Consider the following 110,871-nt stretch of genomic DNA (forward strand, 5'->3'; position numbering starts at 1 on the left):
CAAGGGCGGCGGAGCCGGGCGCCGCGGGTCGCGACCATTAGGTAGTCGCGATCGCAAGGGCGGCGGAGCCGGGCGCCGCGGGTCGCGACCATTAGGTAGTCGCGATCGCAAGGGCGGCGGAGCCGGGCGCCGCGGCCATTAGGTAGGTCGAACTATCAGCCAGCCGTGTGGCTCGACAACGACGGTATCCACGAGATCTTCGGGGGGTGCCGCGGATCCAGCGATCACCTGGGCACGTGCGGTACCCAGTTTGGATAGCGGCAGCCGCAGCGGCTTGTCGTCGATGTTGAGTACGACGAGCAGCGACTCATCGCCGTGCCGGGTCCGATATACGTAGTGGCGGTTTTCCAGCCGCACTGCTGTGGTTGACGCCTTGTGCAGCCAGGGATGGCGGCGACGCAGGCCGATCAGATGCTGATGTAGCGCCCAGATCTGCGCACTCGCATCATCCAAAGGTATTGGGGGAGAGCTGAACTCGGGACGCACGGCGTCATCTCCACCGACACGTTCCTCTTTGATGCCGCGAAAGCCGAACTCGTCACCGGCATAGACGCTGGGTACGCCACCTATCGTCAGCAAAATCACCAAGGCGTGTGCCAGGTGCTCGGTCTGCTCGATTCGGCTGGCAATTCGGGTGACGTCATGGTTGCCGACGAAGGTCAGCGGCGCGAATGTTTCGACGAATGCGTTGTGGCGTTGCAACGCCCAGTCGAGTTCGAAGAAGTTGCCGTCGTTGAGGCTGCTCCAGGTGGCCTTCCAGAGCTCGTACTGGGTGGCCGAGTCAAACCGCGCGACATCGACCTCCGCCGCATAGTCGCCGTGAATGAGCTCGCCGACGAACCAGGCGTCCGGATGGCGTTCCCGGACCCTGGGCAACACCGACGCCCAGAATTTCTGCGGCACAGCATAAGCCGCGTCCAGCCGCCATCCGTCGGCGCCACGGTCCAGCCAGTGCGTCAGCACGTCAACTACGTAGTCGACGACCTCGGGGTTGCCGTGGTTCAGGCCGATCAGCTCCGAGTGACCCTCAAAGTCACCGCCGCTGAACCAATTTCGGTCGCGCGAAAAATCCTGCCCGACGTGGTTGAACACCCCGTCGAGCAAGACGCGAAGACCCCGGGAATGCGCCTGGGCGACAAAGTAGTCGAAGTCGTCCTGGTCCCCGAGTCGGGGGTCGACACGGTAGTGGTCGGTGGTGTCGTAGCCGTGTGTGCGCGATGCGAAGATCGGGCCCAGCGCGACGCCGGATGCGCCCAGAGCGATGGCGTGATCGAACCAGTCGACGACCCGGCACAGGCGGTGTTCCCCTGGGCCCGGCGGACTTTCGGCAGGGAATGCCCCGACGAAGCCCAGGGGATAGACCTGCCACCAGATCGCGTGTTCGATCCAGGAGGGCTCGGTCACACCGAGGCCAGTGCCTCTGCCGTACTGATCGCTTGGGCCACACCGGAAACGATAGCCGCCACCTTCAACGACTCGAGAATTGCTTCTCGGCCCACACCGGTTTCCCGCAGGGTGTGTTCGTGCGCGACCATGCAGTGCGAACACCCGTTGATCGACGACACGGCGAAACTCCACAGCTCGAAGTTTTTTTTGTCCACACCGGGATTGGCGATGATGTTCATCCGAAGCCCGGCCCGCAAATCGTCGTATTTGCCATCCAGGAACCCTCGACCACGGTAGAACACGTTGTTCATCCCCATGATCGATGCGGCCCCCAGGGCGGCGTTGTACGCCTCGGCCGACAGGTTGTCCGCCGCCTCGGCACCAATCTCGGCCAGCACCTGAGAGTTCCGCGTCGCCGCGGCACAGGCGAGCAAGGTGCCCCACAGTTGCTCCTCGTTCAGCAACGTGGTGCGGGTGATCGAGCCGAGGTTGAGCTTGAGGTCCTTGGCGTACTCGGGCAGTGCGTTCTTGAGATTCTCGACAGTCATGTTCGTCTCCTGATCGGGCCTGTTGTTAGGCGGAAGCTTTGAGCAGCTCGCCGGCGTCGATCGTCGGGTCACCCTTGCGCCAGTTGCAGGCGCACAACTCGTCGGATTGCAAGGCGTCCAAGACCCGTAACACCTCATCGACGTTACGCCCCACGGATCCGGCCGTCGCGGAGACGAATTGGATCTCGTTGTGGGGGTCGACGATGAACGTCACGCGGTCGGCGACGCCGTCGGCATTGAGCACACCGGCCGCCACGGCGAGCTCCCGCTTGATGTCAGACAGCATCGGGAACGGCAGCGTCTTGAGTTCCTCGTGCTGGGCACGCCACTGGAAGTGGACGAACTCGCTGTCGATCGAGACGCCCAGCACCTGCGCGTCGCGGTCCTCGAACTCGTCGTTCAGCTTGCCGAACGCTGCGATCTCGGTGGGGCACACGAAGGTGAAGTCCTTGGGCCAGAAGAACACTACGCGCCATTTGCCCGGATGGTCGTCGCTGGAGATGGTGGTGAAGTAGTCTCCTGGTTGCTGCGCGTTGACCTGCGACAGATCCCCGCCGATCAGGGCGGTCACACGGTACGCGGGAAATTGTTGGCCGATGGTCAGCAGAGACATCTCACTCCTCGTTTACTCATTATCTGGACTCATTCAAGATTGGTCGACGCTCACACCATGCTGCCGCTCTACAGGCATGAAGTAAAGGTGATTTATCGCACTATATTCATCGGTATGACCGATAAGACTTTTCAGCCCACCCTTGCCGGGCTAAGGGCGTTTGCCGCGGTGGCTACCAAGGGGCATTTCGGTAGCGCCGCAACAAATCTGGGAGTGAGTCAGTCGACTTTGTCGCAGGCCCTCTCGGCCCTCGAATCGGGCCTGGGCACCAACCTGGTGGAGCGGTCGACCCGGCATGTGCGCGTGACACCCGAGGGCGCTCAGTTACTGCCGCTCGCTCAAGCGGTGGTCGACGCGGCGGAGGCTTTCGTCGGCGCCACGGCCGGGAAGTTTGATCCCCTGCAGGGCATCATCCGGCTCGGCCTGATCCCGACCGTGGCCCCCTATGTGCTGCCAACCCTGTTGACCGGTGTCGGTCGGCGCCTACCCACACTCACGGTGCGGGTGGTCGAGGACCAGACCCAACGTCTGCTGGCGGTATTGCGGGAAGGCGCATTGGACGCGGCACTGATCGCATTGCCCGCCGACACCAAAGGGGTCACCGAGATTCCCATCTATGAGGAGGATTTCGTCCTGGCGCTGCCGCCGGGCCATCCGCTGTCGGGCAAGCGCCGAGTGCCTACAACCATGCTGGCGCAATTGCCGCTGTTGTTGCTCGACGACGGTCACTGCTTACGCGATCAGGCCCTGGACGTCTGCCGGCAGGCCGGCGCGCGGGCCGAAGTCGCCGACACCCGCGCCGCCTCGTTGACGACCGCAATTCAATGCGTTTCCGGCGGGTTGGGGGCGACGCTGATACCGGAGAGCGCGGTGGCCGTCGAGGCGGCGCGCAGCACGGTCGGTCTCGCGCGGTTCGCCACACCACGCCCCAACCGTCGGATAGGTCTGGTATTCCGTTCGTCCGCTGGCCGCGACCAGTCGTACCGGCAGCTCGCGGCGATCATCGGCGAACTGCTCTCCGAAACGCTGCCGATACGGCTGCTGGTGAAATAGACCCATGGAAAAAGTGATCGCCCTGTTGCGGCGGGCGGAGTCTGACGACGACTGGTGCGACCGCCTACGAGGTCCGGTCGCGGAGGAACTGTTGACGCTGGGCGTTCCCGGCCTGTCGGTCAATGTCCGCGACAGCTTGGTGCGCGACTCGATGATGACGCTGACGACACTCGATCCGCCGGTCGTAGCGGTGGTGAGCTTCTGGACCCAGCAGTGCTACGGCGAGCAGGCGGCGGCCGCGCTGGCTCTGCTGGCCGGCGAATCCGACCAGCTCGCCGCCTACCTGGTCACCGAGTCGGTTCCGCTGCCCGGTCCGGAGTTCCGAAGCGGTGCTCGCACAGAGGGTTTCGCCAATATCGCGCTATTGCGCCGGCCGGCCGAGCTCGACCAGGCGACCTGGCTTGATCGTTGGCAACTCAACCACACATCGGTGGCCATCGAGACTCAATCGACGTTCGGCTACACCCAGAACTGGGTGGTGCGCGCGTTGACTCCGGACGCACCGGGAATTGCCGCCATCGTCGAAGAGTTGTTCCCGCTGGAAGCGGTGTCCGATCTCAAAGCCTTCTTCGGTGCCGCCGACGATGCCGACCTACAGCACCGGGTGGGCGCAATGGTGGCCAGCACTTCTGCCTTCGGCGCCAACGAGAATATCGACACGGTGCCGACCAGCCGGTATGTCATCAAGAGGCCCTTCAGGGATTGAGGTAATGCGATGACGACACTCGATGACGCAGTGGCACTGGCGGCCTCCGAAAGTGGCCTGGCGGTGGTCTCCACGGTTCGCGCCGATACCACCGTGCAGGCTTCGCTGGTGAATGTCGGCCTGCTGCCGCACCCGGCCGGGGGAGTACCCGTCCTGGGATTCACCACCTACGGCAAGGTCAAGCTCGCCAACCTCAGGGCCCGGCCCCAGCTGGCCATCACGTTTCGCAACGGCTGGCAGTGGGCCACCGTGGAAGGCCGCGCCGAGCTGGCCGGCCCCGATGACGCCCCGACCTGGTTGTCCGGTAGCGATCAACTGAGGCTGCTGCTGCGCGAGGTCTTCACCGCGGCGGGCGGCACCCACGACGATTGGGATGAATACGATCAGGTGATGGCCCACGAGCGGCGCGCGGTAGTGCTGATCGAGCCGACCCGCGTCTACAGCAACCGTTAGTTACGCTGCAGCGGTGACGCTGCTGATCAATGATGAAAACCGCGTGCGCACCCTGACGCTGAACCGTCCCGAGGCGCTGAACGCATTCAACGAAGCCCTCTACGACGCCACAGCGCAGGCACTGTTGGACGCCGCCGGGGACCCAGAGGTAGCCGTCGTCCTGCTGACCGGCGCGGGTCGCGGATTCAGCGCCGGCACCGATCTCGGCGAGATGCAGGCCCGCATCACCGATCCGGATTTTCAAGAGGGCAAGTACGGATTCCGCGGCCTGATCGAAGTGCTCAGTGCGTTTCCCAAGCCGTTGATCTGCGCCGTCAACGGCGTCGGGCTGGGCATTGGCGCCACCATTCTGGGCTATGCCGACCTGGCTTTCATGTCATCGACGGCACGGCTGAAATGCCCGTTCACCAGTTTGGGGGTCGCGCCGGAGGCAGCGTCGTCTTATCTGCTGCCGCAGCTGGTCGGGCGGCAGAACGCCGCCTGGATGCTGATGTCCTCGGAGTGGGTTGACGCCGCCGAGGCGTTACGCATGGGGTTGGTCTGGCGGGTCTGCGAACCGGAGGAGCTGCTGTCCGAGGCCCGTCGGCACGCCGATGTTCTGGCCTCACGGCCGATCTCGAGTCTGATGGCGGTCAAGCACACCATGATCGAGCCGTTGCGCGCCGAGATCGCCGCGGCGACAGCTCGAGAGAACGCTCACTTCGCCGAGTTGATGGGCGCGCAAGCCAATGCGGCAGCGCTGGCGGATTTCAGCAATCGCGCGCGATGAAACCGGATCGCTGCTACTCCTGATGGCGGCGACCCGCAGCGCCCGGCTCCGCCGCGCTTGCGATCGCCGCTAGGCAGACGGGCTGAGTTGCGCTCGCTCCGCGCGAGAGGCGGCAATGATGGCGCGGATAGTCCGGCGGCAGCGTCCGCAATCGCCGCCGGCACCACAGGCCGCAGCAATTTCTTTGGAAGTCGACGCACCACGCGCAACGGCGTCACACACCGTCTGATTGGTGGCTCCGACGCACAGGCATACGTACATCAGCGAACCTCAATCAGCCGCTTGCGCACGGGCCCCATATTAGTGGAGTCTAACCTAAGTAGGTTAGCGGAGTCTAACCTAAGTCAAAGACACGCTGCCGGGAACTGACGTCACTGGGACGCGCCGACGGCGCAAGTAAGGCTGAGCTCAGTCGCCTTTGCTGCACTAGATTTAGACCTGGCACGCAAAAGTGCTGCTTAACCCGCATGGCGCGCTCCAGCCCAGCCCGCCTGCGGTCCGACGTGACAGCCTTCACCGTAGGAGTGATCATGCAAGGTGATCCGGACGTTCTGCGCCTGCTCAACGAGCAGCTGACCAGCGAACTGACCGCTATCAATCAATATTTTCTGCATTCGAAGATGCAGGACAACTGGGGATTCACCGAGCTGGCTTCGCACACTCGCGCGGAGTCGTTCGATGAGATGCGTCACGCCGAGGCGATCACCGACCGCATCCTGTTGCTGGACGGTCTGCCGAATTACCAGCGCATCTTCTCGTTGCGCATCGGTCAGACCCTGCGGGAGCAGTTTGAGGCCGACCTGGCCATCGAATACGAGGTGTTGGAACGCCTCAAGCCGGGCATCATCATGTGCCGGGAGAAGCTGGACAGCACCAGCGCCACGCTGCTCGAGGGGATCGTGGCCGACGAGGAAAACCACGTCGACTACCTCGAAACTCAACTCGAGCTGATGGACAAACTGGGCGAGGAGCTCTACTCGGCGCAGTGCGTCTCGCGCCCGCCCAGCTGACAGGAGGCTTGCCCGCCCATATGACAAGCCCGCGCGCAGCGGTCGCTGCACCCGCTCCGACCGCTGACCCGGCGCCCAGCAGCACGCTGATCACCCCGCAACGGCGCAACTTCATCTTCGTCGCGATCATGCTGGGGATGCTGCTCGCGGCGCTGGATCAAACCATCGTCGCGACCGCGCTGCCGACCATCGTCGCCGATCTGGGCGACGCCGGCCGTCAATCGTGGGTGGTCACCAGCTACCTGCTGGCCTCGACGATTGTCACCGCGCTGGTCGGCAAGCTCGGTGATCTGTTCGGTCGCAAGCGGGTATTTCAGGTCGCCGTGTTGTTCTTCGTCGCGGGGTCGGTGCTGTGCGGGCTGGCGCAATCGATGACCATGCTGGTCGGCGCCCGAGCCCTGCAGGGAATCGGCGGCGGCGCCATCACCGTCACCGCCAGCGCGCTGATCGGTGAGGTTGTTCCGCTGCGCGAGCGGGGTCGCTATCAGGGGATTCTGGGCGCGGTCTTCGGCGTCACAACGGTGGTCGGTCCGCTGCTCGGCGGCTACTTCACCGACTATCTGACCTGGCGGTGGGCGTTCTGGATCAACATCCCGGTGTCGGTGGTGGTGTTCTGTGTGGCCGCCGCGGCGATCCCCGCACTGGGCTCGGCCATCAAACCGGTGGTCGACTACGCCGGCATCGTGTTCATCGGCCTCAGTGCGTCCGGCCTGACGTTGGCGACAAGTTGGGGCGGCACCGTCTACCCGTGGCTGTCGCCGACGATCATCGGTCTGTTCGTCGGCGCCGCGGTTGCTCTGGGTGCGTTCGTATGGGTGGAAAGGCGCGCCGCTCAACCGATCCTGCCGATCCGACTGTTCGCCAGCCCGGTGTTCACCGTGTGCTGTGTGCTGTCATTCGTCGTGGGCTTCGCAATGCTCGGCGCTATGACCTTCCTGCCGACCTTCATGCAGTACGTCAACGGGGTTTCGGCGACCACCTCGGGACTGCGCACATTGCCGATGGTGCTCGGCATGTTGGTCACCTCGACCGGCAGTGGCAGCGTGGTTGGCCGGACCGGTCGCTACAAGGTCTTTCCGGTCGTGGGAACGGCGCTGATGACGATCGCGTTCCTGCTGATGTCTCACATGGACGGCTCGACCTCCACACTGTTGCAATCGGCTTACCTACTCATCCTGGGCGCGGGAATCGGCCTGTCCATGCAGGTGCTGGTGCTGATCGTGCAGAACACCTCGAATTTCGAGGACCTGGGTGTGGCGACCTCCGGCGTCAGTTTCTTCCGCACCATCGGCAGCTCTTTCGGTGCGGCGATATTCGGCTCGCTGTTCGCCAATTTCCTCAATTCGAGACTGGCGTCGGCGCTGGCGGCGACCGGCGCATCCCGCGAGGCGGTGAGCTCGCCCGGCGCATTGCACCGGCAATCCGCCGCGGTCGCCGAACCGATCGTGCACGCCTACGCCGAGTCGCTCTCGCAGGTCTTCCTGTGCGCGGCCCCGGTCGCGGCCCTCGGTTTCGTGCTGTCCCTGTTTTTGCGCGAAGTGCCGCTGCGCGACATCCATAACAGCGCGGTCGACCTTGGTGACGGGTTCGGCATGCCGACGACCGATACGCCCGAACAATTGCTGGAAAACGCGATCGCTCGCATGCTGCGCGCCGAGCCTGGCGTGCGGCTGCGCAGCATCGCAATGCGGCCCGACTGTCAGCTCGACGTCGCCGGGCTCTGGGCGGTGTTGCGGGTCAACCGCTACGGGCAGTTCTTCGGCACCGCGCGGCTCACCGATATCGGCGACAACCTGCAGATCCCGTTCGAGCTGCTGGAACCCACCTTTGCCCGCCTCGCAGCCACCGGCTACGTGGTGCGCGACGGCGACCGATTGTGGCTCACACCGGCCGGTTCCGCGCAGGTCGACTACGTGTATTCGCTGCTGCTGCAGTGGATCAGCGACAAGTTGTCCCGGTCGGCGGGGTTCGCCAGCCGTCCGGATCACCGTGCCATCGAAGCGGCTCTCGGCAGAGTTGCTTATCGCGTGATCGCCCAACGAGATTGGTTCGACAGCGACGCTCCGACGGCGGCTATTGCCAGTCGTTGATCTCAGTCGGATACCGAGGTCGGATTCCAGCTGCCGGGCAGCATCGGCATTCTGGGGGCGCTGCCGAACTCGTCGCCGGCCAATGTGGTCAGCCCCGCGGCCTCGGCGGCATCCTGGGCCGCTTCGTCACGCAGCGTGCCGGTGAAGCCCATCCGTCGCGCGCCGTGGTCGGAGGCCGGGGTCTGCGAAGCAGCCCAATCCGGATCGACGCCGACGTTCATATCCATGAATTCATCGCCGTGGTCACGCGCCTTCGCCTTCTTACGCCGACGAGCGCGGGCCGCCTCGCGCGCGGACGCAGCCGCCGCGGCAGCGGCGGCGTCGGGTGCCTGCGCCTGCCGTTTCGCACCGGCCCTGGCCTTCGCGCCGATTCCGGAACCAAACCCGATTCCCGGCGGCGCCGCGACGTAGGGCGGCGAAAAACCCGCCCCGCCAGGTGCTGCCGGCGCTGACGGCGGGGGGGATGGCGGCGGCGCGCCGCCCGGGGGATTGGGCGCGGGCGCAGGCGCCGAGGCTGCCGGGGCCGGCGCGGCCGCGGACGACAGACCTGCCAGCGGCAGGGCCGCCGGGGGCGGCGGTGGTGGCAACGCCGGCGCCAGCACAGGTTGTGGCACGCTGGCCAAGCCGGCCAATCCGGCAAGGCCACCCAAGCCGGCCAGCGGGGCCGCCGCCACGGGGAGCGCAGCGGCCAATGCCAGCGGCTGGCTCGTCAAGGTGAAGGCTTCGGCCAAGTGCAGCGGAAAGTCGAACAATTCGAGGCTGATCAGGTACTGGACCGCCAGCACCGGGTTGGTCTGCAAATAGACGAAGAACTGCTGGAAATCTTCGGTGAGTTCCAGGGACCGGACGACCCAGAACGAGATCATCGTCGGATCGGTGTAGTCGTCGTATTCGAGCCCGTTGACCGTGCCCTCCAACGGGTTCCAGTTGTAGCCGAAGTTACGCAGGATATTGGCGATGAAGTCGTCCAGCGCGTTGTCGACCAAGGGATCGTGGGCGATGGTGTCGTTTCCGATGCCGAACTGTTCGAGGATTGCGTCGAGCTGCGGGTTGTTGATCCAGTTCTCGAAAGCGGTAAACGGGTTGAGCTGCGGGTTGCTGATGAAGTCCTGGTAGGACTGCAGCAGGTTCTGCAGGAACTGCTCGATCTGCTGCAGGAACCCCGGTACCGGGTTGGTGCCTTCGGCGGGATTGGCGGAGACCTCGGATCTCAGGATCTGGGGCGGCGGGTCGGATTGCGGCGCGGCGGCCACAGCGGCGTCCGAAACCGCTTGGTACCCGACCATCGTGCTGGCAGCCTGGACCCACATGCGGGCGTAATCGGCCTCGTTGACCGCGATGGGGATGGTGTTGATACCGAAGAAGTTCGTCGCTGCCAAAGTCCCGTGGGTGACGTGGTTGGCGGCCAATTCGCCCAGCGTCGGCATCGCAGCAAGCGCCGTCGTATACGCGGCGGCAACCGTCTGCTGACTCGCGGCCATCTCCGCGCTGATCGCACTGTTCTGCATTAGCCACGCCAGATACGGCTGGTGGGCGGCCACGTACTCGCCGGCGGTCGGCCCCTCCCAGGAGCCGCCTTGCACAGCGCCCAACAACGCGATCAGTTCATCGGCTGCGGCCTCGTATTCCGCACCCAGCGATGTCCAAGCCGCGGCCGCCGACAACATCGGGCCCAGGCCGGGCCCGCTACTCAGCAATGCCGAATGCACCTCGGGCGGCGACGCCATCCAAATCGGCGCCGCACCAATGGACAGGGCGCCTGACGACCCCACCAGCAACACTCCACCCCGTCCCACATTGGTACTGCCTAGTTGTTGAATATGATTTTCATTTGCATCAGGTTAAGGCCGGAGGGAGCCTCGGCTCAAGCCCCCGAACCTGGCAATCTCCTGGCAGAATCCGGGGCCGTATCGCCCCTGCTACGCGCGGATCACGCGGGCGTACCATCACGCCATGAGCCGAATCGGAACTTTCGCTGACGACGATGTCGCAGGTTGGGTGCTGAAATCTCCTGAACTTGGCGGCGCGATGGCCAATTTCAGCCGGGCTGTCTACACCAAAAACAAGCTGCCGCTACGCACCCGAGAGATTGCCCGGGCGGTGATCGCCAACAACAACGAGTGCACCGTCTGCGCCAACACGCGCGACGCCGACGGGCCCGCTGCGGGCGTCGACGAGGAGCTTTACGACCACGCCGCCGAGTGGCGCACCTGGCCCGGGTACAGCGAGCAGGAACGACTCGCGGCCGAGTTTGCGCACCGGTTTTCGACCGAGCACACCGTGCTGCGCGACGACGAAGACTTCTGGAACCGGGCCAACGAACACTTCTCCGAGGAGTTGCTCGCCGACCTGGCTATTTCCTGCGCGCTGTGGGTTGGCATGGGACGGGTGCTGCGGACCCTGGACATCGGTCAGGCGTGCGTGCTGACCTTGCCAAGCCGGGTCTGAACAGGTGGCCACTTAGTGGCCAGCGTGGCCACTCCGCTCGCCGCCGCGGCCATCGCACAACTCGAAGCTGAAGGCGTCGACACCGTCATCGGCACAGTGGTCAATCCAGCCGGTCTGACCAACGCCAAAACAGTGCCGATACGCCGAACCAATACGTTCGCCGAACCCGGGCTCGGTGCAAGCCCGTCCTGGCACGCTTTCGCCATCGACCAGACCGGCATCGCGTTCACCGACGACGTCGGCGTGGTCGGTGATCAGCGGTTGCGCATCGACCTGGCCGACCTGCGCATCATCGGCGACGGCCTGGCGTGGGCACCCGCCGGGTTCTTCGCGCAGGACGGCGCACCAGTCCCGGTGTGCAGTCGCGGAACACTGCGCCGCGTGGAGGCCGCACTTGCCGAAGCCGGCCTCACCGCCGCCGTCGGCCATGAGGTCGAGTTCCTGCTGGTCGATGCCGACGGCGGCCGGTTGCCGTCGACGCTGTGGGCTCAGTACGGCCTTGCCGGAATCCTCGAATACGAAGCGTTCGTCCGAGAGGTCAACGCCGGCGCGGCGTCGGCGGGTGTGGCGGTGGAGCAGTTCCATCCCGAGTACGGGGCCAATCAATTCGAGATCTCACTGGCGCCGCTATCGCCGGTGGCCGCGGCCGACCAATTGGTGCTGCTGCGCATCATCATCGGCCGTGCCGCCCGGCGCCAAGGGTTGCGCGTCAGCCTGTCCCCGGTACCCTTCGCCAATAGCGTGGGATCGGGTGCCCACCAACACTTCTCGCTGACAATGACCGATGGGACGGCGACGAAGCCGCTGTTCTCCGGCGGCACCGGCCCCGGCGGCATGACCGCCGCCGGACAGTCTGCGGTCGCCGGCGTACTGCGTGGACTGCCAGAGGCGCAGGGCGTTCTGTGCGGATCGATCGTGTCTGGTCTGCGGATGCGCCCGGGCAACTGGGCCGGCGCCTACGCCTGCTGGGGTGTCGAGAACCGCGAGGCGGCAGTGCGATTCATCAAGTCCGGCCCCGGCAGCAGTGCGACGAGCGGCAACGCCGAGGTCAAGATCGTCGACCCGTCGGCAAATCCGTACCTCGCGTCGGCGGCGATTCTGGGCCTGGCGCTTGACGGAATCCGCAACTCGGCAACCCTGCCGGCGGAAACCACGATCGACCCTGCGAAACTGTCCGAGACGGACCGGGCCGCCGCCGACATCCGGCTACTCTCCGAGAAGCAAACAGAAGTTATTGCTGCACTGGATAATTCAGTACTGATGCGCAGAATTCTGGGCGATACGCTGGTCGATCTGGTGGTCGCGGTCCGGCAAATGGAGCACGACCGATACGGGGACCTCACCGCGGAACAACTTGCGGACAAATTTCGGATGGCCTGGAGCGTATGAATAATCTGGCGCAGCACATCCGCGACGTGGCATTGATCGACCAGCACGTGCATGGCTGCTGGCGGACCGCCGGGGACAGAAGGCGATTCGAGAACGCGCTCAACGAAGCCAATACCCGACCACTTGCCGACTTCGACTCCGGCTTCGACTCACAACTGGGCTTCGCCGTCCGCAACCACTGCGCCTCCGCTTTGGGACTACCCAGACATGTTGAATCACAGCAATATTGGGAGAAACGAAGCCAGCTGAGCGAAAGCGAACTGGCTCGGCTGTTTCTACCCGCAGCCGGGGTCAGCAATTGGCTGGTGGACACCGGTATCGGAGTAGACGTGACGAGCGCGGCCGAGCTGGGCGAACTGTCCGGTCGGCGCGCGTACGAGATCTTGCGCCTCGAGCAGGTGGCCGAAGAGGCCGCGCAATCCACCGGCGACTACGCGTCAGCATTCGAAGAGATCCTGCACCGCAGGGGAGCTGCGGCGGTAGGCACCAAATCCATACTGGCGTACCGGGGCGGGTTCGACGGTGACCTCAGCGAACCGTCGGAGGGCGAAGTCAGCGAGGCAGCACAGCGCTGGCGCGATGCGGGTGGCGTGCGGTGCAGTGACCGGGTACTGCTGCGGTTCGGCTTGCACCAGGCACTGCGACTGGGCAAACCTCTGCAATTCCACGTCGGCTTCGGCGACCGGGATTGCGATCTGCACAAAACCAATCCGCTACTGCTGCTGGATTTTCTGCGCAGATCCGGCGATACGCCGATTGTGCTGCTGCACTGTTATCCCTACGAACGCGAAGCCGGTTACCTGGCTCAAGCGTTCAACAACGTTTACCTCGATGGTGGGTTGACCGTGACCCATCTGGGAGCGCGGGCGCCCGCGTTCATCGCCCGAATCCTCGAACTGGCGCCCTTCCGCAAAATTCTGTATTCGTCCGACGGCTTCGGACCGGCCGAATTGCATTTTCTCGGTTCTGCCTTGTGGCGCAATGGGATTCGACGGGTGTTGGACGGTTTCGTGACCGACGGCGATTGGAGCGAGGCCGACGCAATCCGGGTGGTTGACCTCATCGCCCACAACAACGCCGCCCGCATTTACCGGCTGGCCAGCGGCGACCTTCGCGGTCCGATCACTTCAGCGGGATGAAGCGGCGCAGTTTGCCGCTGGATTGGTGACGTGTCAGGCTGTCCGCCAAGCTGATCCGGATCGTCGGCTGCGACAGGCCGTGCTTGCGCAGTGCCGCGGTCAGCGCCGCGGCGAGGGTGGTGACGTCGGGCGAACCCACAACCAGGATGTCGGCGCCGTTGACGGTTTGGGCAACCTGGTACTCCGAGATCTGCGGATCGGTGCCAAGGACGTGCCGGAATGCGATGGGTGGTACCGCCACTGTGCCGTAAAGGAAATCGTCATCGCGGCGGCCGCCGATATCGGCAACGCGGGCGAAGGAACTACCGCGCGCGCAGGCGCCCGGCAGGGGCACCACTTGATCGCCGAGGTCGTAGCGGATGAACGGAAAGGTGCGGTTGGCCAGTCCGGTGGCAAGCGTTCGCACTGCCGGCTCGTCGGGACCGACGGGTGTTCCATCGGCATCGACGCGTTCGAGGACAACCTCGTCCTCGCACACGTGCAGTCCTGCACCCCTCCCACAGCCGACGGCCTGCACACCGATTTCGGTTGAGCCCCAAAGATTGTGAATCACCGGCTGCCAGGCCTGGGTGATCGCCGCCCGGTCCTCGTCGAGCAACGGCTCGGAGTTGGTACTCACCCGCACCGGCGCGATGTTCAGGTCACCACCGATCGACGCGCGCGCTAATCGCCCGATCACGGTGGGGTAGCCCACCAGATGCGTGGGACCCGCGGCGGCAACCGCCGCCAGCACCTCCTCGAAGGGTGCTCCGGCGGCGATGACCAGGGTCTGCATGCCGGGGGCGGTCGGCACATCGAACAACGGGGTACTCGCGTGTGGGGGAACGGCCGCGGATAGCACGGCCAACCGGGTCGCCTCCGAAGGTGGGACCGCGCTGCGCTCGTCGCGCGCCTGCGTTCGCCAGGCCAGGCAGGCCGCCGAGATGTAGAAGTCCCAATCCCAGACGTACACGCCCCGCACGCCACTGGAGCCACCCGAGCTGAAGAACTGCTGGTCACCTGTATAGGAAAACCATTGCTGCTCAGCGAGAATTCGTTCGGCGCGGGCACGACCGAGGCCGGGTGTGGTGACGACGTCGTCCCAGTGGTGCTGGGCGTCGTGTTTGGTCATCATCGGCAGCGACGCAAGATCGGCGACGGTGGCTCGCGACGGGTCCAACCCGCGCAGTCGGAGGGCGTGGAAGGGAGAGCGCTCCTTGGCGTAGGCCAGCAATGCCCGCAAGCGATCGGTTTGATACTGCTCGATCTGGCGTCGCGACCAGTCCAACCGGGCGACGTGATCCTGCAAGCCGGCCCGCACCGCGCTCAGATGAGCCGCCCGCATCGCCTCGTAGGCCGCCCGCGACATCAGCAGCGGACTAGACCAAGGCGCTCGCGTCGTAGATCCAGGAAGTATCGCCGCCGACGAGCTTCTCGAAATGCTGCGGCGGCGCGAACGCGATGAGGCTGTTCATATCCCAATAGTCTTTCCAGACACTAATTTTTCCGTTCACCACTTTGTGAACTGTCACGAATCTCAGCGTGCCGCTCTCGCCGGTCTGGAACCTCCAGGTCTCGGAGTGCTCGTAGCTGACGTCAGATCCGTTAGACAGCAGCACCCCGTCATGATTCTCGTAGCCCGCCAATTCCTCGAGGCCGATCTTGAGTCGCGTCACGATGTCCTCGGGACCACGCGCCGAAACCGCGGGGACGGGCATGTCGACGTAGAGGCAGTCATCGGACAGGACGGACTTGACGGCGTCCCAATCCCGCCGCGAAAGCGCCTGCCACATTCCAACTACGACGTCTTCGGCGGGGACTGGAGAAGCGTCTGTCATAGCGGTCAATTAACTCGGCTGCCGCACCGCTGTCAACCACAGCGCCGCGGCGCGTACTCGCGTGCAGGATGGACCTATGACCGGACTGCACCATTACATCGCCGAAGAGATTGCCACCGATCATTGCGATGGTCTGCTGACCAGGCGGGAAGCCATCCGCCGGCTTGCGCTTCTTGGCCTGGGCAGTGCCGCGGCTTCGGCCCTGCTAGCTGCCTGCGCACAGCCGAAGGAATCTACGCCGGCGGCGAGCACGCCGGCCCAAAACACAGCCCAGCCACCTGGAATGGCCGGTGCGCTGACTACGTCACCGATCACCTGGCCGGGGCCGCAAGGTGAGCTGCAAGGCGCGTGGTCTCGTGCGGCGACCTCTAAAGGCGGCGTGCTGGTCATCCATGAGAACAAGGGTCTGACCGATTGGGCGCGGTCGGTGGCCGGACGTCTTGCCGGAGCGGGATATTCGGCGCTGGCCATCGACTTGCTATCGGAGAAGGGCGGAACCGGGGCATTTCCGGATCCGGCGCAAGCCACCGCCGCGCTGGCCGGCATTCCGGCCGAACAGTTCGTCCGGGACCTGAACTCCGGTGTCGGACAACTACGTCAGTTTCTGCCGGGTGCGAAGATCGCGGTGATTGGTTTCTGCTTCGGGGGTGGGTTGGTGTGGCAGTTGCTGGCCTCCGGCGCGCCGGACGTCTCGGCCGCAATTCCGTTCTACGGGCCGTTGCCCGAGAACCCCGATTTCACCGCAGCCAAAGCCGCCGTACTGGGAATCTATGGTGCCCTCGACGCCCGGGTTACCGGATCGGAGCCGGCGGCCAAGGCCGCGCTCGATCGCGCCGGCCTGGTCCATGATCTGGTTGTCGAACCGGATGCCGACCATGCCTTCTTCAATGACACCGGCCCGCGGTACAACGCGGTCGCGGCAAACGATGCATGGCAACGAACGCTGGACTGGCTAGGCCGCTATCTGCACTGATTCCCGCAGTACGATCTGGCGGTGCAGGTCAAAACAGCAGGTGCGGTCGTCGGCGCTCTCGGTGTCGTGTTCGGCGACATCGGTACCAGTCCGATCTACACCATCCAGACCGTTTTCAACCCCGACGACCCACACCCGGTGCCGATCAGCTCCGACAACGTGTACGGCGTCGTTTCGCTGATCTTCTGGTCGGTCATGATCATCGTGACGCTGACCTACGTGTCCCTCGTCATGCGGGCCGACAACCACGGCGAGGGCGGCATCATGGCGCTCATCACGCTGCTGGGGAAGGGCAAGCGACGTCGCACCGCCATGACGCTGAGCGCCCTCGGCATCTTCGGCGCCGCGCTGTTCTTCGGCGACAGCATGATCACCCCGGCCATCTCGGTGCTGTCGGCCATCGAAGGCGTCAAAGTCATACAGCCGGAGCTGAATTCGTGGATCGTACCGATCACCGCGGTGATCATCGTGGTGCTGTTCTCCGTGCAGCGGCACGGCACCGGCGCGGTCGGACGGCTATTCGGGCCGGTGATGATCGCGTGGTTCACCGCGATCGGCGCGTGCGGAGTGCTCGGCATCGCCCACCATCCGGAGATCCTCAAGGCGCTGTCACCGGTGTATGCCGCCAAATTCATCGTCGGGCATTTTCACATCGCGTTCTTCTCCCTCGCCGCAATCGTGCTCTCGGTGACCGGCGCCGAAGCGTTGTACGCCGATATGGGCCACTTCGGTCGTAAAGCGATCACCTCGGGCTGGTTATTGCTCGTCCTGCCGGGATGCACCTTGAGCTACCTGGGCCAGGGGGCGCTGTTGCTCGGCGACCCGAGCACCTCGAGCGCACCCTTCTTTCTGCTCATTCCCGACTGGGCGCGGCTCCCGATGGTGCTACTGGCCACTGCGGCGACGGTGATCGCTTCGCAGGCCGTGATCACCGGGGCGTTCTCCGTCGCCTCGCAGGCCGCGCAACTCGGCTATCTCCCGAGATTGCGGATAGCCCATACGTCCGAATCGACTATCGGGCAGATCTACGTGCCGTGGATCAACGGCCTACTGCTGTTGTCAGTGCTCACCCTGGTTTTTGCGTTCCGCAGTTCGGCGGCTTTGGCCTTCGCCTTCGGCATGGCGGTCACGGGAACCATCACCATCACGACTTCACTGTTTCTGTACATCGCCCGCACCAGGTGGGGAGCGCCGCTGTGGCTGGTCATCATCGGTGGCGGCATTCTGCTGTCGGTTGACCTGATGTTCTTGGCGGCCAATCTGACCAAGTTGGTGCACGGGGCGTGGCTGCCGCTGCTCATCGCATTGATCGCGTTCACTGTGATGACCACCTGGCAGCGTGGGCGTGAAATCGTCACCCGCACCAGAGAAAAGGCCGAAGGGTCGTTGCAGGAATTCGTCGAAAGCCTGCACACTCATGAGCGGCCGGTCACCCGGGTTCCGGGGACGGCGATATTCCTCAACCGCGGAAAGGATTCCGCACCGCTGGCGCTGCGGGCCAACGTCGAACACAACCGGGTGCTTCAAGAGCACGTGGTGGTCATGGCGATCGTCACGCTGCCGGTGCCGCGCGTTCCTGATGCTGGTCGAAACGAAGTGGATGCACTCGGATACGCCGACGACGGGATAGTTCACGTGACGTCCTACTTCGGCTACATGGAAACCCCGAAGATCCGCGACGCGCTGAGTCTGCTCGGTCCGGACGAGACGGAGGGACCGATCGTCCTGGACGAAGCTTCCTACTTCCTGTCCAAACTCGAACTGGTCATCGGCTCGGAGCCGACGATGCCGAAGTGGCGCAAGCGCTTGTTCATTGCGACCTCGTACAGCACAGCTGACGCGGCGGCTTACTTCGGGCTGCCCTCCGAACGCACCGTCGTCATGGGTTCGCGTATTGAGGTTTGACGCCCGCCATCGAGCGCGTGCCAAGGGTCACCGGTAGCTTCGCCCAGCCACGCAACACCCGCGTGCTGCGCCGACTTCCCGCGCCCGCTGCCCGCACGTCGGGGAAGCGTTCGAAGAACGTACGCAACCCGACCTCGCCCTCGGCGCGGGCAAGCGCAGCCCCCAGGCAGAAGTGGCGTCCGGTGGAGAAGGCGAGATGCTTTCCCGCATTTGGGCGTTCGACGTCGAAGCGATGTGGGTCAGGGAATACCGCCGGGTCGCGATTGGCGGCTGCCAGATAGATCACCACCAGTTCGCCCTGTTTGATCGGCACACCCGCGACCTCGACATCGTTGCCGGCCACCCGCGCGGTGAGCTGCACCGGCGAGTCAAGCCGCAGGATCTCCTCGACCGCGTTGGGCCACAACTCTGGACGTGCCCGCAACTTCTCCAGCTGTTCGGGGTGGTCCAGCAGCATGCGAATACCGTTGCTCAACAGGTTCACCGTGGTTTCGAAGCCGGCAACGAGCACCAGCCCGGCGACCGCCTGCAGTTCGGTCTCGTTGAGATAGCTTTCCGCACCACCGCTTTCGGCCGTCCGGATGAGTTGACTCATCAAGTCGTCACCCGGCGCGCGGCGCAACTGCCGCAGATGATCGACCAACCAGGCGTTGAAGCCGGCGAGCCCGCGCTGCACCCGCCGATACTCCTGCCACGGCAACCCGACATCCAGACTCGGAGCGACCAACTCACCGAACTCGAGGACACGCCGCCGGTCATAGTCCGGCACACCCAGGATCTCGCTGATGACGGTGATCGGCAGTTGTGCGCAGTACCGTCCGACGACGTCGACCGAGCCCGGGCTCTCGGCGAGTTCATCCAACAAGCGGATCGCCGTCTGCTCCACCCGGTCGCGCAGGGCGGTGACCGCCCGTGCGGTGAATACCGCCGAAACCGTCTTGCGATAGCGGGTGTGATCCGGTGGTTCGACGGCCAGCAACGACGGCGGCCGCACCGGATGCAGCCGATTGTCGCGGGTGCGTCGCTCCAGACGACGCAACGGGCCCGGCAAATTCTCGCCGAACGACGTGACGTGAAAGTCGTCCGAGCGCAGCACTTTGTGGGCGAGTCGATGGTCGACGGTCATGTAGCTCGCCCGGCTGCGCACCAACGGGCCGTGCGGTCGCACTTCGTCGTAGAAAGGCACCGGATTGGCAACCACCGTTGGGTCCGCCATCAACCGGGCCTGGAAATCACCGCGCCGAAGGCCGACCTGGGCAAGCCCGCGGATCACTCCGTGCATCGCGAACCAGTGCAGCTTTTCTTTCAACCCTGTTTCTTCCACCGCAACCAGCGTATGCGTCCTGCTCCCAAAGCGGCTTGCCTAGCAGTCAGCGCTGATCTTGAAGTCGCTCGTCACGACCTTGTCGGGGTTGCGGCTGTTGATCCCCGAAGCGCTGCCGGTGATGGTGTAGCTGGTCCTGGCCATGTCCACGCGCGCGTCCCCCACGCCGCCCGCGTAGTAGCTACCGGTGAAGCCGTTGATGTTGCGGATCTTCACGAACTGCGGAATCGCCCGGTCGCCGCTGAGCAGCACCACCGCCTGAATCTGGCCGTCCTTGTCGCGGATGTCGATGGTGCGATAAGAATCGATCTGGCTGCACGCGGGCGGACGCACGGCATGAGCACTGCCGTCGATGGCCACATGCGCGGCCGCACGCGGCACTGTCTCGCCCGACCCACACGCGGTGGCGGTGGTGACGACGGTCAGGGCAATTCCTGCCACTGCGACCAACCGGTTCTGCACTAGCCACCTCCGCATCGAGTTCACGCAGAAAACATTATGGCCGCTTAGGGTCCATCATGGGCAAGGCTTTGACGATGCCTCTTCTGACGAGTTCCGGGCTGAAGCCCTTGATGCGGTCGATCCAGCGAATGCTGTCAGGCACGTACCAGTGCAGACGCTTCGGATGCTGGTAGGCCCGCCACGCCACCTCGGCGACGCTGGAAGCCGGCATCAGCCGAAACATGCCGCGCTTGGGCGCCGCAGCGCGCAACTCCTCCCGGGTGACCCTGACCGGGGCGTCTGCGGATTCCGAGTCGGACTCCGCGCCGGAATGCTGCGGCGTCGAGGTGAGGATGGCGGTGTCGATCAGCCCGGGTAGCACGTCGGCGACCCGGACACCGTGCCGCTGCCATTCCACGCTCAGCGCTTCCGTCAGCCCTTTGACCGCGTGCTTGGTCGCTGAGTACACCGCGATGCGGGGCATACCGTAGGTGCCCGACGAGGATGAGGTGGAGAACATCAGGCTGCCCGGCGCCTTCTTCAGGTAGGGGAGTGCCCCGTAGGCGCCCGCCAGCACCGCCTTGAAGTTCACGTCAACCACCCGCATCGCGGCCTCGAACGGCACGTCCTCGAACCAGCCGCCCTCGCCGATGCCGGCGTTGTTCCACATCATGTCGAGCCCGCCGCCTGCATTGCCGGCGCAGAAATCCGCCAGCGCCGCATCCAGCGCGGTCTTATCTGTCACGTCGACGACTCGCGTCCACAGCCCGGCACCCAATTCCAAACTGAGTGCCGCGAGACCATCGTCATTGCGGTCGATAGCGCCGACGCGCCAGCCCTTGCCGTGGAACAGCTTTACGCCTTCCCGGCCCATCCCGCTGCCCGCACCGGTGATGAATATCGTCTTCATCGATCTGATCTCCGCTCAGCCCCTCAGCCTGCTTCGACCACATCTTTGATGCGATGCAGCGTCTTCGTCATATCTCGTATATTTCGCCGTCTACGTAGGAAGCCTCCAAACACCAGGTAGATGTTGTTCAACGGGGACGGGGCGAGCCGAAACGACTCGGTCACGTCCGTGCCTTCTCCGGCGGGCGCGAACTGGTAGTGCCAGTTGTTCACCGTCCGGTCGCCGATCAGTACAGCAAACCCGAACTCGCGACCGGGCTCGCATGCCGTCACTTCACAGGTGGTCCAGTAGACCGGCCCGATCTCGTTGCGCCGGACGTGCCCGCGGAATCGAGCGCCCAACTCTGGGCCAGTAGCTTCACCGAGCCACTCGGCCTCGAAAGTCTCTGGTGAGAACTTTCCGGTATTTCGAATATCGGCGACCAATTCCCAAATCTTGTCCGCCGGTGCTGCCATATGAACTGTTGCCGAACCCTCCATAAGAGGATCAAAACACGCCGGGTGTAACGAAACCACCCCGGCCGGCGATATTCACTGTTTGGGGGTAAGTGCTCCGATGATCTGAGTGATGGTCGAAGTCAGCGACGGGGTCTGCTGGGGGCCGGTCGTGGTGCCGGGCGACATGCCTCCGGCCTTGGAGCATTTCGGCCACGCCTTCGGTCCCTGACCCGCCAGTACTTTGTTCGCAATCGCGATTTGTTGCTGCTTAGAGGCTTTTGCGGGGTTTCCGACGCCGCCGTATTCCTCCCAGGTGGCTTGCTTGAACTGCAGTCCGCCAAAGGCGCCGTTGCCGGTGTTGGCGGCCCAGTTGCCGCCGGTCTCGCACTCCGCGACGGCGTCCCAGTTCATGGCGTCGGCTGCTGCCGCGCCGGTCGAGAACGACATGCCGGCCGCCATGAAACCGGCCGCTACCACAGTCTTGATGAGGGGCTTTGCGATGTTGATCATGCCGAGCTTTTCGCGGGCCGTGTTCAAAGCGTTACCCGCCGGAGAAAATTATGAGATCGGTTATCTACCTCTTTGAGATTGGCGCAAACCCGGTTGCCGAGGCTGCCCCGGGCCGGCTATCCGACTTGGCAGTACGACCGGATCGCGGTCGTCAGGGCGTGTTGATAGAGGTCGTCGAGCTGACGGGCCCGTATCACTGTGGCCTTTGCCACAGAGAGTTCCGCGGCACACGACGGCCCGTGCAGCAAACTCCAATGAAGTGTGATCTGAGACAAAATCTTATTGTTCAGGGTGTCGATCGCCGCTCGCGAGGCCGCCAGATCCTCCTGCGCAGGCGGCACGCCGGCCGGGTTGAGCTTCCATTGAGCGAACCGGGTGTACTCGATGGCTTCGGTGGCGTTGATCTGGTCACTGAAGACGCTGACCACGTAATCCGGGTCGATGTGTGCCGCAGCGGCGTCGTCACGCAACGCCACGAACTCCCGCTCGACGCGGGCCGGGTCCTCGATGTCGCCGTGCGTACCCCACTTGAAGGCGGCAACCGGCTCGGCGATCTGTAGCCGCTCAGCGAGGGCGTCCACCAGTTCGACGAGTGGACCTCCGCTGTCAGCGCGCGCATGCGGTAATGCCAGCGATGCGCTCAGCGCGAGGGTCGCGAACCAGGCTCGACGGCTCATGCCGTCCAGACAAGCACCTCAGCCGCGGTGGGCGCCAACCGTGGCGATCGCGTCGATCACCGCAGTCGGGTTGTCCAAGGCCACAAACGTCCTTGCTCCGGGCACCTCGACCATCGTGGCGTTCGGGAACAGCTCAGCCATCCGCCGGGCCAGCGATGGTTTGAAGCACCGGTCCCGCATACCCCAGACCAACGTGACGGGCTTGTCGAACCGAGGGAAGCGCGTCGCCTCGTCGGTGAGGTCCGTAACCGCTACGGCGCGAAGCAGCGCCGCGAGGTCGCGACGGATGCGTACGTCGTTGCGGCAGGGCTCGAGCCAGGATGCGGTCAGATCGGGATCGGGTCGACTCAGCAGCAGCCCGTAGCCGAGAGGGGAGTGCCGAAGCGCCCTCAGCCGCATTTGAGCGAGCAACGCACCGATGGACCTGGGGCCACGGAGCAGTGCAAAGACCAGCGTGAAGGGAAATGGCGGGAACTTGTCGAAGGCGTCGCAGTTGGTCAGGACCAGCCGGCCGATGCGCTCGGGGTGGGTGTCTATGACGAGCTGGCACAGGCCTCCGCCGGTGTCGTTACCCACCAGTGTCACCGCGGACAGGTCGAGGGCGAGGATGAAGTCGTGGATCATCGCGGCGACACTGTGCGGCGACAGTTCTGTTCCGTGGTTGACCGCAATGGTGTGCGAACCCAGTGGCCAGGTCGGCAGGATGCACCGGTAACCCCGTCGCGCGAGGCCCTCGGCGACGCCGACCCACAGCCTTTCGTCGACGAGGATGCCGTGCACAAACAGCAGCGGCGGGTGCGGCGAGTCCTCGGGACCCAGTACCCGGTAGGCAATCGTTGCCTGCTTCAGTTCGACTTGTGGCATCAGAGATATCCTTCGGCGTAACTTACAAACTCTCAGTACGGAAGTTACGTGCAGATTGTACGAAAGTCAATGTAGCTGTCGAATGCAGGTCCGGAAGATAGGCGAAAACCTTTGAGCAGCAGAAAAAATCCGGGGTCCGGCGCCGGTCCTCGCGCGGTCCGGTTGCGCTCGACGGCGGGCCGCTCGCTGATTGGTGCCGCGCTCGGGGTCTCGCTGCTGCTGGGCGGCACCTTCCTGGCGGTGGACCAACTGCACTCAACGGCGGCTGACGCCCTGAATCGCCCGGGCGAATCAGCCACCGACGATCAGAGCCAGGCCCAGGCCGTCGGCGCGGCCAAACGCATCGTCAACACCGCCCAGCTCCGCGCAACCACGGCGGGCTACCTGCTGATGTCATGCAGGGATCAGGACAGTCCGCCGTACCAGGGTGCGGTTCACCTGACTTTCGCCGTGCCGTCCGAGGCCCGTAGTTACCTGCCAACGGTGTGGTCCGCGCTGACGTCAGCCGGCTGGATCGAGGGCTTGCCTCCCGGCGGCCACCCGTTCGCCAAAACATTCACCAGGGACTCGGTCACTGCGATCATTTACCGCCACGACAACGATCCGAACCTGGGCGTGCTGCGGGTGTACGGGGAGTGCAGCAACCGCAACGACCACCGCACGGACACAACGGCCTGGGTCGACATCACCGATCAGCTCGGCCTGGGGCACTGATCCACCGACAAGTCCGGCTGAAAAGCACAACTGCGCTTGACGGCGATTGCCGTCAAGCGCAGTTGGTTGGTGCTGTTGGGTTCTAGCCGCGAGCGCCCAGCGCGCCCTGCAGGTCACCCTTCATGGCGTTGAGCTGCTGGCCCCAGTACTCCCAGCTGTGCGTGCCGTCGTTCTGGAAGTTGAACACGGCGTTGTGGCCGCCAGCGGCGGTGTAGGCGTCCTGGAACTTGAGATTGCTGCTGCGGACGAAGTTCTCCAGGAACTCGGCCGGCAGGTTGGCACCACCCAGGTCGGAAGGCTTGCCGTTACCGCAGTAAACCCACAGGCGGGTGTTGTTGGCGACCAGCGTCGGGATCTGGACAGTCGGGTCGTTGCGCTGCCACGCCGGGTCGCTTGACGGACCCCACATGTCAGAGGACTTGTAGCCGCCGGCGTCGCCCATCGCCAGGCCGATCAGCGTCGGGCCCATGCCGTTGGAGGGGTCCAGCAGCGCCGACAGCGAGCCGGCGTAGATGAACTGCGCCGGGTGGTAGGTGGCCAGGATCATGGCCGACGAGCCGGCCATCGAGAGGCCGACAGCGGCACTGCCGGTGGGCTTGACGCTGCGTTGGCTCTGCAGGTAGGAGGGCAGCTCACTGGTCAGGAAGGTCTCCCACTTGTAGGTGGAGCAACCAGCCTTACCGCAGGCCGGGCTGTACCAGTCGCTGTAGAAGCTCGACTGCCCGCCGACCGGCATGACAATCGACAGGCCCGAGTTCAGGTACCACTCGAACGCCGGGGTGTTGATGTCCCAGCCGTTGTAGTCGTCCTGAGCACGCAGACCATCGAGCAGGTACACCGCGGGCGAGTTGTCTCCGCCGCTCTGGAACTGCACCTTAATGCTCTTGCCCATCGACGCGGACGGCACCTGCAAGTACTCGACCGGCAGACCCGGGCGGGAGAACGCTCCCGCCGTAGCTGTCTGGCCGGCAAATCCGATCAGGCCTGGAAGAGTCGCAGCCGCAGCTGCGCTGACAAAGAGCCGACGGCCCCAAGCCCGAATCTTCCCGCTAACTGCTGTCATACCAGAGCCCCTTTTGTCCTTATGTCTCTTGCTCCCGGCAGAACTTACCGCGTGAATAGGTCACATGTCGATCGGGACGCAATCACATTTCAGTTCCATATCGGTTACCGCAGCGAGTACAGCAACCGTGCTACCGGCAGCCCGCTTCGATCGACCGCATTCGTTATAGCCCGCCGCCGACACGCCCGAACGCGACACACGCCGCGGTGTTACGCAGGCGTTATGCAGTTGAAACCGGTTGGAGTCGAAGATCCGCAACCAAATCCCAGTAGCTCAACTAACCAGGTTGGCGGGCCGAACATCGCTTGACTATTGCGCGCCGAGCAACCTACGGCCGGTTTACCGCGCCGCCGGGCGTCCGATTCTGATCAGTGCACGGGCATAACTGGCCGTGTCGCGCCGTTGATATTTCCGTTATTCTTCGTGGGTCGGCGCGTCACCTGGAGGTCTCCGGACTGGACAAGCCGATCTTGCGGCGACCGCGTAGGCTCGCCCGAAGCAAGCCGACGAAGACACGCTATCCCGGTCCGGAACACCGCTCACGGCCACGCACCCGCCCCTTGGTGCCAGTGGTAATTCAAGGGTGTTACCGGTACGGGACCGACTGAGGTGCAGAATTTGGATACGGTACTTGGCCTGTCAGTAACACCGACCACCGTCGGGTGGGTCCTCGCTGAGGGACATGGTGCAGACGGTGCCATTTTGGACCATCACGAGTTGCACCTGCAGCACGACGACGAAGGTGGGCTGCAAGACTCCCACGGCGCTCGAGCCGTGAACACCGCCGAGCAGGTGGCCGCCGAGGTGTTGCGGGCCCGCGACGTAGCCACCGCGGACAATCATCGGCTCCGTGTGGTCGGGGTGACCTGGAACGACGAAGCCACCGCACAAGCCGCGCTGTTACTGGAAGCACTGACCGACGCCGGTTTCGACAACGTTGTGCCGGTTCGGCTGCTCGACTCCGTCGAGACGCTGGCGCAGGCCATCGCGCCCATCATCGGCTACGAGCAAACCGCCGTATGCATCCTCGAGCACGAGTGGGCGACCGTGGTCATGGTCGACACTCACGACGGCGAAACCCAGACTGCCGTCAAGCACGTCCGCGGCGGCTTCGACGGCCTGATGACCTGGCTCACCGGGATGTTCGACCACAGCACCTGGCGCCCGGGCGGCGTGGTCGTGGTCGGTTCGGAAGGCGATGTCAACGAGTTCTCCTGGCGCCTCGAGAAAGTGCTGCCGGTACCCGTCTTCGCGCAGACCATGGCGCAGGTGACGGTAGCTCGCGGCGCTGCGCTGGCCGCCGCGCGGAGCACTGAGTTCACCGACGCCGGTTTGGTGGCCGAAGTCGTCGTACCCGTCCCAGCGGCACCCGCGCGATCCCGCCAGTTCACCGGCGCGGCGACCACGCTGGCCGCGGCTGCGGTCACCTTCGTCGCATCGGTCTCCTTGGCGCTAGGCCTGCAACTGACCCCGGGCAGCGATTCCGGACCCGCCCAACACGTCGTGCACAAGCCGACACCCCAGGTTGCCGAAGCGGTGGCCCCGCCGGCTCCGGCACCGACCCACGCCGCGACGCCCGTCTCCCAGGTAGCACCCCAGCCGCCGGTTCAGCAGGAGCCCATCCGTCTCACCGCCGGTGAGATGGAGGAGGCCACGCCCGAGGCACAGCCGGGCGAAGCGCCGTCTCAGCCGGACCCGGCCAACGGACCGCTGCGGTTGAGCAGGGTGCTCGAGCACATCCCCGGCACCTACGCCGACCCAGGACAGCCACCGCAGTAGCCGTCCGGCAACGTCATTCGCCTTTGGGCCGCACGGCGGTGAATGACACCGTCACCTCGTCGGCAACCTGCAACGACCCCATCAGCATCGAAAAGCGCTTGACGCGGTAATCGGACTGGCGGACTTTGGCTTCGGCCGTCATTCGCCAGGAGTCGCCGAGATCTTCGGTGCACAACTCGACCACCTGGGTTCGCTGTTTGCCGCGGATACTCAGCGTCCCGTTCAGGCGATAGCCTTGCTCCGATTGCTCGATGGCGTCGGCGGTGAAGCTTATGTTCGGAAAACTCTTGGCGGACAACGATTTCAATGCGTTTGAGCGCGCAATGGCCTTCTCCGGCCCGGATAGACCTTTGACACCGCCTTCGCCGCGCAACACCCGCAGGGAATCGACCTCAACCACCAGCTCGGCCGTATTGGGTTCGCTACCAACCCAATTCACGGTGGCGCACCACCGGGTCAGCTCGAGGGTGAGCCGATGCCCCATCCGCGCGGCCGGACCCGCCACTCCGGTACGAACGGTCAACTCACCGTCGGCGGCGTCCATGGCCCACATGTCGGTCACAGACCGACCTTAGTCACACGGTGAGAACGGTGCGGTAGTGCGCCCGGCCCTGCTCCAGAGCCGCGTAGCCTTCGGCAGCCTGGGCCAGCGGTAGCTCCTCGATCCAGGTTCGCACGCCCGACAGAAGCGCGAAATGCATTGTCTCCTCAATGTCTTTCGCGGTTCCCGACGGATGGCCGATCACACTGAGCCCCGGGGTGATCAACTGCGCCGGGCTGATATTCAGCGGCTCGGGTGTGACGCCGATAGTAATGAGTTCACCTCGTGGCAGTAACCCGCCGACCGTGTCCGCCATGGCTTTTGAGTTCCCCGCCGTTCCGAGTACCACCGCCGCACCGCCCAGGGTGCGCAACGCTTCGGCGACGTTCACCGCGGTGGAGTCGATGTAGTGGTGCGCGCCCAACGCCTTGGCGTCCTCGGCCTTGCCGGTCCCGCGCGCGATGGCAATGGTCTCGAACCCCATCGCCCTGGCCCACTGCACGCCGAGGTGACCCAGTCCACCGACACCGAGGACGGCGACCCGGTCACCGGGCAGTGCCCTGGTGTGGCGCAACGCGTTATAGGTGGTGACCCCGGCGCAGCCCATCGGCGCCGCTTCCACATCGGAGAGCCCGTCGGGGATCCGGGCCAGTGCGGTGGCCGGAACCGTCACCGATTCCGCGTAGCCACCGGGATACTGCCAACTCGGAACCTTCCCGTTCGCACAGTGAATGAGGATGCCTTTGCGACACGGGTCGCAGTGATTGCAGTTGCCGCCGAACCAGCCGACCGCGACGCGATCTCCGACCGCGAATTCTTCGACGCCGGCGCCGAGTTCGGCTATGGTTCCGGCGATTTCGTGGCCCGGAGTCAGTGGCCAGGTCATGTCGGGAAATCCGCCGTTGACGAAGTGGGCATCCGTGCCGCAGATGCCGCTTGCGGTCACCGCGATGCGCACCTCACCACGACTGGGCGAGCCCGTCTCGACATCGGCAAGCTCCAGTGGCGCGCCCGGAGACTGTACGTGGACAGCTTTGTGCGTTGGCATTACTTTTCCCGTCAGTGGTGGGTTTCAGTGCGCCACAGGGCATTGCTGTCCGGCTTGCTCAGTGCCGGGGGCCCCGTTGGTGTGATAGTCGACCTGCCAGTGCTTGATTCCGTTGAGCCAGCCCGAGCGCAGTCGCTCGGGCTTACCGATCGCTTCCAGATCGGGCATCGCATCGGCGATCGCGTTGAACATCAGGTCGATCGTCATGCGCGCCAAATTCGCACCGATGCAGTAGTGCGCGCCGGTGCCCCCAAACCCTACATGCGGATTGGGGTCGCGCTTGATGTTGAAGGTGAACGGATCGTCGAACACATCCTCGTCGAAATTGGCTGAGCGGTAAACCATTACCACTCGCTGCCCCTTCTTGATCGGCACGCCGGACAAGTCGTAATCCTCGAGTGCGGTGCGCTGGAAGGACGTGACCGGGGTGGCCCACCGGACGATCTCGTCGGCGGTCGTGGCGGGCCGCTCCTTCTTGTACAGCTCCCACTGGTCGGGGAAGTCGGTGAAGGCCATCATGCCCTGGGTGATGGAGTTGCGGGTCGTCTCGTTGCCGGCCACCGCCAGCAGGATGACGAAGAACCCGAACTCGTCATCGGAGAGTTTGTGGCCGTCGACGTCGGCTTCGACCAGCTTGGTGACGATGTCTTCGCCGGGGTTCTGGGCGCGATCGGCCGCCATTTGCATGGCGTACATGATCAATTCGATGGAAGCCGCGATCGCGTCATTGGTGGCGAACTCGGGGTCCTGATCGCCGACCATCTGGTTGGACCAGTGGAACAGCTTCATCCGGTCTTCTTGAGGCACCCCCAGCAGGCCGGCGATGGCTTGCAGCGGCAATTCGCAGGACACCTGTTCGACGAAGTCGCCCGATCCTTGTGCGGCGGCGGTTTCGACGATGCGCTTCGCGCGCTCTTTGAGGTCATCGCGCAGGCGCTCAACGGCGCGCGGGGTGAAGCCGCGGGAGATGATCTTGCGCAAGCGGGTGTGGTGCGGGGCGTCCTGATTCAGCAGGACGAACTTTCCCCGTTCGATCTGCTCGCCGACGGTGCCGTCTTTATAGCGAGGTAGGGCGGTCTTCTCCAGGCTGGAGAACACGTCACTGCGCCGGGAGATCTCCTTGACATCCTTGTGCTTGGACACCACCCAGAAGCCGCCGTCGTCGAATCCGCCCACTCCGAGCGGTTGTTCGTTCCACCAGATCGGCGCGCTGCGGCGCAGCTCGGCCAGCTCTTCCACCGGCAGTCGCTCGGCGTGAATGTCTGGATCGGTGAAGTCGTACCCGGGCGGCAGGTTCGGCTTGGCTTGCGGTTCGGCTGGCGTCGTTGACAAGGCCTACTCCTAATACACCGTCATCTAGTTGTCGTCTCGTGCCAATAATCCATTGCTACACCACAGTTGGGAAGCATTGGAAGAAAAGTGCCAATTGCCCAACTAGAACGTGTTCCGCGCCAGTCGCGGATGCGCTCTTGTGGGGTTTGCCGCAATCGTTATGCTCTTGATGAACAATCGCCGGTTACTGCCGGTAGGGGACCCAACAAGGAAGTAGCGGGGTACAACATGATTCGCGAACTGCTCACCGCCGCTGCGATCACGGGCGCGGCGGTCGTTTTCGCACCCACCGCCGGTGCCGACAACGGGCGCTGGGAAGGCGACGTGCCGGGGATGAACTACGACGCCTCGCTTGGTGCGCCGTGTGACAGCTGGGAGCGCAACATCTTCGGGCGTGGCCCCAGTGGCCAGGCCGAGGCCTGCCACTTTCCGCCGCCGAACCAGTTCCCGGCCGCGGACACGGGATATTGGGTCATCTCGTACCCGTTGCGGGGAGTCCAGCAGATCGGTTCGCCATGCCCCGGTCCGAGGGTTGCGGCGCAATCGCCGGCCGGCTTGCCGATGCTGTGCCTGGGAGCCCAGGGCTGGCAAGAAGGTTGGTTCACCGGTGCGGGATTCTTCCCGCCCGAGCCGTGAGCCGCTCCCACCGCTGAGTAACTCCGATGACCGACGGCCAAGCCGCAGATTCGCCGATTCCCCGGTGGTTGCGGTTTGTCCTTGCCTCTGACCGGGCCGGTTCGGCGTGGTACATCGGTTTGGGTTTCTTCTTTGCGCCGGTACTGGCCGCGCTATCACCGTGGCCGATGGTGACCACCGTGCTGTGGTGGCTGATCGGCCTGGCAGGATTATGGCTCGGACTGCTCGGAATCGCCATGGCCGCAGGGCTGGCACGAGTCTTGCGGTCCGGCAACGAGATTCCGGAGGACTACTGGCGAACGCTCGTCAATTACTGACGTTCGCCTCCGAATCAGGACCGGTCGAGTGATTCGGTCCGGTCTACAGTCATACCGACTAACTGCCCGCCTACGAATAGGAGAGACTCCTCATGGCCTTCGATCCCAAAGACGCCGTAGACGCCCTTCGCGACATCGCCACCAACGCTGTCGAGAAGGCGTCGGACATCGTCGAGAACGCGAGCGACATCATCCGCGGTGACATCTCGGGCGGCGCCAGCGGCATCGTGCAGAACTCGATCGACATCGGTACGCATGCGGTCGGCCGTGTCAAAGAGGTGTTCACCGGCCGCGACGACGACCTCGACTAACCCCTACACGGAGGCGGCGGCCTCGTTGAGTTCGTCGAGCCTGGTCGTCGCCTCCAAATACTCCTGCACCCAGCGCTCGATCACAGTGGACGTCTTCTCCACCTTGCGGAACTGACCGACTACCTGCCCAACCGGATTGAATGCCACGTCGACGGACTCGTTCGGGTAGCGATTCGTGGCCCGTACCGCCATCCCGGAAACCATGTACTGCAGTGGCATGCCGAGCGGCTTCGGGTTGTCCGGCGCCTCCCAGGCCTCGGTCCAGTCGTTGCGCAGCATCCGGGCGGGTTTGCCGGTGAACGAACGGCTACGGACCGTGTCCCGGCTGCCCGCCTTGACGTAGGCCTGTTGCTGAACCGGGGTGTTGGAGGATTCCTCGACCATCAGCCACTGGGATCCGGTCCACGCGCCCTGGCAGCCCAGCGCGAGGGCCGCGGCGATCTGCTGGCCGCTGCCGATGCCGCCGGCGCCGAGGACGGGTACCGGAGCTACCTCTTTGACCACTTGTGGCCACAGGACGATTGAGCCCACCTCGCCGCAGTGGCCGCCGGCTTCACCGCCCTGGGCGATGATGATGTCGACGCCGGCGTCGGCGTGCTTGCGGGCCTGCGAGGGCGATCCGCACAACGCCGCGACTGTGCGGCCCTCGTCGTGGATGTGCTTGATCATCTCCGCCGGGGGGGTGCCCAGCGCGTTGGCGATCATCGTCACCTTCGGGTGCTTGAGCGCCACCTCCACCTGCGGGGTGGCGGTCGCCTCGGTCCAGCCCAACAACTGCAGGCTGTCGCCGTCGCTGTCCTCGACCGGGACACCGTGATCGGCAAGAATCTTCTTGCCGAAATCCAGGTGTTCCTGCGGCACCATCGACCGCAGCGTGTTGGTCAGGTCCTCGGCCGACTGATGCGAGTCCATGCCCTCGTACTTGTTGGGGATGACGATGTCCACGCCGTAGGGATGGTCGCCGATGTTCTCGTCGATCCATTTCAGCTCGATTTCCAGCTGCTCGGGGGTGAAGCCGACGGCGCCCAGCACGCCGAAACCGCCGGCCTTACTGACGGCGACGACGACATCTCGGCAATGGGTGAAAGCGAAGATCGGGAACTCGATGCCGAGTTGATCGCATAGCGCGGTGTGCATGCCTGCTCCTAGGAAGCTTGACCGAGCGAACAAACTGAAACGTGTTCTAGTTTAGTACGGAGGCCCACTGCATGGCCAGCCAGGTTCGGCGCGTCGCGACTAAGACCTGTCAGGTCGTCGAAAATCAGGTCCACCCACAGCACCGCGAGCAGGAACCCACTGCAGGCCGTGAGCAGCGGTGCGCCTTACCTCCGGTTCGCCGGTTCGTCGCGGCGGCGATCCGACGCGAATTAGAACAGGTTCTAAACACCCTGCGGTAGCGTCACCCGTCATGGGACGCGTGGACACCAAAGTTGCACTGATCAGCGGCGGAGCACGGGGGATGGGTGCCGCTCACGCCCGCTTACTCGTCGCCGAGGGCGCCAAGGTGGTCATCGGCGACATCCTCGACGACGAGGGTCAGACACTGGTCGACGAATTGGGCGACTCAGCCGCATACGCACACCTCGACGTGACGCAGCCGTCGGACTGGGAGGCGGCGGCCGCCGCGGCCGTGGCCGCGTTCGGCATGCTCAACGTCCTGGTCAACAATGCCGGGATCATCAACTACGGGGCGCTCAAGACCTTTGATCTCGGCAAATGGCAACGCGTCCTCGACGTCAACGTCACCGGCACCCTGCTGGGCATTCAGGCCGTCATCGACCCGATGATCGTCGCGGGAAGCGGTTCGATCATCAACATCTCTTCCATCGAGGGCCTGCGTGGTGCCGCCTGGGTGCACGGGTACGTCACCTCTAAATGGGCGGTCCGCGGTTTGACCAAATCGGCCGCGCTGGAATTGGCGCCGCACAATATTCGGGTCAATTCGATACATCCGGGCTTCATCCGCACCGACATGACCGCCAAGCTTCCGCAGGACGCGCTCAATATCCCGCTCGGCCGACTGGGAGAAGTCCAGGACATCTCGTCTTTCGTGCTGTTCCTGGCCAGCGATGAATCCGCGTATGCGACCGCGGCCGAGTTCGTCGTCGACGGCGGGCTGGTCGAGGAGGTGTCACACAAGTAGCAATGCCGCTTAAGGGCTCTTGATCGGTCTGGACAACGCGGGGTACCGTAGTGCTGCCAATTACGACACCGAGAGTAGCGTAATTGTAGTTCAGCGAAAGGACCTGCCTCCATGCGCAGCCGGTACGCCGGACAGCCCTTCAACACCACCAACTCGGAGATCGCCACGGCGCTCGAGGACGTCAGCATCCCGACGTTGCTGCTGTCGTTGGTGCACATCACCGGCGACCCCCGTTTCATCCGCGACTTCAAGCAGATGGGCCTGTTCCTCAACGAGGTCCAGGGGTTCATGTCCGAAGAGGACAAGGCGCGGGCCCGCACCGAAGCGCTCACCGTCATCGCCGAATACCGCGACCGCGGCTGCCCCGAACCCGAGCCACTCAATGCTGGACTCATCCGGGAAATGATGGACTGGGCGGCCTGCGAGCATGTCGGTGACGACTACCTCCCCTTGGCGCTGGAGGAAATGGATCTCGACGGTGTGGATCCGCGCCGCCCGACGACGCTGCCTACAGAGAGCATGGCTGAATTCCCCGTCGTCGTCATCGGGTGCGGCGAGTCCGGCATCCTGGCCGCAATCCGCCTCAAGCAGGCCAACATTCCGTTCACGATCGTGGAGAAGAACGCCGGGCCCGGGGGAACCTGGTGGGAGAACAGCTATCCCGGTGCCCGCGTCGACGTGGCGAACCATTTCTACTGCTACAGCTTCGAACCCAACAACGAGTGGACCCATTTCTTCGCCGAGCAACCCGAGCTGCGGGACTACTTCACCCAGGTGATCGACAAGCACGAGCTGGCCGGTCAGGTGCGGTGGAGCACCGAGGTCTTGGCGGCCGAGTGGCACGACGACAACGGCAGCTGGGAAGTCCAGATCAGATCGGCCGACGGCACAACCGACACATTGCGGGCCCGGGCGCTGATCACCGCGGTCGGGCAATTGAATCGGCCGCACCTCCCGGAATTCGACGGCGCCGAGTCCTTCGAGGGTCCGTCCTTCCACTCCGCCGCCTGGGATCATTCTGTGGACCTGACCGGCAAGCGGGTGGCGCTGGTCGGCGCCGGGGCCAGCGGGTTCCAGATCGCACCCGCGATCGCCGCAGACGTGGAGCACCTCACGGTGTTTCAACGCACAGCACAATGGATGTTCCCGAACGCGATGTACCACGACGAGGTCGGTGACGGTGTCCGCTGGGCGATGCGGCACCTGCCGTGTTACGGACGGTGGTACCGATTTCTGCTGCTGTGGCCGGGCGCCGACAAAGGACTCGACGCCGCCCAAGGCGACCCGAATTACACCGACCAGGAATATGCCGTCAGCGACATGAACGCCGCCGCACGGATGATGTTCAGCCAGTGGATCACCAGTCAGGTCCCCGACGGCCCAGACTCTTCCGAGCTGTTGAGCAAGGTGCTGCCGGACTATCCCGCCACCGGAAAGCGCACACTGCAGGACAACGGCAGCTGGCTACGGACCCTGCAACGCGACAACGTGGAACTGGTGCGCACGGGGATCCAGCGCATCACGCCGCATGGAATCGTCACCGAGGACGGCACGACCCATGACGTCGACGTGATCGTCTACGCCACCGGATTCCGTCATACCGACGTACTGTGGCCACTGAAGATCAAGGGCCGCAACGGAATCGACCTGCACGAGCTGTGGGGGAGCCGCCCCTACGCATACCTGGGCGTCACCGTTCCCGGATTTCCCAATCTCTTCCTCATCTACGGTCCCGGCACCCACCTGGCGCACGGCGGCAGCCTGATCTTCCAGTCAGAACTTCAGATGCGCTACATCAACCTCTGCCTGCAGCGGATGGCCGAGGAGCACCTCGTTGCGCTGGAACCCACGGCCGAGGCGGCCACCGAGTGGCACCGACGGACGCAAGTAGAGATCAAGAAGATGGTCTGGTCGCACCCGGCCGTCAAGCACTCCTATTTCAAGAACGCCGACGGCGAGATACACACCGTCAGCCCATGGCGTCTCAATGCCTACTGGGCCGCGGTCCGCGAGCCAGAATGGTCGAATTTCATTCTGACACAAGGAAAGTGAGCACGATGCGCACGGTAGTCGTTGACGGACCTGCCAGCATCCGGGTCGATACCAGGCCCGACCCGGCACTGACCGGACCGGACGGAGTGATCGTCGCGGTGAAGGCGGCCGGCATCTGTGGATCCGACCTGCATTTCTATGAGGGCGACTATCCGCTGGCCGAGCCGGTGGCCCTGGGCCATGAAGCTGTCGGGACGGTGGTCGAAGCCGGGCCCGATGTGCGCAGCGTCAAAATCGGTGACGAAGTGTTGGTGTCGTCGGTGGCCGGCTGTGGAGCCTGTCCGGGTTGCGCCACCAACGACCCGGTGATGTGCCACTCGGGGCTGAATATCTTCGGTGGCGGCGTATTGCCCGGCGCGCAAACGGATTTGCTGGCAGTGCACGCCGCGGATTTCCAGGTCCGAAAGATCCCCGATGGCATCAGCACCGAGCAGGCGTTACTGCTCACCGACAACCTCGCCACCGGCTGGGCGGCGGCCCAGCGAGCCGACATTCCGTACGGCGGCACGGTGGTGGTGATCGGACTGGGCGCGGTCGGATTGTGCGCACTGCGCAGCGCATTCGCGCAAGGCGCCGCGACTGTTTTCGCGGTCGATCGGGTCGAGGGCCGCTTGCAGCGAGCCGCCGAGTGGGGCGCCACACCGGTCGCGTCACCGGCAACCGAGGCGGTACTGGCCGCGACGGGTGGTCGGGGAGCCGACGCGGTGATCGACGCCGTGGGCAGCGACCCTTCGCTGACCGACGCACTCGCCGCGGTTCGTCCGGGCGGGACCGTTTCAGTCGTCGGTGTGCACGATCTGCAGCCGTTTCCCTTCCCCGCCCTGATGTCGCTGATTCGCAGCATCACGTTCCGGTTGACCACGGCACCGGTACAGCGCACCTGGCCGGAACTGATCCCGCTGCTGCAATCGGGCCGGCTGAACGTCGACGGCATTTTCACCACGAGCCTGTCGTTAAACGACGCCGCCAACGCCTATGCGACCGCCGCGTCGAGGACGGGTGATGACGTGAAGATCCTGCTCACGCCGTGAGTCACCTGGTGGCGATGATGTATTGCGAGTGCATGAAACTGTCGATCTTGACGTCCACCTCGGGTGGCGTCAGCCCGTAACCGACCTGCAGATCGAGTGTGTTTCGGGCGGGTTCGACGGCCCACCCGTGCGCCGCCAACCACTCGGTCGGATCGATCGCATCTTCGTAGGTGAGCGAGGAGAAGTCGATATCGCCTGCCATATTGACCCCCGGGTGCTCCTCCTCGAGCGCAGCAAGTTGCTGGTGGTCAAGGCGAGAGCCCAACGCCCCGATAGCAAGTCGAGTGCCCGGGGCACTGAGTTCGGTGACGCCGGCGAAGAGCGTCTCGTGGGCGGTGCTGGTCAGGTACGGCAGTAGGCCCTCCACCGACCAGGCGGTCGGGGCTTGCGGGTCGAAGCCTGCCGCCAGCAACGCTGCGGGCCAGTCGGTGCGCAGGTCGGCTGCCGCCTCGCGCCGAGTCGCCTTGGGCTGCGCGCCATTCTCAGTGAGCACCCGCGCTTTGAATTCCAGCACCTTCGGCAGATCGATTTCGAAAACTGTTGTCCCGGTCGGCCATTCCAACCGATAGGTGCGCGAGTCCAGACCGGCAGCCACGATCACCGCCTGTCGGATGCCGGCGTCACCGGCGGCCATGAAGAAGTCATCGAAAAATCGGGTCTGCGCGCCGTAGAGGCGCGGAAATGCATTCTCGTGTTCCGAGCTTTCCGGATCGGCGAGTAAACCCGTCAAATACGGATCCTCGGAGGCTTCAATAAACACTTTCGCGTAGTCGTCGCGCGCCAACGGCTGCTCACTCATCGCATGCAGCGCACGCCAACTGGTGACAATCAACGCGGTGTAGCCGACACCGCTGACGATGTCCCACTCGTCGTCGTCAGACCGCAGCGATCCGAATTCAGGCGTCGTCACAAAAATTAACCTACCCGCATGCGGCCGACTCAGACTTCCAACAACACGGTCACCGGTCCGTCGTTGACCAGTTCCACTTGCATGTGCGCACCGAAGACACCGGTCTCCACGGGTGCGCCGAGCACCCGCAGCGTCTCGGCGAACGACGCCACCAGCGGTTCCGCGACGGCACCCGGTGCCGCGGCATTCCAGGACGGGCGACGGCCTTTCGCCGTGTCGGCGTAGAGCGTGAACTGGCTGACCACCAGGATCGGCGCACCGACGTCGGAGGCGGACTTCTCGTCATCAAGAATGCGTAATTTCCAGAGCTTTTCGGCCAGCCGCCGCGCAATTTCGGGTCGGTCGGAGTGGGTGACACCGACCAGGGCGAGCAAGCCCTGTCGTTCCGGCCGGATTGCACCGACGATCTGACCGTCGACCGACACCGCTGCCGACGACACCCGTTGTACCAACACCCGCATGGGCGTCGATGCTGCCATGCGACAGTAGCTGGATGTCTGTGCTGGTCGCGTTTTCGGTCACTCCACTAGGTGTGGGGGAGGGCGTCGGCGAGATCGTCGCCGAAGCGGTTCGGGTGGTACGTGATTCGGGGTTGCCCAACAAAACGGATTCGATGTTCACCACCATCGAGGGCGACAGCTGGGACGAGGTGATGGCCGTCGTCCAACGGGCCGTCGAGGCAGTAGCCGCCCGGGCGCCTCGCGTCAGCACGGTGATCAAAGCAGACTGGAGAACAGGCGTGAGCGACGCGATGACGCAGAAGGTCGCCACTGTCGAGCGCCATCTGTCCGGGGAATAGCCCGGACTGCGTAGCAGATCGGCGAAATGTCAAGGGTCAACTTGGCATATCAAAATCAAAGGTATCCGGAAGTCCCCTGGAACTCGGGTTATGTCGAGCGCTGAATTCGCAACTCGGCACTGCTCAGAAATATTTGCCCGAACGTAGATCTTTCTCACGGCCAGCGTGATAACGAAGGCGTTGTTCAGTCACGGACATCGACGATGGCCCTGGGAGGCTGCTATGTCGTACTTGACCACAATTCCGGGCTCGTTGGCGTCGGCGGCGGCCAATGTGGCCGGCATTGGAGATTCGCTCAGCGCCGTCAATCGGGCAACGCTGGCGCCGACCACGCAGGTCGTCGCCGCGGCCGGTGACGAAATATCGACTGCCGTCGCAACGTTGTTTTCCAGCCATGCCCAGGAGTACCAGGCAACGGGGACTCGGGCTGCGGTATTTCACGCGGAGTTCGTGCGCGCCCTGACCGGCGCAGGCGGCACGTACGGATTCGCCGAGGCAGCCAACGCTTCGCCGCTGCAAGCAATCGAGGAGCAGATCCTGGGCGTTATCAACGCGCCCACCCAGCTGGTGCTGGGTCGCCCACTGGTCGGAAACGGCACCAACGGTGCTGCGGGCACCGGGGCGAACGGCGGAGCGGGCGGACTCCTGTGGGGCAATGGCGGCAATGGCGGGTCCGGCGCGGCAGGGCAGGCCGGTGGCCGCGGCGGCGACGCCGGGCTGATCGGCAACGGCGGAGCCGGCGGCGTCGGTGGTGCGGGCGCGGTGGGCGCCGTCGGTCAAGTGGGTGCGGCGGGGCTGACCGGCGGCGTCGGTGGCATGGGCGCCACCGGGGGCGCAGGCGGTGCCGGAGGAAACGGCGGGCTGCTGCAAGGCAGCGGCGGCGCCGGCGGGCAAGGCGGCATCGGTGGGGTCGGCGGTAGAGGCGGCACCGGCGTTGACGGTGTGGCCGGCGTCGCCGGTGTCAACAATGGAGCGGGGGGCGACGCGGGCAGCGGCGGTATCGGCGGCACGGGCGGTGATGGCGGTAGAGGCGGGGCAGGCGGCAAGGGCTCGATGTTCGGCGGCCAGGCCGGCGCGAATGGCAACGGCGGCAATGGTGGAGTCGGCGGTGCGGCCGGGCTGGCCGGGACCGGCGGGGCGGGCGCTAGCGGAAACCTGCTCAACCCCAATGGCGGCAGTGGCGGCCACGGCAGTGACCCAGGGACCGCGGGCGGCAGCGGCGGCAGCGGTGGGGCTGCGGGCGGTATAGGCGCCTCCCCCGGCCTGAACGGCACCACCGGCACTGTGGCGACCACTGGCGGAGATGGGGGCGCCGGCGGGGCCGGCCTCAACGCCAACAATCCGATCAATGCCGCGCCTTTTGGTACGAGCGGTGGCAATGGCGGAAACGGTGGTGCCGGCGGCAAATTCGGCAGCGGCGGCGCCGGCGGCATTGGTGGTGATGGCGCCCCTGGCACCTTCGGCACCACCGTGGGTCCGAACGGCACCGACGGCGGCGCGGGTGGCGCTGGTGGCGCGGGTGGCAACGGCGGCGCGGGCGGCTCGACCTCTGGAAACGGCGGTAACGGCGGGATCGCCGGGGCCGGCGGTATCGGCGGTACCGGCGGCAATGGCACCGACGGCGTCGCCGGTGAGGGAGGCGTCAATAACGGCGACGGCGGCAACGGCGGCAACGCCGGTAGTGGCGGCACCGGCGGCAGTGGCGGAGCAGGCGGCCTCGGCGGCAAGGCGACGAACGGAACGGCGGGCCTGGACCGCGCCGGCGGAACGGGCGGCACCGGCGGCGCCGGCGGGGTGGCCGGCAATGGGGGCTCCGGCGCGAACTGGGTTCCCGGCGCTGACGGCGGCAAAGGCGGTGCGGGCGGCAACGCCGGCAATGGAGGCAACGGCGGGTCCGGCGGGAATGGCGCAGGTTCGGCCAACGGCGGAGCCGGCGGCACCGGCGGCAACGCCAGCTCCGGCGGTAACAGTGGCGGCGGCGGCTACGCGTTGACCGGTTTCGACGGCGGGGACAGCGGTGCCGGCGGCAACGGCGCCAACGGTGGCAATGGCGGGGTCGGCGGCAACGCCCTCGGTTCGGGCAACGGCGGCGATGGTGGCTCGGCCGGTAAGGCCAGCGATGGCAGGCACGGTCAGCTCGGCGGCCAGCCCGGCGGCACCGGCGATACCGGTGGTAAAGGCGGAAACGGTGGGGACGGCGGTGATGGCGGAAACGGGGGCGCCGGCGGTAATGCCCTGGGGTCAGGCCGCGGCGGGAATGGCGGCAACGCGAGCATGGCCGGGGCCGGCGGCTTCGGCGGCTATGGGCAGGCAGGAGAGGGCGCCAGCAACGGCGGGAACGGCGGTGACGGAGGAGACGGCGGCAACGGCGGCACTGGCGGGGCCGGCGGCAATTCGGTCGCCGGGGTCGGGGGCAATGGCGGAATCGGCGGGTCTGCCGGCCAAGGACTGGCTGGCGGTGACGGTGCCGCCGGCGGCGATGCCAAAGGCACGTACGGCGGAAACGGCGGCGACGGCGGCGACGGTGGAACCGCAGGCATCGCCGGAGTCGGCGGCGCTGGCGGCACCGGCGTTTTCGGCGGGGACGGCGGTCGCGGCGGCAACGGCGCTTCGGGTGGCGGCGGCGGCGCGGGTGGCAACGGGGGCGACGCGCCGTCGCTTCTTCAGTTCAGCGGCAACGGCGGCAATGGGGGCGACGGCACCAACGGCACCAACGGCGGGGCCGGCGGCGACGGAGGCAACTACACATCACCCAGCGGTGGCCCCGGGGGCGGGAACGGTGGCGGCGGCGCCGGCGACAACGGCTCAGGTGGCCAGGGTGGCAACGCAGGGTCCGGCCCCTTCCCCGGCACCGGCGGCAGCAGCGGCACTGGCGGCTCTGCCATCACCCAGCCTGGCGAAAATGGAAAGCAGGGCCAACTGATCTGACCAGGGGCGTCGATAGCTCAGTCGTCCCCTCGCGTAGCGTGAGGCGAATCGAACTGAACGGCTTACAAGAAGGCGGAACCCTATGACCGACGATCCGAACAGCAACGGGAGCCAGGCCGGTCAAGGCGGTCGCGGCGGCGCTGGTGGCGCAGGTGGCGCAGGCGGTGCCGGTGGCGCAGGTGGCGCTGGTGGCAGAGGTGGCGATGGCGGCCGGGGCGGCGACGGCGGCTCCGGTGGCCCCGGCGGTCAGCCAGGGCAGGGCGGTCAGCCCGGCCAGGGTGGTCAGCCAGGCCAAGGTGGCCCCGGCGGTCAGCCCGGACAAGCCGGCCAAGCGGGCCAAGCCGGGCAACCGGGTGAGCCCGGCCAACCTGGCTAGCCCAGCTAACCCGGCAGCGCTGCCCGGTCGCATCCGGGTCAGGAAATGGCGGCGCGGGCGGCGTCGCCGGCTTTGCCTCAAGTGGCGGCAACGGCGGCGACGGGGCCAATAACCCCGGACTACTAGGTGGCACTGGTGGCAGTGGTGGTCACGGTGGCAGCAGCGGCAGCGGCAGCGGCGGCGACGGCGGCACCGCGTTCGGATCCGGGAAGAGGGTCACTGCTTTGCGCTCGAGCGCGTAGAGCCGCCACGGCTCCGGGACGCCTTTGAGGTCGTGCTCGCCGCGCGCTCTGAACTTGTGTCGCGAACCCGTGACGATGTCACGGACCGTCGAGGACACCAGCACTTCGCTGGCACCCGCCAGCGCTGAGACGCGCGCCGCGATGTGCACGGCCAGGCCGGCCACATCGAGTCCTCGCACCTCGACTTCGCCGGCGTGTATGCCGACCCGAACCTCGATACCGAGCAAACCGACGGCGTCGACGATGGCGTCGGCGCAAGCGATCGCGGCACTCGGGCTGTTGAAGGTCGCGACGAATCCGTCGCCGGCGGTATTAACTTCGCGCCCGCCGAATCGCTGAATTTCGTGGCGGACGAGGTGGTCGTGATTGTCGAGCAGATCGCGCCAGCGGTCGTCACCGAGCTCGGCTGCACGCCGGGTTGAGCCGACGATGTCGGTGAACACGATCGTGGTGAGCACCCGCTCGGCTTCGGCGCCGCCGCGGACGCCGGTGACGAACTCCTCGATCTCGTCGAACATAGCTGCGGAGTCGCCGACCCAGTAGAGGATGTCGGCACCCGGCAGCTCGATAAAGCGGGACCCCGCGATGCGCTCAGAAATGTAGCGGCCATGCTCGACGGGAATGAAGACCGCATCGACGCGGTGCAGGACCAGCGTGGGCGCGCTGATGCGCGCCAAGGCATCTCGCACATCAGCCTCGGACAGCGCCTGTGCCACGGCGCGGGCCATGCTCGGCGGTCCGGCCCGGTTGCCGGCCAGATCCCACCATCCGCGAAACGCATCGTCGCCGGCAACCGAGGGCGCGACGATGCCGAGCACGTCGAATCCCTGCTCGACGGCGTCATGCTCCAAAGCCACTGTCAGATAGGGGTTCAACAGCTGAAGGTCGGCGCCGATCGGATAGTCGGGTGCCCATAACGCGCGCGCCGTGCCGTTGGTGACGACCAGGCTCCGGACCCGTTCGGGGTAGTCGGCAGCGAGCTCGATTCCGGTCATCGCGTGAAAATTCGGCGCGAATACCGTGACCTGCTCGGACCCGACCGCATCCAGCACAGCGATCGCGTCCTCGGCCCAGAATTTTGGTCCCAGCATCTCCAGGGTGGGCGCCCGCGAGGACAGACCGACGCCGCGCAGGTCGAACCTGATCACCCGGGCGAACGAGGCCAGCCGCCGGTGGAACCGGTACAACGACGGCTCGTCATCGATCGAGTCGATCGGCACGAATGGTCCTGGCAGCACCAGGAGATCGGTCGGACCGTCACCCAGCACCTGATAGGCGATGTCGATGTCGCCGCATTTGGCATAACGGGTACGCGGAGCCTGCACCACGGGCTCAGGCTAGTCCCCGGTCACCAACATCGATGGCTAGGCTCAGTACGGTGAGCGCACGCGCGGGCATCGTGGTCACCGGCACCGAGGTTCTGACCGGGCGGGTTCAGGACCGAAACGGTCCCTGGATCGCCGATCAACTCCTGGAACTGGGTGTCGAGCTGGCACACATAACCATCTGCGGTGACCGCCCCGACGACATCGAGGCGCAGCTGCGCTTCATGGCCGACCAGGGCGTCGATCTGATCATCACCAGCGGCGGCCTCGGCCCCACGGCCGACGACATGACGACCGAAGTGGTGGCCCGTTTCTGCGGCCGCGACCTGGTGCTCGACGACGATCTCGAGAACAGGATCGCCGAGATCCTCAAATCCCTGATGGCGCGTAACCCCGCGTTCGCCTCGCTCCTGGAACCGGGGAACTTCGAGTCGGTGCGCACCGCCAACCGCAAGCAGGCCATGATCCCGGTCGGTTCCGAGATCCTCGATCCGGTGGGCACCGCGCCGGGTGTGGTGGTGCCGGGCAAGCCGGCGGTGCTGGTCCTGCCGGGGCCGCCGCGCGAACTGCAGCCGATGTGGCGCAAAGCCGTCGCGACAGCCGGAGTGCAGCAGGCAATCGCCGGCCGAACCGTGTACCGGCAGGACATGATCCGTATGTTCGGGTTGCCCGAGTCGGGGCTGGCGGACACCTTGCGCGACGCCGAAACGGCCATACCCGGGTTCGCCGCGCTGGAGATCACCACCTGCCTGCGGCGCGGGGAACTGGAAATCGTCACCCGCTACGAACCCGATTCGGCGGATGTCTACGCACAACTGACTCAGCTGCTGCGCGATCGGCACGGCGAAAAGGTTTTTTCTGAAGATGGTTCGCAGGTCGACGATCTGGTCGCACGGCTGCTTGCGGGCCGGCTGATCGCCACTGCGGAATCCTGCACCGCGGGACTACTGGCGGCGCGGCTGACGGAACGGCCTGGATCTTCGGATTACGTGGCGGGTGGCGTGGTGTCCTACTCCAACGAGGCGAAGGTAGAGCTTCTCGGTGTCGACGCGACCCTGATCGAGGCGCACGGCGCGGTCTCCGAACCGGTCGCCGAGGCGATGGCGGCCGGCGCACTGAAACGCTTCGGCGCCGACACCGCGGTCGCCATCACCGGTATCGCCGGTCCTGGCGGGGGAACGGACGAAAAGCCGGTTGGCACAGTGTGTTTGACCGTAGCGCTGGCGGACGGTCAGACCGCCACCCGCACCCTGCGACTGCCCGGAAACCGGTCCGACGTTCGGGAGCGCTCGACGACGGTTGCGATGCACATGCTGCTGCGCACCCTGAGCAGTTAGCTCACCTCGGCCGCAAGTTGTGGCATTCTGCCTGAGTGTCCGCTGGTCAGGCGATTGCACCTTCGGGAGTGGTCACGTTTCTCTTCACCGACGTGGAAGGTTCAACCCGTCAGTGGGAAGCCGACCCCGCCGGGATGAGGGCGGCGCTGGCCGCACATGACGATGTGTTGCGCGCGGCCATCGAAACCCACGGCGGCTGGCTGTTCAAACACACCGGCGATGGTGTTGTCGCGGCGTTCGATTCGCCGCGCTCGGCGGTCGATGCGGCCGTGGCAGCCCAGCGCGAGCTGGCGTTACCGGTGCGGATGGGGCTGGCGACCGGGGAAGCCGAGGTCAGGGGCGCCGACTACTTCGGGCCCGTGCTCAACCGGGCCGCGCGAGTGATGGCCGCCGGTCACGGTGGCCAGATTCTGCTGGCCGATTCCACGGCGGTACTGCTGAGCGGGGTTGATCTGCTCGATCTAGGGCCGCGGCGGTTGCGGGATCTGCCGACGGCGGTCGGAATCTTTCAGGTGCGCACGCCCGATCTACGCATCGACTTTCCGCCGTTGCGGACTCTGGACAAGAGCCCCGGAAATCTGCGGCCCGCGCCCAGCAGCTTCATTGGACGCGAGTCCGAACTCGACGCGGTGGCACTAGAACTGGGAGCGCATCGGCTTGTCACGCTCACCGGGGTGGGCGGGGTCGGCAAAACTCGCCTGGCCACCGAAGTCGCGGCCCGCAAGGCCGACGAATTCCCGGACGGTGTCTGGTTTTTCGAACTTGCTCCGGTCGGTGACCCGGCAGCGGTTCCCGACGCGATCGCCGCAGTGCTCGGCATCACGCAACAACCCGGCATGAGCGTCAGCGAGTCGGTCGCCACGGCGCTCGATGGAAGAGTTCGATTGCTGGTGATCGACAATTGCGAGCACGTGCTCGGCGCGGCAGCCGATCTGATCGAGGCCATCTTGTCGTGTGCGCCGACGGTGAAGATCCTGGCCACTAGCCGCGAAGGCCTCCGCGTCGCCGACGAGCAGCTGTGGCCGGTGCCGTCACTCGACGTCAGCGCGGGCATCGACTCGGCCGCGGCGGCGCTGTTCCTCGAACGTGCGCGCACCGTCGGCCTAGGGGGACCCTGCGCCACGCGGTGGCCTGGTCCTACGACCTGCTCGACGACGCCGAGAAACAACTGCTGAACCGCTGCTCGGTATTCGCGGGTGGATTCGACCTGCAAAGCGCCTGCGCTGTAACGGGATCCGCTGGCCCCGACGAATACTCAGTGCTCGATCTGCTGGATGCCCTGGTACGCAAGTCGCTGTTGATCGCTGACCGGTCGACCGGACAGACGCGATTCTCGATGCTGGAGACCATCCGCCAATTCGCCGAAGAGCGACTGGCCGCCAGCGGCGCCGCTGACGACGCCCGCACGGCACACGGCAGACACTTCGCCGAGCGCGCAAGCGACATGCTCGCGCGGTGGGATGGGCCGCGACAGCGCGAGTCCTACACCTGGTTCACCAACGAATTCGCCAACCTCCGCGCGGCATTCCGGTGGTCCGCCGACCAAGGCGACTTAGACAGTGCGGCGACGCTCGCGACACACGCCGCCACCCTAGGAGTCTGGCTCGAACAGTATGAGCCGGTCGCCTGGGCCGAGGAGCTGATCGAACCGGCGCGCGCGGTAAGTAATCGGCGGCTCCTGCAGCTCTATGCGGTGGCCGCGCAGTGCTACGCCGCAGGGCGGGCTGACGACGCTTTCGACTATCTGGAAGCCAGTCAAAGGCTCACGGGCAGTGCAGATTACGACTCGGATCTGTTCGAGAGCCAAACCGCGGGCGGCGTCGCCTATACGACGTCGGGTCGACCCGATCGTTGGGTCGAGGTGTGCCGCGAGGCGCTCGCGCGAGAGCCCGGCCCACGCGCGATAACCCGCGCATGTCTGGTTCTGGCGCTCAATTTCCTGGGGGACGTCGACAGTTTGGAGGCGGCTTCGCGGGGCCTACTTGAGGCGGCCGCGGCCACCACCAATCCCACTGTGGCCTGTTTTGCACATTTCGGGCATGGAATTGGTCACTTCTACAGTGATCCGCCCGTCTTCTACGACTCCGCGCGCCGGGCCCTGGCGATCGCGCAAGACTGCGGGAACCGGCAGATGGAGGCGGCGATCGCGGTCATGCTGGCATTGGGGGCATCGACGCGCGACAACCCCGGTGACTCCCTCGACGACCTGGCGCTGGCGATTCGTCACTATTACGACGCCGGTAGTAGCTCCCTGATGCACAACCCACTGGCGATCCTCACCGGGATGTTCGACCAACTCGGACACTACGAACAGGCTGCCACCATCAGCGGATTCGTTACATCCCCGATGGCGCTGGCCGGATACCCCCAACTCGAGGCTGTGGTCGCCCACCTTCGCGCGACTCTCGGCGACGACGTCTACGAATCGTGCGCCCGTGCCGGAGCAACAATGACGACCGCCGCCATCGCGAACTACGCGCTGGCCAACATCGAGCGCGCGCGGACCACTGGCTAAGTCACTTTGGTTGGGAGAAAGGCTGTTTCGCTGGTGCCGAAACGAATTCCGGTGGCGTCCTTGCCGATAAACGTCAGCAACGCGACGGCGAGCAACACCGGCACGATGGTGGCAGTCAACGCAAAGGGATAGCCGTGGGATTCCGCCAATCGCTCCTGGATAGGTAGGTTGAACGCCGCCAGCAGATTGCCCAACTGGTAGGTGACACCCGGGTAGAGACCGCGGATGGAGTCCGGCGACAACTCGGTCAGGTGCGCGGGTATCACACCCCAGGCGCCTTGCACGCAGACCTGCATCAGGAACGCGCCAAGGCACAGGAACGCTGCGGTGCGCGAGTAGGCGAACAGGGGCACGATGGGCAGTCCCAGCAGCGCGCAGAAGATCACCGTGTACCGGCGGCTGATCCGCTGCGACAGCGTGCCGAAGAACAGCCCACCGCAGATCGCGCCGATGTTGTAGATGATCACGATCCACTTGACCGTCACGCTGGACAGGCCCGCGCCATGATTGGCCGTCGCGCCCAGGAAGGTCGGGTAGACGTCCTGGGTGCCGTGGCTCATCCAGTTGAACGCGGTCATCAGTAAGACCAGGTAGATGAACCGGCGCACGATCGCCCCGTCGCGTAGGACATCACGAACTTTGGTGTTGGTCAGCTTCATCTTGTCCTGGGTGGCTTCCCACACCTCCGATTCCTCCACTCGGTACCGGATGACCAGGCTGATCAGCGCCGGGATCACGCTCAGCGCGAACAACCAGCGCCAAGACAGCCCCAGCATGTTCATCACGACCAGCGATCCCACGCTGGCCAGCAGATAGCCGAACGCGTAGCCCTCCTGCAGCAGACCGGAGAAGAAGCCCCGCCGCTCGGACGGAACCTTCTCCATGGCCAGCGCCGCGCCCAGCCCCCATTCGCCACCCATCCCGATGCCGTACAGCAGTCGCAGGATCACCAGCACGGTGAAGTTGGGCGCGAACGCACACAGGAAACCGACCACCGAGTAGAAGGCCACATCGACCATCAGCGGCAGCCTCCGGCCGACCCGGTCGGCCCACAGTCCGAACAGCAGCGCCCCCACCGGGCGCATCACCAGCGTCGCGGTGGTGACGAACGCGACTTCGGTCTTGCTGCGGTGGAACGTCTCGGCGATATCGGCGTAGACCAGCACCACGATGAAGTAGTCGAAGGCATCCATCGTCCAGCCCAGAAACGCGGCAATGAACGAGTTGCGCTGGTCGCTGGTCAACTTCTGTCGAGTCACGAGAGCATCGTGCAATACCCGCCCCGTTACCGCGAGTCCGACGCACTGCACGAGTAGGTTCCCGGTATATGCGGATCATCGATGCTGATGGACACGTCGCCGAAAACCCGACCCTGGCGATCGAAGCGCTCAAGCGCTGGCCCGAGCACATACGCGTCAGCGCCGGCGAGCGACCGCGGTTGGTGATCGAAGGCCGCAACTATCCCGAAGACCAGGGCCCGGGCGCGGGCTGTCCGGTCGAGCACGGCCTCACCAACGCGCCCGGCCTCAACTCCGCAACGACCGCGGGAGTACTGGGCGACGCGGACCGCGACCAACTGGACACGATGGTGCTCTATCCAAGCCTCGGGCTGTGCGTGCCGTCTCTCGAGGATCCAGCGTTCGCAGCGGGATTCGCACGCCTCTACAACCAGTGGATCGCCGATTTCTGTGCGCCTTCGGAAGGGCGGCTCCGCGGTGTCGCCGTGACCCCGATCGAACACGGGCAGGTCGCCATCGACATCATGGGCGAGGCAAAGAAATTGGGCCTGGTAGCAACGTTAGTCCCGCCCGCACTGAAGACCCGGAATCTGGACCACCCCGATCTCGACCCGTTCTACGCCGCCGCGGTCGAGTTGGACATGCCGCTCGGCATCCACGGCGCACCCGGCGTCCATCTACCGAAGATCGGTGTGGACCGGTTCACCAACTACATCCAGGTGCACTGCATCAGTTTCCCGTTCGACCAGATGACGGCGATGACGGCGTTGGTCTCCGGCGGTGTCTTCGACCGCCATCCGCAACTGCGGGTGGCCTTTCTCGAGGCCGGCGCCGGTTGGGTCCCGTTCTTCATCGATCGCCTGCACGAGCACTACGAGAAACGGGGCGACTGGATCGAGCGGGGCTGGCGCCGCGATCCGAACGACTACCTGCGGGCTGGCAATATCTGGGTGACTTGCGAACCCGAAGAGCCGATCCTGCCCGGCGTGATCGACGTCCTCGGCGACGACTTCATCATGTTCGCCAGCGACTATCCGCACTGGGACGGGGAGTGGCCGGAAAGCACCAAACACTTGCGCAACCGGCCCGATATCAGCGAGCAGTCACGCGAGAAGATCGGCGGATTGAACGCGCAGCGTTTCTATGGATTGGTCGCTGCGACGGGCTGACTAGCGCCGCTCATCGAATGGCAGCTTCTCAGCCTATGGTGCCTTTTCTATTGCGCACGGCATTGACCGGTTTCGCGTTGTGGGTGGTCACGTATTTTGTGCACGGCGTGCGGTTCGTGGGCGGCGATCGTGTTGTCGGTCGTGACTTCACCCGCGCTGCCGACGGCGCTATCGTCATAACAGAGCGGGACAATGTAACCAGGAATTTTCCTGTGCAGATCCTATGTTGTCGGCCTTGTTACACATATGCTTACTAAGCCCGGACTTTCGGAGACTGCTTGCTAACTCCGACAAAACATACTCAGTCTCTCGTTACGACGAAGAAACGATTCCATTGTTCCGAAAGCTGGCATCCCACACCACCACAACGACGGGATACTGCAAAAGATGAACACTGTCGCGATCGGATCCCATCGCGGTCTTTCGAGCACGCGGCTGAGTTCGCAAGTTGGTGATCCGAACAGCGGGCTGCGAGCGATCACCGAATGTACCGGTTCGGCAGTGGTCGTCCATGTCGGCGGTGACATCGATGCCAGCAACGAGATCGTCTGGCAGCGTTTGGTGACTCGCAGTGCCGCCATCTCCATTGCGCCCGGCCCGTTTATCATCGATCTTCGCGAGCTGGATTTCCTGGGTTCCTGCGCTTATGCGGTCTTGGCCCAGGAATCGGTGCGATGCCGGCGTCGCGGCGTGAATTTACGCCTGGTCAGCAACCAGCCGATCGTGGCACGCACCATTGCTGCGTGCGGGTTGCGCCGCCTGCTGCCGATGTACACGACGGTCGAGGCCGCTCTGACGCTGCCGAGCTGAAACGGTCGTCAGCCCGAAGCACTCACCAGGCGCGCCACTTCGCGCGCGCATCCCCACGACAGGGTGACCCCGTCACCGCCGTGACCGTAGTTGTGGATGCACAGAGCTCGCCCGAATGCTCCGACGAGCACGTCGGCCTCCACCCGCACCGACGGGCGGTCGGGTCGCAGTCCGGTGATCGTCTCGATGACCGTCGCCTCGCCAAGCCGCGGTTCAACGGCCAGGCAGCGCTGCAAGATTCGGTCGGTCACCGTCGGGTCCGCAGCGGTGTCCCACCTGTCGGGGATGCTGATTCCGCCGCAGACCACCCGCTGCGGATGCGGGAAGATGCAGGTCCATTCCGATCCGCCGGTCAACTGCATGAATAGTTGCGACAGGCCAGGGTTGCTCAGGACGACGTGCTGGCCGAACAGCGGCCGGACCGTGTCATCGCCAGCCAGCTCGCGCGCTCCCAGGCCGGCGCAATTGATCACGATGGGCGCAGCCTCCGCGGCCTCCGCCAACGACCGAACCGGATGCAGGTCGATACCGCTGCCTGCGGCTGTGAGCCGCCGGGTCAGGTAATCGAGATATCGAGGCATGTCCATCAACGGCATGGTGGCGCGAAACCCAGCACGAGAGCCGTCCGGGATCTCAGCGGCATCCGCGGGCTGCAACTCCGGGATCAGATCCACGCCCGGCGGCATCGGTTCACCTTCCGGAAAGTCGCCGACGGACAAGCCCGCCGCCATCCGCACCCCGGTGGTGGGATCGCACGCCAGCCTGCGGAACTCGTGCAGCGATCGCTCGGTCCAGGCCAGTGTCAGTGCGGCCGGTTCCATAGCTCGCGGTCCCCACACCGCACCTGCCACCGCCGATGTGGTCTGACGGGGCATGGCTGCTGTCCACACCCGCACCGGCCATCCGGCTTCAGCCAGGCAGACGGCGGACGTCAGGCCGCTGACGCCGGCGCCGATCACAATGATCTGCCGCTTTGCCATAGCCAGACCCTAACGCGAGTCGGAGCCTAAGGGATGTGCTGTCCGTTGGGAGCAAGCAATCCGTTGAGAATGCCGAGAGTGCCCTGCAATTGAGCTCCGGCTGCGGGTCCCGACATTTCCGGCGGCGGAGCATCAGGTGTCTGCAGCCAGGGCTGGCAACCATCCGTCTTGAACGCCTTGTCGGTCGGCTCGATCTGAACCACCTGCGGCTTCTTGCTCAAGGCATTGTCGATGAGTGCGCCGTCCGGATTGCCCACTCGCTTCCAGTAGCACGTGCCGTTGCCCACAGGTCCCGCGGTGCTGTAGATGCCTGGCGCGAGTTCGGTACCCACTGCGTAGGTGCCGTCGTGGTCAATAGCGGTCTTGGGTGCTCCCGCCGGCGCTCCTGCCGGGGCGGGGACTGCCGACGGCGCGGGAGCCGTGGCCGGGGTCGGGGGCGGGCCTGGCGCGGGACCCGGGGCCGGGTCTGGGTCGGCGGCTGCGGTCCCGATGGCGCCGACCCAGGCGGCGACGATCAGCGCGGCCGCGCCGAAACGCGCCGCCGTGCGTGCGGTTTGCTTAGAGCCCATAAGTAACCAGCTTACCGGGCGATTCAGGTCACCGCCGTCAATCCAGTCGCCGCACCTGGCCGGCATAGCCGAGCGCATGTTGATAGGTGTCGAGGTTGTCGCGAGAGATCCGGGCGTGCACCGGACGCTCCAGCAGGAAACGCAGCACCGGGTTGTAGGCGTGATAGGTCTCGTGGAAGGTCAGCACGGTGGTTCCGTCGGGCTGCTCATCGAGTTCGTGATAGCCCTCGGCCCGCGACCACAGCGGCTTGCCGATAGCCACATAACGGGACAACTTATTGATCGTGGCCTCGGTGACGGTTTCCCAGGATCGCCCCTTGCCGCCGGACAACAGATACTTCGGCACCGGAAAGACGCAGGTACGGACCAAACCTTCGCCCGCCTCGTCGCCCTCGTTGAGGATCTCCATGCTGCCGGTCGGCCACTGCAGAACCCGGGGCCGAGGCGCGTCGGGCGGCACACGAGGATGCAGCACGCGCCACACCTTCGCCGGCGAAGCATCGACATGGAAGCGCACGGTGTAGGTCTGCATCAGCCTTCCCCCCATCCATCCCAGAAGGTGACGGTCTCGGCGGGCGGGCGCACTGCCGGCCGGAAGTCGGTACCGATGGTGTACGCCACCGGGAACAGCGCGGCTTGAGTGACGGTGCTTGGGATACCGAGCAATTCGGCGACCTCGCGCTCCTTGGCCAGGTGCATGGTCGTCCACACCGATCCCAATCCGCGCGAGCGCAACGCGAGTAGAAAGCTCCAGCCGGCCGGGATGATCGAAGCCCAGGCCGATGCCGCCACCAACCGATTGCTGCCGTCGATCGGCTGCAGTAGGCAAGGGATGACATGTACGGGGACCCGGGCAAGGGTCTCGGTCAGGCTTTGCGCGCTGCGGTACACGCGCTGGGTCTGCGGATCGGTGGCGGCGGCTGCGGCCTGGCCTAGATACTCGGCACCGATGCTGCGGTAGATGTCGGCGATTGCGGCTCGCTTTTCCGGGTCAGTGATCACCAGCCACCGCCAGTCCTGCTCGTTACTGGCCGTGGGAGCCTGCATCGCCAGTTGTATGCACTCCAGAATCACCTCACGGCCAACCGGGCGGGTCAGGTCGAGGCGTTTACGTACCGATCTTGTGGTGCTGAGCAATTCGTCGACCGAAGCGATATCCATGCCGTGTCCATTTCGCCGTGCCCCGAAGGATCGTCCGCGTTCTGAAGTTACCGCGCCGCCGTTCCCCTGCAACCAACTGTTGCCCATACTGGCGCGTGCCTAGTACCCACGTGGACAGGAATGCGTCGTCCCGATTACCGTCCAGGCTGGAAGTGCGGCAAGTGGGCGTTCATCAGGCGACGCCACGTGGGAGGTTCTGGCGTTGCTGTTCATGCACGAGGTACACACGGTGCGCGGCCGCGCCGAGGACGAGTTCGAGGCCGCGTTTCGGGAGGGCTGGATGCCCACGCTCGGCGCCGGCGACGACGCCCGGCTGCTTTGGTACACCAACCAGGCGCAGGGCAGTGGCCCCGCTTACACCGTCATCACCTTGACCGCGGTCCGCGACGGAGCTGCCTGGGAGCGGCTGACCAAGCGGGTTCAGCAGGGTGACCTGCGGGATTGGATGCACCACACTGACGAACTGCGGCACGGGGTCGACGCCAAGCTGATGGTGCCGTTGCCGTGGTCACCGATCCAGGAAGTGTCCTTCGATGAGGTTCCCGTCGATGGACGCGAACACGACATGAGCCTCTACATGGAAGACACCATGTGGCCGTACGAGGACAAGTTCGAGGAGTACATCGTCCGGTGCGGTGAGGTGTATGCGCGCAGTTTGGAGCAGCCGTCCTCGATGCTGAAAATGCACGCCTCATTCCAGCCCGCACTGGGCAGCCACCTGCGTCGCGAAGTGATCCTGATGCAACAGATCAGCCGGCCCGAGGCGCTGCTCGACCTGCTCCGCACACATATCCCAGCCGAATACCGCACGCCGGGGACCTGGCTTCACGACGCGCTGGACCTGCGCGATCAATGGACCAGTCGGCTGCTGCGCACATCGACGTGGTCGCCGCTCTACTGAATTGAGCCACTGGTGAATCTCGGAACGATGGTCGACGAGGCCGCCGCCCGCGACCCGGAGCGCACTGCCCTCGTCATCGACGACCGCAGTGTCAGCTACGGCGAGCTCGGTGCTGCCATCCGGCGGTGCGCCGGCGGCCTGGCCGCCAACGGGGTGGTGGCCGGCGACCGCGTCGCCATCGTCGATGTCGCAAGCCTGGTATCGATTGCCGCGCTGCTCGCAGCCGCACGGCTCGATGCGACCGCGGCACTGATGAACCCTGCGCTGACGCCGGGGGAGTTGCGGGCGCTGTTGGACAACGCCGGGTGCTGCAGCGTCACCGTGGCGGGGGACACGTGTGTCAGCAAACTTCGCGAAGCGCAGGCGCCGATAGTGCTGACCGCCGCGGACCTCGTCGCCGAGGACCGACCGCTCTCGCTCGACCCAGCTGCCGACGACGGCGACGGTTCGACCGCGATGGTCCTGTTCACCAGCGGCACCACCGGGCTGCCGAAAACGGTCACCATCGGCACCCGGCAGCTCGACATGCGGCTGGGCAGAACATCCCTCCCGTTCTCGCCGGACCGGGCACCCACGGTGGTGATGATGTGCGTCCCGTACTTCCACGTCGGGGGATCGCTCGGCCTGCTCGGCAGCCTGTACTCAGGGAACACCCTGGTGGTGCAGCGGCCGTTCCACGCCGGCGAGTGGTTGCGACTGGTGTCGCAGTACCGCGTCAGTGGCATGTTCCTGGTTCCGACCATGCTGCACCGGATTCTGGAGCATCCCGACTTCGCCGACACCGACTTGTCCTGCCTGGTCGCTCTCACCTACGGCGCCGCGGCCACGCCAACCACGTTGCAGCGCAAAGCGATGGCCGCGCTGCCACATGTGGCTTTTACCAACGTTTTTGGCCAGACCGAGACCCTCGGGACGTACGCCAACCTGCTGCCTGAGGATCATCACGACCCGGCCCGGGCGGGATCGGTCGGCCGACCGCTACCGGGGGTTGAGGTGCGCATAGTGGACCCGAGCACCGGCGCCGACGTGGAGGACGGAGCAGTGGGCGAGTTGTGGGTCAACTCCCCGGTCAACACGGTGGCGGGGTGGCTCCGCACCGGCGATCTGGGCCGCCGCGACGCCGATGGCTACCTGTATCCGACCGGCCGGCTGCGCGACACCATCAACCGGGGCGGGGAGAAGTTCGGCCCGATCGAGGTGGAAGAGGCGGTGCGTTCCCACCCCGCGGTCGACGACGTCGCGGTGGCCGGAGTGGCCGACGACGAACTGGGCCAGCGGGTCGGGGTCGCGGTCGTCACCCGGGCACCGGTCACGCTCGAAGAGTTGCGTTCGCATTGCCGAAGCACCATCGCTTACTTCAAACTGCCCGAGCGGCTGGCCGTCGTCGACGATATTCCGTACAACGCGACCGGCAAGGTCGACCGAATTCAGCTCGCCGCGCTGATACTCGCTGGTTCCTGAATTTTATTGTCTCGGTTCAGGATTCGTGCCGCATCAGCAATCATCTCGGCCACGATCTCGGCAGCCGGGCGGACGTTGCGGACGATGCCGACCGCCTCGCCGACAATCGCGGCGTCGACATCGAAGTCCTCTTCGGCGACCCCCTGCCGGTAGGCGCTCACCACTTCCGGCAGCTGCGCCAGCAGTTCAGCCTCGTTGCCGTGCCACCGCTGGATCAGCGCGTTCCGCACCACCCGCAGGTCATATTCTTTCGGCCAATCCCGTTGTCGCACAATGTCGTATATCTGCGTTCGGATGGTGTCGTCACCACCGGCCTGCACAGCCCGCTGCTGGGCACGTGCGGACACCAGAGCCTCCGAAGCTGCCCAGAACCTAGTTCCGACGAGCGCGCCGTCGGCCCCCAACGCCAGCGTCGCTGCCAGACCACGGCCGTCGGCGATACCGCCCGCGGCCACCACCAACGTGTCAGCCGAGTGCGCGGCCACAAGATCGACGACCTCGGGCACCAGCGTGAAGCTCGACCTGACGCTCATTCCGTGCCCGCCGGCCTCGCTGCCCTGCGCGACGATGATGTCCGCACCGGAGTCCAGCACCCGTCGCGCCTGTTCGAGGGTCTGCACCTGCGCGATCAGCGGAACGCCCGCCGCGCGGATTCGGTCGGCGAACGGCTCGAGGTCGCCGAAGGACAACATGACTGCCGGCGGTTGCTGCGTCAGGACCGTGTCGAGCAGTCCCGGATTGCGAGCCAGACTCCAGGTGATGAACCCGTACCCGACGCGCGCGCCTGCGCTCAGATCGATCTGCGATTGCAGCCACGTCGCGTCGCCGTAGCCTGCACCGACCAGACCCAGGCCGCCCGCGACAGTCACGGCCGTCGCGAGCCGACCACCCGACACCATCGCCATCGGCGCCAGCAGGATCGGATGCTCGATGCCGAGGTACTCGGTGAGGCGGGTGTTCAGCGCCATGGTCATGCCTCCACTTCGGCTGGTCGCAGCTCTCCGGTCAGGAACTGCGCCCGCCCCTGGCCGAAAGACCAATCCTCGTCGTCGTTTTCGGTGACAGAGACAATAAGGTCGGCCGGGTCGAGCCCACACCGCTCGGCGAGTTTGGACGCCAGCAACTCATAGAACTTCTGCTTGAGTTCGCGCGGCCTGCGCCGGCTGACCATCTGCACTATCACCAGCGCAGCCGTGCGGTCGAAGCCGAGGTCGGTGTCCAGTGCGACGATCTCGTGCGCGGGATGGGTACGGACCACCTGATAGCGGTCACGTTCGGGCACCGCGAACGCTTCGACCACAGCGTCATGGACGGCATCCAGCAGCAACCGGACTTCCGATGGCGTGCGTCCTTCGATGAGGTCGATATACAACAGTGGCATGGTGCTCCTCGATTCTCGATGCGCGATACGTCTGTTGAAACGCCGATACCGGCCAAGTTAAATCCCCGGAGAACCGGCTGGGAAATGCCTCTTGTAGAGCATCTATGCTTGGCAGGCATGAATGGAGCAGCGCGCAGTCGAGTCGAATTGCGCCATCTGCGCGCGTTCGAAGCCGTGGCGCGCCTGAAGTCGTTCACCCAGGCCGGTGACGAACTCAGCATCACCCAGCCCGCACTGAGCCGCACTGTCGCGCAACTGGAAGACGCCCTCGGCGTCAGCCTGTTGGATCGGAGTCCGCGGCATGTCGAGATGACGCCCGCCGGAAGGACTTTCCTCGACCACGTCGAACGGGTGCTTGCCGAGCTGGACCGGGGCTTCGACGCCGTGGGGTCTCAGGCGAGCATTCGTCTGGGATTCAGTTGGCTGCTGCCCGATCCGTGGGCGCAGCAGACTGTCGCCCGCTTCGAACAGGACACGGGCACCACGGTGAATCTGGTGCGCATCGACGACGCCCTGGCCGGCGTACTACAGGGCAAGGTGGACATCGCCGTGATGCGAGGCCCGATTGCGACGACCGCGGTACGAGTGGTGCATTTGTTCGACGAGCCTCGGGTGGCGGTGTGCTCCGTGCACTGTGAGCTCGCAAAGCGATCGGAGTTGGACTGGAACGAGATCCCGAAGATGCCGCTGGTCGTCAACACCACCAGCGGCACTACCGGACCGTGGTCGTGGCCGGCCGAAGAGGCGCCGGAAACAATAATCGAGACAACGAATTTCGACGAGTGGATCGAATCGGTGGCCGCCGACCGCGGTGTCGGGGTCATCCCGGACGTCGCTATGCGACGCAACATCCACCCGGGGGTGCGGTTCATCCCACTTCGTGGCGCACCGCCCAGTCCCGTCGTGCTGGCGTTCCTGCCCCGCGCTTACAACGCGACGTTGCGACGCTTCGTCGAGGCGGCCGTAACTAGCGCCGCGAACTGATCGCTTGCAGGAACGGCTCGGCGACGGCGAGAAAGCCCTCCGGGTCCGAGGAGAAAACCACATGCCCGGTGTCAAGAACCGCCAACCGGGAGTCGCGAATCGCGTGCGCAGTCGCGTACCCCGCGCGCAGTGGTATCGCGATGTCCCTGCGGCCCCACACGATCAGTGTCGGTGCGGTCAGCTCAGCGGCTCGGCCGCGCAGATCATGTCCTGGGGTAGCGAAGCTTCGAAACAGCGCCGCCGCGATGCCCGCGCCTTCCGCTGTCTTGGCCAACGCGATCGCACGATCGACAATCTCGCGGTCACTGTCCGTCCTGGCCTTCATGTAGCCGCGGACGAACAGGGGAGCGATCCGACGAAAAACCGCCGCGTTGCCCATCACTCGACAAGACAACCTGGACAACGGATTCCATGGAACAAACCCACCCGAGTTGATCAGCACCAGGCCGGCGACACACTCCGGACGGTTGATCGCCAACCGCGCTGCGGCGAACCCGCCGACCGAGTTACCGATCAACACCACCCGGGTCAGCCCGAGCGCATCGACGACGTCTTCGAGCACGTCGGCGAAAAGCGGAGCGCTGGCTTCGACCGCGCCGTCGAGCGGGTCGGATTCGCCGTGCCCTGGCCAGTCCACCGCGATGATGCGGTAGCGCCCGGCCAGCGCGTCAATGATCGGGTCGAAATCGCGCCGGTCGTGCAGCGTGGCGTGCAACATCAACAGCACTGGGCCACTGCCTGATTCGTGATAGGCGACACGACCCGCCCTGGTCTGAATGGTTGCCATGAGAACCTCTCCCGTTAACCGACCGACTGGTCGGTCATCGACTAGCCTACAATCGAGTGACCGAACTGACAAGGAGTACGGAGTCGCGATGAGATCGCCTGAGCCCGGCCGCAATACGCTGCTCGACGCTGGCCAGCGCCTATTGGGGACGGCCGACTTGGCCCGGATCTCCGTCAACGCGATCGTCGCCGAGGCCGGGATGGCCAAGGGCAGCTTCTATCAGCACTGGCCCAGCCGGACCGAATACGTGCGTGCGTTGCATGCCCGATTTCACGATCAGCTGGCGGAGTCGATCGCCGCAGCGATGGCAGACGCACCGCCCGGCCGAAACCGACTCGAGGCCGCCATGAACGCCTACCTCGACGGCTGCCTGGCCGAGACAGCCACCAAGGCACTGCTGGTCCAGTCGCGCACCGAGGCGGGACTTAGCGATTTGGTCGCCGCTCGCAACGACACCGCGGCCGCGCTGCTGGTCCCGGACCTGGTGGCGCTTGGCTGGAAATCACCGCTACCGATCGCCGCGCTGCTTGTTGCGGCGGTCGCCGAGATCGCGCTGGTCGAGCTTGTCGGCGGAAAGCCGGACGGCGCACTGCGCCAGGGATTGCTTCGCCTGGCCACCGCCGACCAGGGCCCGACCGACTAGACCAGCGGCGCCAAACCCGAGCGAATCAAGTCCACGCTTGCCGCCACCAGTTCGCCCAGGTCCTCAGCGCAGCCATTGCGGCCCCAATTCTCCACCGCCACAACAAGGGCCGCCGCCAGCGCCGCGCCCGCGACTTCGGCGAGCAGGTCGATGTTGGCCACCTCATAGTGGCGATTCCGGATGAATTCAGTCAGCACGGCGGCGAACGACGCCTGCACGACCCGCAAATGTCCGGCGATGCGGTCGGCGCTGATCATTTCCGCGCGAGCGGTCGCGGCCTGGCGAACCACTTCGACGTCGTAGGGGAAGGAGGCGACACTGATCAGAACCGCGTCAAACAGCGATTCGGTAGCCGGCCGTTGGGCGAGCGCCTCGGCCAGCCACTCCAAGTGCGTCTCGTAGTCCCGGAACAGCACGGCCTCTTTGGTCGGGAAATGCCGAAAGAACGTACGTTCGGTGACACCCGCCTCCCGCGCCAACTCGATCACCGTCACGTTTGCGAAGCCCTTGCGCGCAAAGCTTTTCAACGCCGCCTCGCGCAGCGCCTCATGCGTCGACCGGCGGCGCAGCTGGTGGCGGTTGATCGACACCGGCCGATGGTATCCCAGCCGATCAGAACAAGTCAGTGCTGACATCTTCCAATCATGTCAGTACTGACATATTCTCGGCTAGGGGTCCAGCCAGGAGGTATCGGGGATGACGGGCACGCCGGACTATGACGCGATCGTGGTGGGAGCCGGGCACAACGGGCTGACGGCCGCGGCGATTCTGCAACGAGCCGGTTTGCGCACGCTCTGCCTGGAGGCAAACACCTATGCCGGCGGGATGGCGGCGACGGTCGAGCTGATCGACGGCTTCAGGTACGAGATCGCCGGTTCCGTGCAGTTCCCGACCGCAAGCCAGATTGCCAAGGATCTCGGCCTCGACACGCTGCCCACCGTGGAACCCGACGTGATGTCGACCAACATCGGCGAGAACGGCGAGGAGCCGATGGTCTTCTACCGAGACCCGATGCGGTTGATGACGCACCTCGGGGAGAAGCACGGCTTCGAGGCTGTGACCGGGATGGCGGGGCTGATCGGTTGGAGCCAGGGGCCCGCAAAAGCATTGGGACGGTTCGATGTTCGCACTCCGCCCAAGACTCTCGACGAAATGTACGCGTGCGCGGCCGACGAATCCGAGCGTCGCGCAATTCACGAGATGCTGTTCGGTTCCGCGATGGACGTCATCGACCGCTACCTGCCTGACGAGGACAAGCACGCGGTGATGCGCGGCATGCTGGCCTTCCTGGCCGTCAACTCCACTTACCGCGGGCCCTACACACCGGGCAGTGCCACCTGCCTGGCTTTCGCCCTGGCCGTGCCCGACAACAGCACCGCAATGATGACCAAGCTCAAGGGCGGCATCGGCGCGCTTACCGAACATCTGCACGAACTTTTCGTCTCCCACGGCGGCGAGATCCGCTTCCGCGCCAAGGTCGAGCAGATCCTTGTCGAGAACGATGCGGTTACCGGCGTCCGACTTCGAGACGGGTCAATGGTCACCGCGCCAATTGTAGTGTCCAACCTGGCACCCGACCTCACCCTCGGTGAACTGGTTTCTCCCGAACATATTCCCGCTGAGCTCATCTCGCTGCTTTCCGGCCGCGATCACCGTGCCTCCTTCGTGCAGATGCACTTCGCCCTCGACGGACTGCCCGAGTTCGCGGCACCGTATGAGTTGCTGAACGAGGAAGGCATGCAGATGTCGATCGGGATTTTCGGCTCGCCGGAAGAGCAGCAACGGCAGTGGGAGAACTGTCGGCGCGGCATTGTGCCGGACAACCCGTCGATGGGACTGCAGATCCCATCGGTGTACGACGCGAGCCTGGCGCCCCCTGGAAAGCACGCGGCGAGCGCGTATGCCTACGCCTTCCCGGTCGAGGTCAGCCGTGATCAGCACGGGCACCTGAAAAACGATATGGCACAACGTGTTATCGACAAGATCAGCAGGTTTGCGCCGAACTTCAGGGACATCGTGATCCGCCACATCACGTTCGCGCCCTACCACATGCAAACCATGTTCGCCGCTCCGTCCGGCGACTTCTGCCACGGCCTGCTGCACCCGGAACTGATGGGCCCCAATCGCCCGGGCCCCAAGGGATTTCTGGATTGCCCGATTCCGATCCGGGGCCTCTACCTCGGCGGCGCGGGCTGCCACGGCGGCCCCGGCATCACCTTTACTCCCGGCTACAACGCCGGTTACCAAGCACTCGAAGACGCGCTCAGCTAGGGCACCAAAACCACCTTGCCGAAGTTCTCCCGCGCCGCCAGGATTCGGTGCGCTTCAGGCGCCTGCGCGAACGGCACTGCCGCGTGGACGATCGGGGAGACGGTACCGTCCTGCAGCGCCTGACTCAACGGGGTGATCCAGGGTTCAAGGGTGCCACGGTCGTCCCACAACTTCAGCATGTTGAGCCCGATGACAGTCTTGGATGAGGAGAGTTGGTCGATGAGGTTGAAGCCGCGCAGCATCGCCAGCGCGTGCGGCGCCGCCCTACGCAGCGACCGCTTTTCACCCTCCTGCATGTTCGAGATCCCGTACCCGACAAGCCGTCCACCCGGGCGCAGCAGATCGTAGGACCGACGCAGCGAAGTCCCACCGAGCGCGTCGAACACGATGTCGTACGGTTCCAGCCCTTTCCACCAGCCGTCGCGGCGGTAGTCGATCGTATGGTCGACACCCAACTCGGACAGCTTCTGGTGTTTTCCCGGCGATGCGGTGCCGTGTATGACGGCACCGGCGGCTTTCGCGAACTGGATAGCGGCCGTGCCGACACCGCCCGCCGCCGCGTGGATCAAGACCCGCTCGCCGGCGCGCAGCGACCCGTAGCCATGCAGACCGGCCCATGCGGTCGCGTAGTTGACCGGTACCGCCGCGCCCTGCTCAAAAGTCACCGCATCGGGGAGTGCGACCGAGTCGTTCTCCGCAACGTTGACGATCTCGGAGTAGCCACCGAATCGCGTCCCGGCCAATACTCTTTCGCCGACTCGGCCCGCGTCGACACCGCTGCCCACCGCGACGACCGTTCCCGCGACCTCGTAGCCGACGATTGCCGGAAGTGCGGGCGCGTCGGGATACAGCCCGACGCGGGCCAGGTGATCTGCGAAATTGACCCCCGCCGCCCGAACCTCGATTCGTAACTGACCCGGCCCCGGCGGGGGCGGGTCAGGACGCTGCTGCACCTGCAAGACCGACGGATCGCCGTGTTTGGTGATGACGACTGCACGCATGTGTGTTCCTCCTCCTACTGGTTGTCTGTTTCCTCGGAACGGGCGTTAAGCCTTGTGCACCAGAGTTTTTCGAACGGATGCAGCCAGTCGCCCAATTCGGCCAACGGTTCCGCCGTCAATCGGTAGATACGCTTGCGGCCCTGGGGTTCATCGGCGACCAGACCTGCCTCCCGCAGCACCTTCAGGTGTTCGGCGACGGCCGGACGACTGAGCTCGAACCGCTCGCTGAGTTCACCGGCCGATAGCGGCTGCCGCGTCAGAATCTCGAGAAGCTTGCGCCGCACCGGGTTTGCCAACGCCATGAAGATGCGATCGCAAATGCGGTCGGGGTTGGTCACTTCGGCAATATATGTCGGGAAATCCCGACATGTCAACAATTCCCGACGCGTCGCGACAATCCGTTACGCAGAGTCCCACGCGCGGAGCTTTACGACGCCATCTACGTTCGAGACGTGACTGAAAAGCGTCCGGCCGACACGGTCGAGGTGGAGCGCTACGTCGGCATCATCGCCACCCGGCTCAGCGCGCGGGTCGACGAGATCAGCCAACGGATCTGGCGCGAGCTCGAGGACCAGGTTGCGGAGTTGGGCGGAGATGCCCGGCTGAGTGAGATGTTTGGCGCGAGTGTCCGCGGGAACATCGAAACGGTCCTGCGGGCCCTGCATCGCAACTACAACTCGCCGGACCGGATCGACGCGCCCACCGCCGCGATCGAATACGCCAGGCGGTTGGCCCATCACGGGGTACCGGTCAATGCCCTGGTTCGCACCTACCGGCTGGGCCAGCGACGGATGACCGAGTTGGTGTTCGCCGAAATGCGTTCTATCGAGATGGACGCCGCGATTCAGGTCGCCGTCATCGAGGCAATCACCACGGTGGTCTTCGAGTACGTCGACGGGATTTCAGAGCAGACTGTCGCCGCCTACGAAGAAGAACACGACCAGTGGCTGGAAAATCAGAACAGCATCCGGGCAATGCGAGTTCGGGACGTCCTCGGCGACAACGCCGACATTGACGGCGACGCAGCCTCGGCTGCGATCGGTTATCCGCTGCACTGCCACCACCTCGCGCTGATCGCGTGGTATCGCGGCACCGAATCTGAGGACGACGAGTTGCCGCGATTGCAGCTCTTCGCGGACAACCTCGCCGCTACGGTCGCCACCTCGGCCGACCCACTGTTCGCCGCCGCCGACCGGACCAGCGCGTGGATCTGGCTGCCGTACCGCTCCGCACCCGGCGATGTGGTGGCGAAGATTCGCGACTACGCGCACGCGCGCACCGATACGTTCAGCATCGCCATGGGCGCGATGGGATTCGGCGTCAACGGATTTCGTCGCTCCCACCGGCAGGCGCAGCGCGCGCGGGCCGCGGTGCTGGCGCGCGGCTGGGATCAACGGACTGCGCGGCGCGAAGTTGTCTCGGCGACAGATCCGGACATGGTGGATGCCGCGCTGCTGGGCACGAGCACCAGCGAGATCGGCGAATGGGTGGCCGAAGTGCTCGGGCCCTTGGCGTCAGAGACCGATCACGATGCCCGCCTGCGCGAAATGCTGCGGATATATCTGAGCACCGGGTCCGGCTTCGAAACAGCGGCCAGAAAATTCAATTTGACCTATAACGTGCTCAAGGACCAAGTAGAGCGTGCGGTTGCGCGGCGCGGGCGGCCGATCGATGACCGACTCGATGTGTCGCTTGCGCTTCTCGTGTGCCATCGATACGGCGCCGCAGTTCTGCAGCCCGTCAGCGAAACCGGCTGACGGGCCAATCTGATGCGGTTACCTTGCTTCTTGTGCAGTTGGCATGGGAACGCCTGACCGACAGCGTCCATCGCTGCCGGCTGGAGTTCTGTGACGTCACCGTCGGGTTGGTGCGGGGCAGTACCGGAACACTGCTCGTCGACACCGGCACCACCCTCACCGAAGCTGCCGCGATCAAAGCGGATGTCCGCCGGCTCGGTGGCGGGGTGGTGACACATGTTGTGTTGACGCACAAGCACTTCGATCACGTGCTCGGTTCGTCCATGTTCGCCGACGCCGAAATTTATTGCGCGCCCGAAGTTGTCGACTACTTGTCGTCGGACACCGACCAGCTTCACGACGACGCGATCAGCTACGGCGCCGACGCAGCAGCAGTCGGCAATGCGATTGCGGCCTTGCGGCCGCCGGGACGCGGAATCTACGACGCCGCCGTCGACCTCGGCAATCGCATCGTGACGATCACCTATCTCGGCCGCGGACATACCGTTTCGGACTTGGCCGTCCTGGTGCCCTGCATCGACGGGGAGAACAGCCCGGCCGTCGTCTTCACCGGCGATCTGGTCGAGGAATCCGCCGACCCCAGCATCGATGACGACTCCGACCTTGCGGCATGGCCCGCGACGCTGGATCGCTTACTGACCGTGGGCGGAGCCGATGCCATCTACGTTCCCGGCCACGGCAAGGTGGTCACCGCGGAATTCATTCGCGATCAACAAGATTGGCTGAGTAGGCGCGCTACTTAGCCTTCGCGGTGCACGCCGCGATCAACGCATCCGGGTCGGTGACACTGATCACCAGCGAGCTGACCGTCCTCGACATGCGCCAGAACTTCGCCGGCGCCGCCGGGTCGATCGTGAGCTCCACCAGGCCTTTACGCGACCCGTTGACCAGCCATCGGGATCCCCCGAAGTGGACCCCGGCCTCGAGAACCCCGGCGGTACCCGGTTGAGCACTCTTGATAGACGACAACGGAATGTCGGCGGTGAACGCCCATCCCATCTTGACGTGCAAGTTGCCTGCTGCAAGTCGCAGCTCACTGTTCTTCGGGCCCATGCCAAAAGGCACCGAAAGCGGGATAAACCACCGGTCAAAGCGCAATTCTGTCTGCACGATAGTGACGGTACGCCGCTCGGGCGGCCCCGGCGAGGAGTTGGTGTAGACGCTGAATCTCAGCGGCGTCGGCCGGTGATCTAGCTCACTAAACCGGGGCATACACTCACTTCCGTCAGGGGTAATCGGTGCTGAGGAGGAGCGGAAGGCCATGGCCATCGCTGAAACGGACAATGCGGTCCAATCGCCGTTCGAGCAAGACGTAGCCGCTACGCAGCGCTACATCGACAGCTCGCGGTTTTCCGGGATCACTCGGCTGTATACGGCGCGCCAGGTGGCCGAACAGCGGGGCACGATTCCCACCGACTACACGGTGGCACGCGAGGCTGCTGCGGCGTTCTTCGTGCGTCTTCGCGAGCTCTTCGGCGAGAAGAAGAGCGTGACAACCTTCGGTCCCTACTCGCCCGGCCAGGCCGTGAGCATGAAGCGGATGGGCATCGAGGCGATCTACCTCGGCGGCTGGGCAACCTCGGCCAAGGGCTCCATCACCGAAGATCCCGGACCCGACTTGGCCAGCTACCCGCTGAGCCAGGTCCCCGATGACGCGGCGGTGCTGGTGCGCGCGCTGCTCACCGCCGACCGCAACCAGGAGTACCTGCGGCTGCATATGAGCGAGAAGCAGCGCGCCGCCGCGCCCCACTACGACTTCCGGCCGTTCATCATCGCCGACGCCGACACCGGGCACGGCGGAGATCCGCACGTGCGCAACCTGATTCGTCGTTTCGTCGAGGTCGGAGTGCCGGGTTACCACATCGAGGATCAGCGTCCGGGTACCAAAAAGTGTGGCCACCAGGGCGGCAAGGTGCTGGTGCCCTCCGATGAGCAGATCAAGCGCCTGAACACGGCCCGCTTCCAACTCGACGTGATGCGGGTGCCGGGCATCATCGTCGCGCGCACTGACGCCGAGGCGGCCAACCTGATCGACAGCCGCGGCGACGAGCGCGACCAGCCCTTCCTGCTGGGTGCGACCAACCTGAACATCCCGTCCTACAAGTCGTGCTTCTTGGCGCTGGTGCGGCGCTTCTACAACCAAGGCGTCACTGATCTGAACGGCCACCTCCTGTACGCGCTCGGCGACGCCGAGTACGCGGCCGCCGACGCGTGGCATGAGCGTCAGGGAATTTTCGCACTGCTCTCCGAGGCAGTCGACAAATGGCGCGAAGACGGCGAACTGTCGATCGACGACCTGTACGATGAGGTCGAGTCGAAATTCGTAGTCGCCTGGGAAGACGACGCCGGCGTGACGACCTACGGCGAGGCGGTGGCCGAAAAGCTCCAATTCGGCGAAAGCGAAGGCGAACCGAGCGGGATGAGCTCCGACGAGTGGCGGGCCTTCGCGGCTAAGGCTTCCCTCTATGCCGCGAAGGCCAAAGCGAAGGAACTGGGCGCCGACGCCGACTGGGACTGCGAGCTGGCCAAGACCCCCGAAGGCTACTACCAGATCCGCGGCGGCATTCCCTACGCGATCGCCAAATCCCTGGCGGCGGCGCCATTCGCCGACATCCTCTGGATGGAGACGAAGACAGCCGATCTGGCCGACGCACGTGAGTTCGCCGAGGCGATCCACGCCGAGTTCCCCGAGCAGATGCTGGCCTACAACCTCTCGCCGTCGTTCAACTGGGACACCACGGGTATGACCGACGAAGAGATGAAGCAGTTCCCGGTGGAGCTGGGCAAGATGGGCTTCGTCTTCAACTTCATCACCTACGGCGGTCACCAGATCGACGGTGTCGCCGCCGAGGAGTTCGCCACCAACTTGCGCCAGGACGGCATGCTGGCCCTGGCTCGGCTGCAGCGCAAGATGCGCCTCGTCGAGTCGCCGTACCGGACCCCGCAGACCTTGGTCGGCGGACCCCGCAGCGACGCCGCGCTGGCCGCCTCCTCTGGACGCACGGCGACCACCAAGTCGATGGGCAAGGGCTCCACCCAGCACCAGCACCTGGTGCAGACCGAGGTGCCGAAGAAGCTGCTGGAGGAATGGCTTGCGCTATGGAGCGAGCACTACCAGCTCGGCGAGAAGCTCCGGGTGACCCTGCGGCCGCGGCGCGCGGGCTCGGACGTCCTCGAACTCGGCATCTACGGCGAGGGTGAGGAGCAGCTGGCCAACGTTCTCGTCGACCCCATCAAGGACCGGCACGGCCGCAGCATCCTGCAGGTGCGTGACCAGAACACCTTTGCGGAGAAGCTGCGCCAGAAGCGGCTGATGACCTTGATCCATCTCTGGCTGGTGCACCGGTTCAAAGCAGACGCGGTGTACTACGTGACGCCGACCGAGGACAACCAGTACCAGACCGAGAAGATGAAGTCCCATGGCATCTTCAGCGAGGTCTACCAGGAGGTCGGTGAGATCATCGTCGCCGATGTGAACAAGCCTCGCATCGAGGAGCTGCTGTCGTCGGATCAAGCGGCACTCAAGAAGTTGATCCTCAAAGAGAGCTGACGTGTTCGCTGCGAATTTCGGCCCTGGGCAATAGGTTTCGCTCAGCGGCTGAGCACACTTTTGCAACGTCTGCGAAGGGCGTTTCCACTCACCGATTCCCGGGTACACGCCTCGGACACATCGGAGACGAGAGTGGAGAGTGTGATGAGATCTGAAGCGAGAACGGCTTTTGCGGTTTTCGGCGGCGGCGCGATGCTTGTCATGGCGGTTGCCTGTGGCGGTGGAGATAACAAGGGGCCGAGCAGTAGCACCACCCCGTCGACGACGCAGACCACGGTTACCACTACGGTCCCGTCCGGCGGGGCGACACCGTCGGGAACTGAACCGGGCACCGGAGCCCCCGGACCATCCGGCACGGGTGGTCCGAACGGCGGCGGCGGCAGCGTCCCGGGCGGCCCGACCGGCGGCGGCGGACCCGGCGGCGGAGCCGGCAGCATCCCGGGCGGCCCGACTGGCGGCGGCGGACCCGGCGGCGGTGGCGGCTCCATTCCCGGCGTCGGCGGTGGTGGCGGCGGACCCGGTGGCGGTGGCGGCTGCGTCGGCAATATCTGCGGAAGTATCCCGTGATCGCACGAGTTCACTGATCGACGGACGAGGACTGGGGCTGACCCGGTCCTCGTCTTCTATTCGGCGGGGTTATGGTCGTTTTGGTCTTAACGATCGCTAGGCCGATCTCAAGGGAGCCCCGATGGCGAAGCTCAGGTTCGGATACTTCATCGCCCCATTTCACCGGGCCGGCACCAACCCCACGCTCGCTCTGCAGCGTGATCTGGAGTTCGTCGAACATCTCGATGCCCTCGGGTTCGACGAGGCGTGGATCGGCGAGCATCACTCGGCGGGTAGCGAAATCATCAGCTCACCAGAGGTGTTCATCGCCGCTGCCGCCGAACGGGCAAAGCGGATCAAGTTCGGGACGGGCGTTGTTTCGCTGTCGTACCACAACCCGCTGTGGGTAGCCGACCGGTTGATGCTGCTCGATCACCTCACCCACGGTCGCATTATCGGTGGCGTCGGGCCGGGCTCACTGCCCACCGATTCGGCCATGATCGGGCTGACCCCCACCGACACCCGCGAGTTGCTGGAGACCAACCTCGACATCGTCGTCCGCCTGTTGGCGGGGGAGACCGTGTCGGCGAAGACCGCCACGCACCAGCTTTTCGATGCGAAGTTGCAGCTCGCGCCGTATTCGGACGGTGGAATTCCGTTGTCGGTCGCCGCGGTGGCCTCGCCGACCGGGGCGCGACTGGCAGGCAAGCACGGTATCGGCCTGCTTTCCATCGGTGCGACGCTGGTCATCGAGGGCTTCGACGCGCTCGCCTATCACTGGGGCATCGTCGAGGAGCGCGCCGCGACGTTCGGCACGCAGGTGGATCGCAGCAATTGGAGCCTGGTAGGCCCGATGCACATCGCCGAAACAGATGAAGAGGCGCGAGCCGATGTGAAGTTCGGCCTCGAGTCGTGGTTCCGCTACTTCCAGAAGATCGCCGCGTTCCCGCAGATGACGATGCCCGGGGATCAGCTCGACGAGATGATCGACATCATCAACGGGAACGGGTCCGGCGTGATCGGCACACCGGAGCGAGCCCGGGAGCAGATACAGCGGCTCTGGGATCAGTCCGGCGGCTTCGGCTGCATGCTGCAGATGGGCCACGAATGGGCCAACCCGGCGGCAACCAGAAGGTCGGCCGAACTATTTGCGGCGGAAGTCATTCCGCATTTCCAGGGTCAGGCGCAACCGACTCTGGATGCCGCCGTGCGCGCCGGCCAGGCGCGAGACAGCCTCGCTCAGACGCAGCTGCAGGCCATCGAGCACATGACCAAGAAGTATCAGGACGAGGTCGCGGCGAAATAGCCTGCGCCGCAGAACTATCGGGCGGTGCCGGCCTCACGCTCGGCAGCCTTGACCAGCTGGCCCGCGAAGAACTTGACCGATCCGCCCATCGCGGCCCGCGCGGCGGGTCCAGTGCCACTGACCTTCTCGCTGAATGACCCGCTCCAGCGGATCTCGGTGCCGCCCGACGCCGTCGGGGTGAGGACCACTTCGCCGCGGTAGTCGTTGACCGGCTGACGCGGGCCGACCAACTTGTAGACGTGGCGGCGATCCTGCTCGTACTCGACCGTCTCTTCCTGTACGAACACCGGCCACATCCCGAGCTTGCGGATGGCGCCGACACCGCCGGGAGCCGGATCGCCCTGACGCACCCAACTCGACGACACGACAATCGGCTTCGCCCAGGACGACCAGTTGCCGCCATCGGCCACCAGTCGGAACACCGTCGCGACAGGCGCGCTGGTGGTCTTGTTGACCTCGAATGTGAAAGTGCGACCCGACATGGCTGACTCCTGAGAACAGTGACCTCGATGTTGCTGCCGCGCGTACTTTATCGCGCAGCGCTGCGGTGCCACCCCCGGGCATCCACTGATCCGCTACTCGCGGCCACGAAATCATTCCCGCGGAGCAACCCCCGGTGCATACTCACGAGGTGCCTAACGTCGACGCCGACTCTGTTCCATCCTCGCTGAAAAAGGCCGACGTCACGGCCGCGCTCAACGTGATGAAGCCGTTGCGAATGTTGATCAAGCCCAAGGTCTACGGAATCGAGAACGTGCCCACCGAGCGGGCGCTGTTGGTGGGCAATCACAACACCCTCGGCATGGTGGATGCGCCGTTGCTGGCTGCCGAACTGTGGGAGCGGGGGAGAATGGTGCGATCCCTCGGCGACCACGCCCACTTCAAGGTTCCGGGATGGGGCGACGCGCTGACCCGGATGGGGGTCGTCGACGGCACCAAAGAAAACGCCTCCGAGCTGATGCGGCAGGGCGAACTCGTGATGGTGTTCCCGGGCGGCGCGCGGGAGGTCAACAAGCGCAAGAACGAGCAGTACAAGCTGGTGTGGAAGAACCGACTAGGGTTCGCGCGCTTGGCAATTCAGCATGGGTACCCGATAGTGCCGTTCGCTTCGGTAGGCGCCGAGCACGGGATCGACATCGTTCTGGACAACGAGTCGCCATTACTGGCTCCGATGCAGTTCCTGACCAAGAAACTGCTCGGCTCGAACGACGGTCCACCCTTGGTCCGCGGTGTCGGGCTCACGCCGGTGCCGCGCCCGGAGCGGCAGTACTACTGGTTCGGCGAGCCGATCGACACCACCAGGTTCAAAGGCAAGGAAAGCGACGACAGCGTCGCCCGCAAAGTGCGTGATCGAACAGCCATCGCGATCGAGTACGGCATCGAACTGATGCTCGCCGAGCGTGAAGCCGACCCGAACCGCTCATTGGTCGGACGTCTGCTGCGCTCCGACAAATAGCCGGCCTTCTGACAACCGCAGCCAGCGATCTGGGTTCAGTTCGTCCAGGAATCGTTGATCGTGGCTGACCACGATGAATGCGCCTTGGTAGGCGGCCAGCGCGCTCTGTAGTTGTGCCACGCTCCCCATGTCCAGGTTGTTGGTGGGTTCGTCCAACAACAGCAGCTGCGGCGGCGGCTCGCTGCTGAGCAGGCACGCCAGGGTGGCCCGCAACAGTTCGCCGCCGGACAAGGTCGCGACGACCTGTTCGGCTCGCGAGCCCGGAAAAAGGAAGCGGGCCAGTCGTGTCCTGCGGTCCGCTTGGGGCATGCCGGGCGCGAACGAAGCGAGGTTGTCGGCCACGGTCAGATCCGTGTCGAGCAGGTCCAGTCGTTGCGACAGATAAGCGATGGCACCACGCCGCACGTAGCTGCCGTCCGCCTCGATCCGGCCGCAGATCGCACGCAACAACGTTGACTTCCCAGCGCCGTTGGGGCCGGTGAGCGCGATCCGTTCCGGTCCTTGAACAGTGAGGTTGATGCCGTCGAACACCAGCGCGTCGCCACGCCGAACCTGGATGTCCGTGCCCGAAAACACCGTCCGCCCCGGCGGCACCCGGGTGTCCGGCAGGTCTACCACGATGGTCGGCTGGGGCCGCAGGGCGCGACTGGCCTCGTCGAGGCGAGCGCCGGCCGACTCGACCCTTGCCGCGTGCGTCTGGTCGGTCTTGGCGGCGGACTCTTGAGCGCTACTCTCGCGTTTGTCGAGCAATGCTTTGGGCAAGCCCAGGTTCTGGCGGGTGCGCACCGCGTTCCCGGTGCGCCGGGCCGCCCGTTCGCGGGCTTTCTGCCGGTCCCTCTTATGGCGCTTGAGATCAAGCTCGGCGTGCCGCAACTGCTGCTCGGCAGCCTCCTGCTCGCGTTGTACTGCCTGCTCGTAGAACGCGAAACCGCCTCCATAGCTGTGGATTCCATCGACTGCCAGTTCTGCGATGCGGTCCATGCGGTCCAGGAGCGCCCGATCGTGGCTAGCCACCACCAAGCAACCGGTGTAGTCGTCGATCACCCGGTAGAGTCGGCGCCGGCCAGGCAGGTCGAGGTTGTTGGTGGGTTCGTCGAGCAGCAACACATCAGGGGTGCGTAGCAACTGCGCAGCCAAACCCAATGCCACGATCTCGCCACCGGAGACGCTGTGCAGGCGGCGGTCGGTGTCGAGGTGGCCCAGCCCGAGCCGATCCAACTCTGCGGCAACGCGTTCGGCAATGTCCCAGTCGTCACCGATCGCGGCGAAGACGCCGTCGCGAACATCCCCGGCGTCCAGCGCTTTCAGTGCCGCGAGAGTCTCGGAGACGCCGAGGACTTGGGCCACTGTGCGATCGGCGGCATAGGGCAGTCGCTGCCGGAGGTAGCCGAGCGTTCCCCGCACCGACACGCCACCGCCGTCGGGGCGATAGCGGCCGGCGATGAGTTCGAGCAGCGTAGTCTTGCCCGCACCGTTGGGTGCGACGAGACCAGTGCGGCCGGCGTCGAACACGACTGACAGGTTCTCGAAAACACGGGTGCCGTCGGGCCAGCGGAACGACAGGCTCGAGCAGACGACAGATGCATCGGACATGGGCGACATCCTCGGTTTACGGAAGGAATAGGGCAACGGACTCCGAATTAAGGGCGCGAGCCAGAGCTCACGCGCAGATACCGTTGCCTCCGTCCATGGGCGTATTCCTATCAGAGTCGAACAGCGCACCGCAATCGAATTTCGCGATACTCCGGCAGACGTGCCGAGCGTTGCCGCTGGTCGTGGCACTGCTACTGGCCGGCTGCACTGCCCCACACACCGCCAACACCTCCGGAACCAGTCCGGTCACCAGCGAAACCACCACCGCCAAAAAGACGGGCAGCCAGAACGTACTCGACTCGGCGGTCCGTGCCGACGGACCGGGTTGTTCGGCGGCCGTCGGCATCGAAGGCAAGGTCGCCTGGACCGGGGTAGCGGGATTGGCGAACCTGGCCTTCCGGGCCAAGATCACCGCGGACACGGTGTTCGACATCGCTTCGGTATCAAAGCAGTTCACCGCCACTGCGATCCTGTTGCTGACCGAAGCGGGCAAACTGACGTTGGCCGACTCGGTAGCCCAATACCTGCCGGAGATGCCGCCCTGGGCGGCCAAAGTCACCCTGGCGCAACTCATGCACCACACCAGCGGAATCCCCGATTACACCGGCCTGCTACAAGAACAGGGATACAGCTACACCGATCGCACCACCGAGGCCCAGGCGTTGCAGGCCCTGGCGGCGGCGCCCGAACTCGTATTCAAGCCCGGCACCCGCTACGAATACTCCAATTCGAATTACCTGCTGCTCGGCGAGATCGTGCACCGGGTATCGGGGAAATCGCTTCCGGATTATTTGAGCGCGGAGATCTTTCAACCGCTGGGATTGGCCATGGTGATGGATCCGGTCTCGAGCATCCCCAATAAAGCACTGTCCTATACCAAGCCAGATCCGGGCGATTACCAGGTGGCCGATTCCAAGTGGGAGCAGGTCGGCGACGGCGGCATCCAGGCCACTCCCAGCCAACTGGTCCGTTGGGCCGACAACTATCGCACCGGAAAAGTGGGCGGTCCAAGGCTGCTGGAAGCGCAACTGTCCGGCGCGGTGGAAACCGAACCCGGCGGCGGCGATCGCTACGGCGCGGGCATTTTTTCGCTGGCAAACGGCATGCTCAACCATGACGGCTCGTGGGCCGGGTTCGTCACCGCGTTCCTGGTGAGCAGCGACCGCCGTACTTCAATAGCCGTCAGCTGCAACGTCGACAAACAGGATCCGAACGGGTTGGCCGAATCTCTCGGACACATCTGGATGTAGCCGCTCGGGGCTGTAATCATTCACGGTATGGCGCAACCCTCGATCCTCACCACCGACAACGGCCTTCCGTCCGGCGTGCAGGGAGCGTGCGATTCCCGCTTCCTAACTGTCATCCGCGCATTCGCCGGGCTTTACCCCGCAAAGATCTTCGGGGGCGGCGGCCTTTCGGTCTACATCGACGGCCGAGCGGTGGTCGACGTCTGGACGGGCTACTCCGACCGCAAGGGCGATGTGCGCTGGACCGAAGACACCGGGGCGATGGTGTTCTCCGCGACAAAAGGGTTGGCGGCCACAGTAATTCACATTCTCGTCGATCGCGGTCTGCTGTCCTACGACACTCCGGTGGCGCAGTACTGGCCGGAGTTCGGCGCCAACGGCAAAGACGAGATCACCGTCAGCGATGTACTGCGGCACCGCGCCGGGCTGTCCCACCTCAACGGTGTCGATAAGGACACCATCATGGATCACCTGCTGATGGAGGAGCGACTCGCCGCTGCGCCGGTGGATCGGGCGCACGGCAAAACGGCTTACCACGCCATCACTTACGGCTGGCTACTCTCCGGCCTGGCGCGCGCGGTGACCGGCAAGGGAATGCGTGAGTTGTTCCGCGAGGAGCTGGCCCTACCGCTGAACACCGACGGTTTGCACCTCGGCCGGCCACCGGCGGATTCGCCGACCAAGGCGGCCCAGACGTTGTTGCCGCAAGCCAAGATCCCCACACCGTTGCTGGACTTCATCGCGCCCAAAGTCGCGGGCCTGTCGTTCTCCGGGTTGTTGGGCTCGATCTACTTCCCGGGCATCATGTCGATGTTGCAGGACGACATGCCGTTTCTCGACGGTGAGCTTCCGGCGGTCAACGGCGTGGTGACCGCCCGGGCTCTCGCCAAGACGTACGCGGTACTGGCCAACGACGGTGTCATAGACGACACTCGGCTGCTGTCTTCCGAGGCGGTGGCCGGGATGAAGGGCAAGGCCGAGCTGTGGCCGGACCTGAACCTGGGTCTACCCTTCACCTATCACCAGGGCTACCAATCTTCGCCGGTTCCAGGCTTTTTGGAGGGTTACGGGCATATCGGGCTGGGTGGCACGGTCGGGTGGGCGGACCCGGAGTCGGGCAGTTCGTTCGGCTACGTACACAACCGCCTGTTGACGCTGCTGTTGTTCGACGTCGGATCATTCGCCGGCTTGGCTCCGCTGTTGACCAGCGCTGTCAACACCGCGCGCGCAGAGGGGCCGTTGGAGGTGCCGCACTTCGGTGCTTCCTACCCCGACCCGGCAGTGCAAGAGTCGGCCTCCGGCGAGTAGCGGCTCGCGACCTGCGGACTAGAAGCTGGCCCGGGCCAGGAAGCGCTTCACGGCCTCGGGATCGCCGTCGATGGTTGCCCGCTCCAGCGGCCACCGTCCCCATAACAGCAGCACCAACTCGGAAGCGGTCGCGCTGACTGTCGCATCGACCGAACACGTGGGCTCCAACTCGCAGCTGCCAAGGCCGGCACGAACGGTCCAGCACACGTCAACATCGTTGGCGTGCAACGCGACTGCCTGAGCTGGTCCGTTCAGATCTCGCGACATGCCCGGCAGCACGTCCTCGAGGAACTCCGCGATTCCGTCGGCGGCCAACGCAGGTTCCACGGGCTCGTCTGACCCGGCGGCGCTCATTGCATCCCAGCAGTGGATCGCGGTCTCATGGGCAACGCGGCGTTGGATGAACCCGACATCTTTGCGACGGCCCCAGGTCCACGCAGGCGTTTCGGGACCTATCCGCTCGAGTGCGTCAGCCGTTGCTTCCAGTCCATCACCGAACCACTCCACCAGCGCTTTCTCGGTTGGCCGAGCCGGCTCTTGATAGCTCTCCGGGCCGGCGACGAGGCCGGACGCGACCTGCCGCCAGAACGTGAGGACATTGCCGACGTGCCAGACCAAATCGGCGAGCGTCCAACCGCTGCAACTCGGTACGGCACGGGCGAGCCCGGCTTCACTCGCGACGATGATGCGAGCGCCGTCACGGCGCAGCGCTTGGATGTAGTCGGCCGGTTGCACATCGTCTTCATATCACGTGGGGTGCGATCAGTACCGCAGCACCGGACACGATGAGCCCGACCAAGAAGGCGATGACCGTAAAGCCCATTACCTGGCGAACATTGAGCTTCGCAATAACGAGTAGCGGCAGCAGCCAGAACGGCTGGATCATGTTCGCGACCGCCTCGCCCACCGCGACCGCCATCGAGATCAGCCCGAGGTAGGCGGGGGAGCGTTGCCCGATGGCGAGCGCCGAGTCAACGGCAACCGGTCCCTGCACCGCCCAGTGTCCACCGCCGGACGGAACGAACAACGAGATGGTGACCGAGCCGATGAACGTCAGAAACGGCAGTGTGTACTGATTGGCTCCCGTCACCAACGCCTGCGCAAGCACCGTCTGCAGCGCCTTGCCCGATTGCGTTGGAAGATAACCCAATAGGCCCACGATGCCGCCATAGAGTGGATACTGCAGCAGCAGCGGGCCCGATACCTTTGCCGCGCCAGAGAACGCACGGATAAACCGAATTGGCGTCTTGTGAAGCAGTGCGCTGGTGACGGTCAACAACATGACCATCGACGAGATGTTCAGCGCGAACCCGCTCAACACGAAGTACCCGATGCCGGCGGCGAATACGAAGATGTTGAGGATCCACAGATTTTCCAGCCACTCGGCGAATGTCCGCTTGCCGGTCGGCCGGTCAACAACCGTCGCGAAATCTTCTTCCTCGAAGACGGCCGGGTCGGGCGCCAGCGACTCGATCGGCTCCATCCGCCAGATCGCGACCGCCAGCAGCAGCAACACCGCAATGACGGCCACCCAGCTGTAAGGCTGGAAGATGGTCAGCGAAAGCGGCACATTCTGACCAGTCAGCTTGTGTATCACATTGATTGGGCTGTTCGCGTCGGTGTTCGCCAGGGCGATCGATGACGACATACCCTGCGTCCACACCATGAAACCCATGAACGCGGCCGCAATCAGATAGCCGAAATGCGTTGCGCTGAGCCGCTTTGCGACCTGGCGCGCGACCAGCGCACCAGCCACCAATCCGAGTCCCCAGTTCAGCAGCGACAAGGCGGCGCTGACGCCGAAACACAGTAGGGCTCCTTGTACCTGGTTGGTCGGCTTGCCGGCCAACTTGACGATGCCCCGTTTCACCACCGGCGCCTCGGCCAGTGTGTAGCCCGTGATCAGGATCAGCACCATCTGAAACGCGAAGGTGAAGATGTTCTGCGGTCCCCAGACTCCGCCGTACCAGGCCGTGAGCATGCCGCCCGGCGTCGCGCCATTGACGAACATCGCGACAAGCGCGGCCACGACGGCGGTGAGAATGACCGCGAACAAGTACGGATCCGGCATGACGCGCTCGACGTAGCGGACGCACAGCGCGGTGAGGCGCTGTATGAGGCTGCGCGGTCTGACGTCCGTGTCTTGTTGCTCTGTCATCTGGGCGTCCTGTAATCGTTGCCGGGCGCTGAGGCCGAGGGCCGGTTCGTGCACTGTAACCGTGGCGGCCACCACACCACGCCTGGTCCGAATCGCGAGTGGCGGTTTATAGACTGCGGTTATGGATGGCGCTGCCCGGTCGGAATCTGCAGAGCCGGAAGGCCTGTTGCAGATCGAGGATTGTCTGGACGTCAACGGCAACATCGTGTTGCCTCCCGGGTTGACCCTGATCTCGCTGATCGACCGCAATATCAGGAATGTCGGAGACACCATCGCGTACCGCTACCTGGATCACAGCGGATCGGATGACGGCCACGCAGTCGAGGTGACATGGGCCGAGTTCGGGGTCCGGTTGCGCGCCATCGGGGCGCATGTGCAGCAGTTCGCGGGCCCCGATGACCGAGTTGCGATCCTGGCGCCGCAGAGCATCGAGTGGGTGGCCGGCTTCTACGCCGCGATCAAGGCGGGCACCGTCGCAGTTCCGTTGTTCGCCCCTGAACTGCCCGGGCACGCCGAACGCCTCGAAACGGCACTTCGCGACTCACAACCGACCGTCGTACTCACCACTACGGCGGCCAAAGGCGCCATCGAGCGCTTTCTGGCCAACCTCGCCGACCTGAACAAGCCGCTTGTCCTGGTCATCGACGAGATACCCGACTCGGCGGAGGAACAGTTCGTTCCCGTGCACCTCGATATGGACGCCGTGTCGTATTTGCAATACACCTCGGGGGCGACCCGGCCCCCGGTCGGCGTGGAGATCACCCACCGCGCGGTCGCCACCAATCTGACGCAGATGATCCTGTCCATCGATCTGTTGAACCGAAACACCCACGGCGTCAGCTGGCTACCCCTGTATCACGATATGGGCCTGTCGATGATCGGCTTTCCGACCGTTTACGGCGGTCACACCACGCTGATGTCCCCGACGGCATTTGTCCGCCGCCCGCAGCGATGGATCAAGGCATTGTCTGACGAATGCCGGACCGGTCAGGTGGTCACCGCGGCCCCGAACTTCGCCTACGAATGGGCAGCGCAGCGCGGGCTCCCCGCGCAGGGCAGCGATATCAACCTGGACGATGTGGTGCTGATCATCGGCTCCGAGCCGGTCAATATCGACGCGGTGACGGCATTCAACAAGGCGTTCGCGCCCTACGGATTACCCCGCACAGCGTTCAAGCCGTCGTATGGCATCGCCGAGGCAACGCTGATGATCGCCACCATCGACCATGCTGCCGAGACCTCGGTTGTCTACCTCGACCGGGAACGGCTGGGCGCGGGTCACGCGGTATCCGTGTCGGCCGATTCACCCAACGCCGTCGTGCAGGTGTCCTGCGGTCAGGTGGCCCGCAGCTTGTGGGCGGTGATCGTGGATCCCGACAGCGGTACCGAGTTGCCGGATGGTCAGGTCGGCGAGCCGTGGTTACAGGGCAACAACGTGGGCCGCGGTTACTGGGGACGGCCCGAAGAAACCCGGTCGACATTCGGCGCCAAGCTGCAGGCAACTCTAGCGGTGGGCAGCCACGCACAAGGCGCAAGAATCGACGGCGACTGGCTGCGGACCGGCGATCTGGCTGTCTATCTCGACGGCGAACTGTATGTCACCGGCCGGATGGCGGATCTGGTGACCATTGACGGAAAGAACCACTACCCGCAGGACATCGAGGCCACGGTCGCCGAGGCGTCCCCGATGGTGCGCCGGGGATATGCCACTGCGTTCACGGTGCCCGACGGCTCCGACCGGGCGCTGGTGATCATTGCCGAACGCGCGACAGGCACCAGCCGCGCCGACCCGGCGCCCGCCATCGAGGCCATCCGCGCCGCGGTATCGGCCCGGCATGCGCTGACGGTTTCCGATGTCCGTTTCCTGCCGGCCGGCGGCATTCCGCGTACCACCAGCGGCAAGCTGGCGCGCGTCGCCTGCCGCACCGAGTACCTCAATGGCACGCTGGGCGTTCACTGAACCAGCACGCCTGAACAGGACACCTGGCGAAGAAAATCCGGCTCTTCCTTTGTCGGCTGACTACAAATCATACCGACGGCGAGTGCTGCGAGGCGGGCGCGCTCAATTGCCGTGATTCGGCGGGCCCGTTCGGGGTCGGCAAACATTTGGCAGGACGATCCGCACGGTGTGAATCAACCCGGTCTGCAGCCGTGACCTGCTAGAAGGGCTCTCCCTTCCAGCAACATCGGCGATCACCAGCATCGCAGCAAATCCGCCCTCGGCAACAAAGCCGGCGCCGTTGGAACGTATACACCCTGCAAATTTGACTCATATGTAAGACAAATGTAAAGCAAATTGACCAAATCTAGCCGTTCGCCAATTGGCTAGACATTTTGACTTCGATCGAACCTTGCTTACGCTGCGCGGACCGCACTGTTTTACCCAAGCCCAATAACTTTCCATTCCGTAAACGTCTGAAGATAAGTAGGTCGCGCAGTGGCATTTCTAATCGCAACTCCAGAACGTCTCGCCTTCGCGGCCTCGAGTCTGTTCGATATCAATTCGACGCTCGGCGCCGCTAATGCGGCGGCTGCCGCTCCGACGACGGGGATTCTGGCGGCTGCCGCCGATGAGGTGTCGGATGCGATCGCCGAACTGTTCAATACCCAGGCGGTCGCATACCAGTTCGCGAGCGCCCAGGCTTCGGCGTTTCACGCACGCCTTGTGACGGCCTTGACTGCGGGTGCGGACTTGTACGCCAGCGCCGAAGCGAGCGGTGCGTCGTCTCTGCAGAACGTCGGTCAGCAGCTGGCCAACCTTGTCAACGTGGCCACTGGGCGCGGCGGCGGGCCGACCGCGGCGGCCGATTCTCCGTCTGGCGATGCGACGGACACTGGGAATAGTGGCAGCTCGGGGGCCGCGTCGAAGTCAGCGGCGGCTACAGGCACATCGTCTTCGGGCGGGTCGTCCTCGGGCGGGTCGTCCTCGGGCGGGTCGTCGGCAGGTGCGGGCACCGGTGGTGCTGCGGGTGCGGGGGCCAGCACGACCTCTTCCGCGACCGCCGCCACCACGACGGCTGCGGCGGCCGGTGCTGCCGGTACCGGTGGCACCGGGGTGACGGCGACTTATGCGACGACGTCTCAGTGGAATGGTGGATTCGTCGCCAACTACACGATCACCAATACCGGCACCACCCCGCTGACCAATTGGCAGCTTCAATTCAACTTGCCCGCAAACGAATCCATAACTAGCGCCTGGAACGGGCAAGTCACGCACGCGGGCACCCAGTACACCATCACTCCGGAGAGTTATAACGGCAGCATTGCCCCTGGCCATTCGGTCACCGTCGGCTTCCAAGCCTCACAGAACGGCTCATACTCGGCTCCGACGAATTTGGTGATCAATGGACACCCAGTCGGCGGGGATACGGGCACGGGGGCTGGCACCGGGACTGGGACTGGGATTGGCACCGGGACCGGCACGGGGACTGGCACTGGGACTGGGACTGGCACCGGGACCGGCACGGGGACTGGGACTGGGACTGGGACTGGCACAGGGACTGGCACCGGGACTGGGACAGGGACCGGGACTGGCACCGGGGCCGGGACCGGCACGGGAACCGGGACGGGCACTGGCACTGGCACTGGCACTGGCGTAGTTGCGGCGACCTACACGGCAACATCGCAGTGGAACAACGGCTTCAATGGCGACTACACGATCACCAATACGGGCACCACGCCGCTGACCAACTGGCAGCTCCAATTCGATATGCCCTCAGGCGAATCCGTCACTGATCTGTGGAACGGTCAGGTTACTCATACCGGCACGCACTACACGGTGACGCCTGAGAGCTACAACGGCACGATCGATCCAGGCCAGTCGGTCAGTGTTGGCTTCACAGCCTCGCAGACCGGCTCATACTCGGCGCCCACGAATTCCGTGGTGAACGGTCAACCGGTCGGCACCGGCACTGGCACCGGGACCGGGACCGGCACGGGGACAGGCACTGGCACCGGCACAGGGACTGGGACTGGGACTGGGACTGGGACTGGGACTGGCACCGGCACAGGGACTGGCACCGGGACCGGGACCGGCACCTACTCGCCCTACGTGGACATCACGCTGTACCCCGGCCCCAACGGCTACGACTTCGCAACCGCCGCGCAGAACGGCGTCAAGAACGTCACGCTTGCCTTCATCAACGCGGACCCGACTGGTCAAGCATCGTGGGGAGGCTATTCGGCGTACGACGTCGCCGGCGGTTCCCAGAGCTCGTTCATCAACAATCAGCTCGCCAACATGCACGCGGCCGGCATCAACGGAACCCTGTCCTTCGGTGGCGCTTTCGGCACCGATCTCTCCGCCGTCAGCGGTCAGACCCCGGCCCACTTAGCGTCGCAGTACGCGCAGATCGTGAACACCTACCACATCTACAACCTCGACTTCGATGTCGAAGGTGCACTACAAGGCAACACTCAGGCAATGAGCACGCAGTCGCAGGCCATCGCCCTACTGCAAGCGCAGGAAGCGGCCGCCGGCACACCCGTGAGTGTCAGCTACACCCTTCCGGTGTTGCCCACCGGGCTGGTCACGGGACAAGGCGGCGGACTGAACGTTCTCCAGACCGCGACGGCCAACGGCGTGCACATCTCCCGCGTGAACGTCATGGCCATGGACTACGGAAACGGTTTCGATCAGGCAGGCAACCCAGGCATGGGCCAGTACGCGATCGATGCCGCGACTGCCACGCACAGTCAGTTGATGGCGCTGTATCCGACCATCTCCAGCCAGCAGGCGTGGTCGATGCTCGGAGTGACGCCTCTGATCGGAATCAACGACGACCCGAGCGAGATCTTCAGTCTCGCCAACGCCCAGCAGCTGACCAACTTCGCCCAGCAGAACGGTATCGGTGAGCTGTCCATGTGGGAGTTGCCCCGTGACACCACAGGCACATTGGGCGCAGTAGATGCCGTCGACGGCAGCGGAATCGCACAAACCCCGTTTGCCTTCTCCAAGATCTTCGAGCAGATCGAGAGCGCAGCACCCAGAACCTGATTTCTGGGGACAGTCTCGCGCCGAGCGTGGGGGATAAGTACGAAAATCGTTGGCAGACAATACATAAGCCTCACGCTCGGCGTCAGTCGATGGCCCGGTCCCTGCAGCTTCCGATAGACTCCCGGACTCAAACGCTGACTTGCGTGTGAGGATGTTCGGATGACCGCCACACCCGGACCCGCGTTACCGGGACCGTCTGACGAACCCAGTCGCAGTCCGGAGCTGGCGGGGTATCCCGTCACGCCGCCGCAGTTGCCCCGTCCGGTCACCTTCGACCAGCGCTGGGACGAGCTGACATTCCTGCACTGGCCGGTCGCGCCGGAAAGCATCGCGCACATATATCCGCCGGGCACCCGCCCGGATGTCTTCGCCGACGGCATGACGTATGTCGGTTTGGTTCCGTTCACTATGACCAGCACCAAACTGGGTGCGGTACTGCCGCTTCCGTATTTCGGCACGTTCCACGAGACGAATGTGCGGCTGTATTCGGTCGACGACGCGGGACGTCACGGAGTGCTGTTCCGCTCGTTGGAGACAGCCCGTCTGGCAGTCGTGCCTGTAACCCGGGTTGGCCTCGGCGTCCCCTATACCTGGGCGAAGATGCGAATGACGCGGTCCGGCAACCGGATCACCTACCACAGTGTGCGGCGCTGGCCGCAACGCGGATTGCGCAGTTTGGTGACGGTCAACGTCGGTGCGGAAATCGAGCCGACACCACTCGAGGTGTGGCTCACCGCGCGCTGGGGTGCACACACCCGCAAGGCCGGCCGGACCTGGTGGGTGCCGAACGAACACGAGGAATGGCCACTACACGCGGCCGAGATCGTCGAATTGCACGACGAACTGGTGGATGGGGCCGGGGTACAGCCCGCTGGGGATCGTCTGCGCGCACTCTTCTCACCAGGCGTGCGAACGCATTTCGGCCGGCCCTGCCTGGTTCAGTAGGACAGCACGTGGAAGTGCCCGTTCGGGCAAGTGCCTTCGATGCCCTCGAACGGGACGCTGTCGAATTCCCGCCACTTCCAGTGCTCGCCGCAGTACGACGCCGCACACTCCGGACAGTGAAAAGGCGCGTAGGAGTAGCTCATTCGATACAGCGCCGCGGCATCTGAGTCCACGATCGCGTAAGTCATCCACTTGATGCTCTCGCCCGAAATGCTCTGGGTGGCGGCACCGAAGAAGGTCTCCACCAATAGCGCGCCTTGCTGCTCTGGCCGCTGCATAACGTCGAACTCGGCCAGCGCCTGCACAGCCGGCCGCGAATCCTCGTCCACCGCATCGGCGGGAGTCACGAACTTGACGCGGCCGGCCGGTCCCCCGCAGACCGCGCAATCGAAGCGAGCCTCACCCGGCTCAGGGGAGGGTGTAGCCACCGTCGATCACCAGGTCGGAACCCGTCATGTAGCTGGATGCCGAACTGGCCAAATAGACGAACAGGCCAGTGAGTTCTTCGGGCCGGCCGATGCGTCCCATCGGAATTTTCGGCTCCCACAGCCGGTGGTACTCGGCGAGAGGTTCCACGAGTTCGGTGAGGATATAGCCCGGGCTGATGCTGTTCACCCGGATGTTCTGCGGCGCCAACTCCACCGCCATCGCCTTGGTCAGGTGAATGACCGCGGCCTTTGAGGTGCAGTAATGGCCCACCCGCTGCGGGATGTTGATGATGTGGCCCGACATCGACGCGGTGGTGATGATGGACCCGCCGCGCTGCTGTTGCACCATCGCCTTGGCGGCGGCCTGGGCGGTCAAGAAGACACCGGTCACGTTGGTGCTCTGGATACGCTCGAACTCTTCCAGCGACAAATCGAGAAACGGGATGTCCGACACGACACCCGCATTGCACACCGCGATGTCGATGCCACCGAGCTCGGCCGTCACCCGGTCCACCATGGCGTTTACCTGATCCTGCTGGGTCACGTCGCAGGCAATCGCCACGGCTTTGCCGCCGGCCGCGGTAATCTCGTCGGCCAGCGCCGTAAGATTGTCCAATTGCCTTGCGGCAAGTGCTACCTGGGCGCCGGCCTCCACGTAGGCCAGCGCTACCTTCTTACCGATGCCGCTCGACGCGCCTGTCACCAATGCCGTCTTGCCGTGCAAGTTGAACTGGTCCAGCACGCTCATTTGCAAAACTCCTTCAGACGGTGACCGCTACCTGGAACACGTTCTAGTCTGTCCGTTATGGGCAAGTTCACCAAAGCCGAGATCGAGCAGGCAGTCAGGAACTATACGACCGTCGTCGAGGAATGTACTTCGTCGGGCGACTGGAGTCCTTTCGCTGACCTGTTCACCGAAGATGTCGTCTACACCGAGCATCACTACGGGGTGTTCCACGGTCGCGAGGAGGTGCGGGAATGGATCGTCGCGGTTATGGCACCATTCCCGCACATGCGATTTCCGTGGGACTGGACCGCTTACGACGAAGACAACGACGCTGTGGTCATCATGATCAAGAACCTGCTCGACCATCCGACCGACCCGAACGGGGAACCGTTCTGGTTCCCGAACTGGACGCGACTGGTCTACGCCGGCGACGGACTGTTCTCCAGCGAGGAGGACATCTACAACCCGAACCGCGACGCACCCGGTGTGGTGGGAGCCTGGTTGGAGGCCGGTGGCCGGTTCGCTTCGACGAAGTTCCCCGAGCCGAAACCGTCGACCTAGACCTGCTAGACCTTGAGCGGCGACCGCTTCCGCCGACGGGAGCGGACGGCGCCGAGTGCCTGGTCCCAGGCGAGCAAGGTCGCGGCCTTGAGGTTGGCGGGCTTGGCGCTGTCCTTCGAAAGCAGCGCAGTCGCGGCGGCTTTCGTGGCAGCCGATGCTTTTGACATGTGCCCGGAGTCGAATGGTGGCTGCGGGTCGTACTCGATCGCCAGTTGGATCGCCTTCGCTCGACTTTCCCCGCCCAATTGCCCGGCCAGCCACAGCGCGAGGTCCAGCCCCGCAGACACTCCGGCGCTGGTAATGACGTTGTCCTGGTGCACTATTCGCTCGTCACTGACCGGGGTGACGCCGAAGACCTTCAGCGCCGGCAGCGCGATCCAGTGCGACGTGGCGCGCTTGTCCTTGAGCAAACCTGCGGCCGCGAGGATCACTGATCCCGAACACACCGACGTGGTCCAGCCAGCGGTCTGGTGGGCCTGGCGCAGCCAGTCGAGCAGTTTCTCATCGCGCGCGTGTACCGGAGTGGACGGCCCGCCAGGCACGAGAATGACGTCAGGCGAGGGTGTTTCGGCCAGTGAGTGAGTTGCACCCAGCACCAGCACGCCGGAGTCTGCGGTGATCGGCCCGGCTTCGTGCCAGACGAATCGCACGTCGGCGTCGGGCAACTGGCGCAACACCTCGTACGGACCGATCATGTCCAGAGCGGTGAACCCTGGGTAGGCAACGAAAGCGATTTGGGTCATAGCTGAACTCCTTTTAACTCAGGCGAATGCCTTGCGGTATTGATCTGGCGGTATTCCGACACGACGGATGAAGTTGCGCCGCATGGTTTCCGCGGTGCCGAACCCGCAGCGGGAAGCAATGGCAACAACGGTGTCGTCGGTCTCTTCCAATTGCCGTCGTGCGGCTTCGGTGCGAATGCGCTCTACGTATTGGCCAGGCGCCTCGCCGACCTCCTCGGTGAATACCCGGGTGAAATGCCGGGGGCTCATTGCGGCACGACGGGCGAGGTCGTCAATGCTGTGTGCGCCGCCCGGCTTGGCTTCGATTGCCTCCTGGACGTCACGGATCGAGGTCCGCTTGGCCCTCGGCATCCAGACCGGCGCAGCGAACTGAGTCTGCCCACCTGGGCGGCGCAAATAGAGCACGAGCCATCGGGCCACGGTTTGGGCGACCTCGGTGCCGTGGTCGTCTTCGACCAGCGACAACGCCAGATCGATCCCTGACGTGACGCCCGCCGCGGTCCAGATTCGCTCGGAACTCTGGATGAAAATCGGATCGGGATCGACCTCGATGTTCGGGAATTCATCGGCCAATCGGTCTGCGAACGCCCAGTGCGTAGTGGCTCGGTGGCCGTCCAATAACCCGGCTTCGGCCGCCAGGAACGCGCCGGTACAAACGGTGACAATGCGGCGCGCGGACCGCGATGTCGCCCTGATCCAGTCCATCAACGCGGAGTCGGTTCGGGCGGCGTCGACGCCGCCTCCGCCGGGCAGGACCACAGTGTCGATCCGGGTGCGTGGATCAGGAAGTGGAACCGATGTGAAGGCCAGACCGGTCGCTGTGGTGACGGGTTGCCCGTCGGGGGCGGCAACGACCACGTCGTAGCCTCCGCCGGTCAGCAGCGATGCACCGGTGAAAACCTCGTAGGGTCCCACCAGGTCGAGCGCCTGTACGCCGGAAAAGCCGACTATCACCACCTTCCGGACTACTTTGCGAGGCATGTAGACAGTGTTCGCCACCCACGGAGCTGTCGTCTACGCCACGCACCCCACGAATCAGGACACGGGACCTGATCAACGACAGAAACCGTCGCCTTGGCAGACTGGTCCCTATGGCACAGATAACCTTGCGCGGAAATGCGATCAACACCGTCGGCGACCTGCCCGCCGTCGGATCTCCGGCCCCTGCCTTCGCCCTCACCGGCGGCGACCTGGGACCGGTCAGCAACGACCAGTTCAACGGCAAGGCGTTGTTGCTGAACATCTTTCCGTCAGTGGACACGCCCGTGTGCGCGAAGAGCATAAAGACCTTCAACGAGCGAGTCGGCGCCAGCGGTGCCTCTGTCGTGTGCGTATCCAAGGACCTGCCGTTCGCGCAGAAGCGATTCTGCGGCGCCGAGGGTACCGAGAACGTCACGACGGCATCGGCGTTCCGGGACAGCTTCGGCGAGGACTACGGCGTCACGATCGCCGAAGGCCCGTTCGCCGGCCTGCTGGCCCGCGCGATTGTGGTGATCGGCGCCGACGGCAATGTCGCCTACACCGAACTGGTGCCTGAGATCGCTCAGGAACCTGACTACGACGCTGCGCTGGCCGCGCTCGGCGAGTAGCTCACGCGAGAAATTCGAATAAACGGTCGGCTCGGCCGCACACCAGTCAGTGGTTGGCGTGCACGGCCACCGTGTCGCCGGCACGGAGATTGAGCGGTGGCGCTTGACTGAGTGGGCAGCCCGCCAGCATGCAGCCACCCGCGATTGTCATCACTACGCCCAACACCGCCCGCACGACGAGGGTCCGGTTCTTGTCGGTCATCGACTACTCCATCCCGCCCCCGAGACGCTGTTGCGATGCCGAAATGTTATCGGCGTAAGCGGCCAGTGGGAATAGCCGTCCGGGATTTTCTGATATTTTTTTTCAGTATTTCAATACGTGAACTATATAAATCCTAGGGCCATTTCTTCTAAACACGTGTTGGATAAATTGTACAATTCGCACAAGTTGTCAAGCGCTTTTACAACGCTATTTTCGCCTGCTTCCTCTGCCCGTCAGGCGTAGAAACCACAGTGGGTCAGCAGTTCGACTGTCACATCACCGGCCCAAAAGGCAAGCCGTACGTCGCGCACATGAAGATCCTCAAGGTCGAGGGCGAGACGGTGCTTTACGACGTCGAGTCTCAACCGAGCTAGGCGCCGCCGGCCAGCCTTTCGGCGGTCGCCGCCAGCACCTGCCGACACCCCGCCCACATGCCGGCGATGATGTCGGCGGCCGGGGGAAGATCCTCGATGCGGCCGGCGACCTGACCGGTATTGGCGACGCTGGCATCCATGTCGCCCTCGAAGTAAAGCCGCTGGACACGTTGCAATGCGGCCCCGCCCTCCTCGAAAGATGCTGAGGCATCCAGCTTGTCGGCGGCCGGCGTCCGGATTACCCGCATCATCCGTCTGCCGTCCAGGGGGAGCAGCACGGTGGATGTCTCGTCGGCGCGGACCACGGCTTGTTTGAGGTTGCTGTGCACCGGTGAATCCGCCGACGCAAGCAGACGGGTGCCCATCTGAACCCCGTCGGCTCCGAGGACGAGTGCCGCGGCCATCGATCGGGCGTCGCAAATTCCGCCCGCGGCCACGATCGGTACGTCGACATGCGCTGCGACCAACGGCAGCAGAACCATGGTCGAGGCGCCGAACCGATTCTTGAATCCGCCACCTTCGACACCCTCGACGACAAGACCGTCCACGCCGGCGTCGACAGCTTTCCTGGCGGCGGCCAGGGTACCGACCACATGGAACACGGTGATGCCCGCATCGCGCAGTCGGGCGGTGAACAGCGAAGGATCGCCGGCCGAGGTGGTGACGAAGCGAATATCGTTGTCCACCAACAGGTCCACCATCGTGGGGTTCCGGTTGAAGAGTAGCGCGATGTTGGCCCCGACTGGCCGGTCGGTGAGATCGTGCACCCGGTGCAGATCGGCGCGACCTTCCTCGGAGGTGGTCTCGATAATGCCGAGTGCACCAGCGTTCGAGACCGCGGCGGCCAATTGCGCGCGGGCAATGTAGGTCATCGGCGCTTGGATGATCGGGATGTCGATTCCGGCGAGTGCACACAGCCGGCTGGATGTCTGCTCATTCGCCATGGTGGCCTCCGCGTCTAACGTTGCGCGGGTCGATGAGATCCCGGAACCCTTCGGCCCGGTACACCGATGCACCCAGGCTCCGAATCCGTTCTGTCAGCCCCTTATCGGATGTGACAACCTGGATTTCGCCGCGCTGGGTATCGGCTTGCACCAAACGAACGATCTCGTCATCGGCCGAATTGGCACCCGCCTTGGGCGCGTGTGCCACTTCAACCACCGACGAGAAGATGGGCGTTACCGGCGGACGTTCGAACACCACCGTCACGTGATCGTGTTCAGCATCTTCAGCCGCTTCACCGGCAGCGCGAGACCATTCGTCAAGGCGTTGCACCAGAGCGACCATCGCCCCCTGCCGGTCTTTCCACCAGCCGTCGGGGCGACTTCCGATCACGTTCATACCGTCGACGATCCATCGCACACCTCACGGTACGACGACGCAGGATCAGTCTTCGCGAGGCCTCAGAACCACCGCCGCCGACGGCCCCTCTTTTCGATCCCGGCGCGGAAGTGCTCGCGCTGCCCACGGCAGCCTCTTCCATTGTTCCAAGGGCGTTGATGACTTCCAGTTGCGACGGGATGAGCAGCTCGTTGAGTTGCTTGAGACGTTCCGGATTGTTCGCGATGGCATCTTGGTCGTCGACATAGATTTGCAGAAAGTCGCGGAGCGCTTGGCTGCCGACCATCCGTTCGGGCACTTTCATCTGCCCAGGATGCCGGCCATGTCGTTGTCGTCGCTCACCAATCGCTCCTTCACGTCGAGTATCAGCGTTAGCGTAGGAGACCGCGCCCAACTCGACCGAATGACGGTCAGCGACTTGTCGATCTTCTTTAAGCAGTCGAACGTTTCGGCGGGCACACCGAAGACTGCAACCGGTTTACGCTACGCGACTGCCAGAATCAGCTCAATACCAAACTAGCGCAATAGAATTCGTGTCAGAGCAGCTGCTCGCGGGCTTGCTCATCCTGGTCTTCGCGCTGACGATCGTCCTGGTCGTCCGACGGGGACGTGGCCGACGCCAGACCCGCTTTGGACGCACCGCCTGCCGACGCGCCGGCTCCCATCCCGCTGCTCAGCGGGGCACCGCCACTCATCGCCGACGACCCGGCGCTGGCGGCCGTCGAAGCCAGCTGCGATGCCGGCGCTTCGGCCAGGCCGGCAAGGAGTGGATTGCCGGCAGCAGCACCCAATTCGCTTTGCAGGGCCGCGGCGCCCAACGCCGCGGCACCGGCGGGTCCGCCCCCCGATGCCAGACGCGACATGGGCGAGGCACTGAACGCCAAGGCGACGGCCGCGTTGTTGTCGGACTCCCCGTACATGCGGGCGATATCGGTCAACGCGCTGCCGGTCCGCATCAGTTCTTCTTGAGCGGCCGTGTTCGAAGCCAGCATGGTCGCAGCCTCCTGAGCAAAGGCCAACACGGCCTGCGCCGAGACCTCTTCGCCGCCGGCAGGCAGCAGACTGCTCAACATCGACATTCCAGCCGTCGAACCGGCGTTGATGCCCTGGCTGCCGATATCGACCAACTGCGACCCGATGTCGCCGGCGGCCGGATCGTGGGACATGGAATCCATTGCCATCTGCGTACTGCTCCTGTGTGTTTGTGCGCAACCCGAACCGAGGAGTCCACGACCGCGTCGCACTTCAATTCTAAGGTCTCCAATGCAGGTCGAGAGGCACCTTTTTTCACTTCGGACAGCATGGCCCCCCACCCGCGCGCGCCCGGCCTGAGCAGAATGCGCAAAACCGCGAAATCGTCGCTTATTCCGACTATCGACCATAAGCGCGACACCACGGTCACAGCGCCATAGGTTCGCTCTCACCAAACAACGCAGTTTGCACGGCAGTGTCGCCGACTTTCGCATCGCGGAGGAAATTCGGCACTGCACAGCAACAGGAGTGTGCAAATGCGCGAAATTACATTTCATCCGGTGGCAGCTGACATCGCTGCACAGGTAGTCCAGATCGGTATCAGCAGCCTGGAGGCCGGCAAGCGGGCATCGGTGTCGCTGACGGGGTTGGCCCCGGCCGGTGCCGACGAGGTATCCATGCAGGCTGTGGAGGCTTTCCAGCACGAAGCCTCCGCACTGCTGGCGCTGAACAAGGCGGCTCAGGCCGAACTCATGCGCGCCGGTGACGCATTGGTACAAATCGCGCAGTCCTATATCGACTTGGACGAGTCGGCGGCAACGCGCTGGTATTCAGTGCGCTTCCGACGTCCGGCCCTGGTCGCACTGTTCAATACCACCGCTAGCCACAAATTCTGTAATGCAGAGACCAATAATGGCCGCTCGGCATAAAGCCAGAAAATGGCGGTTGCAGGGGCGGGTTAGCGCGGCCGTGACCTGCTGTTCGCGGCGAACTCCTGTTCGGGTCGGCCCGTGGTTCCGTACCGCAATCCGACGGTGACCTCACCGGTGGTGGCCAAAGTCGCCAGATACCGTTGAGCGGTTGCTCGGGAGATGCCGATCACAGCCGCGACTTCCGCCGCCGACATCGGTGCCGGTGCTGAGTGCAATGCCTGTACCACCAGCTTTTTGGTGGGAGAGGCAACGATCGTCGGCGACTCAGCAGGGACCATTCGCGGACGCAGCGCATCCAGAGCCGCGTTCACATCGGCCGCGCCGAGGTTCGGGCCGGACAGAATCTTGCGGTAGCGGGCATAACCGGACAGCCGAGCGGCAAGTTCGGTGGTTGCGAACGGCTTGACCAGATAACTCAGGGCGCCCGCTGCCATGGCCGCACGAATGGTCTCCGCCTCGGTGGCCGCCGTCAGAACCAAACTGTCGCCACGCAGTTCGCGGACCAAGTCGACGCCGGAACCGTCGGGCAGGTACACGTCGACGAGCGCGAGGTCGACGCCTGGTGATCGGCGAACGGCCTCGCGCGCGGCCGCAAGTGTGTTCGCCGACGCCACCACGGTGAAACCCGGCAGCGCATCGACGATCCCGGCATGCATATTGGCGACGCGAAAGTCGTCGTCAACCACCAGCACGGTCAGGTCTGAGCCACCCATTGCTCCTCCTCAGTCATCACGTCCGGCAACACGGCGATGAATTCCGCACCGGTCAGCCCTCGTTGCGCAGCCGGATTATCCGCATTCGACAGCCGATGGTCACCGCCGAGGGCGTGGCTGATCTGCCAGGACAACGCAAGCCCGATGCCGCGTCCGCCGGGGATCCCGGAGTCCGATTTCGTCGTCGCGCCCTCGGTGAAGAGCTGATCGACAAAATCGGGCGCCACTCCATCACCGCTGTCGGCCACTGTGACGTGCAGTGTCGAACCCTGTTGCAGCAGTTCGATTTCCACCTTCTTGTCGGGCTTCTCGCTGGTTCGCGCCGCATCGATCGCGTTGTCGATCAGATTGCCCACCACGGTGGTGACGTCGACCGGTACCTCGAGAGTGCCCGACACCCAGGTGTTCTCGCCGATCGTCAATGTCACACCGACCTTACGCGCCGCCGCGGCCTTGGCCGCCAGGAACGCCTGCAAGTGGGCGTCGCGGATGGAGTCGATTCCCGCGATCGCCGACCCCAACGGACCCGAGCCGAGCAACTCCTCCAAATACTGCAGTCCCTCCTCGACATGGCCGGTGTGCAACAGTCCGTTGAGCAAGTGCAAACGGTTGGCGAATTCGTGACGCTGTGCACGCAACGCGGTACTCATCACCTGCACCGCGTCGAGTTGTCGGGTGAGTGACTCGACGTCGGTCCGGTCGCGCACCACCAGTACGGTGCCCAACTGTCGCCCATTGCGCTGCACTTTTCGCGCCGACAGCACGACGATCCGCTGGCCTACCGTCGCCAGCGTCGGTGCAGCCTGGCTCGTTTCCGATGCGGCGTAGAAAATGCCGGATTGATGGACTACCTGATCGTGTCCGGCCAGCGCCCGCGCCGGATCGGTACTCACCCTGCGGCCCAACTCGTCGCGATGGGGATGTGCGAGCCTGATGCCCTGCGCGTTGGTGATGACGACGAACAGCACGTGCGTGCGCTGCTGAACGCGGGAAGCAACCGTCTGCAATGGACCGGTCGCGAGCTCGTCCACGACCGCGGGCGATGCCGAGAATCCACTGTCGTCATAGCGCCCGATGTTGGTGAGCACGGTATTGGAAGAGGCGACCACTTCAGCGACATCCGTTGCGTGGACGCCGGTTTGCAAGTCGAGGCGGTGCCGATTGAACTCGGCGAAAAGCACGAACGCGACGATCAGCGTCAGCGTGATCAGCACGAGTTGCAGCAGCAGTATCCGGCTGGCGAGCCGCAAGTCGATGCGAGCCCTGGTGGGCATGGAGGGACACCATCACGACCGATGAGCAGAATGCGCAAAACTCGTGCGCGGGTCAGTTGGCCAGCGCCAGGCACGGCGAGGCGTCCGGTGCGGCACGGATTACCATCAGCCCATGCGCGACGCGAAGATCCTGATCACCGGGGCGACGGGCCAAGTCGCCACCCCAGTTGCCCTGGCGCTGGCGGCCGACAACGAAGTTTGGGGCATTGCCCGGTTCACCGACACCGCGACACGGACCGTCCTGGAGCAGGCCGGCGTGCGGTGCGAAGCAGTCAACCTGGCCGCCGGGGATTTCACCAGCCTGCCGTCCGACTTCGACTACGTCCTCAACCTGGCGGTGGCCAAGAGCGGGCGTTGGGACAAGGATCTGGCCGCCAACGCGGAGTCGGTCGGCCTGCTGATGGCGCACTGTCGCGGTGCACAGGCCTTCCTGCACTGCTCGTCGGCAGCGGTCTACGACCCGCCCGATGACGAATTGCGCACCGAGCGCACCGCTTTGGGCGATAACCACAAGCCGTTGTTCCCCACCTACTCGATCTCCAAGATCGCCGGCGAAACGGTGGCGCGGACGATGGCGCGGGCGCTGGGCGTGCCCACCACCATCGCGCGCCTCAACGTCCCCTACGGCGACAACGGCGGGTGGCCGTTCTACCACATGGAGATGATGCTGGGCGGCGTCCCGATTCCGGTACCGCCGGGCGAACCGGCCCTCTACAACCCGATCCACCAGGACGACATCATCGCGACGATTCCGAAACTGCTTGAGGTGGCGTCGGTTCCGGCAACGACGGTCAACTGGGCCGGCGACCAGATGGTCAGCCTTCAGGAATGGTGCGAGTACCTCGGCACGCTGGTCGGCCGGGAACCGGAGTTCAACGAGAGTGCACAGGCGTTGCGCGGCAACCCCGTCGACGTGGCCCGGCTGCACGAACTCGTCGGCGGCGGCAGCACGGTCGACTGGCACGACGGACTACGCCGGATGGCGGCCAAATTTCATCCCGAGCTGGTCAGTTCCTAGCGATCACAGGTAGCTCAGCAGGCGCTCGGCGAACACTTCTGGGTGTTCGCGGTGCATGAAGTGCCCACCAGGGACCTCCTCGACGGTGTACTCCTTCTTGAACATCCGGGCGGCGAACCGGTAGTCGGCGGGATATGCGATTGGGTCGTCAAGCCCGGCAAAGACGACGGTGGGCACCGCGATTCGAGCCTTCAGCGATGCCGAGGGAATGGGGGAGAGCTTTCTGTAATAGCCGAAAGCCGCGTTCAGGCTCGCCGAGTTGGCGAAGCTCGCTCGGACGGCGTCGAATTCACTCGGATCGGGGTTCCAGGTTGGCGACCAACGCCGGTAGATCGCCGGGAGCGCGGCGAAATCGTTGCGCGCGAATCGGTTCGGAGCACCGGGTAGCTTGTACGCCGCGAAATGCCGCACACCCCAGACCTTCTTCAACGTCGGCTTGAGCGCGGCCGGGTGTGGAATTCCGATCACGAACAGCTTCGTTACGCGGTCTGGACCGAGTGCAGCCGCGCCGTAGGCGGCCGACGCTCCCCAATCGTGGCCGACCAAGATGGCGTCCTGAGCGCCCAGCGCTTCGATCAACGCCAGCGGGTCGCGCGCCAAGGTCTCCTGATCAGGGTCTCGATCCGGGATCGCCGTTGGGTGGTACCCACGCATGAACGGACTGACCACGCGGTATCCCTTGGCCGCGATTCGTGGAGACAGGTCGTCCCAGGTGTGGGCGGTGTCCGGGAATCCGTGCAGCATCAGCAGCAAGGGGCCGGAGCCCTCTTCCAGGTACGCGAAGCGCAGCCCGTTCGCTTCGACGAATTGGATCCCATCGACCATGCCCGGGACGCTACGCCAGGTGTATCGAGGTGAACAGGCCCGAAACCACCATGCCAAGATTTCAGTCATGCCGATGTACGTGCGCCACACCCAGTCCGCGCAAATCGACCACTTGCCGGACCGGATGCGCGGCAAGTTGGCCGAGCATGCCGCGTCCCGCCAGATCGATTTGGACAACGTCCGCCTCTGGCTGACCCAGAGCCAGAACCCGCCGGCCAGTGCGGGACTCGGAAAATTGTTGCGGCGCCGGGCAAATCCGGCCGATCCCGACGACGAGCACACCACGGTCGTGGTTTTGCACCCTACCCAGTTGTTGGTGGTCATCGACGGCGCGAAGCGGGGTACCGCTGTGCTTTCGCTGCCGTTGAGTCAAGCGTCGGTCGCAACCGGAACTGGTTTGGGCGCCAAATTCAATCCCGCCGCCAATGATGCACCCGGGTTCACAATCACCGGCTTCCCGGGCGAGCGGGTCGGCAGCTTCTACGTAGGCATGGGGCCGGAACCTGCTGCAAGTGAATGCTTTTCAGCGGTTCAAGCGGCGATCAGCGCGGTCAAGAATCCCTGAAGTCACATCACCTGTCCGCCGTTGACACCGAGCACCTGACCGGTGATATAGCCCGCCTCCTCGGAGCACAGGAAACCCACCGCAGCGGCGATGTCTTCTGATGATCCCATGCGGCCCACCGGAATTCGCTTGGCCAGTTCCTCGGGTGTGCCGAGCTTGCCGTCACCCTGCGACTGTCGCGACATCGGGGTGTCGATGCTCGAAGGCGGAACGTTGTTGACGGTGATCCCTTTCGGCGCGTACTCGTTGGCCAGTGATTTGGTCAACGTGATGACGGCACCCTTGGCTGCGGCGTAGTGCGCCATCCGGGCCACACCACGTTGCGCACTCGACGACGAGATCATCACAATCCGGCCCCACCCGCCGGCAACCATGTCCGGCAACGCGACCTGACAACTGTGAAATGTGCCGGTCAGGTTGATGTCGATGATTTCGTTCCACGACTCGACGGTGATGTCGGCAAATCGCGAGAACGCGGCCTTTCCGGCGCTCGTCACCAAAATGGCGACCGGACCGAGTTCTTCTCGAACGACGGCGAAAGCCGCTTCGACGCCGGGGCGGTCGCTGACATCCACCTCAACACCCACCGCGGTGACACCCGCCGCGCCCAGGTCGGCAGCGACGCGCCGCGCGGCGTCGCCGTTGATGTCGAGCACGCCAACGTGGTGGCCGCGTCGGCCAAGCTCATGGCAGATGGCTTCGCCGATTCCTGACGCACCCCCGGTCACCACCGCGACGCGGCCCTGCAGTCCCGACAACCTGATACCTCCTCAATCGGGGTTGGTCAGCCCCTTTACCTGCTGACGGTAGATGATCCTGCCGGCTCCCGCCCAATTCCCCTCGGGCACTTCGTGAATCAATATCCATACGTGATACGCGCGCGGGCCGGCCGGGTCGATGTCCGCGGCCGCGCAAACCGCGGTGTGCACCTGGGCGACCAGTTGCTCCTTGAGTTCTTTCGACATCGCACCGTCGAACACCGTCATATCGACCCGAAACCGGGGCTGGCCGCCCGGATGACCACCCACCAGCTGCGCGGCAGGGTCGATCTCATGCAGGTAGACCCACGTGTTGTCGCGCATGAACGCGGTGTCCGGCGCCCGTTCGGCCCGCAGCAGCACCGCGACCAGTTCATCGGCCAACGTGTGCACCGCGTCGTAGGTCAGTGAACCCCGCACGAACGTCAGATCGATCATCGGCATGGCAGCACCGCATTTCACTGATAGATGGAAGCCACCCAGGGCTGTGAGCACAACCGCTGCTCAGCGGTCGCTGGATCTGTACCGGCTGCCCGAAGCGCCGCGGTGCGCTGCGCCAGTGCGCCCGGCGGATCGTCGTCCTCGTTGAGCGCGCACAGGACGTCGCCAGTGTGGACCCAACCGCGGCCGTCGCCTGCGACCGGAGCCTCGGCCACCTGCATGTCCAGCACCGCGACAGTGACCAATTTGTCGTCCACCCACCGGTACAGCGTCACAGTGCCTGCGACCGCGCTGGAGTGCGCATAGTTGCCGAAGAACCCCTCGGCCGTTCGATAGAAGCGGCGAAAGCCGAACAGTTCACCGGCCCGCACGAAACGCGGCGGCGAGCCGGTCAGCCGCCATACCGCCATCGGTTCGCCGCCGGTCCCGCCGCGTCCGTTGACCACCAGCAACACCGGACTGCCGCTTTGATCGATGTCCTTGAGCACTGGCGCTACGCCGGTTTCGCCGACCTGGTCGGTGAGCTCGCTGAATTGCTGAATGACCGTCCCTTGATCTCGCAGGCTGAACGACCAGGGGGGGTCGCTGGAGACCTCGAGCGTCAGGTTTTTGATCGAAAGTTCGCAGCGAACGTGTTGGTCCGTCAACTTGGTTTCGTAGGGGATGTTGAGCGTCTCGCAGGAGGGTGACTTCGGTTGTGACGCAGCCGTACTCGCCACGCTGGATGCGCCCTGGGCAGCCTGCTGTGGCGCTGCGCACGAACCGGTCCCGAATACCGACATCGCGGCGATGGCCGCCGACGCAGCGCGGACCGGTGGCGCGAGACGGCGTAACCACATTCCGCGAGCGTAGCCGTTGCGGCACTGCCAGGCTCGTCGTCGCGAACGCCGGCTTCAGCGCTCAACTGAACAGGGCGAAGCGACTGTGTCGGTCGGCTTTCCGGCGCGACTACCGCGTTATTGTTACGCCGACTACCCCGGTGGCAATGCGGATGTCGCACCAGCCGACCCGTGGTGAGGAGCGCGAATGGGATTGGACTCTGGCCACCGCGTTGCCCAAGAGCGCCGACTTCCCGCAGGACTGGGGTTACTTACTGACCGGACGATTACAACGGCCCCGCCCCACCCGCAACCAGTACAGTCGCAGCCGCGCTGAGTCCCGGACCGGCCGCAGCCGTTTACGACCCGGCCAGTTGTGGGAGCCTGCCCAGAATTCTCGATCACTCGGGTGCCACCCTGGCCGCCTTCGTTCACGTCGACCGCTACGCCCAGTTGTTCGTCCAGGATGCGCCGCCGGCGGACGCGGCGGCCACCGGCGAATCGCACGAGCACGGCCCCAATGCACGGTTCGCGATCTGGGTCGTTCCGGACGGGCCGGCCCAGGTGGCGAATTACCTGACCTGGTTGAACCAGCGCGGCAGCTATCGCGTCACCAACCGCTTTCTCGACGGAGACGTGAAGAACCGGCGCGATGTCACCACGACGGTCGAGGCGCGGTCGGCCGACGGCGCCGATGCCGCCGTCACGGTGACCCGGAAGTTCGCACCCATCGCCAGTCGCGATCCGGCCTCGACGTACCAGGTCAGCTACTACGCGGTGCGCGGCGTCCTGCTGGAATGCACCATCTACCTCGAGGGTGCCGAACTCGACCAGGCGAAGCAGGTTGCCGCCCGCTCACTGCAAAGGCTGCGCGCACTATGAGTAGTACGACTCTGCCGCATAAATCACGGATCCCGTGGCTGATTGCGGCCGCGCTCTGTGCGATCGCCACCGCCGCCGTTCTGGTGATGGGACCCACCGCAGTCAAAGCTTTCCGACATTCAGACGCGACGCCACTCGCGCCGAAACTCGCTGCGCTCAACGATCAGCAGTTGTCCGAGTTGCTGCCGAAATCCACCGACTTCCCGACCTCCTGGACCGTCAGTGACATCAAAGAACTCTCGGACACGTTCGGCTACTTCAGGTATCACGTGAGCGATGAGGTGCTCGGCATCACTCCGGTCGAGTGCTTCTCGGCGATCGGGGTGGCCTCCATCGGCGCCTTCGATGCGGCTGAGGTGTTCGCGCACGACCGGGCGGGTGCACCAGATGTGGCTGCCCGCAGGGATGTTCGTCGGATGATCGGCCGCGAATTCGATCCGGCCGGGTTTGAGAGATTCACCGGACTGGTATCGAAGTGCCTGCAATTCACCAGTATCGCAGCCGGCAGTTACACGGTCCGGGTCTTGGAGGACTCGCACGCCGGCGCAGCCCCGCAGCGGCTCCGGTACTCGGTCACCACAACCATCGGCGTCGACCCCGCCGACGAGACGCGGACCGACTACTACTCCTATGCGCGCGCCTCCGGGTTGGTCCTGACCGGTACGGCCAGCAACGGCCACCAACAAACGTTCGATGCGTTGTTCGACAGCACGCTGAAGCGGATTGCCAACCGCTGACGCGGCAGACCCAAAAGGAATGGGTCCGAACCATTTTCAGGTTCGGACCCATCCGAAGGCATCAATTCGGGCATCAGATCCGGTCGGATTCAGCGCCCTTCTGGTAGCGGTTCAGGAACCCGATCGCACCGACGGCGGCGGCCGCACCGATGACGAGCGTGAACACGACGTTGAAGGCCATCGCGCCGGCGAACCAGCCGAACGTCATCGCGACGTACAGCATCCAGAACAGTCGGAACAGGGACCCGACGGCGACAACTGCCAGGCTGATACCGATCCAGAGGCTCCGCTGCCGTTCGACGCGGTTGATCTGCTGTTCGATGCTGGCGGGGACGATGTTCATGCGAGGTCTTCCTTTCGTGGCGCGCCGCCTCGGTGGCGTCGTCGTTGCACTAAGTAGAGACTCGCCGTCCGGCTACCGATCCCAACTACGCGTCTTGGATCCGCCGGAGTTCGATGTAGCGCCTAAGGGGCCGCCGACCTTGCCACCGTTAGTCCGAAACTCCTCGATGATCTGGCTCATCGTCGTTCCCGTTCTGCTGTCGATTCATCTCAGCCTGAAACGTGCGGTACTGCTCGGCGCGGCCTGGTCGGCGTCGAACGATCAACCAACCGGCCGCCAGGACCAGGAACCACGCCGGGAACCATGCCATCGCGATGGCGGTGTCCGGTGCCGTCGACAGCGTCCAGATCACGAACAGGAAGAAAGCGAGGACCGCCCAGCACATCACCACTCCACCGGGCATTTTGTAGTATGAGGCGGCATGCCGCGGGGCGTGCCGGCGGCGGTAGACGAGGTAGCTGACCACGATCATCGTCCACACGAACATGAAGAGCAGCGCGGCGACCGTCGTGATCACGGTGAAGACGCCGATCACCGAACCGCCGGCGTACAGCAGCGGAATCGACAGCAGCAACAGCGGCGCCGTCAACAGCACGGCAGCCGCGGGCACCCCACCACGGTTGAGCCGGCGAAAGATCGCCGGGGCACTGCCCTCATCGCCGAGACCGAAAAGCATTCGGCCCGTGGAGAAGACACCTGAGTTCGCCGACGAGGCCGCCGAGGTGATCACGACGAAGTTCACGATCGACGCCGCGGCACCGAGCCCGGCCAGCGCGAACATCGTCACAAACGGGGACTCGCCACTGGCGATATGCCGCCAGGGCACGACGCCCAGGATCGCCAACAGCGCGCCGAGGTAGAAGATTGCCACCCGCAACGGCACGGCATTGATGGCGCGGGGGAGGGTACGACGGGGGTCCGCGGTCTCGGCCGCAGCGGTGCCGACGAGCTCCACCCCGACGAAGGCGAAGAACGCGATCTGGAATCCGCCAACTACACCCATGAAGCCGTTGGCGAAGAACCCGCCGTCGTTCCACAGGTTCTGCACGGTTGCCCGGTCCCCGTAGGGCGAAACGAACCCGGTGGCCACCAGGATCACACCCAGCACGATCAGCCCCAGGATCGCGGCGAGCTTGATCAGCGCGAACCAGAACTCGATCTCGCCGAAGTTGCGCACGCTGAACAGGTTGAAGGCCAGCACCAGCGCAACCGTCACCACTGCCGGGATCCAGACCGCGACGCCGGGCCACCAGAACCTGCAGTAACCGACGATTGCCACCACTTCCGCGATGCCGGTGACAACCCAGGCAAACCAGTACGACCAACCGATGAAGAAACCCGCCGCGGGTCCCAACAGGTCCGCGGCGAAATCCACGAATGATTTGTAGTTCAGATTCGACAGCAACAGTTCGCCCATTGCCCGCAGCACGAAGAAGACGAAGAAACCGATGATCGCGTACACCACCACCACGGCCGGACCGGCTTGGGCAATCGTCCGCCCGGAACCCATGAATAGCCCGGTGCCGATCGCGCCCCCGATTGCGATCAACTGAATTTGCCGATTCGACAGCTCGCGATGCAAGCGGGGGGCCGCGGCGTTGGCGGGGGTTACCTCATTCGACATTTCAGCGCTTGCGCTAAGCCAGGAATCCGGTTGCGGAGGTGATGACATCACCTGCGGTCAGTTCGTCTGTTCCGACCTTCGATAAAAGAATGCCGACGTTGTCGCCGAGGCCCGCAGTCCGAACCTTCTTCCGCAGCACTTCGATGCCGTCGACGCGCAGCCTGTCCCCATTGTTGATCCGTACCTCATCTCCGACGTTCAATTCGCCGTACTCCACCTGGCCGGTGGCCACGGCTCCCCGGCCACTAATGGTGAAGACGTCCTGAACGGTCATGCGGAACATTGCGCAAACGCTACTCGGCGCAGCCGTTGAGCCGCTCGGTCGTAGCCTGATCCCATGGGCTGGTTCGAACGGGTGAGAAAGGCCAGTGCGGGACAGCGGGTCACCCGCGGGGACAAGCAACAGGCTGTCGACAGTTTCGCCGAGCTCAGCGCGCTCAGCACCGAACGGGAACGGCTCATGCGCGTCGGTCTGCCGGGCGTTGCCACGATCGTCGCTATCCGGGAGAACGTCGCGACCACCACCTTGGGCACCTGGCACGAATTGCATCTGGACGTGCAGCTACCCGACCGGGACAGCTACCGCGCCACCAGGCGGGTGGCTGTCGAGCTCGCGACGGTGCCACACGTCGCGGTCGGCGCCGAAGTGCCGGTCCGCGTCGACCCGCGAGACTATTCGGCGGTGCTTGTGGTCATGAGGCTGTGACCGGGAGTTTGGCGAGCAGCACGTCGGCGAGTTGCTCACCGCGGTCTTCCTGCAGGAAGTGCGCGGCGCCCTCGATCCGCACCTGTTCGCCCGCCGTGGGAATCAGATCGCAGAACAGATCGCCAGACCGGGGGTAGGGGAAGACCGGATCAGCGTCCGAGAACGCAACCAGTGCAGGCTTGTTCCATCGGGACAGCTCGTCAGAGATCGCCTTCATCTGCGCCGCACCGGGCGCGTCTTCGGTTGTCGGGACGAGCAGCGGGAATTGGGCGGCACCTGCCTTTGACTCGGCAGTGGGGAAGGGCGCGTCGTAGGCGGCGACTACCTCATCAGACAGTTGCGTCGTGGTGGCGCCTTGTATTACGAAGCCGACCGGAAGGTCTGGGTTCTTCTCCGCGAAGTCCCGCCAGGCCAGGAAGCCCTTGGACACCCGGCCGGTGAACAAGCCGGTATTCATCACCATCAGCGCGTCCACCCGCGCCGCGTTGTCCACTGCCCAGCGCAGTCCGATCGGACCACCCCAGTCCTGAACAACGACGGTGGCACCGTTGAGGTCCAGGGCACCGAGCACATTGCCGACGAATTCACTGTGGCGATCGAAGGTGTACCAGCGACGATCAGTGGGCTTGTCGGAGCGCCCGAAGCCGGCGTAATCGGGCACGATGACCCGATGTCCGGCCGTGACCAGCGGCGGCAGCATCTTGCGGTACAGGTACGCCCAACTCGGCTCGCCGTGGAAGCACACGATCGGCGACCCGTCGCGTGGTCCCTCGTCGAGATAGTGCATTCGCAGCCCATCGACCTCGATGTAGTTCGGCGCAAAGCTGTAACCCGGAAGGTTCTCGAAACGAGCGTCGGGCGTGCGAAAGACCTCGCGGGTGCTCGAACTCATCGCTGCCATCTCCGATCGATAGTGGGGTGTGGCATCGGTTAGAGAAGTAATGTAGTGGATTGTTGACCGACCAGTCAACTATCCAATAACCTGAGTGGGTGCCACGGACTTCGGACGCGCGGGATCGCATCGTGTCGACCGCGGCCCGGCTGTTCCTCGAACGCAGTTATCACGCGGTGGGAGTCGAAGAGCTTTGCGCGGCCGCTGACGTGCGCAAAGGCAGCTTCTACCACTACTTCGCTTCGAAAGCCGACCTGGCGAAGGCGGTTATCGACTGGCACATGCGGGTGTTTCAAGCGCAATTGAGCAGCACACCGGTCGCCACACCTGCCGAGCAACTCTGCGCGATTCCCGACGCGATCGGCGGAATCCACGCAGAGCTGTATCGACACTTCGGGCGCTTCGTCGGTTGCCCTTTCGGCAACCTGGCTGCCGAGCTGTCAACCACCGACGAATCCGTACGCGTCCACCTCGCCGGGCGGTTGGCTGCACTGGAAGCGCAACTTGCCAGGGTCTGCCGCGACGCCGTCAGTGACAAGGTGTTGCGCGATGACGTCGACCCAGACCGCATGGCGCATGCGCTTTTCGCCCACTACCAGGGGCTTATCCTGCTGGCCAAGCTGCAAGGCTCGAACGTGTCAGACCTGACCCCCGCGTTGCACGACTTCGTCAACGGGTACCTGGCCGAACCGGTGGACAGGCAGGCGGCCGGCTAGGGGTTGACCTTTACCATCAGCTTGCCGACGTTCTTACCGTCGAACAGCATGTTGATCGCGGTCGGCAGCTGCTCGAAGCCCTCGACGACGGTCTCCAACGGCGTGATCTTTCCTTCGCCTATCAAGCCGGCAATTTCGCTGATCGCTTCGGGTGCGCGGCCGAAGTGGTCCAGCACAATGAACCCCTGCACCGTCGCGCGCTGAATGAGCAAGTTTCCGAATGCACGCGGACCGGGCGGCGGATCGGCGTCGTTGTAGCCCGAGATCAGGCCGCAAAGGGCGACGCGGGCGTTGACATTCAGCCGCGCGAAGATCGAGTCCATGATCTCGCCGCCGACATTCTCGAAGTCGACATCGATGCCCTTGGGTGTAGCCGCCTTGAGTTGCGCGCGCCAGTCGGCGGCCTTGTAGTCGACGGCCACGTCGAAGCCGAGCTGTTCGGTGAGCAGAGCGCATTTCTCTGCACCACCTGCGATCCCGACGACCCGGGCGCCGTCGGCCTTCGCGAGTTGGCCGGCCACCGAACCCACCGCACCCGCGGCAGCCGAGACCACGACTGTCTCGCCCGGTTTCGGCTTTCCGATGTCACGGATACCGATCCAAGCGGTGAGCCCGGTCATGCCCAGCACGCCCATATATGCGCTGGGGGAAACGCCTTCGGCGACGGTGACAGGCATCAACGGATTTGTGTCCGACGCGACGATGTACTCCTGCCAGCCGACCAGACCCTGCACGATCTGACCCACCGGATATTTGTCGGTGTTCGACGCCACAACCTCACCGATACCGCCCGCTCGCATCACCTCGCCGATGCCGACCGGCGGCAGGTAGGTCGGGATATCGCTGATCCACCCGCGGTTGGTCGGGTCGAGGGAGATCCAATCGATGCGAACCAGAGCCTCGCCATCACCGATATCGGGAATCGGTTGTTCGCTGAGTTCGAATGTGTTGGGTCCGATGCGTCCAACGGGGCGTTCGTGCAGCAGAAAACGACGGTTTCGGTCGGCCATTTCCGAACCGTACCCGACCAGCGCATCGACGCCGATCGCGATGTCGGCGGCCAGTGCTATAACGCAGGTATGTCAGGCAGACCAATGTCAGAACACCATGTCATCACCCACGTTTCCGATACCGCCCGATGGACGGCATTGCATCGTGCGACCGAATCGGCGCGCCCTGACGCTCTGTTCAGCGACCCACTCGCCGAGCGACTCGCGGGCGAACAGGGCCGTGCGATCGTCGCCCGCGTACCGCGGAGCACACGCAACGGTTGGTGGCTTCTCGCGCGCACCAAAATCATCGATGACGCGATCGTTGATGCGATCGCCGACGGCTGCGACCGGGTGTTGAACCTCGCCGCCGGCCTGGACACCCGTCCGTACCGACTCGATCTGCCCGCCGATTTCACCTGGATAGAGGCTGACCTGCCGGAATTGCTCGCGGAGAAGACGCGGTTGCTCGCTGACCAGACCCCACGGTGCCGACTGACCCGTACCGCGGTCGATCTGGCGGATGCAGGGGCGCGCGACCCCTTCCTGGACGCGGCGCTCGACGGAGCCGAAAAGGCCCTGGTGCTGACCGAGGGTCTACTGATGTATCTGAAGGAACCCGACGTCGCGGCGCTTTCGGCGGCGATCAAGCGCCCAGCAGTCTCCTGGTGGATGCTGGATTTCGCCGGGCCGGGCCTGAAGAAAATGATGAACAAGAAAATGGCCGGCTTGTTGCAGAATGCGCCGTTCGTATTCGCACCAGAGAACGGGTTGGCCTACTTCGAAGACCTCGGCTGGCGGGTGGCCGACGCTGAATCCCTGCTTAGCGCTGCACACCGGTTCCGTCGCCTACCGCTACCGCTACGCCTGGCCGCCCGCCTGCCTCAACCAGATCCGCGGCATCCCGGCGGGCGGCCGTGGAGTGCGGTTGCACTCCTGGCTCAGTGAGCGCGAAATGCCAGGATTCGGCCCCATCGAGCAGAGCAATTTGCGCTCCGGACGCCTACCCGTCGCAGGTAAGGGCTTGGTCTCAAATTCACGGCCAATTCTCATCTTCAGCCACGGTTAGATCACAGCTTTGCTGGGCATCCTGGAAAACGAAGCTCGAAAATCACACGGTTGTGGTTTGAAGTATGGGTTCTCGAGAGGAGTTGACAATCGTGACCAGTGAATCAGAGGCAAATGTAATTTATTTGCAGTCTCACCCGCTGTGGACTGCTGCTCAGCAGCAGGAGAGTCAACTCCAAGAATCTATGCACCGGCATCCCGCCTTCAAGGCGAGCCAACGTGCTGCCGCGATGGGTGGGAGCACCGGATCCGAACATCACCCCGTCCGGCGGTACCGCATCGTCAACGCACCGGCCTGACGTTCTCAGATTTATTTGCAGCCGTCCGACCAGCGATAACCGGACCACCCGCTCCAAACGCTCGCCGATCTGAGCGAGACTTTGCTGCGGAATTTGCCGCGTAGCGCTCCCTTATTCTGATCGAGACACAAAGGGGAGTGCCATGTCGCAAACACCTGCCGCAACGCGGGCCGCATTTCCGGGGATCAGCTCGCGGGCGTGGGAGCACCCCGCCGACCGGACCGCCCTATCGGCACTGCGTCGGCTGAAGGGTTTCGATCAGATCCTGAAACTGCTGTCTGGCATGCTGCGCGAACGGCAACACCGGCTGCTGTACCTGGCCAGTGGCGCGCGGGTGGGGCCCCGCCAGTTCGCCGACCTCGACGCGCTGCTGGATGAATGCGTGGATGTCCTGGACTCGCCGGTCAAGCCCGAGCTCTTCGTGACGCAGTCGCCCATCGCGAACGCGTACACAATCGGGATGGAACAGCCGTTCATCGTGATCACGTCTGGTTTGTACGACCTGATGTCGCACGACGAGTTGCGATTCGTCGTCGGCCACGAACTGGGCCACGCGCTGTCCGGCCATGCGGTCTACCGCACGATGATGATGCATTTGATGCGGTTGGCGGGATCCTTCGGGTTCATGCCGATCGGCGGCTGGGCCTTGCGCGCGATCGTCGCGGCCCTGTTGGAATGGCAGCGCAAATCGGAACTGTCTGGTGACCGCGCCGGACTCCTGTGCAGCCAGGACCTGGACGCCGCGATCCGCGTCGAGATGAAGCTCGCCGGTGGGAGCCGACTGGACAAGCTGGATTCCCAGGCGTTTTTGGCCCAGGCCCGAGAGTATGAGAAATCCGGCGACATGCGCGACGGCGTGCTCAAACTGTTGAACTTGGAGTTGCAGACACACCCGTTCTCCGTGCTGCGGGCCGCCTCACTGACCCGGTGGGTGGACACCGGTGGATACGCCAAGGTCCTGTCCGGCGATTACCCACGTCGAGTCGATGACGACAGCGCGTCATTCGCCGACGATCTCGGCGAGGCTGCCCGCCACTATAAGGACGGCTTCGACCAATCCGAGGACCCGTTGATCAAGGGAATCCGCGACGGGCTCGGCGGAATCGTCGACGGTGTAGGGCGGGCTGCCACCAGCGCAGCGGACTCGTTCGGTCGCAAGATCAACGAATGGCGGCAAAAGCCGGGCGAATGACCGGCCGGTTCTAACCCGCGGAAATCGACGCGACTTCGGCAGGTTCACCCACCCAGGCGGCGAACACCGGCACCCCGGCCCAGGGATCGCGTCGTCGCCGCCCGCCGGTGACGGCGATGACGGCATAGGGATGGCCGAACCGCAACGTCGCGGTGCGGGATCTCGCGGTCGACGGCATGGCGCTGCGCTGGGCAACCGCCGTGACTGCCGCCGCCTCGAAACCCCACTGCCCGTAGCGCGCGACCGCGGACTGTCGGGCCTGCAGACCTTGTAGGTCTTGCAGGTCTAGTGCTGCGTCGAGGGTGCGACCGGCCGCAGCGAAGCCCAGCGCGGGATCAGCAGTCAGTTCGTGGTCGGATGACGCCTGCCACGCCGGCAGGACGACTCGTACCTGGTCTCCACCTGGCCTGCGGTCCTCGGTGATCGTCCAAAACTCTGCGTCGCCAGCCGGCAGATCCGACAGATCCCGGCGGCGCACGGCCGAATTCGTGGCTTCTCGCCGCGCGATGTCGTGGGCGGCGGCCAGGACCTCTTCACAGGTCGCATCCTGGCCCGCGATCACCGACGTCACCCGCAGCGAATCGTCACCGACAGCGGTATGCACCCCGACCGTGCCCAGCCTGGCGGTGTCGGTGAGAAACCCGTCGGCGTGACCGAGCGTCAATGCCTGGCCGACCCGCGAACTCCACGCCGACCTCAACTGGCCGGCATCGGTGACCTCGTACGGCCGCAACCAGGCGATTCGAGTCGCGAGTGCGCTGGCCAGAACCAGCGTCATCCCGGATACGTCAACGGGGAATCGGTCGACCATGCCGTCGGTGTGGTCGCGGGCCCACCGATCAGCCTGCGCCTGAGTGGGTATCGGTCCCGTCTGAACCTCCGCAGGCAGTTGGCCGGGCCAATCCTGCACGCCCCACACGGCCAGCGCGGCCCGGACGACGTCGGGCGGATCAGTGCACAGTTCGTCGAGCGCCCGTCGTGCCTGCTTCGCATCGACGCCGAGGACGTTCTCCAGTTCCCGGCGGTCGGCGCCCTGTGCCAGCGGCGCCACCAGAGCCAGGATCATCCAGGCACCCAACGGCGAAGACACCGAGTGCCCGCTGGCGTGCAATCGGCAGAACCGACGGGAGTATCGGGTGATCAGAGTGCCGACGTCCATGGACTCGGGCGGGGACTACCAGACGCGGATGTAGTCGACGAGCATCTGGGCCGGGTAGGTACCCGGTCCCGGGTCGCCGCCACCTGAACCCGCTACCGCAAGATTGAAGATCGGGAACACCTGGTAGCCGGGGTTGTTGAAAGGCCAATCCGGGAGCGAATTGGCTGGGATGGTGAAATACGGTTGCGCGCCGTCGGCGTAGTCCTGCCAGAAGCGCATTCCAGCGTCATCCCACTGCACTCGCCAGGTGTGCCACGCGCTGTCCAGGGCGATGTTGTGGGTCTTCCATTCCGAACCGTTGGCCTTCGCATGCACGGTGGTCGCCGACGGCCACTTGCCATTGCCATACCACTCGATGATGTCGATTTCGCCCTGGGCGTCGCTGGACAACCACCAGGCGGGCCAGGCGCCCGGCGTCAGGCAGTCGAATTTGATGCGGGCTTCCCACGTATGGCCGATGCCGCCCTGCCACGGGCTGAAGATCTTTCCGCCGTAGTAGGTGGGCCCGTCTTTCGCGGCGCGGATGACGAGGTTGGAGTTGCCGTCGATGAACACGTTCTGTCGGTCGTCGCGATACTGGCCGACGTGTTCGGGCAACTCCCAGTACGTCGGGTCTTTGATCGTTTCGCGCGCTTTCGACACCGTCCACTTCGCCGGGTCGGGGGCGGAACCCGCTGCTCCGTCGAACTCATCGTGGAAGATGTAGGTCCCTCCACCCGGAGCCAGTGGCGGTGGCGCAGGATTCCGGGCTGGGTGCGCACCGGCCTCTGGTAGGGGAGCCGCAGCCAGGGCGGCCGCCCCGGTCATCAGCCCCGTCATCAACAGCAAGCGGCGACGATCGATTTCGGGCATTAGCAAGCGACCCTAGCAGGCACGCGTGAACGCCGGTTGCTAGCCGGCGGCCGGCGGTCGCGTCATGAACGTCAATCTGTGCCCGTAGGTCGGAGTCTTGCGACCGTTGCCCGCATTGAAGAACTGGCCGAAAGGCGGGGCCGCCGGAGTGTTGCCGGCGACAACGCCTTCCGCCGCTGCCGGAACCGCGGTGACGTTGCTGACGGTCACCGCCGGCGTCGCCGTGCCATTCGCCGACGTCCAACTGACCGGCACCGAAAGACCGCCGATCGGAACCGATCGACCGAGCGCCCCGGCTACGCTGCCGACTTTGCTCGCGGCCGCTCCCGCGGCCTGGGCAGCACCCTCGACCGCCTTCGCTACCGGCGCCAGATTGTTCAAGAACGTGGTCATTGCCACGATGCCGCTGCCGGACTGCCCGAATCCCTGGCCGGAGGAGAAGACCGCCGCGAGTGCTGAGACATACGGGGAGAGGTACTTGGTGTACAGCGGAATCAGGTCGTCCAGCGGTGTATTGGCTACCAGCCAATTGTCGATCGCGGTGCTGTTGAGTGGGTCCGACAGCGTCTTCAACACATCGGTGACTCGCGGGTTGAGCTGCGTGGCCGCCCTGATGATCTCGCCCTGCAGCGCCTGATTCTGCGCTTTGAAAGCCGCGATGGCCTGATCGATCTGCCCGTACGGATCCGCCACGTCGGCCGGCGCCGGCAATTCCGCCAACTGGGTCGCTGCCGCCGAACTACCTGCGTAGGAGTACATCGCGCCCGCGTCCTGAGCCCAAAACTCGGCGTACACGGCCTCGGTTGCGGCGATTGCGGGCGAGTTCTGCCCAAGGAAGTTGGTCGCTACCAATGCCGCCAGCAGCGCGCGGTTTGCGGCAATCACCGGCGGCGGCACGGTGGCCGCGAACGCTGCCTCGAAAGCCGTCGCCGCAGCAGTCGACTGGATTGCGGCCGCCGTAGCCTCTTCGGCACTGCTGTCCAGCCAGACGATGAACGGGGTCACCGCCGCAAGCGCTGACGCCGACGCCGGTCCGATCCACGGACCACTGGTCAGGGCGGTGATCACCGACCGGTGACCCGCCGCCGCGGCCTGCAAGTCATCGGCCAGTCCACCCCACGCGGTCGCGGCGGCCAACAACGGCCCAGCCCCCGGCCCCGCATACAGCCGCCCCGAATTTATTTCGGGCGGCAACAAGCCATAATCAACCATTGCCTGATCCCCTGATGCCTGTTGACAGTTCAGTCAGCAGTCGCTGCGCCGTTAACCGGCGGCCGGTGGCTTGGCCATGACCAGGGGCTTAAACCCATACGTCGGGACGTTCTTGCCGTAGCCACCGCCGTTGAAGAACTGCCCGAACGGCGGCGCCATTGGGAAGCTGTTGCCGGCTTCGGTGGCGCTGGCCAGGGAGGCCACGCCGGGGTTGGTGGTGGCTTGCCACGGAACCCATTTCGCCGGTGCCGACAGGGCACCGACCGGAACCGCGTTACCGAGACCGGCCGTAACGCTGCCGACCTTGCCGGCGATGCCGGCTGCCGCACCAGCTGCCCCCTGAGCTGCGGCTCCGGCGGCCGAGGCTGCGCCCTCGGCGGCTTTCGCCGCCCCGGCTGCCGCGGGCTTGGCGAAGTTTGCGATAGCCACCAAGCCGTTGGAGACCTGTCCGAAGGACTGCGATGACTGGATCATCGCCGCCAGTGAGTTGATGTAGGGCGAGAGGTACTTGCTGTACAGCGAGACAACGTCGTCCAATGGCGTGTTGGCCACCAGGTACGCGTCGATTGCAGTGCCGCTCAATGGTGTGGACAGCGTCCGCAACACGTCCGTAAACCTCGGGTTGACCTGGGTGAACGCACTGATGATGCTGCTCTGCAGCAGCTGGTTCTGCGCCTTGAAAACGGCGATGGCCTGGTCCGCCATTCCGCCGAGGTCTACCACCTGGGGCGCCGCCGACAACGGCGACAATTGGGTGGCCGCCGCCGCGCTGCCGGCATAGGTGTACATCGCTTGCGAATCTTGCGCCCAGAACTCGGCGTACTGAGCCTCAAGAGACGA

The 110,871-nt window shown here is 64.8% G+C and carries 115 protein-coding genes and 4 pseudogenes (1 of these 119 cut by a window edge); 56 read left to right on the forward strand and 63 right to left on the reverse strand.

Features of this window, described 5'->3' with window-relative positions; all coding sequences use genetic code 11:
- Positions 1-138: 138 nt before the first annotated feature.
- Genes ACZY1I_RS29855 through ACZY1I_RS29865 form a run of 3 tightly spaced genes read right to left on the reverse strand, consistent with a single transcriptional unit; the run spans position 139 to position 2,547 of the window.
- The gene (locus tag ACZY1I_RS29855) at positions 139-1,404 is read right to left on the reverse strand and encodes an alpha-amylase family glycosyl hydrolase (RefSeq protein WP_463761030.1); all 1,266 of its coding nucleotides are present in this window, start codon (positions 1,402-1,404) and stop codon (positions 139-141) included.
- Positions 1,401-1,934, reverse strand: coding sequence for an alkyl hydroperoxide reductase (locus tag ACZY1I_RS29860; RefSeq protein WP_463761031.1), 534 nt, complete (start codon positions 1,932-1,934; stop codon positions 1,401-1,403). The genes ACZY1I_RS29855 and ACZY1I_RS29860 overlap by 4 nt, the downstream gene beginning before the upstream one ends.
- 25 nt (positions 1,935-1,959) lie before the next feature.
- Entirely contained in the window at positions 1,960-2,547 is a 588-nt protein-coding gene (locus tag ACZY1I_RS29865) for a peroxiredoxin (protein ID WP_463761032.1), read from the reverse strand.
- 114 nt (positions 2,548-2,661) lie between these two features.
- Here ACZY1I_RS29865 and ACZY1I_RS29870 point away from each other — a divergent pair, with 114 nt between their 5' ends.
- The 4 genes from ACZY1I_RS29870 to ACZY1I_RS29885 are packed head-to-tail and all read left to right on the forward strand — an operon-like array spanning position 2,662 to position 5,528.
- The gene (locus ACZY1I_RS29870) at positions 2,662-3,600 is read left to right on the forward strand and encodes a hydrogen peroxide-inducible genes activator (RefSeq protein WP_463761033.1); all 939 of its coding nucleotides are present in this window, start codon (positions 2,662-2,664) and stop codon (positions 3,598-3,600) included.
- Between the two features lie 4 nt (positions 3,601-3,604).
- The gene (locus tag ACZY1I_RS29875; RefSeq protein ID WP_463761034.1) at positions 3,605-4,306 is read left to right on the forward strand and encodes an EthD domain-containing protein; all 702 of its coding nucleotides are present in this window, start codon (positions 3,605-3,607) and stop codon (positions 4,304-4,306) included.
- Positions 4,307-4,315: 9 nt separating this feature from the next.
- Positions 4,316-4,759 (forward strand): TIGR03618 family F420-dependent PPOX class oxidoreductase, encoded by a 444-nt coding sequence (locus ACZY1I_RS29880; RefSeq protein WP_463761035.1) that lies wholly within the window; start codon positions 4,316-4,318, stop codon positions 4,757-4,759.
- Between the two features lie 13 nt (positions 4,760-4,772).
- Positions 4,773-5,528, forward strand: coding sequence for an enoyl-CoA hydratase/isomerase family protein (locus tag ACZY1I_RS29885; RefSeq protein WP_463761036.1), 756 nt, complete (start codon positions 4,773-4,775; stop codon positions 5,526-5,528).
- Between the two features lie 69 nt (positions 5,529-5,597).
- On the opposite strand, the gene ACZY1I_RS29890 is transcribed toward ACZY1I_RS29885, so the two are convergent.
- Entirely contained in the window at positions 5,598-5,789 is a 192-nt protein-coding gene (locus ACZY1I_RS29890; protein WP_463761037.1) for a (2Fe-2S)-binding protein, read from the reverse strand.
- A 269-nt stretch (positions 5,790-6,058) separates the two neighbouring features.
- On the opposite strand from ACZY1I_RS29890, the gene bfr reads away from it, so the two are divergent.
- Together bfr and ACZY1I_RS29900 are read left to right on the forward strand one after the other, a co-directional pair.
- Entirely contained in the window at positions 6,059-6,538 is a 480-nt protein-coding gene (gene bfr, locus ACZY1I_RS29895; protein ID WP_463761038.1) for a bacterioferritin, read from the forward strand.
- 20 nt (positions 6,539-6,558) lie between these two features.
- A complete protein-coding gene (locus ACZY1I_RS29900; RefSeq protein ID WP_463761039.1) occupies positions 6,559-8,628 on the forward strand; it encodes an MDR family MFS transporter in 2,070 nt (689 codons plus the stop codon).
- A 2-nt stretch (positions 8,629-8,630) separates the two neighbouring features.
- On the opposite strand, the gene ACZY1I_RS29905 is transcribed toward ACZY1I_RS29900, so the two are convergent.
- A complete protein-coding gene (locus ACZY1I_RS29905) occupies positions 8,631-10,355 on the reverse strand; it encodes a PPE domain-containing protein (RefSeq protein ID WP_463761234.1) in 1,725 nt (574 codons plus the stop codon).
- Between the two features lie 226 nt (positions 10,356-10,581).
- Between ACZY1I_RS29905 and ACZY1I_RS29910 the strand changes: the two genes are divergently transcribed.
- The 3 genes from ACZY1I_RS29910 to ACZY1I_RS29920 are packed head-to-tail and all read left to right on the forward strand — an operon-like array spanning position 10,582 to position 13,604.
- Positions 10,582-11,076 (forward strand): carboxymuconolactone decarboxylase family protein, encoded by a 495-nt coding sequence (locus ACZY1I_RS29910; RefSeq protein ID WP_463761040.1) that lies wholly within the window; start codon positions 10,582-10,584, stop codon positions 11,074-11,076.
- A 24-nt stretch (positions 11,077-11,100) separates the two neighbouring features.
- Complete coding sequence (locus ACZY1I_RS29915) at positions 11,101-12,465, forward strand: type I glutamate--ammonia ligase (protein WP_463761236.1); 1,365 nt, start codon at positions 11,101-11,103, stop codon at positions 12,463-12,465.
- The gene (locus ACZY1I_RS29920; protein ID WP_463761041.1) at positions 12,462-13,604 is read left to right on the forward strand and encodes an amidohydrolase family protein; all 1,143 of its coding nucleotides are present in this window, start codon (positions 12,462-12,464) and stop codon (positions 13,602-13,604) included. The genes ACZY1I_RS29915 and ACZY1I_RS29920 overlap by 4 nt, the downstream gene beginning before the upstream one ends.
- Here the strand turns inward: ACZY1I_RS29920 and ACZY1I_RS29925 are convergent.
- Positions 13,588-14,952, reverse strand: a complete 1,365-nt coding sequence (locus ACZY1I_RS29925; protein ID WP_463761042.1) for a phenylacetate--CoA ligase family protein — start codon at positions 14,950-14,952, stop codon at positions 13,588-13,590. The two genes, ACZY1I_RS29920 and ACZY1I_RS29925, sit on opposite strands and share 17 nt — an antisense overlap.
- Positions 14,953-14,962: 10 nt before the next feature.
- Entirely contained in the window at positions 14,963-15,421 is a 459-nt protein-coding gene (locus ACZY1I_RS29930; RefSeq protein ID WP_463761043.1) for a limonene-1,2-epoxide hydrolase family protein, read from the reverse strand.
- Positions 15,422-15,497: 76 nt separating this feature from the next.
- Between ACZY1I_RS29930 and ACZY1I_RS29935 the strand changes: the two genes are divergently transcribed.
- Entirely contained in the window at positions 15,498-16,394 is an 897-nt protein-coding gene (locus ACZY1I_RS29935) for a dienelactone hydrolase family protein (protein ID WP_463761044.1), read from the forward strand.
- Positions 16,395-16,415: 21 nt separating this feature from the next.
- A complete protein-coding gene (locus ACZY1I_RS29940) occupies positions 16,416-18,299 on the forward strand; it encodes a potassium transporter Kup (protein ID WP_463761045.1) in 1,884 nt (627 codons plus the stop codon).
- Here the strand turns inward: ACZY1I_RS29940 and ACZY1I_RS29945 are convergent.
- From ACZY1I_RS29945 to ACZY1I_RS29975, 7 genes are all read right to left on the reverse strand, one after another.
- Positions 18,274-19,608: a cytochrome P450 gene (locus tag ACZY1I_RS29945; protein WP_463761237.1), complete on the reverse strand. Its 1,335-nt coding sequence runs from the start codon at positions 19,606-19,608 to the stop codon at positions 18,274-18,276. The two genes, ACZY1I_RS29940 and ACZY1I_RS29945, sit on opposite strands and share 26 nt — an antisense overlap.
- A gap of 54 nt (positions 19,609-19,662) precedes the next feature.
- A complete protein-coding gene (locus ACZY1I_RS29950; protein WP_463761238.1) occupies positions 19,663-20,085 on the reverse strand; it encodes a lipoprotein LpqH in 423 nt (140 codons plus the stop codon).
- Positions 20,086-20,119: 34 nt separating this feature from the next.
- The gene (locus ACZY1I_RS29955; RefSeq protein ID WP_463761046.1) at positions 20,120-20,974 is read right to left on the reverse strand and encodes an SDR family oxidoreductase; all 855 of its coding nucleotides are present in this window, start codon (positions 20,972-20,974) and stop codon (positions 20,120-20,122) included.
- Between the two features lie 23 nt (positions 20,975-20,997).
- Complete coding sequence (locus tag ACZY1I_RS29960) at positions 20,998-21,453, reverse strand: SRPBCC family protein (protein ID WP_463761047.1); 456 nt, start codon at positions 21,451-21,453, stop codon at positions 20,998-21,000.
- 51 nt (positions 21,454-21,504) lie between these two features.
- Complete coding sequence (locus ACZY1I_RS29965; protein WP_463761239.1) at positions 21,505-21,921, reverse strand: transglycosylase family protein; 417 nt, start codon at positions 21,919-21,921, stop codon at positions 21,505-21,507.
- 116 nt (positions 21,922-22,037) lie between these two features.
- A complete protein-coding gene (locus ACZY1I_RS29970; RefSeq protein WP_463761049.1) occupies positions 22,038-22,598 on the reverse strand; it encodes a chorismate mutase in 561 nt (186 codons plus the stop codon).
- Positions 22,599-22,616: 18 nt separating this feature from the next.
- Positions 22,617-23,462 (reverse strand): alpha/beta fold hydrolase, encoded by an 846-nt coding sequence (locus ACZY1I_RS29975; protein ID WP_463761050.1) that lies wholly within the window; start codon positions 23,460-23,462, stop codon positions 22,617-22,619.
- Positions 23,463-23,573: 111 nt separating this feature from the next.
- On the opposite strand from ACZY1I_RS29975, the gene ACZY1I_RS29980 reads away from it, so the two are divergent.
- Complete coding sequence (locus ACZY1I_RS29980) at positions 23,574-24,176, forward strand: hypothetical protein (RefSeq protein WP_463761051.1); 603 nt, start codon at positions 23,574-23,576, stop codon at positions 24,174-24,176.
- A gap of 82 nt (positions 24,177-24,258) precedes the next feature.
- Here ACZY1I_RS29980 and ag85B read toward each other — a convergent pair whose 3' ends face one another.
- Positions 24,259-25,239 carry a diacylglycerol acyltransferase/mycolyltransferase Ag85B gene (ag85B, locus tag ACZY1I_RS29985; protein WP_463761052.1) on the reverse strand — a complete coding sequence of 327 codons (981 nt, stop codon included), beginning with the start codon at positions 25,237-25,239 and terminating at the stop codon, positions 24,259-24,261.
- A 618-nt stretch (positions 25,240-25,857) separates the two neighbouring features.
- Between ag85B and ACZY1I_RS29990 the strand changes: the two genes are divergently transcribed.
- Entirely contained in the window at positions 25,858-27,018 is a 1,161-nt protein-coding gene (locus ACZY1I_RS29990; protein ID WP_463761054.1) for a DUF7159 family protein, read from the forward strand.
- A gap of 13 nt (positions 27,019-27,031) precedes the next feature.
- Here ACZY1I_RS29990 and ACZY1I_RS29995 read toward each other — a convergent pair whose 3' ends face one another.
- From ACZY1I_RS29995 to ACZY1I_RS30005, 3 genes are read right to left on the reverse strand one after another with little or no spacing between them, the layout of a single operon-like run.
- On the reverse strand, positions 27,032-27,571 hold the full coding sequence (locus ACZY1I_RS29995) for a YceI family protein (protein ID WP_463761240.1): 540 nt from the start codon (positions 27,569-27,571) through the stop codon (positions 27,032-27,034).
- Positions 27,572-27,593: 22 nt separating this feature from the next.
- A complete protein-coding gene (locus ACZY1I_RS30000; protein ID WP_463761055.1) occupies positions 27,594-28,607 on the reverse strand; it encodes an alcohol dehydrogenase catalytic domain-containing protein in 1,014 nt (337 codons plus the stop codon).
- Positions 28,608-28,631: 24 nt separating this feature from the next.
- Complete coding sequence (locus ACZY1I_RS30005) at positions 28,632-29,939, reverse strand: cytochrome P450 (RefSeq protein ID WP_463761056.1); 1,308 nt, start codon at positions 29,937-29,939, stop codon at positions 28,632-28,634.
- A 228-nt stretch (positions 29,940-30,167) separates the two neighbouring features.
- On the opposite strand from ACZY1I_RS30005, the gene ACZY1I_RS30010 reads away from it, so the two are divergent.
- The 3 genes from ACZY1I_RS30010 to ACZY1I_RS30020 all read left to right on the forward strand — a co-directional run bounded on the left by ACZY1I_RS30010 (position 30,168) and on the right by ACZY1I_RS30020 (position 31,203).
- On the forward strand, positions 30,168-30,575 hold the full coding sequence (locus ACZY1I_RS30010) for a hypothetical protein (RefSeq protein WP_463761057.1): 408 nt from the start codon (positions 30,168-30,170) through the stop codon (positions 30,573-30,575).
- Positions 30,576-30,601: 26 nt separating this feature from the next.
- Positions 30,602-30,892, forward strand: coding sequence for a hypothetical protein (locus ACZY1I_RS30015; protein ID WP_463761058.1), 291 nt, complete (start codon positions 30,602-30,604; stop codon positions 30,890-30,892).
- Between the two features lie 92 nt (positions 30,893-30,984).
- Positions 30,985-31,203, forward strand: coding sequence for an Rv1893 family protein (locus ACZY1I_RS30020; protein WP_463761059.1), 219 nt, complete (start codon positions 30,985-30,987; stop codon positions 31,201-31,203).
- Between the two features lie 3 nt (positions 31,204-31,206).
- On the opposite strand, the gene ACZY1I_RS30025 is transcribed toward ACZY1I_RS30020, so the two are convergent.
- Positions 31,207-32,340, reverse strand: a complete 1,134-nt coding sequence (locus ACZY1I_RS30025) for a nitronate monooxygenase (RefSeq protein ID WP_463761060.1) — start codon at positions 32,338-32,340, stop codon at positions 31,207-31,209.
- A 271-nt stretch (positions 32,341-32,611) separates the two neighbouring features.
- On the opposite strand from ACZY1I_RS30025, the gene ACZY1I_RS30030 reads away from it, so the two are divergent.
- From ACZY1I_RS30030 to ACZY1I_RS30040, 3 genes and pseudogenes are all read left to right on the forward strand, one after another.
- Complete coding sequence (locus ACZY1I_RS30030; RefSeq protein WP_463761061.1) at positions 32,612-33,346, forward strand: glucose 1-dehydrogenase; 735 nt, start codon at positions 32,612-32,614, stop codon at positions 33,344-33,346.
- A gap of 111 nt (positions 33,347-33,457) precedes the next feature.
- Entirely contained in the window at positions 33,458-35,398 is a 1,941-nt protein-coding gene (locus ACZY1I_RS30035) for a flavin-containing monooxygenase (protein ID WP_463761062.1), read from the forward strand.
- A gap of 5 nt (positions 35,399-35,403) precedes the next feature.
- Positions 35,404-36,553: pseudogene (locus tag ACZY1I_RS30040) on the forward strand (zinc-binding dehydrogenase); the annotation flags it as partial.
- A gap of 9 nt (positions 36,554-36,562) precedes the next feature.
- On the opposite strand, the pseudogene ACZY1I_RS30045 reads toward ACZY1I_RS30040, so the two are convergent.
- Positions 36,563-37,228 (reverse strand): annotated as a pseudogene (locus ACZY1I_RS30045) (SAM-dependent methyltransferase); the annotation flags it as partial.
- Positions 37,229-37,368: 140 nt separating this feature from the next.
- Positions 37,369-37,800 carry a D-aminoacyl-tRNA deacylase gene (gene dtd / locus ACZY1I_RS30050; protein ID WP_463761242.1) on the reverse strand — a complete coding sequence of 144 codons (432 nt, stop codon included), beginning with the start codon at positions 37,798-37,800 and terminating at the stop codon, positions 37,369-37,371.
- Between the two features lie 32 nt (positions 37,801-37,832).
- Between dtd and ACZY1I_RS30055 the strand changes: the two genes are divergently transcribed.
- The 3 genes from ACZY1I_RS30055 (at position 37,833) to ACZY1I_RS30065 (ending at position 41,442) form a co-directional block, all read left to right on the forward strand.
- Complete coding sequence (locus ACZY1I_RS30055) at positions 37,833-38,138, forward strand: MTH1187 family thiamine-binding protein (protein ID WP_463761063.1); 306 nt, start codon at positions 37,833-37,835, stop codon at positions 38,136-38,138.
- Positions 38,139-38,360: 222 nt separating this feature from the next.
- On the forward strand, positions 38,361-41,066 hold the full coding sequence (locus ACZY1I_RS30060; protein WP_463761064.1) for a PE family protein: 2,706 nt from the start codon (positions 38,361-38,363) through the stop codon (positions 41,064-41,066).
- A gap of 82 nt (positions 41,067-41,148) precedes the next feature.
- Positions 41,149-41,442 (forward strand): hypothetical protein, encoded by a 294-nt coding sequence (locus ACZY1I_RS30065; protein WP_463761065.1) that lies wholly within the window; start codon positions 41,149-41,151, stop codon positions 41,440-41,442.
- Between the two features lie 148 nt (positions 41,443-41,590).
- On the opposite strand, the gene ACZY1I_RS30070 is transcribed toward ACZY1I_RS30065, so the two are convergent.
- Positions 41,591-43,012 (reverse strand): adenylate/guanylate cyclase domain-containing protein, encoded by a 1,422-nt coding sequence (locus tag ACZY1I_RS30070; RefSeq protein WP_463761066.1) that lies wholly within the window; start codon positions 43,010-43,012, stop codon positions 41,591-41,593.
- 50 nt (positions 43,013-43,062) lie between these two features.
- On the opposite strand from ACZY1I_RS30070, the gene ACZY1I_RS30075 reads away from it, so the two are divergent.
- Genes ACZY1I_RS30075 through ACZY1I_RS30085 form a run of 3 tightly spaced genes read left to right on the forward strand, consistent with a single transcriptional unit; the run spans position 43,063 to position 46,861 of the window.
- The gene (locus tag ACZY1I_RS30075; protein WP_463761067.1) at positions 43,063-44,346 is read left to right on the forward strand and encodes a competence/damage-inducible protein A; all 1,284 of its coding nucleotides are present in this window, start codon (positions 43,063-43,065) and stop codon (positions 44,344-44,346) included.
- A 35-nt stretch (positions 44,347-44,381) separates the two neighbouring features.
- On the forward strand, positions 44,382-45,521 hold the full coding sequence (locus ACZY1I_RS30080; RefSeq protein WP_463761068.1) for an ATP-binding protein: 1,140 nt from the start codon (positions 44,382-44,384) through the stop codon (positions 45,519-45,521).
- Entirely contained in the window at positions 45,473-46,861 is a 1,389-nt protein-coding gene (locus tag ACZY1I_RS30085) for an ATP-binding protein (RefSeq protein WP_463761070.1), read from the forward strand. Before ACZY1I_RS30080 ends, ACZY1I_RS30085 begins: the two co-directional genes overlap by 49 nt.
- On the opposite strand, the gene ACZY1I_RS30090 is transcribed toward ACZY1I_RS30085, so the two are convergent.
- The gene (locus ACZY1I_RS30090; RefSeq protein WP_463761071.1) at positions 46,858-48,120 is read right to left on the reverse strand and encodes an MFS transporter; all 1,263 of its coding nucleotides are present in this window, start codon (positions 48,118-48,120) and stop codon (positions 46,858-46,860) included. The genes ACZY1I_RS30085 and ACZY1I_RS30090 overlap by 4 nt on opposite strands.
- A 68-nt stretch (positions 48,121-48,188) precedes the next feature.
- On the opposite strand from ACZY1I_RS30090, the gene ACZY1I_RS30095 reads away from it, so the two are divergent.
- The 3 genes and pseudogenes from ACZY1I_RS30095 to ACZY1I_RS30105 all read left to right on the forward strand — a co-directional run bounded on the left by ACZY1I_RS30095 (position 48,189) and on the right by ACZY1I_RS30105 (position 50,078).
- Entirely contained in the window at positions 48,189-49,268 is a 1,080-nt protein-coding gene (locus tag ACZY1I_RS30095) for an amidohydrolase family protein (protein ID WP_463761072.1), read from the forward strand.
- Between the two features lie 35 nt (positions 49,269-49,303).
- Positions 49,304-49,411: pseudogene (locus ACZY1I_RS30100) on the forward strand (phage holin family protein); the annotation flags it as partial.
- A gap of 244 nt (positions 49,412-49,655) precedes the next feature.
- On the forward strand, positions 49,656-50,078 hold the full coding sequence (locus ACZY1I_RS30105) for an anti-sigma factor antagonist (RefSeq protein WP_463761073.1): 423 nt from the start codon (positions 49,656-49,658) through the stop codon (positions 50,076-50,078).
- A gap of 8 nt (positions 50,079-50,086) precedes the next feature.
- On the opposite strand, the gene ACZY1I_RS30110 is transcribed toward ACZY1I_RS30105, so the two are convergent.
- Genes ACZY1I_RS30110 through ACZY1I_RS30125 form a run of 4 tightly spaced genes read right to left on the reverse strand, consistent with a single transcriptional unit; the run spans position 50,087 to position 52,788 of the window.
- Complete coding sequence (locus ACZY1I_RS30110; protein ID WP_463761074.1) at positions 50,087-51,058, reverse strand: FAD-dependent oxidoreductase; 972 nt, start codon at positions 51,056-51,058, stop codon at positions 50,087-50,089.
- Positions 51,059-51,084: 26 nt separating this feature from the next.
- A complete protein-coding gene (locus ACZY1I_RS30115; protein WP_463761075.1) occupies positions 51,085-51,627 on the reverse strand; it encodes a hypothetical protein in 543 nt (180 codons plus the stop codon).
- Positions 51,628-51,664: 37 nt separating this feature from the next.
- Entirely contained in the window at positions 51,665-52,159 is a 495-nt protein-coding gene (locus ACZY1I_RS30120; protein ID WP_463761076.1) for an SRPBCC family protein, read from the reverse strand.
- Positions 52,159-52,788, reverse strand: a complete 630-nt coding sequence (locus ACZY1I_RS30125; protein WP_463761077.1) for a nitroreductase family protein — start codon at positions 52,786-52,788, stop codon at positions 52,159-52,161. Before ACZY1I_RS30125 ends, ACZY1I_RS30120 begins: the two co-directional genes overlap by 1 nt.
- 211 nt (positions 52,789-52,999) lie before the next feature.
- Here ACZY1I_RS30125 and ACZY1I_RS30130 point away from each other — a divergent pair, with 211 nt between their 5' ends.
- Both ACZY1I_RS30130 and ACZY1I_RS30135 read left to right on the forward strand, forming a co-directional pair.
- Positions 53,000-53,689 (forward strand): hypothetical protein, encoded by a 690-nt coding sequence (locus ACZY1I_RS30130; protein WP_463761243.1) that lies wholly within the window; start codon positions 53,000-53,002, stop codon positions 53,687-53,689.
- A 12-nt stretch (positions 53,690-53,701) separates the two neighbouring features.
- Positions 53,702-55,150, forward strand: coding sequence for a class I adenylate-forming enzyme family protein (locus tag ACZY1I_RS30135; RefSeq protein ID WP_463761078.1), 1,449 nt, complete (start codon positions 53,702-53,704; stop codon positions 55,148-55,150).
- On the opposite strand, the gene ACZY1I_RS30140 is transcribed toward ACZY1I_RS30135, so the two are convergent.
- Both ACZY1I_RS30140 and ACZY1I_RS30145 read right to left on the reverse strand, forming a co-directional pair.
- Positions 55,117-56,118 carry an NAD(P)H-dependent flavin oxidoreductase gene (locus tag ACZY1I_RS30140; RefSeq protein WP_463761245.1) on the reverse strand — a complete coding sequence of 334 codons (1,002 nt, stop codon included), beginning with the start codon at positions 56,116-56,118 and terminating at the stop codon, positions 55,117-55,119. The two genes, ACZY1I_RS30135 and ACZY1I_RS30140, sit on opposite strands and share 34 nt — an antisense overlap.
- Before the next feature lie 2 nt (positions 56,119-56,120).
- On the reverse strand, positions 56,121-56,531 hold the full coding sequence (locus tag ACZY1I_RS30145; RefSeq protein ID WP_463761079.1) for a tautomerase family protein: 411 nt from the start codon (positions 56,529-56,531) through the stop codon (positions 56,121-56,123).
- Between the two features lie 117 nt (positions 56,532-56,648).
- Here ACZY1I_RS30145 and ACZY1I_RS30150 point away from each other — a divergent pair, with 117 nt between their 5' ends.
- Positions 56,649-57,515: a LysR family transcriptional regulator gene (locus ACZY1I_RS30150; protein WP_463761080.1), complete on the forward strand. Its 867-nt coding sequence runs from the start codon at positions 56,649-56,651 to the stop codon at positions 57,513-57,515.
- On the opposite strand, the gene ACZY1I_RS30155 is transcribed toward ACZY1I_RS30150, so the two are convergent.
- Positions 57,499-58,302: an alpha/beta fold hydrolase gene (locus ACZY1I_RS30155; RefSeq protein ID WP_463761081.1), complete on the reverse strand. Its 804-nt coding sequence runs from the start codon at positions 58,300-58,302 to the stop codon at positions 57,499-57,501. The two genes, ACZY1I_RS30150 and ACZY1I_RS30155, sit on opposite strands and share 17 nt — an antisense overlap.
- Before the next feature lie 88 nt (positions 58,303-58,390).
- Here ACZY1I_RS30155 and ACZY1I_RS30160 point away from each other — a divergent pair, with 88 nt between their 5' ends.
- Entirely contained in the window at positions 58,391-58,945 is a 555-nt protein-coding gene (locus ACZY1I_RS30160; protein WP_463761082.1) for a TetR/AcrR family transcriptional regulator, read from the forward strand.
- Here ACZY1I_RS30160 and ACZY1I_RS30165 read toward each other — a convergent pair.
- Complete coding sequence (locus ACZY1I_RS30165) at positions 58,942-59,535, reverse strand: TetR/AcrR family transcriptional regulator (protein ID WP_463761083.1); 594 nt, start codon at positions 59,533-59,535, stop codon at positions 58,942-58,944. The genes ACZY1I_RS30160 and ACZY1I_RS30165 overlap by 4 nt on opposite strands.
- 106 nt (positions 59,536-59,641) lie before the next feature.
- Between ACZY1I_RS30165 and ACZY1I_RS30170 the strand changes: the two genes are divergently transcribed.
- Complete coding sequence (locus ACZY1I_RS30170) at positions 59,642-61,216, forward strand: phytoene desaturase family protein (RefSeq protein ID WP_463761084.1); 1,575 nt, start codon at positions 59,642-59,644, stop codon at positions 61,214-61,216.
- Here ACZY1I_RS30170 and ACZY1I_RS30175 read toward each other — a convergent pair.
- Together ACZY1I_RS30175 and ACZY1I_RS30180 are read right to left on the reverse strand one after the other, a co-directional pair.
- Positions 61,213-62,217, reverse strand: a complete 1,005-nt coding sequence (locus tag ACZY1I_RS30175) for a zinc-binding dehydrogenase (protein ID WP_463761086.1) — start codon at positions 62,215-62,217, stop codon at positions 61,213-61,215. The two genes, ACZY1I_RS30170 and ACZY1I_RS30175, sit on opposite strands and share 4 nt — an antisense overlap.
- Before the next feature lie 14 nt (positions 62,218-62,231).
- On the reverse strand, positions 62,232-62,519 hold the full coding sequence (locus ACZY1I_RS30180; protein WP_463761247.1) for an ArsR/SmtB family transcription factor: 288 nt from the start codon (positions 62,517-62,519) through the stop codon (positions 62,232-62,234).
- A 150-nt stretch (positions 62,520-62,669) separates the two neighbouring features.
- On the opposite strand from ACZY1I_RS30180, the gene ACZY1I_RS30185 reads away from it, so the two are divergent.
- Both ACZY1I_RS30185 and ACZY1I_RS30190 read left to right on the forward strand, forming a co-directional pair.
- Positions 62,670-63,974 (forward strand): RsbRD N-terminal domain-containing protein, encoded by a 1,305-nt coding sequence (locus ACZY1I_RS30185; protein ID WP_463761087.1) that lies wholly within the window; start codon positions 62,670-62,672, stop codon positions 63,972-63,974.
- Positions 63,975-64,006: 32 nt separating this feature from the next.
- Positions 64,007-64,717 carry an MBL fold metallo-hydrolase gene (locus ACZY1I_RS30190; RefSeq protein WP_463761088.1) on the forward strand — a complete coding sequence of 237 codons (711 nt, stop codon included), beginning with the start codon at positions 64,007-64,009 and terminating at the stop codon, positions 64,715-64,717.
- Here ACZY1I_RS30190 and ACZY1I_RS30195 read toward each other — a convergent pair.
- A complete protein-coding gene (locus tag ACZY1I_RS30195; RefSeq protein WP_463761089.1) occupies positions 64,710-65,084 on the reverse strand; it encodes a hypothetical protein in 375 nt (124 codons plus the stop codon). The genes ACZY1I_RS30190 and ACZY1I_RS30195 overlap by 8 nt on opposite strands.
- Before the next feature lie 151 nt (positions 65,085-65,235).
- On the opposite strand from ACZY1I_RS30195, the gene aceA reads away from it, so the two are divergent.
- The 3 genes from aceA (at position 65,236) to ACZY1I_RS30210 (ending at position 69,376) form a co-directional block, all read left to right on the forward strand.
- Positions 65,236-67,524, forward strand: a complete 2,289-nt coding sequence (gene aceA / locus ACZY1I_RS30200; RefSeq protein ID WP_463761090.1) for an isocitrate lyase ICL2 — start codon at positions 65,236-65,238, stop codon at positions 67,522-67,524.
- 144 nt (positions 67,525-67,668) lie between these two features.
- Positions 67,669-68,091, forward strand: coding sequence for a hypothetical protein (locus ACZY1I_RS30205; protein WP_463761091.1), 423 nt, complete (start codon positions 67,669-67,671; stop codon positions 68,089-68,091).
- A 121-nt stretch (positions 68,092-68,212) separates the two neighbouring features.
- Positions 68,213-69,376, forward strand: a complete 1,164-nt coding sequence (locus ACZY1I_RS30210; RefSeq protein WP_463761092.1) for an LLM class flavin-dependent oxidoreductase — start codon at positions 68,213-68,215, stop codon at positions 69,374-69,376.
- A gap of 14 nt (positions 69,377-69,390) precedes the next feature.
- Here the strand turns inward: ACZY1I_RS30210 and ACZY1I_RS30215 are convergent, their stop codons facing one another.
- Complete coding sequence (locus ACZY1I_RS30215; protein WP_463761093.1) at positions 69,391-69,858, reverse strand: SRPBCC family protein; 468 nt, start codon at positions 69,856-69,858, stop codon at positions 69,391-69,393.
- 110 nt (positions 69,859-69,968) lie between these two features.
- Between ACZY1I_RS30215 and ACZY1I_RS30220 the strand changes: the two genes are divergently transcribed.
- Positions 69,969-70,832, forward strand: a complete 864-nt coding sequence (locus tag ACZY1I_RS30220) for a lysophospholipid acyltransferase family protein (protein ID WP_463761248.1) — start codon at positions 69,969-69,971, stop codon at positions 70,830-70,832.
- Here ACZY1I_RS30220 and ACZY1I_RS30225 read toward each other — a convergent pair.
- Positions 70,797-72,425: an ABC-F family ATP-binding cassette domain-containing protein gene (locus ACZY1I_RS30225; RefSeq protein WP_463761094.1), complete on the reverse strand. Its 1,629-nt coding sequence runs from the start codon at positions 72,423-72,425 to the stop codon at positions 70,797-70,799. The genes ACZY1I_RS30220 and ACZY1I_RS30225 overlap by 36 nt on opposite strands.
- Before the next feature lie 170 nt (positions 72,426-72,595).
- Here ACZY1I_RS30225 and ACZY1I_RS30230 point away from each other — a divergent pair, with 170 nt between their 5' ends.
- Positions 72,596-73,675, forward strand: coding sequence for a serine hydrolase domain-containing protein (locus tag ACZY1I_RS30230; RefSeq protein WP_463761095.1), 1,080 nt, complete (start codon positions 72,596-72,598; stop codon positions 73,673-73,675).
- Between the two features lie 27 nt (positions 73,676-73,702).
- On the forward strand, positions 73,703-74,980 hold the full coding sequence (lipD, locus tag ACZY1I_RS30235) for a lipase LipD (protein ID WP_463761096.1): 1,278 nt from the start codon (positions 73,703-73,705) through the stop codon (positions 74,978-74,980).
- Positions 74,981-74,998: 18 nt separating this feature from the next.
- Here lipD and ACZY1I_RS30240 read toward each other — a convergent pair whose 3' ends face one another.
- Together ACZY1I_RS30240 and ACZY1I_RS30245 are read right to left on the reverse strand one after the other, a co-directional pair.
- A complete protein-coding gene (locus ACZY1I_RS30240; protein ID WP_463761097.1) occupies positions 74,999-75,715 on the reverse strand; it encodes a maleylpyruvate isomerase family mycothiol-dependent enzyme in 717 nt (238 codons plus the stop codon).
- Between the two features lie 7 nt (positions 75,716-75,722).
- Positions 75,723-77,138: a TIGR00366 family protein gene (locus ACZY1I_RS30245; RefSeq protein ID WP_463761098.1), complete on the reverse strand. Its 1,416-nt coding sequence runs from the start codon at positions 77,136-77,138 to the stop codon at positions 75,723-75,725.
- Positions 77,139-77,259: 121 nt separating this feature from the next.
- On the opposite strand from ACZY1I_RS30245, the gene ACZY1I_RS30250 reads away from it, so the two are divergent.
- From ACZY1I_RS30250 to ACZY1I_RS30260, 3 genes are all read left to right on the forward strand, one after another.
- Positions 77,260-79,098: a fatty acyl-AMP ligase gene (locus tag ACZY1I_RS30250; protein WP_463761099.1), complete on the forward strand. Its 1,839-nt coding sequence runs from the start codon at positions 77,260-77,262 to the stop codon at positions 79,096-79,098.
- A gap of 477 nt (positions 79,099-79,575) precedes the next feature.
- Complete coding sequence (locus ACZY1I_RS30255) at positions 79,576-82,134, forward strand: cellulose binding domain-containing protein (RefSeq protein WP_463761100.1); 2,559 nt, start codon at positions 79,576-79,578, stop codon at positions 82,132-82,134.
- A 159-nt stretch (positions 82,135-82,293) separates the two neighbouring features.
- Positions 82,294-83,079, forward strand: a complete 786-nt coding sequence (locus tag ACZY1I_RS30260; protein WP_463761101.1) for a YqjF family protein — start codon at positions 82,294-82,296, stop codon at positions 83,077-83,079.
- On the opposite strand, the gene ACZY1I_RS30265 is transcribed toward ACZY1I_RS30260, so the two are convergent.
- Together ACZY1I_RS30265 and ACZY1I_RS30270 are read right to left on the reverse strand one after the other, a co-directional pair.
- Entirely contained in the window at positions 83,073-83,507 is a 435-nt protein-coding gene (locus ACZY1I_RS30265) for a hypothetical protein (RefSeq protein ID WP_463761102.1), read from the reverse strand. The genes ACZY1I_RS30260 and ACZY1I_RS30265 overlap by 7 nt on opposite strands.
- Positions 83,488-84,255: an SDR family oxidoreductase gene (locus ACZY1I_RS30270; protein WP_463761103.1), complete on the reverse strand. Its 768-nt coding sequence runs from the start codon at positions 84,253-84,255 to the stop codon at positions 83,488-83,490. The genes ACZY1I_RS30265 and ACZY1I_RS30270 overlap by 20 nt, the downstream gene beginning before the upstream one ends.
- Before the next feature lie 57 nt (positions 84,256-84,312).
- Between ACZY1I_RS30270 and ACZY1I_RS30275 the strand changes: the two genes are divergently transcribed.
- A complete protein-coding gene (locus tag ACZY1I_RS30275) occupies positions 84,313-84,795 on the forward strand; it encodes a nuclear transport factor 2 family protein (protein ID WP_463761104.1) in 483 nt (160 codons plus the stop codon).
- A gap of 5 nt (positions 84,796-84,800) precedes the next feature.
- Here the strand turns inward: ACZY1I_RS30275 and ACZY1I_RS30280 are convergent, their stop codons facing one another.
- Positions 84,801-85,538, reverse strand: a complete 738-nt coding sequence (locus tag ACZY1I_RS30280; protein ID WP_463761106.1) for a DJ-1/PfpI family protein — start codon at positions 85,536-85,538, stop codon at positions 84,801-84,803.
- An 18-nt stretch (positions 85,539-85,556) separates the two neighbouring features.
- Positions 85,557-86,519 carry a GlxA family transcriptional regulator gene (locus ACZY1I_RS30285; protein ID WP_463761107.1) on the reverse strand — a complete coding sequence of 321 codons (963 nt, stop codon included), beginning with the start codon at positions 86,517-86,519 and terminating at the stop codon, positions 85,557-85,559.
- A gap of 110 nt (positions 86,520-86,629) precedes the next feature.
- Here ACZY1I_RS30285 and tpx point away from each other — a divergent pair, with 110 nt between their 5' ends.
- A complete protein-coding gene (tpx, locus tag ACZY1I_RS30290; RefSeq protein WP_463761108.1) occupies positions 86,630-87,127 on the forward strand; it encodes a thiol peroxidase in 498 nt (165 codons plus the stop codon).
- 46 nt (positions 87,128-87,173) lie between these two features.
- Here tpx and ACZY1I_RS30295 read toward each other — a convergent pair whose 3' ends face one another.
- A complete protein-coding gene (locus ACZY1I_RS30295) occupies positions 87,174-87,329 on the reverse strand; it encodes a hypothetical protein (protein ID WP_463761109.1) in 156 nt (51 codons plus the stop codon).
- Between the two features lie 251 nt (positions 87,330-87,580).
- Between ACZY1I_RS30295 and ACZY1I_RS30300 the strand changes: the two genes are divergently transcribed.
- Positions 87,581-87,703, forward strand: coding sequence for a hypothetical protein (locus tag ACZY1I_RS30300; RefSeq protein WP_463761112.1), 123 nt, complete (start codon positions 87,581-87,583; stop codon positions 87,701-87,703).
- On the opposite strand, the gene ACZY1I_RS30305 is transcribed toward ACZY1I_RS30300, so the two are convergent.
- The 4 genes from ACZY1I_RS30305 to ACZY1I_RS30320 form a co-directional block, all read right to left on the reverse strand.
- The gene (locus ACZY1I_RS30305) at positions 87,700-88,647 is read right to left on the reverse strand and encodes an NAD(P)H-dependent flavin oxidoreductase (protein ID WP_463761115.1); all 948 of its coding nucleotides are present in this window, start codon (positions 88,645-88,647) and stop codon (positions 87,700-87,702) included. The genes ACZY1I_RS30300 and ACZY1I_RS30305 overlap by 4 nt on opposite strands.
- A complete protein-coding gene (locus ACZY1I_RS30310) occupies positions 88,637-89,065 on the reverse strand; it encodes an NYN domain-containing protein (protein WP_463761119.1) in 429 nt (142 codons plus the stop codon). The genes ACZY1I_RS30305 and ACZY1I_RS30310 overlap by 11 nt, the downstream gene beginning before the upstream one ends.
- Positions 88,965-89,348 carry a hypothetical protein gene (locus tag ACZY1I_RS30315; protein ID WP_463761257.1) on the reverse strand — a complete coding sequence of 128 codons (384 nt, stop codon included), beginning with the start codon at positions 89,346-89,348 and terminating at the stop codon, positions 88,965-88,967. Before ACZY1I_RS30315 ends, ACZY1I_RS30310 begins: the two co-directional genes overlap by 101 nt.
- A 232-nt stretch (positions 89,349-89,580) precedes the next feature.
- A complete protein-coding gene (locus ACZY1I_RS30320; protein ID WP_463761121.1) occupies positions 89,581-90,219 on the reverse strand; it encodes a PE domain-containing protein in 639 nt (212 codons plus the stop codon).
- Between the two features lie 357 nt (positions 90,220-90,576).
- On the opposite strand from ACZY1I_RS30320, the gene ACZY1I_RS30325 reads away from it, so the two are divergent.
- A complete protein-coding gene (locus ACZY1I_RS30325) occupies positions 90,577-90,945 on the forward strand; it encodes a PE family protein (RefSeq protein ID WP_463761123.1) in 369 nt (122 codons plus the stop codon).
- A gap of 29 nt (positions 90,946-90,974) precedes the next feature.
- Here the strand turns inward: ACZY1I_RS30325 and ACZY1I_RS30330 are convergent, their stop codons facing one another.
- Positions 90,975-91,661: a response regulator gene (locus ACZY1I_RS30330; protein ID WP_463761125.1), complete on the reverse strand. Its 687-nt coding sequence runs from the start codon at positions 91,659-91,661 to the stop codon at positions 90,975-90,977.
- Positions 91,643-92,935: a sensor histidine kinase gene (locus ACZY1I_RS30335; RefSeq protein ID WP_463761127.1), complete on the reverse strand. Its 1,293-nt coding sequence runs from the start codon at positions 92,933-92,935 to the stop codon at positions 91,643-91,645. Before ACZY1I_RS30335 ends, ACZY1I_RS30330 begins: the two co-directional genes overlap by 19 nt.
- 112 nt (positions 92,936-93,047) lie before the next feature.
- Between ACZY1I_RS30335 and ACZY1I_RS30340 the strand changes: the two genes are divergently transcribed.
- Positions 93,048-93,953, forward strand: coding sequence for an NAD-dependent epimerase/dehydratase family protein (locus tag ACZY1I_RS30340; protein WP_463761130.1), 906 nt, complete (start codon positions 93,048-93,050; stop codon positions 93,951-93,953).
- Positions 93,954-93,956: 3 nt separating this feature from the next.
- On the opposite strand, the gene ACZY1I_RS30345 is transcribed toward ACZY1I_RS30340, so the two are convergent.
- Positions 93,957-94,778 (reverse strand): alpha/beta fold hydrolase, encoded by an 822-nt coding sequence (locus ACZY1I_RS30345; RefSeq protein ID WP_463761134.1) that lies wholly within the window; start codon positions 94,776-94,778, stop codon positions 93,957-93,959.
- Positions 94,779-94,845: 67 nt separating this feature from the next.
- Here ACZY1I_RS30345 and ACZY1I_RS30350 point away from each other — a divergent pair, with 67 nt between their 5' ends.
- Positions 94,846-95,343: a hypothetical protein gene (locus tag ACZY1I_RS30350; protein ID WP_463761137.1), complete on the forward strand. Its 498-nt coding sequence runs from the start codon at positions 94,846-94,848 to the stop codon at positions 95,341-95,343.
- 2 nt (positions 95,344-95,345) lie between these two features.
- On the opposite strand, the gene ACZY1I_RS30355 is transcribed toward ACZY1I_RS30350, so the two are convergent.
- From ACZY1I_RS30355 to ACZY1I_RS30365, 3 genes are read right to left on the reverse strand one after another with little or no spacing between them, the layout of a single operon-like run.
- A complete protein-coding gene (locus ACZY1I_RS30355) occupies positions 95,346-96,092 on the reverse strand; it encodes an SDR family NAD(P)-dependent oxidoreductase (protein ID WP_463761250.1) in 747 nt (248 codons plus the stop codon).
- Between the two features lie 21 nt (positions 96,093-96,113).
- Positions 96,114-96,545 carry a tautomerase family protein gene (locus ACZY1I_RS30360; RefSeq protein WP_463761139.1) on the reverse strand — a complete coding sequence of 144 codons (432 nt, stop codon included), beginning with the start codon at positions 96,543-96,545 and terminating at the stop codon, positions 96,114-96,116.
- Between the two features lie 14 nt (positions 96,546-96,559).
- Positions 96,560-97,381, reverse strand: coding sequence for a hypothetical protein (locus tag ACZY1I_RS30365; RefSeq protein WP_463761142.1), 822 nt, complete (start codon positions 97,379-97,381; stop codon positions 96,560-96,562).
- Positions 97,382-97,813: 432 nt separating this feature from the next.
- On the opposite strand from ACZY1I_RS30365, the gene ACZY1I_RS30370 reads away from it, so the two are divergent.
- Positions 97,814-98,242, forward strand: a complete 429-nt coding sequence (locus ACZY1I_RS30370; protein WP_463761145.1) for a hypothetical protein — start codon at positions 97,814-97,816, stop codon at positions 98,240-98,242.
- A complete protein-coding gene (locus ACZY1I_RS30375) occupies positions 98,239-98,979 on the forward strand; it encodes a hypothetical protein (protein WP_463761149.1) in 741 nt (246 codons plus the stop codon). The genes ACZY1I_RS30370 and ACZY1I_RS30375 overlap by 4 nt, the downstream gene beginning before the upstream one ends.
- Positions 98,980-99,052: 73 nt before the next feature.
- Here ACZY1I_RS30375 and ACZY1I_RS30380 read toward each other — a convergent pair whose 3' ends face one another.
- The 3 genes from ACZY1I_RS30380 to ACZY1I_RS30390 form a co-directional block, all read right to left on the reverse strand.
- Positions 99,053-99,322: a hypothetical protein gene (locus ACZY1I_RS30380; protein WP_463761150.1), complete on the reverse strand. Its 270-nt coding sequence runs from the start codon at positions 99,320-99,322 to the stop codon at positions 99,053-99,055.
- A gap of 148 nt (positions 99,323-99,470) precedes the next feature.
- Complete coding sequence (locus ACZY1I_RS30385; RefSeq protein ID WP_463761152.1) at positions 99,471-100,946, reverse strand: amino acid permease; 1,476 nt, start codon at positions 100,944-100,946, stop codon at positions 99,471-99,473.
- Between the two features lie 13 nt (positions 100,947-100,959).
- A complete protein-coding gene (locus ACZY1I_RS30390; protein ID WP_463761153.1) occupies positions 100,960-101,229 on the reverse strand; it encodes an EF-Tu/IF-2/RF-3 family GTPase in 270 nt (89 codons plus the stop codon).
- A 54-nt stretch (positions 101,230-101,283) separates the two neighbouring features.
- Here ACZY1I_RS30390 and ACZY1I_RS30395 point away from each other — a divergent pair, with 54 nt between their 5' ends.
- Positions 101,284-101,652 (forward strand): hypothetical protein, encoded by a 369-nt coding sequence (locus ACZY1I_RS30395; RefSeq protein WP_463761156.1) that lies wholly within the window; start codon positions 101,284-101,286, stop codon positions 101,650-101,652.
- On the opposite strand, the gene ACZY1I_RS30400 is transcribed toward ACZY1I_RS30395, so the two are convergent.
- Positions 101,639-102,544, reverse strand: a complete 906-nt coding sequence (locus tag ACZY1I_RS30400) for a haloalkane dehalogenase (RefSeq protein WP_463761157.1) — start codon at positions 102,542-102,544, stop codon at positions 101,639-101,641. The genes ACZY1I_RS30395 and ACZY1I_RS30400 overlap by 14 nt on opposite strands.
- A 98-nt stretch (positions 102,545-102,642) precedes the next feature.
- Here ACZY1I_RS30400 and ACZY1I_RS30405 point away from each other — a divergent pair, with 98 nt between their 5' ends.
- Entirely contained in the window at positions 102,643-103,260 is a 618-nt protein-coding gene (locus ACZY1I_RS30405) for a TetR/AcrR family transcriptional regulator (protein WP_463761158.1), read from the forward strand.
- Here the strand turns inward: ACZY1I_RS30405 and ACZY1I_RS30410 are convergent.
- Positions 103,257-104,270, reverse strand: coding sequence for an NADP-dependent oxidoreductase (locus ACZY1I_RS30410; protein ID WP_463761160.1), 1,014 nt, complete (start codon positions 104,268-104,270; stop codon positions 103,257-103,259). The genes ACZY1I_RS30405 and ACZY1I_RS30410 overlap by 4 nt on opposite strands.
- A gap of 84 nt (positions 104,271-104,354) precedes the next feature.
- Here ACZY1I_RS30410 and ACZY1I_RS30415 point away from each other — a divergent pair, with 84 nt between their 5' ends.
- Both ACZY1I_RS30415 and ACZY1I_RS30420 read left to right on the forward strand, forming a co-directional pair.
- Complete coding sequence (locus ACZY1I_RS30415; RefSeq protein ID WP_463761162.1) at positions 104,355-105,197, forward strand: class I SAM-dependent methyltransferase; 843 nt, start codon at positions 104,355-104,357, stop codon at positions 105,195-105,197.
- A gap of 561 nt (positions 105,198-105,758) precedes the next feature.
- On the forward strand, positions 105,759-106,808 hold the full coding sequence (locus tag ACZY1I_RS30420) for a M48 family metallopeptidase (protein ID WP_463761163.1): 1,050 nt from the start codon (positions 105,759-105,761) through the stop codon (positions 106,806-106,808).
- Between the two features lie 10 nt (positions 106,809-106,818).
- Here ACZY1I_RS30420 and ACZY1I_RS30425 read toward each other — a convergent pair whose 3' ends face one another.
- The 5 genes and pseudogenes from ACZY1I_RS30425 to ACZY1I_RS30445 all read right to left on the reverse strand — a co-directional run.
- Positions 106,819-107,898, reverse strand: coding sequence for a hypothetical protein (locus tag ACZY1I_RS30425; RefSeq protein WP_463761165.1), 1,080 nt, complete (start codon positions 107,896-107,898; stop codon positions 106,819-106,821).
- 84 nt (positions 107,899-107,982) lie between these two features.
- Positions 107,983-108,819 (reverse strand): glycoside hydrolase family 16 protein, encoded by an 837-nt coding sequence (locus ACZY1I_RS30430; protein WP_463761169.1) that lies wholly within the window; start codon positions 108,817-108,819, stop codon positions 107,983-107,985.
- 39 nt (positions 108,820-108,858) lie between these two features.
- Entirely contained in the window at positions 108,859-109,212 is a 354-nt protein-coding gene (locus ACZY1I_RS30435) for a PE/PPE C-terminal domain-containing protein (RefSeq protein ID WP_463761251.1), read from the reverse strand.
- 314 nt (positions 109,213-109,526) lie between these two features.
- Positions 109,527-110,031, reverse strand: a pseudogene (locus ACZY1I_RS30440) (PPE family protein); the annotation flags it as partial.
- A 51-nt stretch (positions 110,032-110,082) separates the two neighbouring features.
- Positions 110,083-110,871: the 3' portion of a PPE family protein gene (locus ACZY1I_RS30445; RefSeq protein WP_463761172.1), read on the reverse strand. 402 nt of this gene lie beyond the right edge of the window; only the last 789 of its 1,191 coding nucleotides appear in the window; its start codon lies off the right edge, out of view — the gene reads right to left on this strand; the stop codon is at positions 110,083-110,085.

Source organism: Mycobacterium sp. IDUB_37 (assembly GCF_055419245.1).

Coding starts and splice junctions, on each gene's coding strand:
- ACZY1I_RS30120 (WP_463761076.1), bottom strand. CDS start 52,159: ATGCAGACCTACACCGTGCGCTTCCATGTCGATGCTTCGCCGGCGAAG.
- ACZY1I_RS30095 (WP_463761072.1), top strand. CDS start 48,189: ATGCGGATCATCGATGCTGATGGACACGTCGCCGAAAACCCGACCCTG.
- ACZY1I_RS30105 (WP_463761073.1), top strand. CDS start 49,656: ATGAACACTGTCGCGATCGGATCCCATCGCGGTCTTTCGAGCACGCGG.
- ACZY1I_RS30280 (WP_463761106.1), bottom strand. CDS start 85,538: ATGACCCAAATCGCTTTCGTTGCCTACCCAGGGTTCACCGCTCTGGAC.
- ACZY1I_RS30130 (WP_463761243.1), top strand. CDS start 53,000: ATGCACGAGGTACACACGGTGCGCGGCCGCGCCGAGGACGAGTTCGAG.
- ACZY1I_RS29920 (WP_463761041.1), top strand. CDS start 12,462: ATGAATAATCTGGCGCAGCACATCCGCGACGTGGCATTGATCGACCAG.
- ACZY1I_RS30010 (WP_463761057.1), top strand. CDS start 30,168: ATGATTCGCGAACTGCTCACCGCCGCTGCGATCACGGGCGCGGCGGTC.
- ACZY1I_RS30245 (WP_463761098.1), bottom strand. CDS start 77,138: ATGACAGAGCAACAAGACACGGACGTCAGACCGCGCAGCCTCATACAG.
- ACZY1I_RS30225 (WP_463761094.1), bottom strand. CDS start 72,425: ATGTCCGATGCATCTGTCGTCTGCTCGAGCCTGTCGTTCCGCTGGCCC.
- ACZY1I_RS30285 (WP_463761107.1), bottom strand. CDS start 86,519: ATGCCTCGCAAAGTAGTCCGGAAGGTGGTGATAGTCGGCTTTTCCGGC.
- ACZY1I_RS29900 (WP_463761039.1), top strand. CDS start 6,559: ATGACAAGCCCGCGCGCAGCGGTCGCTGCACCCGCTCCGACCGCTGAC.
- ACZY1I_RS29955 (WP_463761046.1), bottom strand. CDS start 20,974: ATGAAGACGATATTCATCACCGGTGCGGGCAGCGGGATGGGCCGGGAA.
- ACZY1I_RS30060 (WP_463761064.1), top strand. CDS start 38,361: ATGTCGTACTTGACCACAATTCCGGGCTCGTTGGCGTCGGCGGCGGCC.
- ACZY1I_RS30170 (WP_463761084.1), top strand. CDS start 59,642: ATGACGGGCACGCCGGACTATGACGCGATCGTGGTGGGAGCCGGGCAC.
- ACZY1I_RS30295 (WP_463761109.1), bottom strand. CDS start 87,329: ATGACCGACAAGAACCGGACCCTCGTCGTGCGGGCGGTGTTGGGCGTA.
- ACZY1I_RS30030 (WP_463761061.1), top strand. CDS start 32,612: ATGGGACGCGTGGACACCAAAGTTGCACTGATCAGCGGCGGAGCACGG.
- ACZY1I_RS30215 (WP_463761093.1), bottom strand. CDS start 69,858: ATGTCGGGTCGCACTTTCACATTCGAGGTCAACAAGACCACCAGCGCG.
- ACZY1I_RS30380 (WP_463761150.1), bottom strand. CDS start 99,322: ATGAACATCGTCCCCGCCAGCATCGAACAGCAGATCAACCGCGTCGAA.
- ACZY1I_RS30410 (WP_463761160.1), bottom strand. CDS start 104,270: ATGGCCGACCGAAACCGTCGTTTTCTGCTGCACGAACGCCCCGTTGGA.
- ACZY1I_RS30350 (WP_463761137.1), top strand. CDS start 94,846: ATGCCGATGTACGTGCGCCACACCCAGTCCGCGCAAATCGACCACTTG.
- ACZY1I_RS30155 (WP_463761081.1), bottom strand. CDS start 58,302: ATGGCAACCATTCAGACCAGGGCGGGTCGTGTCGCCTATCACGAATCA.
- ACZY1I_RS30320 (WP_463761121.1), bottom strand. CDS start 90,219: ATGGATTCCATGTCCCACGATCCGGCCGCCGGCGACATCGGGTCGCAG.
- lipD (WP_463761096.1), top strand. CDS start 73,703: ATGGCGCAACCCTCGATCCTCACCACCGACAACGGCCTTCCGTCCGGC.
- ACZY1I_RS30055 (WP_463761063.1), top strand. CDS start 37,833: ATGTCTGTGCTGGTCGCGTTTTCGGTCACTCCACTAGGTGTGGGGGAG.
- ACZY1I_RS30180 (WP_463761247.1), bottom strand. CDS start 62,519: ATGGCGTTGGCAAACCCGGTGCGGCGCAAGCTTCTCGAGATTCTGACG.
- ACZY1I_RS29930 (WP_463761043.1), bottom strand. CDS start 15,421: ATGACAGACGCTTCTCCAGTCCCCGCCGAAGACGTCGTAGTTGGAATG.
- ACZY1I_RS30205 (WP_463761091.1), top strand. CDS start 67,669: ATGAGATCTGAAGCGAGAACGGCTTTTGCGGTTTTCGGCGGCGGCGCG.
- ACZY1I_RS29875 (WP_463761034.1), top strand. CDS start 3,605: ATGGAAAAAGTGATCGCCCTGTTGCGGCGGGCGGAGTCTGACGACGAC.
- ACZY1I_RS29970 (WP_463761049.1), bottom strand. CDS start 22,598: ATGAGCCGTCGAGCCTGGTTCGCGACCCTCGCGCTGAGCGCATCGCTG.
- ACZY1I_RS30115 (WP_463761075.1), bottom strand. CDS start 51,627: ATGGGCTCTAAGCAAACCGCACGCACGGCGGCGCGTTTCGGCGCGGCC.
- ACZY1I_RS30160 (WP_463761082.1), top strand. CDS start 58,391: ATGAGATCGCCTGAGCCCGGCCGCAATACGCTGCTCGACGCTGGCCAG.
- ACZY1I_RS30390 (WP_463761153.1), bottom strand. CDS start 101,229: ATGTTCCGCATGACCGTTCAGGACGTCTTCACCATTAGTGGCCGGGGA.
- ACZY1I_RS30035 (WP_463761062.1), top strand. CDS start 33,458: ATGCGCAGCCGGTACGCCGGACAGCCCTTCAACACCACCAACTCGGAG.
- ACZY1I_RS30360 (WP_463761139.1), bottom strand. CDS start 96,545: ATGCCGATGATCGATCTGACGTTCGTGCGGGGTTCACTGACCTACGAC.
- ACZY1I_RS30430 (WP_463761169.1), bottom strand. CDS start 108,819: ATGCCCGAAATCGATCGTCGCCGCTTGCTGTTGATGACGGGGCTGATG.
- ACZY1I_RS30110 (WP_463761074.1), bottom strand. CDS start 51,058: ATGGCAAAGCGGCAGATCATTGTGATCGGCGCCGGCGTCAGCGGCCTG.
- ACZY1I_RS30375 (WP_463761149.1), top strand. CDS start 98,239: ATGAGTAGTACGACTCTGCCGCATAAATCACGGATCCCGTGGCTGATT.
- dtd (WP_463761242.1), bottom strand. CDS start 37,800: ATGCGGGTGTTGGTACAACGGGTGTCGTCGGCAGCGGTGTCGGTCGAC.
- ACZY1I_RS30125 (WP_463761077.1), bottom strand. CDS start 52,788: ATGGATATCGCTTCGGTCGACGAATTGCTCAGCACCACAAGATCGGTA.
- ACZY1I_RS30385 (WP_463761152.1), bottom strand. CDS start 100,946: ATGTCGAATGAGGTAACCCCCGCCAACGCCGCGGCCCCCCGCTTGCAT.
- ACZY1I_RS30140 (WP_463761245.1), bottom strand. CDS start 56,118: ATGGCGCTGAACACCCGCCTCACCGAGTACCTCGGCATCGAGCATCCG.
- ACZY1I_RS30210 (WP_463761092.1), top strand. CDS start 68,213: ATGGCGAAGCTCAGGTTCGGATACTTCATCGCCCCATTTCACCGGGCC.
- ACZY1I_RS30260 (WP_463761101.1), top strand. CDS start 82,294: ATGACCGCCACACCCGGACCCGCGTTACCGGGACCGTCTGACGAACCC.
- ACZY1I_RS29975 (WP_463761050.1), bottom strand. CDS start 23,462: ATGCCACAAGTCGAACTGAAGCAGGCAACGATTGCCTACCGGGTACTG.
- ACZY1I_RS29905 (WP_463761234.1), bottom strand. CDS start 10,355: ATGGCGTCGCCGCCCGAGGTGCATTCGGCATTGCTGAGTAGCGGGCCC.
- ACZY1I_RS30065 (WP_463761065.1), top strand. CDS start 41,149: ATGACCGACGATCCGAACAGCAACGGGAGCCAGGCCGGTCAAGGCGGT.
- ACZY1I_RS30150 (WP_463761080.1), top strand. CDS start 56,649: ATGAATGGAGCAGCGCGCAGTCGAGTCGAATTGCGCCATCTGCGCGCG.
- ACZY1I_RS30435 (WP_463761251.1), bottom strand. CDS start 109,212: ATGACCACGTTCTTGAACAATCTGGCGCCGGTAGCGAAGGCGGTCGAG.
- ACZY1I_RS29925 (WP_463761042.1), bottom strand. CDS start 14,952: ATGTCGCGGGCGGCCTACGAGGCGATGCGGGCGGCTCATCTGAGCGCG.
- ACZY1I_RS30250 (WP_463761099.1), top strand. CDS start 77,260: ATGGATGGCGCTGCCCGGTCGGAATCTGCAGAGCCGGAAGGCCTGTTG.
- ACZY1I_RS29935 (WP_463761044.1), top strand. CDS start 15,498: ATGACCGGACTGCACCATTACATCGCCGAAGAGATTGCCACCGATCAT.
- ACZY1I_RS29880 (WP_463761035.1), top strand. CDS start 4,316: ATGACGACACTCGATGACGCAGTGGCACTGGCGGCCTCCGAAAGTGGC.
- ACZY1I_RS30145 (WP_463761079.1), bottom strand. CDS start 56,531: ATGCCACTGTTGTATATCGACCTCATCGAAGGACGCACGCCATCGGAA.
- ACZY1I_RS30365 (WP_463761142.1), bottom strand. CDS start 97,381: ATGTGGTTACGCCGTCTCGCGCCACCGGTCCGCGCTGCGTCGGCGGCC.
- ag85B (WP_463761052.1), bottom strand. CDS start 25,239: ATGACAGCAGTTAGCGGGAAGATTCGGGCTTGGGGCCGTCGGCTCTTT.
- ACZY1I_RS30175 (WP_463761086.1), bottom strand. CDS start 62,217: ATGCGTGCAGTCGTCATCACCAAACACGGCGATCCGTCGGTCTTGCAG.
- ACZY1I_RS29870 (WP_463761033.1), top strand. CDS start 2,662: ATGACCGATAAGACTTTTCAGCCCACCCTTGCCGGGCTAAGGGCGTTT.
- ACZY1I_RS30025 (WP_463761060.1), bottom strand. CDS start 32,340: ATGCACACCGCGCTATGCGATCAACTCGGCATCGAGTTCCCGATCTTC.
- ACZY1I_RS30020 (WP_463761059.1), top strand. CDS start 30,985: ATGGCCTTCGATCCCAAAGACGCCGTAGACGCCCTTCGCGACATCGCC.
- aceA (WP_463761090.1), top strand. CDS start 65,236: ATGGCCATCGCTGAAACGGACAATGCGGTCCAATCGCCGTTCGAGCAA.
- ACZY1I_RS30415 (WP_463761162.1), top strand. CDS start 104,355: ATGTCAGAACACCATGTCATCACCCACGTTTCCGATACCGCCCGATGG.
- ACZY1I_RS30305 (WP_463761115.1), bottom strand. CDS start 88,647: ATGGCGAATGAGCAGACATCCAGCCGGCTGTGTGCACTCGCCGGAATC.
- ACZY1I_RS30270 (WP_463761103.1), bottom strand. CDS start 84,255: ATGAGCGTGCTGGACCAGTTCAACTTGCACGGCAAGACGGCATTGGTG.
- ACZY1I_RS30275 (WP_463761104.1), top strand. CDS start 84,313: ATGGGCAAGTTCACCAAAGCCGAGATCGAGCAGGCAGTCAGGAACTAT.
- ACZY1I_RS30395 (WP_463761156.1), top strand. CDS start 101,284: ATGGGCTGGTTCGAACGGGTGAGAAAGGCCAGTGCGGGACAGCGGGTC.
- ACZY1I_RS29865 (WP_463761032.1), bottom strand. CDS start 2,547: ATGTCTCTGCTGACCATCGGCCAACAATTTCCCGCGTACCGTGTGACC.
- ACZY1I_RS29860 (WP_463761031.1), bottom strand. CDS start 1,934: ATGACTGTCGAGAATCTCAAGAACGCACTGCCCGAGTACGCCAAGGAC.
- ACZY1I_RS29995 (WP_463761240.1), bottom strand. CDS start 27,571: ATGTGGGCCATGGACGCCGCCGACGGTGAGTTGACCGTTCGTACCGGA.
- ACZY1I_RS30420 (WP_463761163.1), top strand. CDS start 105,759: ATGTCGCAAACACCTGCCGCAACGCGGGCCGCATTTCCGGGGATCAGC.
- tpx (WP_463761108.1), top strand. CDS start 86,630: ATGGCACAGATAACCTTGCGCGGAAATGCGATCAACACCGTCGGCGAC.
- ACZY1I_RS29965 (WP_463761239.1), bottom strand. CDS start 21,921: ATGATCAACATCGCAAAGCCCCTCATCAAGACTGTGGTAGCGGCCGGT.
- ACZY1I_RS30000 (WP_463761055.1), bottom strand. CDS start 28,607: ATGCCAACGCACAAAGCTGTCCACGTACAGTCTCCGGGCGCGCCACTG.
- ACZY1I_RS30315 (WP_463761257.1), bottom strand. CDS start 89,348: ATGAAAGTGCCCGAACGGATGGTCGGCAGCCAAGCGCTCCGCGACTTT.
- ACZY1I_RS29890 (WP_463761037.1), bottom strand. CDS start 5,789: ATGTACGTATGCCTGTGCGTCGGAGCCACCAATCAGACGGTGTGTGAC.
- ACZY1I_RS30400 (WP_463761157.1), bottom strand. CDS start 102,544: ATGAGTTCGAGCACCCGCGAGGTCTTTCGCACGCCCGACGCTCGTTTC.
- ACZY1I_RS30335 (WP_463761127.1), bottom strand. CDS start 92,935: ATGCCCACCAGGGCTCGCATCGACTTGCGGCTCGCCAGCCGGATACTG.
- ACZY1I_RS30330 (WP_463761125.1), bottom strand. CDS start 91,661: ATGGGTGGCTCAGACCTGACCGTGCTGGTGGTTGACGACGACTTTCGC.
- ACZY1I_RS29960 (WP_463761047.1), bottom strand. CDS start 21,453: ATGGAGGGTTCGGCAACAGTTCATATGGCAGCACCGGCGGACAAGATT.
- ACZY1I_RS30345 (WP_463761134.1), bottom strand. CDS start 94,778: ATGGTCGATGGGATCCAATTCGTCGAAGCGAACGGGCTGCGCTTCGCG.
- ACZY1I_RS29910 (WP_463761040.1), top strand. CDS start 10,582: ATGAGCCGAATCGGAACTTTCGCTGACGACGATGTCGCAGGTTGGGTG.
- ACZY1I_RS30340 (WP_463761130.1), top strand. CDS start 93,048: ATGCGCGACGCGAAGATCCTGATCACCGGGGCGACGGGCCAAGTCGCC.
- ACZY1I_RS30015 (WP_463761058.1), top strand. CDS start 30,602: ATGACCGACGGCCAAGCCGCAGATTCGCCGATTCCCCGGTGGTTGCGG.
- bfr (WP_463761038.1), top strand. CDS start 6,059: ATGCAAGGTGATCCGGACGTTCTGCGCCTGCTCAACGAGCAGCTGACC.